At 66.4% G+C, this 113,318-nt stretch carries 110 protein-coding genes, 1 tRNA gene, 1 other RNA gene and 1 pseudogene (2 of these 113 cut by a window edge); 57 read left to right on the forward strand and 56 right to left on the reverse strand.

The features are described 5' to 3' along the window. Positions 1-1,236: the 5' portion of a glycoside hydrolase family 13 protein gene (locus QF036_RS03970; protein WP_307099427.1), read on the reverse strand. 642 nt of this gene lie to the left of the window's left edge; 1,236 of the gene's 1,878 nt are visible here — the first part of the coding sequence; its start codon is at positions 1,234-1,236; its stop codon lies beyond the left edge, outside the window. A gap of 126 nt (positions 1,237-1,362) precedes the next feature. Here QF036_RS03970 and QF036_RS03975 point away from each other — a divergent pair, with 126 nt between their 5' ends. The 5 genes from QF036_RS03975 (at position 1,363) to QF036_RS03995 (ending at position 5,983) form a co-directional block, all read left to right on the forward strand. Beyond that, positions 1,363-2,646, forward strand: coding sequence for an ABC transporter substrate-binding protein (locus tag QF036_RS03975; RefSeq protein WP_307099429.1), 1,284 nt, complete (start codon positions 1,363-1,365; stop codon positions 2,644-2,646). A gap of 7 nt (positions 2,647-2,653) precedes the next feature. Then, positions 2,654-3,691, forward strand: a complete 1,038-nt coding sequence (locus QF036_RS03980) for a carbohydrate ABC transporter permease (protein WP_307099431.1) — start codon at positions 2,654-2,656, stop codon at positions 3,689-3,691. Next, positions 3,688-4,587, forward strand: a complete 900-nt coding sequence (locus tag QF036_RS03985) for a carbohydrate ABC transporter permease (RefSeq protein WP_307099432.1) — start codon at positions 3,688-3,690, stop codon at positions 4,585-4,587. The genes QF036_RS03980 and QF036_RS03985 overlap by 4 nt, the downstream gene beginning before the upstream one ends. Further along, entirely contained in the window at positions 4,584-4,847 is a 264-nt protein-coding gene (locus QF036_RS03990; RefSeq protein ID WP_307099434.1) for a hypothetical protein, read from the forward strand. The genes QF036_RS03985 and QF036_RS03990 overlap by 4 nt, the downstream gene beginning before the upstream one ends. A gap of 80 nt (positions 4,848-4,927) precedes the next feature. Further along, positions 4,928-5,983 (forward strand): LacI family DNA-binding transcriptional regulator, encoded by a 1,056-nt coding sequence (locus QF036_RS03995; RefSeq protein ID WP_307099436.1) that lies wholly within the window; start codon positions 4,928-4,930, stop codon positions 5,981-5,983. A 54-nt stretch (positions 5,984-6,037) separates the two neighbouring features. Here the strand turns inward: QF036_RS03995 and QF036_RS04000 are convergent, their stop codons facing one another. After that, positions 6,038-6,937 carry a hypothetical protein gene (locus QF036_RS04000; RefSeq protein WP_307099438.1) on the reverse strand — a complete coding sequence of 300 codons (900 nt, stop codon included), beginning with the start codon at positions 6,935-6,937 and terminating at the stop codon, positions 6,038-6,040. A gap of 33 nt (positions 6,938-6,970) precedes the next feature. Then, positions 6,971-7,777, reverse strand: a complete 807-nt coding sequence (locus QF036_RS04005; RefSeq protein WP_307099440.1) for an exodeoxyribonuclease III — start codon at positions 7,775-7,777, stop codon at positions 6,971-6,973. A gap of 247 nt (positions 7,778-8,024) precedes the next feature. On the opposite strand from QF036_RS04005, the gene QF036_RS04010 reads away from it, so the two are divergent. The 6 genes from QF036_RS04010 to QF036_RS04035 all read left to right on the forward strand — a co-directional run bounded on the left by QF036_RS04010 (position 8,025) and on the right by QF036_RS04035 (position 13,646). Next, the gene (locus QF036_RS04010; protein ID WP_307099442.1) at positions 8,025-9,524 is read left to right on the forward strand and encodes a CoA-acylating methylmalonate-semialdehyde dehydrogenase; all 1,500 of its coding nucleotides are present in this window, start codon (positions 8,025-8,027) and stop codon (positions 9,522-9,524) included. Between the two features lie 44 nt (positions 9,525-9,568). Beyond that, entirely contained in the window at positions 9,569-10,642 is a 1,074-nt protein-coding gene (locus QF036_RS04015; protein WP_307105764.1) for an enoyl-CoA hydratase/isomerase family protein, read from the forward strand. Then, positions 10,635-11,573: a 3-hydroxyisobutyrate dehydrogenase gene (gene mmsB / locus QF036_RS04020; protein ID WP_307099444.1), complete on the forward strand. Its 939-nt coding sequence runs from the start codon at positions 10,635-10,637 to the stop codon at positions 11,571-11,573. The genes QF036_RS04015 and mmsB overlap by 8 nt, the downstream gene beginning before the upstream one ends. Positions 11,574-11,612: 39 nt before the next feature. Further along, positions 11,613-12,392, forward strand: a complete 780-nt coding sequence (locus tag QF036_RS04025; RefSeq protein ID WP_306920613.1) for an enoyl-CoA hydratase — start codon at positions 11,613-11,615, stop codon at positions 12,390-12,392. Next, positions 12,389-13,210: a CPBP family glutamic-type intramembrane protease gene (locus tag QF036_RS04030; protein WP_307099446.1), complete on the forward strand. Its 822-nt coding sequence runs from the start codon at positions 12,389-12,391 to the stop codon at positions 13,208-13,210. The genes QF036_RS04025 and QF036_RS04030 overlap by 4 nt, the downstream gene beginning before the upstream one ends. 172 nt (positions 13,211-13,382) lie before the next feature. Then, a complete protein-coding gene (locus QF036_RS04035) occupies positions 13,383-13,646 on the forward strand; it encodes a hypothetical protein (protein ID WP_003799094.1) in 264 nt (87 codons plus the stop codon). A gap of 47 nt (positions 13,647-13,693) precedes the next feature. Here QF036_RS04035 and QF036_RS04040 read toward each other — a convergent pair whose 3' ends face one another. Continuing rightward, a complete protein-coding gene (locus tag QF036_RS04040; protein ID WP_307099448.1) occupies positions 13,694-14,092 on the reverse strand; it encodes an ArsR/SmtB family transcription factor in 399 nt (132 codons plus the stop codon). Positions 14,093-14,435: 343 nt separating this feature from the next. On the opposite strand from QF036_RS04040, the gene QF036_RS04045 reads away from it, so the two are divergent. Beyond that, complete coding sequence (locus QF036_RS04045; protein WP_307099450.1) at positions 14,436-14,711, forward strand: YegP family protein; 276 nt, start codon at positions 14,436-14,438, stop codon at positions 14,709-14,711. A gap of 17 nt (positions 14,712-14,728) precedes the next feature. Further along, positions 14,729-15,415, forward strand: coding sequence for a PAS and ANTAR domain-containing protein (locus QF036_RS04050; RefSeq protein WP_307099452.1), 687 nt, complete (start codon positions 14,729-14,731; stop codon positions 15,413-15,415). A 31-nt stretch (positions 15,416-15,446) separates the two neighbouring features. Here the strand turns inward: QF036_RS04050 and QF036_RS04055 are convergent, their stop codons facing one another. Both QF036_RS04055 and QF036_RS04060 read right to left on the reverse strand, forming a co-directional pair. Continuing rightward, positions 15,447-15,953, reverse strand: a complete 507-nt coding sequence (locus QF036_RS04055) for a MarR family winged helix-turn-helix transcriptional regulator (RefSeq protein ID WP_307099454.1) — start codon at positions 15,951-15,953, stop codon at positions 15,447-15,449. 3 nt (positions 15,954-15,956) lie between these two features. Next, on the reverse strand, positions 15,957-17,720 hold the full coding sequence (locus QF036_RS04060; RefSeq protein WP_307099456.1) for an AMP-binding protein: 1,764 nt from the start codon (positions 17,718-17,720) through the stop codon (positions 15,957-15,959). Positions 17,721-17,814: 94 nt separating this feature from the next. On the opposite strand from QF036_RS04060, the gene QF036_RS04065 reads away from it, so the two are divergent. Continuing rightward, the gene (locus tag QF036_RS04065; RefSeq protein WP_373460075.1) at positions 17,815-19,047 is read left to right on the forward strand and encodes an acyl-CoA dehydrogenase family protein; all 1,233 of its coding nucleotides are present in this window, start codon (positions 17,815-17,817) and stop codon (positions 19,045-19,047) included. Between the two features lie 33 nt (positions 19,048-19,080). On the opposite strand, the gene QF036_RS04070 is transcribed toward QF036_RS04065, so the two are convergent. The 6 genes from QF036_RS04070 to QF036_RS04095 form a co-directional block, all read right to left on the reverse strand. Beyond that, on the reverse strand, positions 19,081-19,668 hold the full coding sequence (locus QF036_RS04070; protein WP_307099458.1) for a DinB family protein: 588 nt from the start codon (positions 19,666-19,668) through the stop codon (positions 19,081-19,083). 95 nt (positions 19,669-19,763) lie between these two features. Then, positions 19,764-19,967: a cold-shock protein gene (locus tag QF036_RS04075; protein WP_003799085.1), complete on the reverse strand. Its 204-nt coding sequence runs from the start codon at positions 19,965-19,967 to the stop codon at positions 19,764-19,766. Positions 19,968-20,151: 184 nt separating this feature from the next. Next, positions 20,152-20,472, reverse strand: coding sequence for a putative quinol monooxygenase (locus QF036_RS04080; protein WP_307099460.1), 321 nt, complete (start codon positions 20,470-20,472; stop codon positions 20,152-20,154). Between the two features lie 72 nt (positions 20,473-20,544). Further along, positions 20,545-21,600 carry a zinc-dependent alcohol dehydrogenase family protein gene (locus QF036_RS04085; protein WP_307099462.1) on the reverse strand — a complete coding sequence of 352 codons (1,056 nt, stop codon included), beginning with the start codon at positions 21,598-21,600 and terminating at the stop codon, positions 20,545-20,547. 84 nt (positions 21,601-21,684) lie between these two features. Beyond that, the gene (locus QF036_RS04090) at positions 21,685-22,311 is read right to left on the reverse strand and encodes a response regulator (protein ID WP_307099464.1); all 627 of its coding nucleotides are present in this window, start codon (positions 22,309-22,311) and stop codon (positions 21,685-21,687) included. After that, positions 22,308-23,507 (reverse strand): sensor histidine kinase, encoded by a 1,200-nt coding sequence (locus QF036_RS04095; protein ID WP_307099466.1) that lies wholly within the window; start codon positions 23,505-23,507, stop codon positions 22,308-22,310. Before QF036_RS04095 ends, QF036_RS04090 begins: the two co-directional genes overlap by 4 nt. Before the next feature lie 198 nt (positions 23,508-23,705). Here QF036_RS04095 and QF036_RS04100 point away from each other — a divergent pair, with 198 nt between their 5' ends. Continuing rightward, positions 23,706-24,296 carry a GlcG/HbpS family heme-binding protein gene (locus QF036_RS04100; RefSeq protein WP_307099468.1) on the forward strand — a complete coding sequence of 197 codons (591 nt, stop codon included), beginning with the start codon at positions 23,706-23,708 and terminating at the stop codon, positions 24,294-24,296. 10 nt (positions 24,297-24,306) lie between these two features. Then, complete coding sequence (locus QF036_RS04105) at positions 24,307-25,077, forward strand: ankyrin repeat domain-containing protein (protein WP_373460076.1); 771 nt, start codon at positions 24,307-24,309, stop codon at positions 25,075-25,077. A 55-nt stretch (positions 25,078-25,132) separates the two neighbouring features. Here the strand turns inward: QF036_RS04105 and QF036_RS04110 are convergent, their stop codons facing one another. Together QF036_RS04110 and QF036_RS04115 are read right to left on the reverse strand one after the other, a co-directional pair. After that, entirely contained in the window at positions 25,133-25,807 is a 675-nt protein-coding gene (locus tag QF036_RS04110; protein WP_307099470.1) for a CoA transferase subunit B, read from the reverse strand. Between the two features lie 66 nt (positions 25,808-25,873). Beyond that, positions 25,874-26,593 (reverse strand): CoA transferase subunit A, encoded by a 720-nt coding sequence (locus QF036_RS04115; protein ID WP_307099472.1) that lies wholly within the window; start codon positions 26,591-26,593, stop codon positions 25,874-25,876. Positions 26,594-26,770: 177 nt separating this feature from the next. Here QF036_RS04115 and QF036_RS04120 point away from each other — a divergent pair, with 177 nt between their 5' ends. Both QF036_RS04120 and QF036_RS04125 read left to right on the forward strand, forming a co-directional pair. Beyond that, on the forward strand, positions 26,771-27,565 hold the full coding sequence (locus tag QF036_RS04120) for an IclR family transcriptional regulator (protein ID WP_307099474.1): 795 nt from the start codon (positions 26,771-26,773) through the stop codon (positions 27,563-27,565). A 159-nt stretch (positions 27,566-27,724) separates the two neighbouring features. Next, positions 27,725-28,639, forward strand: a complete 915-nt coding sequence (locus QF036_RS04125; protein WP_307099475.1) for an NADP-dependent oxidoreductase — start codon at positions 27,725-27,727, stop codon at positions 28,637-28,639. Here QF036_RS04125 and QF036_RS04130 read toward each other — a convergent pair. Further along, positions 28,637-29,206 (reverse strand): annotated as a pseudogene (locus QF036_RS04130) (helix-turn-helix domain-containing protein); the annotation flags it as partial. The gene QF036_RS04125 and the pseudogene QF036_RS04130 sit on opposite strands and share 3 nt — an antisense overlap. A gap of 156 nt (positions 29,207-29,362) precedes the next feature. Next, positions 29,363-30,217, reverse strand: a complete 855-nt coding sequence (nadE, locus tag QF036_RS04135) for an ammonia-dependent NAD(+) synthetase (RefSeq protein ID WP_307099477.1) — start codon at positions 30,215-30,217, stop codon at positions 29,363-29,365. A 102-nt stretch (positions 30,218-30,319) separates the two neighbouring features. Here nadE and QF036_RS04140 point away from each other — a divergent pair, with 102 nt between their 5' ends. The 5 genes from QF036_RS04140 (at position 30,320) to QF036_RS04160 (ending at position 34,805) form a co-directional block, all read left to right on the forward strand. Next, positions 30,320-31,582 carry an FAD-dependent oxidoreductase gene (locus QF036_RS04140; protein WP_307099479.1) on the forward strand — a complete coding sequence of 421 codons (1,263 nt, stop codon included), beginning with the start codon at positions 30,320-30,322 and terminating at the stop codon, positions 31,580-31,582. Between the two features lie 10 nt (positions 31,583-31,592). Further along, positions 31,593-32,174: an orotate phosphoribosyltransferase gene (pyrE, locus tag QF036_RS04145; RefSeq protein WP_307099481.1), complete on the forward strand. Its 582-nt coding sequence runs from the start codon at positions 31,593-31,595 to the stop codon at positions 32,172-32,174. An 85-nt stretch (positions 32,175-32,259) separates the two neighbouring features. Beyond that, a complete protein-coding gene (locus tag QF036_RS04150) occupies positions 32,260-33,018 on the forward strand; it encodes a GAF and ANTAR domain-containing protein (protein WP_307099483.1) in 759 nt (252 codons plus the stop codon). A 93-nt stretch (positions 33,019-33,111) separates the two neighbouring features. Then, positions 33,112-33,672, forward strand: a complete 561-nt coding sequence (locus QF036_RS04155; protein ID WP_307099485.1) for a hypothetical protein — start codon at positions 33,112-33,114, stop codon at positions 33,670-33,672. Positions 33,673-33,755: 83 nt separating this feature from the next. Further along, positions 33,756-34,805 carry a thioesterase domain-containing protein gene (locus QF036_RS04160; RefSeq protein ID WP_307099487.1) on the forward strand — a complete coding sequence of 350 codons (1,050 nt, stop codon included), beginning with the start codon at positions 33,756-33,758 and terminating at the stop codon, positions 34,803-34,805. On the opposite strand, the gene QF036_RS04165 is transcribed toward QF036_RS04160, so the two are convergent. Then, positions 34,802-35,638, reverse strand: coding sequence for an HAD-IIA family hydrolase (locus QF036_RS04165; protein WP_307099488.1), 837 nt, complete (start codon positions 35,636-35,638; stop codon positions 34,802-34,804). The genes QF036_RS04160 and QF036_RS04165 overlap by 4 nt on opposite strands. A 52-nt stretch (positions 35,639-35,690) precedes the next feature. On the opposite strand from QF036_RS04165, the gene QF036_RS04170 reads away from it, so the two are divergent. Both QF036_RS04170 and QF036_RS04175 read left to right on the forward strand, forming a co-directional pair. After that, entirely contained in the window at positions 35,691-36,362 is a 672-nt protein-coding gene (locus QF036_RS04170) for a TrmH family RNA methyltransferase (RefSeq protein ID WP_307099490.1), read from the forward strand. A 141-nt stretch (positions 36,363-36,503) separates the two neighbouring features. Continuing rightward, positions 36,504-37,982 carry a purine-cytosine permease family protein gene (locus QF036_RS04175; protein ID WP_307099492.1) on the forward strand — a complete coding sequence of 493 codons (1,479 nt, stop codon included), beginning with the start codon at positions 36,504-36,506 and terminating at the stop codon, positions 37,980-37,982. Between the two features lie 90 nt (positions 37,983-38,072). Here QF036_RS04175 and QF036_RS04180 read toward each other — a convergent pair whose 3' ends face one another. Beyond that, on the reverse strand, positions 38,073-38,930 hold the full coding sequence (locus QF036_RS04180) for an IclR family transcriptional regulator (RefSeq protein WP_307099493.1): 858 nt from the start codon (positions 38,928-38,930) through the stop codon (positions 38,073-38,075). Further along, on the reverse strand, positions 38,923-39,978 hold the full coding sequence (locus tag QF036_RS04185; protein WP_307099495.1) for an Lrp/AsnC family transcriptional regulator: 1,056 nt from the start codon (positions 39,976-39,978) through the stop codon (positions 38,923-38,925). The genes QF036_RS04180 and QF036_RS04185 overlap by 8 nt, the downstream gene beginning before the upstream one ends. A 128-nt stretch (positions 39,979-40,106) precedes the next feature. On the opposite strand from QF036_RS04185, the gene QF036_RS04190 reads away from it, so the two are divergent. From QF036_RS04190 to QF036_RS04205, 4 genes are all read left to right on the forward strand, one after another. Then, positions 40,107-41,525 (forward strand): MFS transporter, encoded by a 1,419-nt coding sequence (locus tag QF036_RS04190; RefSeq protein WP_307099497.1) that lies wholly within the window; start codon positions 40,107-40,109, stop codon positions 41,523-41,525. Beyond that, on the forward strand, positions 41,522-42,733 hold the full coding sequence (locus tag QF036_RS04195; RefSeq protein WP_307099499.1) for an amidohydrolase: 1,212 nt from the start codon (positions 41,522-41,524) through the stop codon (positions 42,731-42,733). Before QF036_RS04190 ends, QF036_RS04195 begins: the two co-directional genes overlap by 4 nt. A gap of 144 nt (positions 42,734-42,877) precedes the next feature. Continuing rightward, positions 42,878-43,897, forward strand: coding sequence for a class II fructose-bisphosphate aldolase (gene fbaA, locus QF036_RS04200; RefSeq protein WP_307099501.1), 1,020 nt, complete (start codon positions 42,878-42,880; stop codon positions 43,895-43,897). Between the two features lie 2 nt (positions 43,898-43,899). Beyond that, a complete protein-coding gene (locus QF036_RS04205; protein ID WP_307099502.1) occupies positions 43,900-44,322 on the forward strand; it encodes a DUF3151 domain-containing protein in 423 nt (140 codons plus the stop codon). 168 nt (positions 44,323-44,490) lie between these two features. Here the strand turns inward: QF036_RS04205 and QF036_RS04210 are convergent, their stop codons facing one another. Further along, positions 44,491-45,132, reverse strand: coding sequence for a uracil-DNA glycosylase (locus QF036_RS04210; RefSeq protein WP_307099504.1), 642 nt, complete (start codon positions 45,130-45,132; stop codon positions 44,491-44,493). Between the two features lie 639 nt (positions 45,133-45,771). Between QF036_RS04210 and QF036_RS04215 the strand changes: the two genes are divergently transcribed. The 4 genes from QF036_RS04215 to QF036_RS04230 all read left to right on the forward strand — a co-directional run bounded on the left by QF036_RS04215 (position 45,772) and on the right by QF036_RS04230 (position 49,264). Next, positions 45,772-47,061 (forward strand): adenylosuccinate synthase, encoded by a 1,290-nt coding sequence (locus QF036_RS04215; RefSeq protein WP_306920662.1) that lies wholly within the window; start codon positions 45,772-45,774, stop codon positions 47,059-47,061. Positions 47,062-47,311: 250 nt separating this feature from the next. Then, complete coding sequence (locus tag QF036_RS04220) at positions 47,312-47,839, forward strand: hypothetical protein (RefSeq protein WP_307099506.1); 528 nt, start codon at positions 47,312-47,314, stop codon at positions 47,837-47,839. Between the two features lie 103 nt (positions 47,840-47,942). Continuing rightward, on the forward strand, positions 47,943-48,491 hold the full coding sequence (locus QF036_RS04225) for an RNA polymerase sigma factor (RefSeq protein WP_307099508.1): 549 nt from the start codon (positions 47,943-47,945) through the stop codon (positions 48,489-48,491). Then, a complete protein-coding gene (locus QF036_RS04230) occupies positions 48,488-49,264 on the forward strand; it encodes a hypothetical protein (protein ID WP_307099510.1) in 777 nt (258 codons plus the stop codon). The genes QF036_RS04225 and QF036_RS04230 overlap by 4 nt, the downstream gene beginning before the upstream one ends. Before the next feature lie 257 nt (positions 49,265-49,521). Here QF036_RS04230 and QF036_RS04235 read toward each other — a convergent pair whose 3' ends face one another. From QF036_RS04235 to acs, 4 genes are read right to left on the reverse strand one after another with little or no spacing between them, the layout of a single operon-like run. Continuing rightward, a complete protein-coding gene (locus QF036_RS04235; protein WP_307099512.1) occupies positions 49,522-50,016 on the reverse strand; it encodes a CoA-binding protein in 495 nt (164 codons plus the stop codon). Next, on the reverse strand, positions 50,013-51,365 hold the full coding sequence (locus QF036_RS04240) for an O-acetylhomoserine aminocarboxypropyltransferase/cysteine synthase family protein (RefSeq protein ID WP_307099514.1): 1,353 nt from the start codon (positions 51,363-51,365) through the stop codon (positions 50,013-50,015). Before QF036_RS04240 ends, QF036_RS04235 begins: the two co-directional genes overlap by 4 nt. Then, the gene (sfnG, locus tag QF036_RS04245; RefSeq protein WP_307099516.1) at positions 51,365-52,612 is read right to left on the reverse strand and encodes a dimethylsulfone monooxygenase SfnG; all 1,248 of its coding nucleotides are present in this window, start codon (positions 52,610-52,612) and stop codon (positions 51,365-51,367) included. The genes QF036_RS04240 and sfnG overlap by 1 nt, the downstream gene beginning before the upstream one ends. A 13-nt stretch (positions 52,613-52,625) precedes the next feature. Beyond that, complete coding sequence (gene acs, locus QF036_RS04250) at positions 52,626-54,770, reverse strand: acetate--CoA ligase (protein WP_307099518.1); 2,145 nt, start codon at positions 54,768-54,770, stop codon at positions 52,626-52,628. A 286-nt stretch (positions 54,771-55,056) separates the two neighbouring features. On the opposite strand from acs, the gene QF036_RS04255 reads away from it, so the two are divergent. Further along, on the forward strand, positions 55,057-55,482 hold the full coding sequence (locus QF036_RS04255) for a CoA-binding protein (protein WP_307099520.1): 426 nt from the start codon (positions 55,057-55,059) through the stop codon (positions 55,480-55,482). Positions 55,483-55,500: 18 nt separating this feature from the next. Here the strand turns inward: QF036_RS04255 and QF036_RS04260 are convergent, their stop codons facing one another. Next, positions 55,501-56,529: an isopenicillin N synthase family dioxygenase gene (locus QF036_RS04260; RefSeq protein ID WP_307099522.1), complete on the reverse strand. Its 1,029-nt coding sequence runs from the start codon at positions 56,527-56,529 to the stop codon at positions 55,501-55,503. Positions 56,530-56,574: 45 nt separating this feature from the next. Between QF036_RS04260 and QF036_RS04265 the strand changes: the two genes are divergently transcribed. The 6 genes from QF036_RS04265 (at position 56,575) to QF036_RS04290 (ending at position 59,990) form a co-directional block, all read left to right on the forward strand. Beyond that, complete coding sequence (locus QF036_RS04265) at positions 56,575-56,979, forward strand: MmcQ/YjbR family DNA-binding protein (protein WP_307099524.1); 405 nt, start codon at positions 56,575-56,577, stop codon at positions 56,977-56,979. Then, the gene (locus QF036_RS04270; protein WP_307099526.1) at positions 56,972-57,520 is read left to right on the forward strand and encodes a DUF1990 family protein; all 549 of its coding nucleotides are present in this window, start codon (positions 56,972-56,974) and stop codon (positions 57,518-57,520) included. The genes QF036_RS04265 and QF036_RS04270 overlap by 8 nt, the downstream gene beginning before the upstream one ends. Positions 57,521-57,533: 13 nt before the next feature. Then, on the forward strand, positions 57,534-58,184 hold the full coding sequence (locus QF036_RS04275; protein WP_307099527.1) for a hypothetical protein: 651 nt from the start codon (positions 57,534-57,536) through the stop codon (positions 58,182-58,184). Between the two features lie 4 nt (positions 58,185-58,188). After that, positions 58,189-58,506, forward strand: coding sequence for a putative quinol monooxygenase (locus tag QF036_RS04280; protein ID WP_307099529.1), 318 nt, complete (start codon positions 58,189-58,191; stop codon positions 58,504-58,506). A gap of 129 nt (positions 58,507-58,635) precedes the next feature. Next, a complete protein-coding gene (locus QF036_RS04285; RefSeq protein WP_307099531.1) occupies positions 58,636-58,929 on the forward strand; it encodes a DUF503 domain-containing protein in 294 nt (97 codons plus the stop codon). A 119-nt stretch (positions 58,930-59,048) separates the two neighbouring features. Then, entirely contained in the window at positions 59,049-59,990 is a 942-nt protein-coding gene (locus tag QF036_RS04290) for a hypothetical protein (protein ID WP_307099533.1), read from the forward strand. Positions 59,991-60,071: 81 nt separating this feature from the next. On the opposite strand, the gene purL is transcribed toward QF036_RS04290, so the two are convergent. Genes purL through purS form a run of 3 tightly spaced genes read right to left on the reverse strand, consistent with a single transcriptional unit; the run spans position 60,072 to position 63,422 of the window. Next, entirely contained in the window at positions 60,072-62,399 is a 2,328-nt protein-coding gene (purL, locus tag QF036_RS04295) for a phosphoribosylformylglycinamidine synthase subunit PurL (RefSeq protein WP_307099535.1), read from the reverse strand. Continuing rightward, entirely contained in the window at positions 62,396-63,169 is a 774-nt protein-coding gene (purQ, locus tag QF036_RS04300) for a phosphoribosylformylglycinamidine synthase subunit PurQ (protein ID WP_307099537.1), read from the reverse strand. The genes purL and purQ overlap by 4 nt, the downstream gene beginning before the upstream one ends. 1 nt (position 63,170) lies before the next feature. Further along, positions 63,171-63,422 (reverse strand): phosphoribosylformylglycinamidine synthase subunit PurS, encoded by a 252-nt coding sequence (gene purS / locus QF036_RS04305; protein ID WP_003798434.1) that lies wholly within the window; start codon positions 63,420-63,422, stop codon positions 63,171-63,173. A gap of 266 nt (positions 63,423-63,688) precedes the next feature. Between purS and QF036_RS04310 the strand changes: the two genes are divergently transcribed. From QF036_RS04310 to QF036_RS04320, 3 genes are all read left to right on the forward strand, one after another. Beyond that, entirely contained in the window at positions 63,689-63,934 is a 246-nt protein-coding gene (locus QF036_RS04310) for a hypothetical protein (protein ID WP_003798436.1), read from the forward strand. Between the two features lie 349 nt (positions 63,935-64,283). Beyond that, positions 64,284-65,180 (forward strand): S8 family serine peptidase, encoded by an 897-nt coding sequence (locus QF036_RS25430; RefSeq protein WP_307099540.1) that lies wholly within the window; start codon positions 64,284-64,286, stop codon positions 65,178-65,180. 41 nt (positions 65,181-65,221) lie between these two features. Beyond that, positions 65,222-67,372, forward strand: coding sequence for a S8 family serine peptidase (locus tag QF036_RS04320; protein WP_307105768.1), 2,151 nt, complete (start codon positions 65,222-65,224; stop codon positions 67,370-67,372). A gap of 210 nt (positions 67,373-67,582) precedes the next feature. Here QF036_RS04320 and QF036_RS04325 read toward each other — a convergent pair whose 3' ends face one another. The 3 genes from QF036_RS04325 to QF036_RS04335 are packed head-to-tail and all read right to left on the reverse strand — an operon-like array spanning position 67,583 to position 69,577. After that, the gene (locus QF036_RS04325; protein ID WP_307099542.1) at positions 67,583-67,981 is read right to left on the reverse strand and encodes a serine protease inhibitor; all 399 of its coding nucleotides are present in this window, start codon (positions 67,979-67,981) and stop codon (positions 67,583-67,585) included. After that, positions 67,978-68,919 carry a 3-methyladenine DNA glycosylase gene (locus tag QF036_RS04330; protein WP_373460079.1) on the reverse strand — a complete coding sequence of 314 codons (942 nt, stop codon included), beginning with the start codon at positions 68,917-68,919 and terminating at the stop codon, positions 67,978-67,980. The genes QF036_RS04325 and QF036_RS04330 overlap by 4 nt, the downstream gene beginning before the upstream one ends. A 19-nt stretch (positions 68,920-68,938) precedes the next feature. Continuing rightward, positions 68,939-69,577, reverse strand: a complete 639-nt coding sequence (locus QF036_RS04335) for an SSI family serine proteinase inhibitor (protein WP_307099544.1) — start codon at positions 69,575-69,577, stop codon at positions 68,939-68,941. 242 nt (positions 69,578-69,819) lie between these two features. Here QF036_RS04335 and QF036_RS04340 point away from each other — a divergent pair, with 242 nt between their 5' ends. The 3 genes from QF036_RS04340 (at position 69,820) to QF036_RS04350 (ending at position 73,010) form a co-directional block, all read left to right on the forward strand. After that, complete coding sequence (locus QF036_RS04340) at positions 69,820-72,264, forward strand: S8 family peptidase (protein ID WP_307099546.1); 2,445 nt, start codon at positions 69,820-69,822, stop codon at positions 72,262-72,264. 206 nt (positions 72,265-72,470) lie between these two features. Continuing rightward, positions 72,471-72,665 (forward strand): hypothetical protein, encoded by a 195-nt coding sequence (locus QF036_RS04345; protein ID WP_373460255.1) that lies wholly within the window; start codon positions 72,471-72,473, stop codon positions 72,663-72,665. Between the two features lie 135 nt (positions 72,666-72,800). Then, positions 72,801-73,010, forward strand: coding sequence for a hypothetical protein (locus QF036_RS04350; RefSeq protein WP_307105772.1), 210 nt, complete (start codon positions 72,801-72,803; stop codon positions 73,008-73,010). 104 nt (positions 73,011-73,114) lie between these two features. Here QF036_RS04350 and QF036_RS04355 read toward each other — a convergent pair whose 3' ends face one another. The 5 genes from QF036_RS04355 to QF036_RS04375 all read right to left on the reverse strand — a co-directional run bounded on the left by QF036_RS04355 (position 73,115) and on the right by QF036_RS04375 (position 79,464). Further along, a complete protein-coding gene (locus tag QF036_RS04355) occupies positions 73,115-74,473 on the reverse strand; it encodes an aspartate kinase (protein ID WP_307099550.1) in 1,359 nt (452 codons plus the stop codon). Between the two features lie 123 nt (positions 74,474-74,596). Next, entirely contained in the window at positions 74,597-75,196 is a 600-nt protein-coding gene (recR, locus tag QF036_RS04360; RefSeq protein WP_190604438.1) for a recombination mediator RecR, read from the reverse strand. Positions 75,197-75,327: 131 nt separating this feature from the next. Beyond that, on the reverse strand, positions 75,328-78,939 hold the full coding sequence (locus QF036_RS04365; RefSeq protein WP_307099552.1) for a DNA polymerase III subunit gamma and tau: 3,612 nt from the start codon (positions 78,937-78,939) through the stop codon (positions 75,328-75,330). Positions 78,940-78,971: 32 nt separating this feature from the next. Beyond that, positions 78,972-79,068: signal recognition particle sRNA small type (ffs, locus tag QF036_RS04370), an RNA gene on the reverse strand. 72 nt (positions 79,069-79,140) lie between these two features. Then, positions 79,141-79,464: a hypothetical protein gene (locus QF036_RS04375; protein WP_307099554.1), complete on the reverse strand. Its 324-nt coding sequence runs from the start codon at positions 79,462-79,464 to the stop codon at positions 79,141-79,143. Between the two features lie 76 nt (positions 79,465-79,540). On the opposite strand from QF036_RS04375, the gene QF036_RS04380 reads away from it, so the two are divergent. Then, positions 79,541-79,628, forward strand: a tRNA-Ser gene (locus tag QF036_RS04380). A 67-nt stretch (positions 79,629-79,695) separates the two neighbouring features. Here QF036_RS04380 and QF036_RS04385 read toward each other — a convergent pair. Then, positions 79,696-80,604 carry an oxygenase MpaB family protein gene (locus tag QF036_RS04385; RefSeq protein WP_307099556.1) on the reverse strand — a complete coding sequence of 303 codons (909 nt, stop codon included), beginning with the start codon at positions 80,602-80,604 and terminating at the stop codon, positions 79,696-79,698. A 159-nt stretch (positions 80,605-80,763) separates the two neighbouring features. Here QF036_RS04385 and QF036_RS04390 point away from each other — a divergent pair, with 159 nt between their 5' ends. After that, complete coding sequence (locus tag QF036_RS04390; protein WP_307099558.1) at positions 80,764-82,317, forward strand: peptidoglycan DD-metalloendopeptidase family protein; 1,554 nt, start codon at positions 80,764-80,766, stop codon at positions 82,315-82,317. 608 nt (positions 82,318-82,925) lie between these two features. Continuing rightward, positions 82,926-83,837 carry a phosphodiesterase gene (locus QF036_RS04395; RefSeq protein ID WP_307099559.1) on the forward strand — a complete coding sequence of 304 codons (912 nt, stop codon included), beginning with the start codon at positions 82,926-82,928 and terminating at the stop codon, positions 83,835-83,837. A gap of 80 nt (positions 83,838-83,917) precedes the next feature. On the opposite strand, the gene QF036_RS04400 is transcribed toward QF036_RS04395, so the two are convergent. Then, entirely contained in the window at positions 83,918-85,504 is a 1,587-nt protein-coding gene (locus QF036_RS04400) for a stealth conserved region 3 domain-containing protein (RefSeq protein WP_307099561.1), read from the reverse strand. Between the two features lie 147 nt (positions 85,505-85,651). Then, complete coding sequence (locus QF036_RS04405; RefSeq protein WP_307099563.1) at positions 85,652-86,581, reverse strand: hypothetical protein; 930 nt, start codon at positions 86,579-86,581, stop codon at positions 85,652-85,654. 148 nt (positions 86,582-86,729) lie between these two features. Here QF036_RS04405 and QF036_RS04410 point away from each other — a divergent pair, with 148 nt between their 5' ends. Both QF036_RS04410 and QF036_RS04415 read left to right on the forward strand, forming a co-directional pair. Further along, the gene (locus tag QF036_RS04410; protein ID WP_043417724.1) at positions 86,730-87,029 is read left to right on the forward strand and encodes a type II toxin-antitoxin system VapB family antitoxin; all 300 of its coding nucleotides are present in this window, start codon (positions 86,730-86,732) and stop codon (positions 87,027-87,029) included. Then, positions 87,022-87,696, forward strand: coding sequence for a LytR C-terminal domain-containing protein (locus tag QF036_RS04415; RefSeq protein WP_307099565.1), 675 nt, complete (start codon positions 87,022-87,024; stop codon positions 87,694-87,696). Before QF036_RS04410 ends, QF036_RS04415 begins: the two co-directional genes overlap by 8 nt. Positions 87,697-87,762: 66 nt before the next feature. Here QF036_RS04415 and QF036_RS04420 read toward each other — a convergent pair whose 3' ends face one another. Both QF036_RS04420 and QF036_RS04425 read right to left on the reverse strand, forming a co-directional pair. Then, on the reverse strand, positions 87,763-88,413 hold the full coding sequence (locus QF036_RS04420; RefSeq protein ID WP_307099567.1) for a TetR/AcrR family transcriptional regulator: 651 nt from the start codon (positions 88,411-88,413) through the stop codon (positions 87,763-87,765). Between the two features lie 125 nt (positions 88,414-88,538). Beyond that, on the reverse strand, positions 88,539-89,231 hold the full coding sequence (locus QF036_RS04425; protein WP_307099569.1) for a DsbA family oxidoreductase: 693 nt from the start codon (positions 89,229-89,231) through the stop codon (positions 88,539-88,541). Positions 89,232-89,409: 178 nt separating this feature from the next. On the opposite strand from QF036_RS04425, the gene QF036_RS04430 reads away from it, so the two are divergent. Then, entirely contained in the window at positions 89,410-90,420 is a 1,011-nt protein-coding gene (locus tag QF036_RS04430; protein WP_307099572.1) for a glycosyltransferase family 4 protein, read from the forward strand. A 13-nt stretch (positions 90,421-90,433) separates the two neighbouring features. Here the strand turns inward: QF036_RS04430 and QF036_RS04435 are convergent, their stop codons facing one another. The 11 genes from QF036_RS04435 to QF036_RS04485 all read right to left on the reverse strand — a co-directional run bounded on the left by QF036_RS04435 (position 90,434) and on the right by QF036_RS04485 (position 101,913). Beyond that, the gene (locus QF036_RS04435; protein WP_307099574.1) at positions 90,434-91,462 is read right to left on the reverse strand and encodes a Gfo/Idh/MocA family protein; all 1,029 of its coding nucleotides are present in this window, start codon (positions 91,460-91,462) and stop codon (positions 90,434-90,436) included. Positions 91,463-91,466: 4 nt separating this feature from the next. Beyond that, positions 91,467-92,357, reverse strand: coding sequence for a TolB family protein (locus QF036_RS04440; protein ID WP_307099576.1), 891 nt, complete (start codon positions 92,355-92,357; stop codon positions 91,467-91,469). 209 nt (positions 92,358-92,566) lie between these two features. Further along, positions 92,567-93,568 carry a sugar phosphate isomerase/epimerase family protein gene (locus QF036_RS04445; RefSeq protein WP_307099578.1) on the reverse strand — a complete coding sequence of 334 codons (1,002 nt, stop codon included), beginning with the start codon at positions 93,566-93,568 and terminating at the stop codon, positions 92,567-92,569. Between the two features lies 1 nt (position 93,569). Beyond that, on the reverse strand, positions 93,570-94,778 hold the full coding sequence (locus tag QF036_RS04450) for a Gfo/Idh/MocA family protein (RefSeq protein ID WP_307099580.1): 1,209 nt from the start codon (positions 94,776-94,778) through the stop codon (positions 93,570-93,572). Between the two features lie 8 nt (positions 94,779-94,786). Then, entirely contained in the window at positions 94,787-95,908 is a 1,122-nt protein-coding gene (locus tag QF036_RS04455) for a Gfo/Idh/MocA family protein (RefSeq protein ID WP_307099581.1), read from the reverse strand. Further along, a complete protein-coding gene (locus tag QF036_RS04460) occupies positions 95,905-96,663 on the reverse strand; it encodes a sugar phosphate isomerase/epimerase family protein (RefSeq protein ID WP_307099584.1) in 759 nt (252 codons plus the stop codon). The genes QF036_RS04455 and QF036_RS04460 overlap by 4 nt, the downstream gene beginning before the upstream one ends. 58 nt (positions 96,664-96,721) lie before the next feature. Beyond that, the gene (locus QF036_RS04465) at positions 96,722-97,615 is read right to left on the reverse strand and encodes a carbohydrate ABC transporter permease (protein ID WP_307099585.1); all 894 of its coding nucleotides are present in this window, start codon (positions 97,613-97,615) and stop codon (positions 96,722-96,724) included. Continuing rightward, entirely contained in the window at positions 97,615-98,574 is a 960-nt protein-coding gene (locus QF036_RS04470) for a carbohydrate ABC transporter permease (RefSeq protein ID WP_307099587.1), read from the reverse strand. Before QF036_RS04470 ends, QF036_RS04465 begins: the two co-directional genes overlap by 1 nt. Before the next feature lie 11 nt (positions 98,575-98,585). Next, positions 98,586-99,908, reverse strand: coding sequence for an ABC transporter substrate-binding protein (locus tag QF036_RS04475; RefSeq protein ID WP_307099589.1), 1,323 nt, complete (start codon positions 99,906-99,908; stop codon positions 98,586-98,588). Between the two features lie 95 nt (positions 99,909-100,003). Continuing rightward, the gene (locus tag QF036_RS04480) at positions 100,004-100,822 is read right to left on the reverse strand and encodes a hypothetical protein (protein ID WP_307099592.1); all 819 of its coding nucleotides are present in this window, start codon (positions 100,820-100,822) and stop codon (positions 100,004-100,006) included. Continuing rightward, a complete protein-coding gene (locus QF036_RS04485) occupies positions 100,819-101,913 on the reverse strand; it encodes a Gfo/Idh/MocA family protein (RefSeq protein WP_307099594.1) in 1,095 nt (364 codons plus the stop codon). The genes QF036_RS04480 and QF036_RS04485 overlap by 4 nt, the downstream gene beginning before the upstream one ends. A gap of 175 nt (positions 101,914-102,088) precedes the next feature. Here QF036_RS04485 and QF036_RS04490 point away from each other — a divergent pair, with 175 nt between their 5' ends. The 4 genes from QF036_RS04490 to QF036_RS04505 all read left to right on the forward strand — a co-directional run bounded on the left by QF036_RS04490 (position 102,089) and on the right by QF036_RS04505 (position 106,619). Continuing rightward, entirely contained in the window at positions 102,089-103,312 is a 1,224-nt protein-coding gene (locus tag QF036_RS04490; protein WP_307099596.1) for an ROK family transcriptional regulator, read from the forward strand. A gap of 106 nt (positions 103,313-103,418) precedes the next feature. Beyond that, positions 103,419-104,513, forward strand: a complete 1,095-nt coding sequence (locus QF036_RS04495; RefSeq protein ID WP_307099598.1) for a Gfo/Idh/MocA family protein — start codon at positions 103,419-103,421, stop codon at positions 104,511-104,513. Position 104,514: 1 nt separating this feature from the next. Next, positions 104,515-105,264, forward strand: coding sequence for a ThuA domain-containing protein (locus tag QF036_RS04500; protein ID WP_307099600.1), 750 nt, complete (start codon positions 104,515-104,517; stop codon positions 105,262-105,264). Positions 105,265-105,425: 161 nt separating this feature from the next. After that, entirely contained in the window at positions 105,426-106,619 is a 1,194-nt protein-coding gene (locus QF036_RS04505) for an MFS transporter (RefSeq protein WP_307099602.1), read from the forward strand. A 209-nt stretch (positions 106,620-106,828) separates the two neighbouring features. Here the strand turns inward: QF036_RS04505 and aceB are convergent, their stop codons facing one another. Both aceB and aceA read right to left on the reverse strand, forming a co-directional pair. After that, positions 106,829-108,499, reverse strand: a complete 1,671-nt coding sequence (gene aceB, locus QF036_RS04510) for a malate synthase A (protein WP_307099604.1) — start codon at positions 108,497-108,499, stop codon at positions 106,829-106,831. A 262-nt stretch (positions 108,500-108,761) separates the two neighbouring features. Further along, a complete protein-coding gene (gene aceA, locus QF036_RS04515) occupies positions 108,762-110,078 on the reverse strand; it encodes an isocitrate lyase (protein ID WP_307099606.1) in 1,317 nt (438 codons plus the stop codon). Positions 110,079-110,239: 161 nt separating this feature from the next. Between aceA and QF036_RS04520 the strand changes: the two genes are divergently transcribed. After that, the gene (locus tag QF036_RS04520) at positions 110,240-111,754 is read left to right on the forward strand and encodes a helix-turn-helix transcriptional regulator (protein ID WP_307099608.1); all 1,515 of its coding nucleotides are present in this window, start codon (positions 110,240-110,242) and stop codon (positions 111,752-111,754) included. Between the two features lie 9 nt (positions 111,755-111,763). Here the strand turns inward: QF036_RS04520 and QF036_RS04525 are convergent, their stop codons facing one another. Continuing rightward, complete coding sequence (locus QF036_RS04525) at positions 111,764-112,774, reverse strand: TAXI family TRAP transporter solute-binding subunit (RefSeq protein WP_307099610.1); 1,011 nt, start codon at positions 112,772-112,774, stop codon at positions 111,764-111,766. Further along, a protein-coding gene (locus tag QF036_RS04530) for a sensor histidine kinase (protein WP_307099611.1) crosses the window boundary here: on the reverse strand, positions 112,767-113,318 show its final stretch. Its footprint extends 891 nt past the window's final position; only the last 552 of its 1,443 coding nucleotides appear in the window; its start codon lies off the right edge, out of view; it ends in the stop codon at positions 112,767-112,769. Before QF036_RS04530 ends, QF036_RS04525 begins: the two co-directional genes overlap by 8 nt.

The raw sequence follows: 113,318 nt of genomic DNA on the forward strand, positions 1-113,318 counted from the left end.
GTCCTGCAAGCCGAAGCGGCTCGGGTGGCGCACCGTGTCGTGGTTGCTGAGCACCCATGTGGACGGCGCCCCTACGGATGCGGCCGCCTGGAGGGAGTCCTCGATGGCCACGGCCATCCGCTGGGCGTCCCAGCCAGCCAGGAGGAAATCGAAGTTGAACGCCTGCTGCATCTCGTCCGGGCGGATGTACCGGGCGAGCCGTTCCGCGGGTTCAACCCAGGCCTCGGCCACCAGCATACGGTCGCCGTCGTATCCGGCCAGGACCCGGTTCCAGTCGCGGTAAATGTCATGGACGCCGTCCTGGTCGAAGAACGGCGACGGCGGATACAGCGGCGATACGGGCTCGTGGTCCGTGCCCACGGTGGCGCTTGAGCCGGCACCTGCCCCCAAATCGGCGGCTGCCAGGCCGGTACCGGCCGGAGAAGCGTGCGCCGTATGCGGCTCAATGGCCTCTCCGTGGGCGCCCGGGGGATCCGTCACGTGGGCGGCGTCGGCGGAGCCTTCCACCATGGCAGCCACGCCTTCCCAGTCCGGAAGGCCGGCCTCCTTCACCATCCCGTGGGCCACATCCACCCGGAAGCCGTCCACGCCCCGGTCCAGCCAGAAGCGGAGCACGGAACGCATCTCCTCCCAGACTTCGGGGTTTTCCCAGTTGAGGTCCGGCTGCTTCGTGTCGAACAGGTGCAGGTACCAGTCGCCGGGGGAGCCGTCCGCATTCGTGGTCCGCGTCCAGGCCGGTCCGCCGAAGATGGATTTCCAGTTGTTGGGCGCGATGTTGCCGTCGCCGGAGCCGGGAACCTCGTCCTTCCCCGGTCGGAACATGTAGCGTTCCCTGGCGGCCGAGCCGGGTTCCGCCGCGAGGGCTTCCTGGAACCACACATGTTCATCGGACGTGTGGTTGGGCACCAGGTCGACGATCACTTTCAGTCCGCGGCTGTGCGCCTCGTCCAGCATGGAGTCGAAGTCGGCGAGCGTACCGAATGACGGGTCCACCTGCCGGTAATCGGCGACGTCGTAGCCGCCGTCGGCCTGCGGGGACCGGTAGAACGGCGACAGCCAGACGGCGTCGACACCGAGCTGCTGCAGGTAGGGCAGGCGCGCCGTGACGCCGGGCAGGTCGCCCATGCCGTCACCGTTCCCATCAGAAAAAGAACGCGGATAAATCTGGTACACGGCCGCGTGGGCCCACCACGCTGCTGTCTCGGAAGCCGGCGTACTGATCGGGCGGTGGGTCATGGTTGCCTCTCCGGTAACAATTAGGTGTAAACGCTTGCATATCTTCGGGCAACGTTACTAGTGTGACAGTCACCACATCAACCGCACGAATGATTTTCATGTCACTCAGCGAGGAGTCTCCAGCCAATGAAAACCCCTAAGTTCTTACTCCCGGTTGCCACTGCCGGCGTGCTCGCCCTGACCCTGTCCGCCTGTGGCGGCGGCGGAGGCGGTACCACGGCCGGCGGCGGCGACGCCGAAGCTGGCCTTGACGGGCGCGGGCCCATCACGTACGTCCAGGGCAAGGACAACAGCAACGTGGTCCGGCCGCTGGTTGCCAAGTGGAATGCCGCGCACCCGAACGAGAAGGTCACGTTCAAGGAACAGACGGACCAGGCTGACCAGCAGCACGACGACATTGTGCAGCACTTCCAAGCCAAGGATGCCGGCTACGACGTCGTGGACGTTGACGTGGTTTGGACCGCCGAGTTCGCTGCCAAGGGCTGGCTGCAGCCGCTCAAGGACAAGATGGCCTTCGACACCAGCGCCATGCTGAAGCCAACCGTTGACAGCGGCACGTACAAGGGCACGCTTTATGCCGCGCCGCAGACGTCCGACGGCGCTCTGCTGTACTACCGCAAGGACCTTGTGCCCACGCCTCCTAAGACGTGGGAAGAGATGATGAGCATGTGCTCCATCGCCAAGAAAAACAACATCGGCTGCTACGCCGGCCAGTTCAGTAAGTACGAGGGCCTCACGGTCAACGCGTCCGAGGCCATCAATTCCGCCGGCGGATCGGTCCTGGATAAGGACGGCAAGCCCAGCCTGAACACCGCCGAGGCCAAGGCCGGCCTTGAGAACCTCGCCAAGGCCTACGCAGACGGCAACATCCCCAAGGAAGGCATCACCTTCCAGGAGGAGCTGAGCCGCCAGGCGTTCCAGAGCGGCAAGCTGCTGTTCCTGCGTAACTGGCCCTACGTCTACAACCTGGCAACCACTGAGGGTTCCTCGGCGGTGAAGGACAAGCTCGGCATCGCACCGATCCCCGGCGCGAGCGGGCCCGGCGCCTCCTCGCTGGGTGGCCACAACCTGGCCATCAGCGTGTACTCCAAGAACAAGGCCACTGCCCTGGACTTCCTGAAGTTCATGACGTCCGAGGAGACCGAGAAGTTCTACGCGACCCAGGGTTCACTGGCTCCGGTGCTGGGCAGCCTCTACACTGACGCTGCCTTGGTGAAGAAGCTTCCTTACCTGCCGGTGCTGAAGACCTCCATTGAGAACGCTGTTCCCCGCCCGGTCACCCCGTTCTACCCGGCGGTAACCAAGGCCATCCAGGAAAACGCCTACTCAGCCATCAAGGGCGAGAAGCCCGTGGACACTGCACTGTCTGACATGCAGAAGTCCATCGAATCCGCCGGTGCAGGATCGTAGGTCTGCCATGGCAACCGAAGTAGGCCCGACGCCGGTCAAGGCACCGGCGTCGGGCAGCGCCCCGATCCACCACGGCCCCAAGGGCGTGGGCGAGGATAACAAGATTCTCAGTCAGGGAAAGTGGGCCTCATGGCTCCTTGCCCCGACCATCATCGCGCTTGCTGTGGTGATCGTGTACCCGATCATCAGCGCAATCGTGATGTCCTTCCAGAAGGATGCCGGCCTGGATCCCGCGACGGGCCTCTTTACCGCAGGCGGACCGGCCGGCGTCCAAAACTACGTGAACTGGATTGCGCAGCAGTGTTCCGCCCCAGCCGGCGGAACGGTGGCTTGCCCGCCGGGAACACTCGGCGCCCAGTTCTGGTCCGCCACGGCAACAACGTTTTTCTTCACCGTGGTGACCGTTGCCCTCGAAACAGTCCTGGGCTTTTGGATGGCCATGATCATGGCCAGGACCTTCAAGGGCCGCAGCCTTGTCCGTGCGGCCGTACTGGTGCCGTGGGCCATTCCCACCGCCGTGACCGCAAAGCTCTGGTTCTTCATCTTCGCGTTCGAAGGAATTGCCAATAAGCTCTTCAACACCTCGATCCTGTGGACAGGCAGCGAATGGCCCGCCAAGTGGGCAGTGATCATCGCCGATGTGTGGAAGACAACGCCATTCATGGCGCTGCTCATCCTGGCTGGCCTGCAGATGATCCCGGCGGAGGTCTACGAGGCCGCCAAGGTGGACGGCGCCTCGGCTTGGCAGCGGTTCCGGATGATCACTTTGCCGCTGGTTAAGCCCGCCCTGATGGTGGCCATCCTGTTCCGCACCCTGGACGCGCTGCGCATGTTTGACCTCCCGTACATCCTCACCGGCGGTGCTAACAACACCACCACGCTGTCGATCCTGGTGATCAATCAGGTCAGGCAAGGCTTCAACTCGGCGGCCGCGCTGTCCACCATTACCTTCATCATCATCTTTCTTGTCGCTTTCATTTTCGTCCGCTTCCTGGGAGCGAATGTTGTGGAGCAAAGCGGCGCCACCGGTAAGGGGAAGAAATGACCGCCGCGACATCCTCCGCCACAAGCCTGCGCGCGGAACAGGACCGAGGCCGCCGCAAGGCCCAGAACAAGGAGAAGTGGGCCCAGGGCAGGACCTACATCAGCGCCGCCGTCATCCTGATCTGGTGCCTGGCACCCGCGTACTGGATGGTGGTGACAGCGTTCCGCGATGTGGGCTTCACCTACGACACCTCGATCCTGCCCAGCCATGTCACGCTGGACAACTTCAACACCGCGTTCGACACCTCCTTCGGCAACCGGTTCGGCCAGGCACTGCTGAACAGCGTCTTCATCGGCGGCGTCGTCACGGTGGTATCGCTGATCATCGGTGTTTTCGCGGCGTATGCCCTGGCCCGGCTGAACTTCCGGTTCAAGTACATGGTGCTGGGATTCATCCTGGGCGCCTCCATGTTCCCGGGCGTTGCCCTGATCACCCCGCTGTTCCAGCTGTTCACCAACATCGGCTGGATGGGCACCTACCAGGCGCTGATCATTCCGAACATCTCGTTCGTGCTGCCGCTGACCGTGTACACCATGACCTCCTTCTTCCGCGAGATGCCGTGGGAGCTGGAGGAGTCGGCCCGGGTGGACGGCTGCACGCAGGGACAGGCCTTCCGCAAGGTCATCATGCCCCTCGCCGCGCCGGCCATCTTCACCACGGCGATCCTGGCGTTCATCTCCTCCTGGAATGAATTCCTGATCGCCAGCCAGCTGTCCAGCGACGCAACGCAACCGGTGACGGTGGCTATCGCCAACTTCGCCGGGGCCCAGCCGAACCAGATTCCCTACACGGCCATCATGGCGGCGGGCACCATCGTCACCATCCCGCTCGTCATCCTGGTGCTGGTGTTCCAGCGCAAGATTGTGGCAGGCCTGACCGCCGGTGCTGTCAAGTGACGGAACGAGCAGCACCACAGGGCAGGAAGCCGGAATCGGTCGCGCCTAAGCGCGTACGGTCCGGTGAGGACTTCGACATCATCATCGGATTCCTTGGCTTCTGGGCCGTGGTGCTGCTCGTCGCCACCGTCTGGATGGAACTGACGGCGCAGCCCGCCGTCTTCTGGGCGCTGGGGCTGCTGGCCACACTGCTGGCGCTGTATGGCATGGTCAGGCTCCGCAAGCGGCTCCCCGCGCGCACGGCCACCCGCCGCAAGTGAGGCCGGCGGGACTAAAATGGATACTTGCCGTCGGGAGAACGGCGGGGCGGAAATCTGCATGAGGGTTTAGAGAGGACATCGTGGCGCGCACTACTGAAAGGGCACAGCGCGGTGGCCACTCGGGAGTCAGCATCGAAGACGTGGCCGCGGCCGCAGGTGTTTCCACCGCTACCGTGTCCCGCGCTGTGCGCGGCCTGCCCCGCGTCTCCCCGGCCACCCGGGAAAAAATCCTCGAGGTGGCCGCGGCGCTGGGCTACGTTGCCTCATCCTCGGCATCAGGCCTTGCCACCGGGCGCACCAAGACCATCGGCGTGCTTGCTCCCTTTGTGAGCCGGTGGTTCTTCTCGAAGGCCATCGAGGGCGCGGACCGCGAGCTGCATGCCCGGCAGTACAACCTTTCCCTCTTCAACCTCGGGGGCCACGGCAGCCATCGGGAGCGGCTCTTCAGCAAGACCATGGTCTACAAGCAGATCGATGCCCTCCTGGTCCTGTGTATGGCGCTGACCCGGGACGAGCTGGAGCACCTGCAGAAGATCGATATTCCGCTGGTGGTGGTGGGCGGCCACGTGGAGGAATGTGCCTACATCGGCATAGACGACTACGCGGCAGCCTCCACCGCCGTCAAACACCTGATCGAACTTGGCCACCGGGACATCGCGCTGCTGCACGGCGACGACGAAACGGACCTCAACTTCGATGTTCCCCGGGTCCGCATCCTGGCCTTCCAGGACGTCATGTCAGCCGCGGGCCTTGAAGTCCGCCCGGAGTGGGACGAATGGGGCGACTTCACCGTCCGCAGCGGCCAGGAGGCATTCCGGCGGCTGTGGGCCCAGCCCGGCGCCAAACCCACCGCCATCTTCTGCGCCTCAGATGAAATGGCCATGGGGGTCATCTTCGAAGCGAACCGGGTCGGCGTCCGGGTGCCCGAGGAGCTGTCCGTGATCGGCATCGACGACCACGATTTTTCCGACGCCATCGGTCTCACCACCGTGGGGCAGCGGCCGGACGAGCAGGCCGAGCTAGGCACCAAGATGCTGCTCGACGAACTCCTGGGGATCACCGGTTCGGTGCGGTCCTCCGTCGCACCCCACCGCCTGATAGTCAGGCGCACGACGGCGCCGCCCCGGTCCTCTTAGCAGCGCACCTGACATCTGTAAAAACCCGGCGCCGCACCGGGGATCAGTCCCGGCTTACGAGGCCCGGGCCAGCTGGCGGATCGGGATCCAGCGCGAGGCAAGCCGGCGATAGGCAGCGGCAGCGCCGGTCATGTCACCCTCCGCGAGGCACTCGATGCCCAGCCGCACGTCCATGGGGGAGTCGTCCGGGTAGACCTTGTCCGCCACCGCGCCGTAGTCCAGTTCCACCATGGAGTCCGCGTGGAAGAGCTCCAGCCATTCGGTGAGCTGTGTGAGGTCGTCCAGCATGTCCAGGTCCGGCGCGGCGAGGGCAAGGTTTGCGACGGCGTAGCGCACCCGGTCGAGGGCGTCGGAGATCGGCGTCCAAACCCGCACCGTGAGGATCCTGCCGCCCGCCTCCACAACGTCCTGCGGGTCGGACTCGAGGAACAATGAGAACCAGCTGAAGGGGATGCCCCAGGTGGAAGCCCGGGTGTGCACCCGGGTGATGCCGTCGCGGGCATTGACCAGGTCGATGCGTTCCTGGTGCCGGTCCCGCTGTTCCTCGGGGATCAGCAGCTCGGCCAGGGGACCATGGATGCCTTCGATCAGGGCGTTTGCCGCCAACCCGGCCCGAAGCACCAGCTGGCTGGGGCAGTAAAGCAGCGCGACGCCGTCGGCCGTTTCATCTTCGGAGCCTTCCTTGCCGGCATCCTCCACGGGGACACCCGGGGCGCGGGTGACGCGCACCAGGTCGGTCCGGCCGGTGGGGAACGGATCGCCGCCGGGCCGGGTGATCCGCCCCAGGGAAGCCAGCAGCTCCGCGTTTTCGACCGCGGCGCGGGACACCGCCCGCTCGCCGGCTGACTTGATGGCGGGGCGCTGCTCCTCCGGAAACGCATCCAGCGGCTCATAAACGCGCAGCGTGGAGGAAAACGGGAGCCCGGCCTGGCCCCGGTAGAGGTTGCCCGTCATGAATGCCTGCCTGTCATCAGCCGTCAGTCTCCATCAGTCGGCCAGTTCCACAATTACCGGTGCGTGGTCGGACGCGCCCTTGCCTTTGCGTTCCTCGCGGTCGATCGATGCGCCGGAGACCCGGGAGGCGAGGGCGGGAGAGGCGAGCACGAAGTCGATCCGCATGCCCTCCTTCTTCGGGAAGCGCAGCTGGGTGTAGTCCCAGTACGTGTAGACGCCCGGGCCCGGGGTGTGGGGGCGCACGACGTCGGAGTAGCCCACGGACTCGAAGGCGCGGAACGCGGCGCGCTCCGGTTCGCTGACGTGGGTGTAGCCCTGGGTGAGGAACAGGTCGATGTCCCAGACGTCGTCGTCCGTCGGGGCGATGTTCCAGTCGCCCATCAGCGCTACCTGAGCGGACGGGTCCTCGGAGATCCAGTCTGCCGCGTGGTTCTTCAGGGAATCAAGCCACTTGAGCTTGTAGGGCATGTGCTCGTCATCGAGGGAGCGGCCGTTGGGGACGTAGAGGCTCCAGACCCGGACTCCGCCGCAGGTAGCGGCCATCGCGCGGGCTTCCTGGACGGGGTCCTTGCCCGCCTTGCCGAAGTGCGGCTGGTCCGTGAAGCCGCGTTCGACGTCGTCCAGGCCTACGCGCGAGGCGATGGCCACACCGTTCCACTGGTTGACGCCGTAGTGCGCCACTTCGTAGCCCATGCGTTCGAAGAGCTCCCACGGAAAATTGTCGTCCTTGCACTTGGTTTCCTGGATGGCCAGGACGTCGCAGTCGGAGCGCTGCAGCCACGCCTCCACACGGTCGGCACGGGCACGCAGCGAGTTCACATTCCAAGTAGCTATCTTCACAGTCCTAACTTACCGAACTTGGACACCGCTGCTGCCGAAAATGGGGGCATTCCGCAGTCCAAAACGGGGCACTTTGCGGCGGACACGCCGGGATTAGGCGCGCGCAGGCACCGTTTGCGCCGCAAAGTGCCCCACGACGGCGGCAGCTCACCACCGCCGCCAACCCCGCCTTGGGAACTCTGGAATTTAGTAGGAAGTCCGAGTAGATTCAGCACAGAGATGACCGGGGTCTTGCAAAGGAGCATCCATGGTTCGCGAACTTTCCCACTACATTGGTGGCCGGCGGGTAGACGGCACGTCCGGACGGTACGGCGATGTCTATGATCCCTGCACCGGAGAGGTCCAGGCCAAGGTGCCGCTGGCGGGCGCGGAGGAAGTCCGTAACGCCATCGCGAACGCCGAAAAGGCCCAGCCGGAGTGGGGCGCCATGAACGCGCAGCGGCGCGGCCGCATCCTGCTCAAATTCGTGGACCTCGTGAACCAGAACCTGGACGAGCTCGCCGCCCTCCTCTCCTCGGAACACGGGAAGACCCTCGCCGATGCCCGGGGCGACATCCAGCGCGGCATCGAGGTGGTGGAGTTCGCCGCGGGCGCCCCGCACCTGCTTAAGGGCGAGTTCTCCGACGACGCCGGCGCGGGCATCGACGTGCACTCCATGCGCCAGCCGCTGGGCGTGGTTGCAGGCATAACGCCCTTCAATTTCCCGGCCATGATCCCGCTGTGGAAGTCCGGCCCCGCACTCGCGGCAGGCAACGCGTTCATCCTCAAGCCGTCCGAACGCGATCCTTCCGTACCGCTGCGGCTGGCCGAGCTCTACTCCGAGGCGGGGGTGCCGGACGGCGTGTTCAACGTGGTCAACGGCGACAAGGAAGCCGTGGACGCGCTGCTCGAGGACGCGCGCGTGCAGGCGGTCGGCTTCGTGGGTTCCACCCCGATCGCCCAGTACATCTACGCCACGGCCGCGGCGCACGGCAAGCGGGCGCAGTGCTTCGGCGGCGCCAAGAACCACATGGTGATCATGCCGGACGCAGACCTGGACATGGCCGCCGATGCCCTGATCGGGGCCGGCTACGGGTCCGCCGGTGAACGCTGCATGGCAGTGTCCGTGGCCGTTCCTGTGGGGGAGGAGACCGCGAACAGTCTTGTGGCACGGCTGCAGGAACGGATCAAGTCCCTGAAGGTTGGCCACAGCATGGCCAAGGACTCCGACTTCGGACCGGTGGTCACACCAGCCGCCAAGGAACGGATCGAGAGGTACATCAAATCCGGCGAGGAGGAAGGCGCCTCGCTCCTGGTGGACGGCCGGGGCCTGGCCGTGGACGGCTACGACGGCGGGTTCTGGGTTGGCCCCACGCTGTTCGACAACGTCACCAAGGACATGAAGATCTACCGCGAGGAGATCTTCGGCCCCGTACTCAGCGTCCTGCGCGCATCCGACTACGACGAGGCCCTCCGGCTCTGCAGCGAGAACGAGTTCGGCAACGGCGTGGCCATCTTCACCCGCGACGGGGACGCGGCCCGGGACTTCGCCAGCCGGGTGCAGGTGGGCATGGTGGGCATCAACGTCCCCATTCCGGTGCCCATTGCCTACTACACCTTCGGCGGCTGGAAGGCGTCAGGGTTCGGCGACCTCAACCAGCACGGCGCCGATGCCTTCCGCTTCTACACCAAGACCAAGACCGTGACCTCACGCTGGCCCTCCGGCATCCGGCAGGGCGCCAGCTTCATCATGCCGGAAGGAAGCTGATGACTGAACCTGCCCCGAACGGGACGCCGGCAAACCCGGCCGAGATGCCGTTTGACCAAGACGTGCGTCCTGAACAAGAGGTGCTGTTCGAACAACGGGGCAAACTGGGGGTGGTCACGCTCAACCGGCCCAAGGCGGTCAACGCCCTCACGGCCGGCATGGTCTCCGCCATGTTGGAGCAGCTCACCGCCTGGGCCGACGACGACACCGTGGCCACCGTGCTGGTCCAGGGCGCCGGCGACCGCGGCCTGTGCGCGGGCGGGGACATCGTGGCCATCTACCGGGACATCCTCGCCGGCGGCGACGAAACGGCCGGTTTCTGGGCTGACGAATACCGGCTGAACTCGCTCATCGAGCGGTTCCCCAAGCCTTATGTGGCGTTCATGGACGGCCTGGTGCTGGGCGGCGGCGTGGGCATCTCCGCCCATGGCTCCCTGCGCATCGTCACCGAACGGACCCGGACCGGGATGCCGGAGACCACCATCGGGTTCGTGCCCGACGTCGGCGGCACCCTCCTGCTGTCACGCTCACCGGGGGAGGCGGGCACGCATGCCGCCCTCACCGGCGCCCACCTCAGCGGGGCGGATGCGCTTTTCCTGGGGCTCGCCGATTTCTTTGTCCCGTCCGGCAGCCTCGCGGACCTCGCGGCGGCGCTGGAAAACGAAAGTGCGGAAGCCGCCGTCGTACGCTTTGCCGAAAAGCCGCCCGCCTCGGCGCTGGAGGCGCAGCGGGACTGGATCGACGCCTGCTATTCAGCGGACGACGCCGAGGAGATTGTCCGGCGGCTGCGTGCCGCCGGCGGGGAGGCCGCGGCAGCCGCCGAGACCATCGAGGCGAAGTCGCCCACATCCGTCAAAGTGACCCTGGCCGCGCTCCGCCGGGCGCGCGGGCTGACGCTCGACCAGGCGCTCGCCGAGGAATACCGTGTGGGACTGCGGTGCCTCGCCGGAGCAGACTTCCGGGAGGGGATCAGGGCGCAGGTGGTGGACAAGGACCGCAACCCGCAATGGCGCCCGGCGACGCTGCAGGAGGTACACGCGGACGACGTCGAGCGGTACTTTGCGCCGTTGGGGGACCGGGAACTGGTGTTGTGGGAAAAGGAGTCGGACCATGCCTGAAGAAGTAACCCGGACTGAAGAAACGAAACCGCGTGTCGCCTTCCTGGGATTGGGCCACATGGGCGGTCCCATGGCGGTCAACCTGGTCAAGGCAGGCTACGAAGTCATCGGCTTCGATGTGGTGCCCGCCGCGCTGGATGCGGCGCGCGAGCATGGCATCCCCGTCGCCGCGAGTGCCGCGGAAACCATCCCCGGAGCGGACGTCGTGCTCACGATGTTCCCTAGCGGGCAACATGTGCTGGATGCCTACCGCGGCGGGGACGGAGAGCCCGGACTGCTGGAGGCTGCGGCACCGAACACCATGTTCCTGGACTGCTCCACCATCAACGTGGACGAGGCGCGGGAAGCCGCCAGGCTGGCCCTCGACGCAGGGCACCGCTCTGTGGACGCACCGGTTTCCGGCGGCGTTGTGGGGGCGGAGGCCGGCACGCTGACGTTCATGGTGGGCGCGCTGCCGGAGGACTTCGAGACAGTGCGGCCCCTGTTCGACGTCATGGGCAAACGCGCGGTGCTCTGCGGAGAGCACGGTGCCGGCCAGGCCGCGAAGGTCTGCAACAACCTCATCCTCGGTGTCTCGATGATCGCCGTCAGCGAGGCGTTCGTGCTCGGGGAGAAGCTGGGGCTGACGCACCAGGCCCTGTTCGACGTCGCGTCCGCGGCGTCAGGGCAGTGCTGGGCCCTCACCACCAACTGCCCCGTCCCGGGACCGGTGCCCACCAGCCCGGCCAACCGCGACTATCAGCCGGGGTTCGCCGGGGCCCTGATGGCCAAGGACCTCCGGCTGGCGCTGAACGCCCTTCAATCCACCGGCGTTGCCGCCCGAATGGGACCGCTGGCCTCCGAGATTTACGACGCCTTCGCCGCCGAAGGCGGGGCCGGCCGGGATTTCTCCGGCATCATTACCGACATCCGGGACAAGTCAGGACAGTAGGCTTAGTTTCAGGACGTAGCAACCACATGAGGGGCATGGATGACGCACGAGTACGGGAACATTCTGGTGGAACGCCGCGGGCGCGTTGGCCTCGTCACCCTGAACAGGCCTGAGGCGCTGAATGCCCTGGACAGGACCACCCTGGAAGAACTGGTGGCGGCGGTTTCGGCCATGGACACGGATCCCGGCGTGGGCGCCGTCGTCATCACCGGCTCGGGGAAGGCCTTCGCCGCGGGCGCCGACATCAAGGAGATGGCGGACAAGGGCTACCTGGAGATGTACGACGCCGACTGGTTCCGCGGGTGGGAGGACCTCACCCGGCTGCGCATTCCGCTGATCGCGGCCGTGTCCGGATTCGCGCTGGGCGGCGGCTGTGAGCTGGCCATGATGTGCGACTTCATCATCGCCGGGGACAACGCTAAATTCGGCCAGCCCGAGATCAACCTTGGCGTTGTGCCGGGCATGGGCGGGTCGCAGCGGCTCACCCGCGCCGTGGGCAAGGCCAAGGCGATGGACATGATCCTCACCGGCCGGTTCATCGATGCGGACGAGGCAGAGCGCTCAGGCCTGGTGGCCCGCGTGGTGCCGGCGGCGGACACCGTGGAGGAGGCACTGAAGGCCGCGGAGGTCATCGCGTCCAAGTCGAAGCCGGCTGCCATGCTGGCCAAGGAAGCCGTCAACGCGGCCTTCGAGACGGGGCTGGCACAGGGCGTGCTGTTTGAGCGGCGGCTGTTCCATTCGCTCTTCGCCTCTGAGGACCAGAAGGAAGGCATGGCTGCTTTCGCGGAGAAGCGCCAGCCGGAGTTCAGGCACCGGTGAGCGCCCGGCTGACCGGGGAGCGCACCGTGGAGGGGACTTCCCTGCGCGTTGTCCCGGCAGCCATGGTCTCGCTGGCCGGCTTTGTCCTGTTCGCGCTGGACCAGAGCCTGCCGGGCTATGCCCTGCTCGCCGCGGCGCTCGTAATCGCGGTGCTGGTGGACCGGCTGCTGTTCCGCGACCTCGCACTGATTGCAGCCGGAGTGGCCATCATCAGTGCCGTGCCGATCACCACCGACGTCAGCACCTCCCACATGCTCGTCATGGGCTCGGCGATGATCGCGGCCGTGGGGATCCCCTACGCCGTGTCGCGTTTCCTTACCAAGGAGCACGCGGTGGTGTTTCCGGTCCGGACCGGGCAGAAATGGACGCGTGCGGAGAAGTGGTACCTGCCCGCCGTCGTGGTGATTGGCTACGCCCTGCTGCCCGTGTACATGATCCGGACCGGGGTCTACACGAACTGGCCCGCAGTACACGACCCCGAGGGCATCGCGCGGCTTTTCGTTGGCACCAACGCCCTGGGCATCTGGGATGAGCTGTTCTTCATCTGCACCTGCTTCGCGCTGCTCCGCCGCCACCTGCCTGACTGGCAGGCCAACCTGCTGCAGGCCGTCCTGTTTACCTCGTTCCTGTGGGAACTGGGGTTCAGGGCCTGGGCACCGTTCTTCATCTACCCGTTCGCCCTGCTGCAGGCCCGCATCTTCACCTGGACCAAGTCGCTGTCGTACATCGTGAGCGTGCACCTGCTCTTCGACTTCGTGCTGTTCCTGGTGCTGCTCCATGCGCACAACCGGGCGTGGATCGACATCTTCCTGTACTGATTCCCGTTCCCGTACTGATTCCCGGTGCAACTCCCTCCACAGCATCCGTCCGCGAATGGCCGCCGGGATTTCACCCGCAGTTAATCGCGATGCCCTAGCCTTGCACTTCAGGCAAACGTGTTTATTCAGGCAAACGTGTTAGTCAGGCAAACGTCCGAAGAGGGGAACGATCGTGGCCGATATCGCTGCTGTACTGGGACGGCTCACCGCGGCTGAGCTTGAGGAAATCCACGCCACAGGCCCGCAAGGGCATTTGAGCCGCAGGATCGTGGAAGCGCTGGACCGGGCTGCCGGCGGTCCCGGCGGCGGCCGCGGCTACTATGTTCCGGCCGGAAGTGTCAGCGGGACCGGCAGCCCGCACGTTGTGCTGAGGAGCGACGTCGCAGCTTGGCTTTTCGGGCATTCCGCACCGGCCGCCGTCGCCGACCCCGCGTAAAAGCGGGCGGCGCGCAAAAGCCGGCCCGGCGTAAATGCCGGCCCCGGCTAGCCTGCGGCCTGTGCTGCCGGCGCGAGGGCGGAGGCTGGCGCCTCGCCGGGGGCGCCGTCAGATCCGCCGTTTTTCTGCCGCATGCCGCCACCGTCGAGGATGGTGCCCAGCAGGCCATGGGCCGCTTCGAGGACTTCGCGTACCTCAGGGGACGTCAGTTCGTAGAACAGGCGGCCGTCCTTCCGGGACGGAACGATCAGCCGCTGGCGCCGCAGGATGCCGAGGTGCTGGGAGAGGTTCGAGGCCTCAAGGCCGGTGCAGTCCCGCAGGTTGCTCACGGTCACCGGACCGCTGACCAGCATCTCCAGGACCAGGATGCGTGCAGGGTGGCCCATGGACTTGAACAGGTCCGCCTTAACCTCGGTGTGAATCACGCCGTGGGGCATGTCACCCATGATGGATTCCTTCCACTGTTCCTTGCCAGATGTTGCCAGCCAGGTATTGCTCGGCGCGCCGAACTGGTGCCCCCAAGGCGTATAGACCTAAGTATAGAGACAGAACGGTCTGTCTCCGGCGAACGGGATGAACTTTTTGTGGGGTAGTCCGTCCTGCAGGGGCGCGACGGCCCGGGAGTAGCCATGGACAGGCCTTGCCAAGACGCTGCAACTGGTTCACAATTTCATAAATTCCTCAATTGGCGCCCCGGCTCATCCGCGGGAGCGGCAAGGAAGAAAATCTCAGCTGCTTCCGGCGACGACGGCGTCCCGGACGCCGTGTTCCCGGATCCAGGAGGGCTAAATGGCTGGCATGTTCGAACTCTTCATTGACGCAGAGGCTTCATTCAGGTTCCAGCTCACCGCCCCGGACGGCACCGTGATGGCCGTGTCCCGCCCTTTTCCCAGCAAGGCTGCAGCGGTTGAAGGCATTGCTGCCGTTCGCGAGTACGCCGGAATGGGGCACGTGCGGGAGCTCGCCACGGCCCCGGTGGATCGCTTCCTCGGTTCCCGCCCCCGCGCTGCCGTTCGTCCTCTTCCCCAGCGCATACCCGTCCAGTGCCAGGGGATGACCGGATAGGGCGGCAGGGAGCCGCGATGAGCCTTCCGAAAACCGTGCGGGCGTACTCGAGCGCACTCGGGCCGGCAGATTGTGTTGCCGGCACGTTCTACTACGATGCCATCTCCGGACGGCTCGAGTGGTCAGATGAGCTGTACACGCTCCACGGTTACCGCCGCGGCGACATCGTCCCCAGTGTGGAGCTGCTGTATGCCCACAAGCATCCGGACGACAGGGAGCGCTGCCATGACATCTTCATGGCCGCCTGCGAAGCGGGCGGTTTCTTCTGCAGCTACCACCGCATCATCGACGCGCGCATGCGCGAACACCGTGTCCTCACCGCCGGCGAGGCGCTCATGGAGGACGGCAGTCTCAGCGCTGTTGAGGGATTCATCGTTGACCTGACCAGCACGCTGCACTGGGAAACCGAAAGGGCAGCACGCGAAGCAGTTGCCGGGGCCCTTGGCACCCGAAGCACCATCGAACAGGCGAAGGGCATCCTGATGGGGATCCTGCGGATTGGTTCCGAGGCCGCCTTCGACTTGATGGCCAAGTACAGCCAGGACACGAACATCAAGGTGTCCAGCACGGCTGCCGACCTCGTGCAGCTTGCCAACAGCCCGCAGCCGGCGGCATTGCTTGACACGTTCGTCCAGGAGCTACGGCGGCCGTCCGAAAGGCACACGGACAGCCCTGCAGAGAAGGACGGCGTGCCAAGCTGCTAGCCGCAGGGCCGCCGGTCAGTCCCCAAACCGGTCAGTCCGTGAAGTCCCCGGCGCCGCGGCGGAAGTCGCCCAGGATCCGGATCAGCTGGTTCACGTCCTCTTCGCCGAAACCGGACTGGCCGAAAATTTCGGCGTTGAGCACCGCCGTCGCCCGTTTTGCCAGCGTGCGACCCTCGGCCGTGAGCTCGATCAGGGTGGTGCGCCCGTCCGTGGGGTGCGGCGACCGGACCACCAGCCCCGCCGTCTGGAGGCGGTCGACGGCGTTGGTCACCGAGGTGGGATGGACCTGGAGCAGGGCGCTCGCCTTGTTCATGGGCAGTGCGCCGCTCCTGGCGAAGCTCAGCAGCGCCAGCAGCTCGTAGCGGGCGAAGGTCAGTCCGAAGGGCTTCAGAGCCCCCTCGATGCGGGCCATCAGGATCTGCTGGGTGCGCATGATTGCCGTGATGGCGGCCATTGGAGCGGCGACGTCGCCCCAGCCGTGGCTCTCCCAGTTGCGCTGTGCATCGGCAATCGGGTCACGGGGCAGCGGAGGGCTCACGGTTCAGCCCTGGCTTTTCAGGCCCGGGAAGTCTGTTTCGGAGTATTCCGTTCCCAGGCCGGGGGGAACGCTCGCCTGGATGCCGTCCGCGTGGCGGAGCTCCTCGCTGTGCCGCAGCTCGACCCGGCGGATCTTGCCCGAGATGGTCTTCGGCAGCTCGGCGAACTCCAGCCGGCGGATGCGCTTGAACGGCGCCAGGTGGTCGCGGCAGTAGCGCAGGATCTCCTCGGCGAGCTCGGGCCCCGGCTGGTGGCCGGCCGCCAGCACCACGAATGCCTTGGGCACGGACAGCTTCAGCGGATCAGGGGAAGGAACGACGGCGGCCTCCGCCACCGCCGGGTGCTCGATGAGCACGCTCTCCAGCTCGAACGGGGACAGCCGGTAGTCGGACGACTTGAAGACGTCGTCGTCCCGGCCCACGTAGGTGATGACGCCGTGCTCGTCCCGGCTGGCCATGTCGCCGGTGTGGTAGTAGCCGCCGCGGAATGCCTCGGCCGTCCTCTCCGGGTCACCGTAGTACGACTTCATCAGCCCTGCGGGGCGGGGATCCAGGCGCAGGCACAGCTCGCCGTCGTCGGCCTCTTCGCCGGTAGCCGGATCGACGAGGACCACGTCGTATCCCGGCAGGGGCAGGCCCATCGCGCCGATCTTGACCGGCTGGCCGGGGGTGTTGGCCACCTGCACCGTGGTCTCGGTCTGGCCGAAGCCGTCGCGGATGGTCTGGCCCCAGGCGCGCTGGACCTGGCCGATGACCTCCGCGTTGAGGGGCTCGCCGGCCGAAACAACCTTGGTGGGCGGATTCTTGAGGAGCGTGAGGTCGGCCTGGATGAGCATCCGCCAGACAGTGGGCGGGGCGCAGAAGCTGGTGACCTTCTCCCGGTCCATCTGCTCCATGAGAGCCTTGGCATCGAAGCGTTCGTAGTTGTAGACGAACACGCAGGCCTCGGCAATCCACGGGGCGAACAGGTTGGACCAGGCGTGTTTCGCCCAGCCCGGGGAGGCCACGTTGAGGTGCACGTCGCCCGGCTCCAGGCCGATCCAGTACATCGTGGACAGGTGGCCCACCGGATACGAGGTGTGCGTGTGTTCCACGAGCTTGGCCTTGGAGGTGGTGCCCGAAGTGAAGTAGAGGAGCAGGGTCTCGTCTGCCAGGGTGGGCGCGTCGGGCGTGAAGTCGGCGGGTGACCCTGCCGAATCCGCGTACTGCAGCGCCTCGCCGGCGCCGTTGCTGCCGGCGCCGTTGATGCCTGCCCCCGCGGCATCGGGGATGCCGATGAGCCGGTAGTGGCCGGGCACTTCGGCAAACTTGCGCAGGTTGGAACTGCCGACGGCGGCCCAGCCCGCTTCCCCGCGCTCCACCCGGTCCTTCAGGTCCGCGGGACCCATGAGGGTGGTGGTGGGGATCAGTACGATGCCAAGCTTGATGCCGGCCAGCACGAGTTCCCACAGTTCCACCTGGTTGCCCAGCATGATGATCATGCGGTCGCCGCGCTTCACGCCCTGGCTGCGGAGCCAGTTGGCCACCTGGTTGGACCGGGCCGACAGTTCGGCGAAGCTGCGGCGGGTGGCCGAGCCGTCCTGTTCCACGATCACCAGTGCCGGGTTCCCGCCGCGGTCAGGATCCGCCGCGATGGCGTCAAACCAGTCGAGTGCGAAATTGAACTCCGAGGGCCGCGGCCATTCGAAGCTGGTTCTCGCCTGCCGGTAGTCCTGGCGCGCAGCGAGCAGCTGATCTCGTGCGGCACGGAAATCGTCGGTGACGGTCATGGGGCACCTTTCGCCTGGGGATTCACGTCCTAGTGATCCACATCACTGTGCAATATACTAGGACATCCAAGGGTTTGGAAGAGCGAAGGGACCTATGCCCGTGCAGCCACAAGGACGTGACAGCGGACAGCCCACAGAGGGTACAGCGGGGGAACCGGGGGTGACGGCACCGCCGTTTGCCGACGCGGATCTTATGTATGTTGCGGACCTTCTTCCGCCGGCCGAGCGGGCACGCTATCTCGAGATCAGGGACTTCCTGCAGTCCCGGGTCCGGGCCCAGTCCATCGAATACTGGAACCGCGAGGAGTTCCCGTTCGGGCTTCTCGCGGAGCTGGGAAAGCACGGACTTGGCGGGCTGCAGACGGACGGGACATCCACGCTCTTCAAGGGCCTGATGTACGTTGAGGTGGCCCGCGCCGACGTCTCCCTGTCAGCCCTGGTGGGCATCCACAACGAGCTGATCGTCGGCATGATCGACGCCCTGGGGTCGGACGAGCAGAAGCAGCGGTGGCTGCCCGGACTGACTGCTTTCACGCAGCTGGGGGCCTTCGCGCTGACCGAACCGGAGCACGGCTCGGACATTGCCGGCGGGCTGGCCACCACGGCCCGGCTCGAAGACGGCGAATGGGTCATCGACGGCGCCAAGCGGTGGATAGGCGCCGGAACCATCGCCGACTTCGCACTCGTATGGGCCAGGGACACGGCCGACCATCAGATCAAGGGCTTCATTGTCGAGACGGACCGCGCCGGCTACACGGCGACCAAGATCAGCAACAAGATCGGGCTGCGGATCATGCAGAACGCCGATATCCGTCTGGACGGCGTCCGCATTCCGGAAACCAACATGCTCCCCGGCGCCACGGATTTCACCAAGGCCAACGAGCTGCTGAGGGATTCACGGGCGTGGGTGGGCTGGCAGGCTGCCGGGATCCAGCTGGCGGCGTTTGACGTTGCCCGCTCCTATTCGCTGCAGCGCCGCCAGTTCGGCAAGGAGCTGGCGCGCTTCCAGCTCATCCAGCAGCAGCTCGCCGAGATTCTGGGCAACGCTTCGGCGTCGCTGGCCCTGATGGCGCAGCTGGCCCGGATCCAGGAGGACGGCAGGCTGGAAATGGCGCAGGCGGCGATGGCCAAGGCCACCACCACCCGGCTAGCCAGGGCTTCCGTGGCCATGGGCCGGTCGCTGCTGGGCGGCAACGGCATCAGCAGCGACTTCGAGATGGGAAAGCTCTTCGGCGACGCGGAGATCCTGTACACGTACGAGGGCAGCTACGAGATCAATTCCCTGATCGTGGCCCGGGCGGTCACAGGAAAATCAGCCTTCGTGTAGGACACCTGGTCACAGCGTCACCCAGCCAGCGCCTTACTGGGCCAGGATGGCGGCTTTCCGCGCCGCGGCCTCCAGTTGCTCCACGTGCGCGGCCTGCTCTGCGGCACCCCGCTGAGGAAGGTTGGGGTCGTTGGGGCCCTGCCCGGCGGAACCGTCAATGAGTTCCCGGATGATGTCGGCGTGCCCCAGGTGCTGCGCCGTCTCGGCGCACATGTGCACCAGCATCTGGTGCAGGGTCACGTGCCTGCGTTCTTCCCGCCACCAGGGCACAAGCCCGGGAGCGTCCAAGGGCAGCGCTTCGATGGTGCCATCGGTGTGCGCCGCCGAGAAGTGGTGCAGCTCCACGATCTCGGCACGGGTCTGCTCCGGGGTGGCCCACATGTCCGCGTCCGGCTCGGCCCCGTCGGCGAACCAGGGCAGCTCCCGGTCGCTGGGCCGCCCGAACACCTCGCCGAAATAGCCCAGTTCCACGCTGGCCACATGCTTGACCAGGCCCAGGAGATTGGTGCCGGTGGGCGTCATCGGCCGCCGGACGTCATACTCACCCAGGCCGTCGATCTTGGCGAGGAGCTGGGCGCGCCGTGTCCGCAGGTAATGGTGCAGGGTCGCTTTTTCATCCATGGCGGCACTCTACCGGGCGGGAGCACCAAAAACTGCGGGAACCAAAAACTCCCCTGCGCGTGCCAGGCACGGACAGGGGAGTCTTTGGAAAGCCGTTACAGCGGGCGAATGTTCTCTGCCTGCGGACCCTTGGGGCCCTGGGTCACTTCGAATTCGACCTTCTGGTTTTCATCCAGGGAGCGGTAGCCGCTGGAGGCAATTGCCGAGTAGTGGGCGAATACATCTGCCGATCCATCATCCGGAGCGATGAAGCCGAAGCCCTTTTCGGCGTTGAACCATTTAACTGTGCCTGTTGCCATTGCTACTTCCTTTGTAACCCTTATTCTGGTCCTGCTCCGACAGCAGGCAGAGGCGGAAACTGTTGTCCGCTGTCTCCAACCTATGGGCGTTCCGCCGGGCGTGCAATAGCTACCGTCATCAGGAGTCCCACCAGTAACGGGAGATTCTGTCCACATTCGCTAATTAAAAACGCCGTTTCCTGGGCTAGGCCGTGCTGTCCGGCTCCTGTCCGGTGTTCTCCCACAGCACATCGAGATTACGGAATACCGGGGGACCGTCGCACAGGGCCGCCATTTTCGCGGCAAAGTCGGACGTCTCCGGCCGGTTGGAGTTTTCCATCGCCGACTCGTAGGAGTCGAACTCCACGATGGTGAAGTACGTCCCGGGACGGTCCCGGTCCGCAGTGGCGATGATGCGGCGAAACGTCGGTGCGGTGGTTCCCTCGGTCCTTGACGGGCGGCCCAGCGCTTCGACCTCCTCGATGCGTGAGGTCTGGAATTCGATGATCTGCACAAACCCGGCCATGACGGCTCCTCGACGGCGGTGGTGTCTGATGCGGATCACGGTAGACCCCGTGCCGGGCCCGCGCAACCGTTTCTACGGCGTCAGGAGCACCTTGATGGCCCGGCGCTCATCCATCGCCTTGTAGGCTTCGGCCGCATCCTCCAGGGGCATCTCAACGTCGAACACCCGCCCGGGATTGATGGCCCCGGACAGCACGTCCTTGAGCAGTTCGGGAATGTAGGTGCGGGCGGGAGCCATTCCGCCGGACACGGTGATGTTCTTGTCGAACAGGTAGCGCAGCGGGATCTCCGCGCCGCCGGTGGGGACCCCGACGAAGCCCAGGGCGCCGCCGGGCCGGACCGAATGCAGCGCCTGCTCCATGGACTCCTTGGTTCCCACGCACTCGAGCACAGAGTCGGCCAGCACCCCGCCGAGCAGTTCACGGACCTTGGCGACACCGTCGTCCCCGCGTTCCTCCACAACGTCCGTGGCACCGAACTCGCGGGCGATGGCCTGACGGTCGGCGTGGCGGGACATCGCGATGATCCGTTCGGCGCCGAGCCTCTTTGCCGCAAGGACGCCGCACAGTCCCACGGCGCCGTCGCCCACCACCACTACGGTCCGGCCGGGGCCGACCTGGGCGCTGACGGCGGCGTGGTGCCCGGTGGCCATGACGTCCGAGAGGGTCAGCAGGCTGTTGCGCAGCTTTGCATCCGGCTCGCTGACATCCGGCACCTTGACGAGCGTGGATGCGGCGAGCGGGACGCGCACGGCCTGGCCCTGGCCGCCGTCGACAGCGAACCCGGCGTCGTCCGTTCCGCCCCAACCGGCGAGGTGGTCACAGGCCACGGTGACGCCGTTCAGGCACTGCGGGCACTGCCCGCAGCTGACCACGAAGGGGGCGATCACAAAGTCGCCCGCCCGGAGTGAGGACACGTCGGCACCTGTGCTTTCCACGACGCCGACGAATTCATGGCCGATGGCGGAGGCGTGGCGGACCGGCTTCACGCCGCGGTACGGCCACAGGTCGGAGCCGCAGACGCACGCGGCAGTCACGCGGACCACGGCGTCCGTGGGGAGCTGGACGGCAGGGTAGTCGCGGTCCTCGACCCTGATGTCTCCGGGTCCGTGGATGATGGTGGCGCGCATGGCTGCTCCTCTCGAATGGGCGGGGCTGGACGTGACCGAGTCTAGCCCCGCTGCGGGGACGCGCCGGGCTGCTAGGGGCGGTTGCTAGCGCATCCCCTCGCGGCGGATGGCCGTGGCGATGGCCGCGGCCCTGGTCTCCACGCCCAGCTTGGCGTAGATGTGGGCGAGGTGGGTCTTGACGGTGGCCTCGGAGATGAAGAGCCGCTGGCCCAGCTCCTTGTTGCTGAGCCCTTCGGTGAGGAGGCTCAGCAGCTCGGCCTCCCGCGGGGTCAGGACGTCGTCAGGGTTGCGCAGCTGCTGGAACAGGCGGGAGGCCACCGGCGGGCTCATGACGCTTTTGCCCTGGACGGCGCCCCGGACGGCGGCGAAGATCTCCTCCGGCGCGGCGTCCTTGAGGAGGTATCCCATGGCGCCGGCATCCACGGCACGGACAATGTCGGCGTCGGAATCGTAGGTGGTGAAGACCAGCACGGCCTGCTGACGGTTGCGTTCGCGGAGCTTCCTGATGGCCTCGATCCCGTCCATGCCCGGGCCCATGGCCAGGTCCATCACCACGACGTCGGGGGAGTGCCCTTCCACGGCGGCCAGGGCTTCCTCGCCAGAGGACGCCTCCGCCACCACCTCGATGTCCGGCTGTGTGCCCAGCAGTGCCTTCAGTCCGCTGCGGACCACGAGGTGGTCGTCCACGAGGAGCACGGTGATGACGCTCATTCAACCCCCTTTGCCGGCAGCTGCGCTGCCACAACAGTTCCCTCGCCCGGGGCGCTTTCCACCGAGAAGGCGCCGCCCAGCTGCTCCACGCGCTGCCGCATAGCCCGCAGGCCGTATCCTCCGGTGTCCGACGGCGGTGCTACCGCCGCCGGATCGAAGCCCGCACCGTCGTCGTAAATGTCCAGTGTGACCGCATCCGGCAGGAAGCCAAGGGTGATGGTTGTGTTGGCCGCGGAGGCGTGCAGCTTGATGTTCGCTGCGGCGCTTTGCACTACCCGGAGGAGGGCATGCCGGGCTTCGGCCGGAACTGCCCGGGGGACGCCGGTGACCAGCAGCCTGGCGCCCGGCACGTACTGGGAGGCGGCCTGCAGCAGGGCGTCCGGCAGCGGTGAGGCGTCCAGGCCGGGCGAGGCCAGTTCGTGGACCAGACTGCGGGTGTCGGACAGGTTTCGGCGCAGCAGCTCACTGGCCTGCCGGAGATCCTGCCGGGACGCCGGCTCCGGCCAGGCGCGGTTTGCGGCTTCGAGCAGGAGCAGGCTGCTGGCGAGGCCCTGGGTCACGGTGTCGTGGATCTCCCGGGAGACCCGCTCACGCTCCGCGATGGTGCCCGCACGGCGCTCGCTGGCGGCCAGCTGCCCCTGGGCGAGCGACACTTCGCGGTGCAGGCGCCGCTGCTCGGCGGCGTCGTGCTCAATGCGGTCGTAGATCAGCGTCAGCAGGACGCCGACGGCGAGCGGGCCCAGAAGCATGGCCAGATCGCTGCCGTCGCTGAGCCGGAACAGTCCCGCGGCGGTGGCAGCTGCCGTCGCCCCCGCCGCCGCGTAGGCGACCGCCCCGGTGAAGGCGATGCGGCACAGGAAGAACAGTGCAAACGAACACCAGGCGAAGCTGGGCGCGGAGACCACCAGCACAGCCCAGACGGCCACGAGTACGAACATCCACAAGGCCCAGGGGCGCCGACGCTGGGCGAGTACCGCGATGACCGCGTATAGGGCGCATGCGGCGGCCGCCAGGGCGAGGACCAGCAGGTTGTCCTGGGCGCTGTGCCGCATCACGTAGCGCACCACCGAGGCGACCATGAGCACGGCGAAACCCAGGTGGACCGCGGCGTCGATCCGTCCCAGCCGGCTGCCCGGAACGGGACCGATCCGAGCGGGAGGAACTTCCGGTGCGGCGGTGGGGGCTGGGGAGGGCATGGCGGGTCCGGTTCCGGTGGGTGACGTACTACGAACCATGCTATTGCCCGCGGCGTTGCTGGTCTCTCAGCCTTTTGGCTGATACCGGGAGCCGAAAGGACCAGCCAGCCCCACCTGATGGCCTGATGCATCGGCTCGGCGGCAGGTCCACCATGGAAATGCAACCGTTTGGCTGCGTCTCACCGAAGGAGAACCACCGTGAAGAAGTCCCAGAAGATTTTTGCCGCCGCGGCAGCCGGAGCGCTCGTCATCACCGCCGGTGCCACCGCCGTCGCCAATGCCGGATCAGGGTCTTCCCCTGCGGCCGCTTCGGTCCAGCCTGCAGCCGTGCAGGCAGCAGTGCCCGCCGCAAATGTCCAACCGGGTGCGGACAACGTCGTCGCCCAGAACCGGATCACCGTTGGCGCCTCGGCCAAGGCGGTGGACGCCGCGCTCGCCAAGTGCCAGGCCGACAAGCTGCCGTTCGTGACCGTGGCCCTCGTTGACCGGTTCGGCACCGTGCAGGCACTCCTGCGTGGCGACAATGCCGCCGAGCACACCATCGAGTCCGCCAAACAGAAGGCTTACACCGCAGCAGCGTTGGGCAGCCCCACGAGTGAACTCGCCAAGCGCATCAGCGGCAACGGGCCGAGCATCGCCGACCTTCCCGGCACCCTCTTCCTCCCGGGCGGCGTCCCGCTGAAGGTGAACGGCGTCTCCGTGGCAGGCATCGGCGTCGGTGGCGCCCCGGACGGCAAGCTCGACGAAGCCTGCGCCGAGGCCGGCGCCGCCGCAATCGCCGTCAAGTAGGTTGCGGGCTGTGACCGGGGACGGGTTCGACGGCGGCCGGCGCACCACTGCTCTGCCGCTCGCGGGCCTGGCTGTACTGGTGTCCCTGCTGGCCGGGTGCGCGTCCGGCTCCCCGTCGGCCGGCTCCCCGTCGGCCGGCTCCCCGTCGGCCGGCGGCCCGGCCCCAGCCGGTTCAAGCCAGGGCAGTTCCGGAAGCCAGACGTCGGCGGGCGGTTCCGGGGTGAGCGGAACCGTGCGGCCGCCGTCGTCGACCCCCGCCGCCTCAGGCCCCTCGCTGTCCCCGGGTGAGCAGCAGAGGCTGGACCAGCGACTGGTCCTGGCCGCGAAGGCCAACGACGCGGCGCTCGTGGCGCGGCTAATCCGGGAAGGCGGAAACGTGAACGCCAAGGATTCCATCCAGGACTCGGCCTTCCTGTACGCCGGTGCCGAGGGCTTCAACGAGGTTCTGCGGCTGACTTTGGCCAACGGGGCAGACGTCAGGAGCACCAACCGTTTCGGCGGCACCGCCCTGATCCCGGCCAGTGAGCACGGGCATGTGGAAACAGTGCGGATCCTCATCGCCGCCGGCGTCCCCGTCAACCATGTGAACAAGCTCGGCTGGACCGCGATGCAGGAAGCCATCCTCCTGAACCGAGGCCCGAGGCAGCAGGACGTGGTACGGCAGCTGCTCGATGCCGGCGCAGACCCCAACATCCGCGACCCGGAGGGCAGGACGGCTCTGGAGAACGCCGAGCGCCTGGGCTTCGCCGAGATCGCCCGGCTGATCCGCGAGCGGGGCTGAGGTTGAGCGGGGCTGGGGTTGAGCGGGGCTGGGGCTGAGGGTCAGGGCCGCAGCGTCAAAGCCGGGCCGGTTCGGCGAGCTCCGCCGCAACCGTGAACTCCGCCTCCGTCTTCTCCCGGATTTCCTCCACGGTGACGCCGGGGGCGAGGCGGGTGAGCGTGAGCTGCCGTCCGCCGTCGTCCTTTTTATGGAGATCGAAGACGGCGAGGTCGCTGATGATCCGGTCCACGACGCCGACGCCGGTCAGGGGCAGAGTGCAGTCCGTGACGATTTTGGGGCTGCCGTCCTTGGCGTTGTGTTCGGTGAGGACCACGACGCGCGGTGTGCCGGCGACGAGGTCCATGGCGCCGCCCATGCCCTTGACCATTTTTCCGGGGATGGTCCAGTTGGCGAGGTCGCCGCTGCCGGAGACCTGCATGGCGCCGAGAATGGCGACCTTGACGTGTCCGCCGCGGATCATGCCGAAGGACGTGGCGGAGTCGAAGATGCTGCCGCCGGGCAGGACGGTGACGGTCTGCTTGCCGGCGTTGATGAGGTCGGCGTCCTCCTCGCCTTCGTAGGGGAACGGGCCCATGCCGAGCAGCCCGTTTTCGCTTTGCAGGACTACCCGGACGCCGTCGGGCAGGTTGTTGGCCACCAGCGTGGGGATGCCGATGCCGAGGTTGACGTAGTCGCCGTCGTTCAGTTCTTCGGCCGCGATCGCAGCCATCTCATTCCGGGTCCAGGCCACGGGAATCTCCTTCGGGTCTAAAAGTGGGTCTAGAAAAGGGGCTTAAGTGTTCGTTCGCGCCGGGTATTAGGCGGGTACGGCCTCGGAAGCGCGCGGGCGGACGGTGCGCTGTTCGATGTCCTTGACCCTGTTGCTGGCCTGGACCAGGTGCTGGACGTAGACGCCGGGCGTGACGATGTGGTTCGGATCCAGCGCGCCCGGTTCGACGATGACTTCCGCCTCGGCGACGGTAACGGCGCCTGCGGTGGCCACTACCGGGTTGAAGTTCCGGGCGGTGTAGCGGTAGATCAGGTTGCCGTCCGTGTCGGCGGTGTGGGCGTGGACCAGTGCGACGTCGGCGAGGATGGCGCGCTCCCGGACGTACGTTTCGCCGTCGAACACCTCGTGCGGTTTGCCCTCGGCCACCAGGGTTCCCACCCCGGTTTTGGTGTAGAACGCGGGGATGCCGGCGCCGCCGGCGCGGAGCCGCTCGGCCAGGGTGCCCTGCGGGGTGAACTCCACCTCCAGGTTCCCGGCGAGGTACTGCTCGGCGAAGAGCTTGTTCTCACCGACGTAGGACGCGATCACCCTGCCGACCTGGCCCGCCTCGATCAGGATGCCCAGGCCCTTGCCGTCAACGCCCATGTTGTTCGACACCACGGTCAGATCCTTCACGCCGGAATCGCGCACGGCCTCGATCAGGTCGGTCGGAATGCCACTAAGCCCGAACCCGCCTACGGCGAGGGTGATCCCGTCCCGGAGGACTTCGTTCAGGACCTCGGCGGCGCTGGATTTCAGTTTGGACATCGCATCTCCTCGTTGAGCTGTCTCCCAGTCCACTTTATGGACGCTCGTTCTGACAGTGGAGCGTATGTGTGCCCTTGTGGCAGTGTCAAGGTTCCTCCGCCCGAGAGGCATCGCGCATTTACACTGTGGACGATAGGCTAGGAAGTGTCCACAATATGGAATCCGAGGGAGGAAACCGTGAACCAGGCACCGGTCCAGGGCGCCCAGGTCGTCAGCCGCATTGCGGGGCTGCTGCGCATTGTGGGACGCAAGCCGGAAGGAAGCCCGCTCGTGGAGCTGGTGCGTGACTCGGGGCTGACCCGTCCAACCGTGCACCGCCTGCTCACGTCACTTGCGGCCGAGGGTCTCCTCGACCATGACCCCCTGAGCGGGAACTGGGTGCTCGGCCCCGAGGTCCTGCTGATGGGCTCGGTGGCGGCCGCGCGCTTTCCGTTGGAGGATTTGGCGAGGCCGAGCCTGCGGCGGCTTGCCGAGGAGACCGGTGAGAGTGCCTTCTTCTCGATCAGGCGGGGCGCCGAGACCGTATGCCTGCTGCGGGAGGAGGGCAGCTTCCCCGTCCGCTCCTTTGTGCTTCACGAGGGTGTCCGTTTTCCGCTGGGCGTGGCATCGGCAGGAACAGCGATCATGGCCTTCCTGCCCGAGGCGGAGCAGGAACAGATCCTGGGGGACTGGGCTGCCCACGCCGGCAAATACGCCAACGGGCACCCCGAAAACGTGGTCCGGGACAACCTGCGGCAGACCCGCCGGCGCGGCTACGCCGTGAACCCGGGCCTGGTGCTGGAAGGCAGCTGGGGGATGGGCGCCGCGGTCTTCGACCAGGCCGGCCGTCCGTCGTGGGCGCTGTCCCTGACCGGGATCGAACCGCGCTTCCGTGGGGACCGGCGCGAACTGCTGGGGCGGCTCCTGCTGGAGGAGGCCCACCGGCTCACCGTGCGGCTCGGCGCGGGTGGCCAGCGCAGGCGGCAGAACTAGCGGCAGCACATCGCTCCGGCGCAGCGGTCCGCCCTGGTTGCCGCACCCGTCTGCCCGGGAACCGGTGCAGACTGTTGTGGTGCCTGGCGGGCGTGCCTACCCTTGCAGGAGAGTCCTTCCCCTTGCAGAAGCCTGGACAGCACCGAAGGAGCCAGAGCCATGAGCACACGGGTCTACTTTGAGGAATACGGCGGCCCGCAGGTCCTGAAGGTGGGTACGGAGAAGCTGGCGGAACCGGGTGACGGTCTGGTGCGGGTGGAATTCCGGGCGGTCAGCGTCAACCCCATGGACTGGAAGCTCGTGGCCGGCTACCTGAAAAAGTGGTTTCCCCTGGACTTCCCGGCGGTGCCCGGCAGCGAGGCGGCCGGCGTCGTGACCGCCGTCGGACCCGCCTTCGAGGGGTTTGCCGTGGGTGACGAGGTTATCTGGAACGGACTGCTGGGCGGCTACCGGACGGAAGCCGTGGTGCCGGCGGACCAGCTGACTCCCTTGCCGGCGGGCGTGGACTTCGAGCAGGCTGCATGCATCCCGGCGGCAGGAGGCACGGCGTATTCGGCCTTGAAGCAGCTCGCCCTGGGAGCCGGGGACACCGTGCTGATCCATGGCGCCGCAGGCGGCGTCGGCTCGGCCGCGGTCCAGATCGCACAGGCCTTTGGTGCACGGGTGATCGGCACCGCGTCGGAAGCCAACCAGGAGTATCTCAGCGAGCTGGGCGCCGAGCCCGTGACGTACGGTCCCGGGCTTGCGGACCGGGTCCGGGCGCTGGCCGAGGACGCCGGCACAGTCAGCGCCGTCCTGGACACTGTGGGGAGCGAGGACTCGCTGGCGGCAACAGCCGAGCTGCTCCGGGGGGCCGGCCGGGCGGTGACCACCGTTCCGGGCGAGCAGTCATCCGCGGCCGGGCTCGCCGCCGTCCAGCAGCTGGAAGGCCGGGTGGCGGACGTGGGGACGCTCGCCGCCGAAGGACAGATCACCTTCACGATCGCGCACCGGATGCCGCTGATCGAGGCCGCCGACGCACTGGAAATCAGCCGTGGCGGCCACGGCCGCGGGAAGATCCTGCTGCTGCCCTAGTGTGTGCACGTAGGCGGTGCCGATCAGCGGGTTGCGGTGGTTGCTTCGCGGCTTTGCCGGAGTCGTAGCGCGGTTCCTCTTGCCTTCCTGCCGGCCAACGTAGCGCCAGCCGCCACCGTCCGGGATGTTGCCGAGCTTCTTCACATCGACGTGGATCATCGCCCCGGGTTTGTCGTGTTCGTAGCGGCGGATGATTTCCCCGGTGCGCTTATCCACGTAATGCAGCCGGTTCAGCCGGCACCGGACCAGGACCGCGTGGACCGTGGAGGCAGGCATGGCCAGCTTCGCTCCAATCGCGACAGGCCCCAGCCTTTGCTTCCAGCGCAGGTGCACGACCTTGCGAACCAGATGCGGCGGAGTCCGGTTCGCCACCCGGTGCGGGCTTGAGGATCGGTCCGTCATGCCGGCTGGGCCCATCGCGGCATACCTGGCTGCCCACCGTTTGGCGGTGGGCCAGGAGCAATTGAACTGTTCGGCAGCCCGGGACACCGGCCAGCCGTGATCAACGACGAGCCGCGCGACGCGTAACCGTTGGCGTGGAGTCAAAGCAGCATTAGCGTGGGACATTGAGGACCTCCTGGTCGCTTCAGCGGTTGTCTAAGCAACTCCACTGTGCAACCGGAGGTCCTCACCCATGAGTCAACGACTCCAGCGAGTCATCACATTCACCCAACCAACGTCCCTGGGCAGTACACCTAGGACCGGCTGCCCCGGCTAAACGGCTTAGAGTCCTGCGCGGGCCTCTTCCGGACCCTCGTGCTTCCACCAGGTGTCGAAGATGCTGACCGGAACGGTGCGCTTGTGCCGGGTCCGCAGGTACTTCTGTTCGATCAGCTCTGCCGCGCTGTCGCCCACGTCGCGGCCCTCGAGGTAGTCGTCGATCTGGTCGTAGCTCAGGCCCAGTTCGTCCTCGTCGGTGCGGCCGGGCCTGTCGTCCAGGAGGTCGGCCGTGGGCACCTTCTTCCACACCCGCTCCGGGGCGCCGAGGTGCTCCAGCAGGGCACGGTTCTGCCGCTTGTTCAGGCCGAACAACGGCAGGATGTCGGCGCCGCCGTCGCCGTACTTGGTGAAGAACCCGGTGACGGATTCAGCGCCGTGGTCGGTGCCGATGACGAGGTAGTTGTGCTCCCCGGCAAGGGCGTACTGGGCAATCATGCGCGTGCGGGCCTTGGTGTTGCCCTTGTGGAAGTCGGAGATCCCGTCGCCGACAGTCTTTTCGAACTCCTCCTCGAAGCCGTCGACGGCGGCGGAGATGTTGAAGGTCCACTCCTTGGAGGCTTTGATGAAGTCCAGGGCCGCCTGCGCGTCCTCCTCGTCGTGCTGGACGCCGTAGGGAAGGCGGACCGCCACGAACTGCGCATCCGTGCCCTCTGCCTGCAGCTCATCGACCGCGAGCTGGGCGAGCCGCCCGGCGAGCGACGAGTCGAGGCCGCCGGAGATGCCCAGGACAAAGCCCCTGGTGCCGGTGGCCTTCAAGTACTCCTTGAGGAAAGTGACGCGTTTGCGCACCTCCTCTGCGGGTTCGATCCGGGGCTGGACGCCCATTTCTTCGATGATCTTGGCTTGGAGTGTGCGCATGTGACACAGCCTAGCCAGCCCGATCCGCACCGCTCAACTGTTTCCGCCCGAGTCCGTTCGCGCTCTGTGCCCCGCCGCTCGGACAGGCGTACCGTATGGCTCATGGAGAGTACAGGGTGCGTGGTGGTGGGCGGCGGGCCGGCCGGCATGATGCTGGGCCTCCTGCTGGCGCGGGCCGGCGTCGAGGTCACCGTCCTCGAAAAACACGGCGACTTCCTCCGTGACTTCCGCGGCGATACCGTCCACGCTTCCACTATCCGGCTCATCGATGAACTCGGCCTCGGCAGCGAGTTCCGCGGGTTGCCGCAAAGCCGGCTGCGCAACGTGGCCTTCCCGACGCCCGGTGGCGGCCTGGTCACGCTGGGAAATTTCGCCGCGCTTCGGCCGCCGTACAACTACATTGCCATGATGCCCCAGTGGGACTTCCTGAACTTCCTCGCCCGCGCCGCCGAGCAGGAGCCAACGTTCACGCTTTTGATGGAGCACAAGGCGAGGTCCCTCATGTCCGACGGCGGACGGGTCACTGGTATCCGGTACGTCACCAAGGACGGCACCGAAGGCGCGCTCCGCGCAGACCTCGTGGTGGCCACGGACGGCCGGCATTCGGTGCTGCGCCAGGCGGCAGGCCTGAAATCGAAGGAATACCCGGTGCCGTTCGACACGTGGTGGTTCAAGCTGCCGCGGGCGGAGTCGGAGCAAGGGGAAGTCGCAGAAATCGTTCCCGCCTTCGGGGACCGCGATGCCGTGATCGCCCTGTTCCGCGACACCTACTACCAGATGGGCTACTTCGCCCCGAAAGGCGCCGGTGACCGCATCAAGAGCGAGGGGGTGGAACGGTTCCGGGAACGGATCGCCGCGCTGCGCCCGGACCTCGCCGACCGGGTCGACGCCATCGGGTCCCTGGACGACCTCCACTGGCTGGATGTCCGGCTGGACCGCCTGCAGCGGTGGTACATCGACGGGCTGCTGTGCATCGGCGACGCCGCGCACGCGATGTCCCCGGCCGGCGGCGTGGGAATCAACCTGGCCATCCAGGATGCCGTGGCTGCGGCCGCCCGGCTCGCGCCCGCGTTGCTGCGCGGGAAAGTCACGGTGGAGGATCTTGCGGCGGTGCAGCGGAGGCGGCAACTGCCCACGGTCATCATCCAATCCGTCCAGCGCCTCATGCACCGCGGCGTCTTCATCCCGCTCTTTAGCGGCAAGCGGTCCGGCCCGCCGGCTGCGGTGATGTACCTGGCCCAGCATGTTCCCGTGCTGATGGGCCTGCTGCCGCGGATGATCGCGCACGGACCCCTGCCTGAGCACGCACCCGCCTTCGCCCGGCGTGTGGACGCGGGGCCCGGCAAGGTACCCGGCACCGACTAAACTGGAGCCCATGACTGCCACCCCGGACTCGCTTTCCAACACCGCTGCCCGTGCCCGACTTCTGGAACTGATCAAGGAGCTCGCGGTTGTCCGCGGCAAGGTCACTCTGTCCAGCGGAGCCGAGGCCGACTACTACATCGATCTGCGCCGCATCACCCTTCACCACGAGGCCTCCAAGCTCGTCGGCCAGGTCATGCTGTCCCTGATTGACGACGCCGGCATCGACTTTGAGTGCGCCGGCGGCCTCACGATGGGTGCCGACCCGGTGGGCACCGCCGTCATGCACGCCGCCACAGACGCCGGCCGGGCCATCGACGCTTTCGTTGTCCGCAAAGCGCAGAAGTCCTATGGCATGGGCCGGCAGGTGGAAGGTCCCTCCGTCGAGGGCCGCAAGGTCCTGGTCCTTGAGGACACCTCCACCACCGGCGGTTCGGCCCTGACCGCCGTCGAGGGTGTTCGCAACGCGGGTGGCAACGTCGTGGCTGTCGCCGTCATCGTCGACCGCGACACGGGCGCCAAGGAAAAGATCGAAGCCCAAGCCGGGGTGCCGTACCTGTACGCCTTCAGCAAGGACGAGCTCGGGCTGAGCTGAGCCACCTGTCTTTGTGGACGGTACACCCCGGGTGGCCTAGTATTTCCGTACCCCGGATCAGTCCTTTCCTTTGGAGCACCCCGTCATGTACCCGTCGAAGCAGGCCCTGAGCAGTGTTGAGCAAGTCCAGAATCTCATTCTGGAGAGCGCCGACTTTGAGGACTTCCTCAATGAGCTTGCGCGGTACTCGGCGCACCAAGTGGCGGGCGACGGGGACGACGCCCTCTGCGGAATCACACTGCTGAGGGACCGCAAGGCGGCGACGATCGGCTGGAGCAGCGACTCCGCCCGCGAAGTGGACGAAATCCAGTATTCGCTGTCCCGGGGACCGTGCCTGACCGCGGCGGAGGAAGAACGGGAAGTCCACGTTCCGGATCTCTTCGAAGAAGACCGCTGGGGACCTGACTACGCCAATGCCGTGGCTTCCCACGGGCTTCGATCGGTGCTGTCGCTGCCCTTTAGCCTGCAGGGGGAAGCGAAGGCCGCGCTCAACCTGTACTCTGACGTGCCGCACAAGTTTACTGAGATTTCTGCGGCCCGCGCCCGAGGGTATACCCGAGAGATTTCCCAGGCCCTACGCCTGGCGGTCAGGTTTTCGCTGCACACGGACAGTGCGACGAATCTCCGCGCGACGTTGGAATCCCGGACCGTCATCGACATCGCCGTCGGCATTGTCATGGCGCAGAACCGGTGCAGCCAGGAGACTGCCGTCCGGATCCTGACTGATGCCTCAAGTCACAGCAACGTCAAACTTCGCGACGTCGCGGCATCGCTGGTGAACTCGGTGGGCGGCGCGGAGGTGCGTACGCACTTCGAGGAGCCCGGGAAGGTTCAGGCGGGATAGCGCCGCGGCCCGCTGCTTGTGCGGCCGCCCTGCGGGGGGATAGGCTGTCCGAGGTTGAGCCGTCGGCCATAGACACCCCTTTTTGGAGTACCTATGGACAACCAGCTTAATTCCCTTATTAAGATCAACGACGCCAACGGCACGGCGCGGATCGATGTCCGGGGGAGCCTCACCCAGGCGTCCCGCCCTGAGCTGATGCTCGAAATCCGACGCGTCCGCCGGATGGGTATCTCATCGCCCATCACTGTGGATCTTTCCAACGCCGCTTTCGTGGAGTCATCCGCGCTCGCGGGCCTTCGCTCCGACCTCAACACCCTCGACGCCGGCGCATGGCAGGTTTCCTCCCGTCCAGCGCCAGGAGTCCTGCTGGAGGTTTTGTCCAGCCGCGACACCGTGACTCAAGCCCGCGCGGACTTCACGGCGCTGACCGACCCGGCAGGGCTGACTGAGGCGCAGGTTGCCGCGGGATTCCGCCCCCTATCCAAGTATTCCTCTCACGAACTGCTGGCGGCGAGCGACTCGGTCTTCGCGCTGCTGGATGATCCCGCCGGGTGTTCCGGACAGGAACTGCTGGCCCGATACGAGGCGATCGGTGAGGAAATAGCCCGCCGGGAATCGATCGAGTCCGCAGGGCAGCACGCCGCACCCAGCTGACCAGGGGATGAACCTCACAGGGTTCGAACCGCCGATGGAACCGGAACTGTGCCTGCGGTTAGAAGTGTGCCTAGGGTAGTCCAGTGCCATATGAAGGGGCCGCCGGCCAGACGGGCCGGCAGAAGGCGCCGGGCGCAGACGCTGCCCGGTTCCTTCGGCGCGCCGCAGACCTGAAACGGTTCTCCCGCCGGACCTTCCTCTCCGGAGCAGGCGCGTCCACCATCCTTGCCGCGGACATGCTGTTCACGAAGCGCGTGCAGGAGGAACGGCAGGTCCACAAAATCCTCGTGGTCGAGGACGACTTCGCGCAGAGCTACTTCCCCCACTCCAGCTGGATCCTGTTCCCCGGCTACAAGACCAGCTGGGAAGAGGCCCAGTGGATCCTCAACTCACTCCGCGGCAGCCTTCGGCTGCGCGGCCAGCTCGCGGCGGCCGGGTATTCGAACCTGGGCCTGGACATCGACCAGTTGGTGATCGCCGTGATCGAGTACGTCCGGGCGAACAACCTCACCACCCTCTACTTCTACGGCCACAGCTTCGGTGGCATGGTGGCGACGCAGGTGGCCGCCCGCCTGCTGGAGCTGCACGGCGTCAAGGTTGAGCTGATCGTGCTCGACTGCAGCCCCTACAGCAAGTTCGATGTCCTGGACCAGAGCTGGTTCGACGGCGTGGTGTTCCTCTATGAAAGCGGCTTCCGGATCCCGTCCGTGCTGCGCGGGGGCTACGAGCTGGGGGAGCGGGTGGTCCACAAGGACGAGCGCACGTGGGGGCAGATTCTCGACCAGACACTGGAACAGCTGTCCCCGATCGCCCCCTCGAGCGTACTGGTCCAGACCGAATCCGCCTACATCTACCACTTTGATGCCACGCGCTTTGCGGGCCAGATCGGGGATACCCGGATGGCGTACATCGGAAATCCGCGGGACCAGACCGTCAACTACCAGACGGCCCGCGATTCGTGGGCGCGCACCTTCGCCGCCAACATGGTCTCGGCCGACCGGCAGACCACGGGGGCGCTGCCGGCCCACGCCAGTCCTGGCTGGAACCCGTTCGTGTACCGGCCCATCCTCGAGGACCTGGAGAACGAGATCTTCCCGCTGCCCGGAGGCGGCGGGAAGATGACACCGTTCTAGATCTGGTTCTTGAGGTCCGCCACGGAGTTCAGTACCTGGTTGGGGCGGAACGGGTAAGAAGCAATTTCGTCGCGCTGCGTGATACCGCTGAGCACCAGTACGGTGTGCAGCCCGGCCTCCATGCCCGCGATGATGTCCGTGTCCATGCGGTCGCCGATCATCGCGGTGGTCTCCGAGTGGGCATCAATCTGGTTCATGGCCGACCGGAACATCATGGGGTTCGGTTTGCCCACAATGTACGGTTCCCGCCCCGTGGCCTTGGTGATCAGGGCGGCGATGGCGCCGGTGGCGGGCATCGGGCCCTCCTTGGACGGGCCGGTGGCGTCCGGGTTGGTGGCGATGAAGCGGGCCCCGGCAAGGATCAGCCGGATCGCCATGGTGATCGCCTCGAAGGAGTACGTGCGGGTTTCCCCGAGCACCACGAAGTCGGGGTTCTGGTCGGTGAGGATGAAGCCGGCCTCGTGGAGCGCCGTCGTCAGCCCTGCCTCGCCGATGGTGTACGCGCGGTTGCCACTGTCCGGTCCGCCGGCAGACACCTGGTCCTTCAGGAACTGGGCGGTGGCCAGGGCCGACGTCCAGATGTTCTCCTCCGGGATTTCCAGGCCGGAGGCCCGCAGCCGGGCGGCGAGGTCACGAGGCGTGAAGATCGAGTTGTTGGTCAGGACCAGGAAGCGCTTTGAGGTGTCCACCCAGCGCTGGATCAGTTCCGCGGCGCCAGGTACGGCCTGGTTCTCATGCACCAGGACCCCGTCCATGTCGGTGAGCCAGCACTCAATTTCCTGGCCACTGCGGTAGACGGCCGCCGATGTCTTTACCTTGTCCGCTTCTGCCATGTCATTCCTTCGCCGAGATGTTTGGGTTCGGAGCCCAGTCTAGTGTTGAGGGGTGACGCAAACGCCCGGGACACCCGAACCCCAACCAGACCAAAACGAAACGCCGGAGCCAAAGCCGGAGGTCGGCGTCGGACCCTGGGACGGTGAATGGCCGGCAGGCGACCACTGGGATCCTGACCTCCTGGCCGACGGCGACCGGCGCAACGTCGTGGACAAGTACCGGTATTGGAAGCACGAGGCGATCGTCGCGGACCTGGACGCCAAGCGGCACGACTTCCACATCGCCATCGAGAACTGGCAGCACGACCTCAACATCGGCACTGTGGTGCGCACCGCCAACGCGTTCCTCGCCAAGGAGGTCCACATCATCGGACGACGGCGGTGGAACCGCCGCGGGGCGATGGTCACCGACCGCTACCAGCACGTCCGCCACCACCCCACTGTGGAGGACTTCGTGGCCTGGGCGCAGGGGGAGGGGCTGGCCATCATCGGGATTGACATCTTTCCCGATTCCGTGCCGCTGGAGACCTACGAACTGCCGCAGAAGTGCGTGCTGGTCTTCGGCCAGGAAGGCCCGGGGCTGACCCCGGAGGTCCACGAGGCGGCGGAAGCAACACTGTCCATCGAGCAGTTCGGGTCCACCCGCTCCATCAACGCGGGCTCGGCCGCGGCGATCGCCATGCACGCCTGGGTGCGCCGGCACGTGTTCGGCCAGCACGTCTGAACCGCCGAATCACAGTTTTGCCGCATTGTCCGAAACCCCGGACGGAACGTCGCGGCTTTCGGGTGATGCCGCTCACAGCCCGTGCTCAGATTGATTGAAAGGTTGGGGGACCTCGATCCGGTCGTCAAAGTGAGGAACAGCATGCAGGCCACAACAAAAACGGGATCAGGGCCGCGCGTTGAGCGCCGCTCCATCGACTTCGTCCCGGAAAACGAACGTCACGGTTCCCCGGCACAACAGTTCACCCTATGGTTCGGGGCGAACATGCAGATCACCGCCATCGTCGATGGTGCCCTCGCCGTCCTGTTCGGAGCGGATGCCCTGTGGGCGATCATTGGCCTGCTCATCGGCAACCTTCTGGGCGGGGCTGTCATGGCGCTGCACGCGGCCCAAGGCCCCAAACTTGGGCTTCCGCAGATGATTTCCAGCCGGGCCCAGTTCGGCATTCTGGGTGCTGTTATCCCGCTGGTGCTGGTGGTCATCATGTACCTTGGGTTCGCGGCCACGGGCACCGTCCTGGCTGGCCAGGCCGTGGACCAGATTCTGCACACCGGCACGCCGGCCGTGGGTATGGTCCTCTTCGGGGCGCTGACCATCCTCGTCGCGACGCTGGGCTACAAATACATCCACATGATGGGCCGCATCGCCACGATCGTCGGAGTGCTCGGCTTCACCTACCTCGGCATCAGGCTGCTCATCAGCCAGGATGTAGGAGCTCTCCTGGGGGCCGGGAGCTTCGAATTTCCCACTTTCTTGCTCGCCATCTCCCTCAGCGCCGGATGGCAACTGACCTATGGGCCCTATGTGGCCGACTACTCCCGCTACCTCCCCTCCGACACCCCAGCCCGCAAGACGTTCCAAGCGTCCTACTTCGGCACTGTGCTCGGTTCCCAATGGTCGATGACCCTCGGAGCTCTCTTCGCCGCCCTTGCTTTGCCCAAGGGGGAGAGGTTCCTGGACGGCCAGGTGGCCTTCCTCGGACACATGAGCGGCGGAGGCCTCATCGCTGTGGTCATCTACCTGGTCATCGTGATCGGAAAGCTTACGGTCAACACCCTGAACGCCTACGGCGGTTACATGACCATGCTGACCTCGGTGACCGCGTTCACCCGCAAAACGGGTGTGGCCACCTGGACGCGGTTCGCGTACGTCGTCGGCTTCATCGGGCTGTCCGTGCTTATCGCCGTCCTGGCGTCGCCGGACTTTATCGCCAACTTCAAGAACTTCGTGCTGTTGCTGCTTATGGTTTTCATCCCCTGGAGCTCCATCAACCTGGTCGACTACTACCTGATCTCCAAAGAAAAGGTGGATATCCCGGCCCTGTACGACCTGAACGGCCGCTATGGGCACTGGAACAAGACCGCCCTGATCACCTACGCAGCGGGCATCATCGTACAGATTCCATTCCTGGCCCAAGCCCTCTACACAGGGCCCATGACGAAGCTCCTGGGCGGTGCTGACATCTCCTGGCTCGTGGGGCTGGTCGTCACAGCCCTGGTGTACTACCCGCTGGCCAAGAGGAACTCCAACGCACCGTCCCACATGATTTATCCGGCTGAAACGGGGCAAGGAGCACTGGAACCAGTTGCGAATTCCGCACCCGCCAGCCCAGCCGTCTAGGCAGCACTGGCAGGCTCTGATGCATCTGCACGCGACAAACAGCATTGATGCCTGATGTGAGTGTCCCGGCCACACACGTGGCCGGGACACTCATCGGGTTAAGGGAAATCGGCCACGGATACCCAGCCTGCGCGATATCTCGCGGGCACAACGGTTCACCTCCGGAATCCACTCACGGGCAACGTCTTCAATCCGCATTGCCCGTTCCTCCGGCGTCTCGGCATCCTTGGCACGGCGCGCACCACCAGGAGGAAACGCCCGGTTGGAGACAGTCAATGTCACGCTGGCCACGGGATAGCGCTCCCGGTCCAGGACGGCAACAGCCACGGAAGAGTAACCAACAGTGATTTCATCCTGTTCCCACGCGTAGCCCAGGGACCGCGCCCGCGACAGCAAATCCTGCAGGGCTGGCAAGGACTGCGGCCCGTTGTCATTGCGAACCGTGAAGGCCTCCGGACCCGGAAACAAGGCGGCGACCTGGGCAGGATCCATCTGCGCCATCATCGCCCTGCCGCTGGCCGTCAGATGTGCCGGAAGCCGGACACCGGTGTCAGTCACCAGAGGCCGCTGGCGCGGAGCGCGTTCCTCGATGACGTAAACGACGTCACGGCCATGCATCACCGCAAGGTGGGCAGTACGACGGGTGCGCCCCACCAACCGGGCGAGCGGGTGACGGGCGATGCGCTGAAGAGGGGCCTGCCGTGAGTAGCCGGTTCCGAGTTCGTGTGCCGTGACGCCCAGCGCATATTTTTGTTCCTCCGGAAGATGGACCAGAAACCCGTCATCAACCAAGGCCGCGATCAACTGATACGTCGTTGACCGCGGCACTCCCACGTCACGGGCGATGACCGAGGCGGCCACTGGGCCGGCCTGTTCCGCGACGTACCTAAGAACGGCGAGAACCTGTACAGCGGCAGGGGCTTTGGGGCGCAGCGGTGAGCTACTCACTCTCCCAGAATACGCCCGGTGTCCGGCATACCGGACACCGGGCTAGAGACCTTCCGTCCACAGCGGCAGCGGCACCACGCTGCGGCTGCATCCTGATTCGTCCAGGACATGGCCCATGCGCTTGAATGTCCGGACCACGGCCTGCCGGGAGATGACCGCACTTCCCGGAGCCCGATCGGCCAGTTCGCGCTCGTAGGGCCTGGACTTGCAGGTAGTCACGGACCCACATGGTGACCAGCAGGTTCTGCGCCCCCAGAACCTGGGCGCTGAGGCGGCAGTTGCTGAGTGCCGCGAAGTAGTGGCCGACGTCGTCAACGTACTGCGCGGGGACGTTCAGGACCAAGGTGACTTCCCGCAGTCCCTGTTGGGCCGCCGTCGACGTATCGCAGCGCAACGCTATGTAACCTGTGGCGAGGAACCGCTCCACCCGCCGTCGTGCGGTTTGGGGCGAGACGCCGCATGCGGCACCCAGCTCCGCCCAGCTGGCCCGCCCGTCCTTGGCGAGCTCTTCCAGCAGTGCCGCATCCAGCCGGTCCGGAGCGTACGCAGGCTGCTCAGGCAGGGGTTCCGCCGATACCTGCCGGGCGCGTGCGGGTTCCAGGGTCCCGCTGCGCCATTCGGATGCCTGGCGGTACAGCTTCGTGACGAAAACAACCTCGCGATGCGTGACGCCGGGCAGCCCGGGGAAGGAGCCGGTGACTATGTCCATCAGTTCGGCGTGGCTGGACGCAAAGCAGTCCACAAAGAGGTCGTGCGAGCCGGTGACCAGCGAGACGGTGCCGAACGCCGGCTCGGCGCAAAGCCGCTCGATGAGCGCCTCACCCTCGCTGGGCGAAGACGACAGGTGGATGAATGCGGACCAGCCGGCACTGAGATAGCGCTGTCCGGGAGCCGGTGTGATCCATGCCTGACCTTGCTCCGCAAGGGCGCTCCAGCGCCTTGCCACCGTGGGCCCGGACAGGCCCAAGGCGTCCGCCACCCGGCTCCATTCCGCGCGTGGATTGATCTGGAGGGCATTCACGATTTCAAGGTCAAGCTCCGAAATCATGGCTGATTCCTTCAATATTTGCCGCTCCAGGTGAGTTTCGAACAATTTCTAAGCCAGTGTAAACGAAGGTCCTAACGTTGTGACTCGCATCACCGCAGGCAAATCCGCCCCGGACCACAAGGAATCACATGGCAAGCAAGACAGCACCTCCCCCGCTGGAGGTCAGCACGCGCAGGACCATTGCGGGAATGATCCTGGCAATGGCACTCATTGAGTCGCTCAGCGGGGTCACACAGGGATATCTGAATCCCATCCTGCCCGCGCTGGGACCCGTCTTCGGGATTGACGATCCCACCATCAACGGCATCTTCCTCATCTCCAACGTCAGCTTCGCCGTCCTGACCCCGATTATTTCGAGGCTTGGCGACAGCTACGGATACCGGCTGGTGCTGCGCTGGTCCACGGGTGTTGTGGCGGCCGGCGTGCTTCAAATGGCACTCTGGCCGTCGCTGTGGACGGTGACGGTGGGCGTCGTCATGCTCACCTGCGTTGTGGGCTTCATTCCGCTCATGATGGGAATCCTGCGGGTCAGCAGCCCATCCCGCACGCGCACCGGCGTGAGCGTCATGATCGGAATGCTCATGATCATGGTGGGGGCCGGCGGGCTTCTCGCGGGCATCATCGGTGTCACCGACCCGATGCTCGGCTTTTGGGTGGCAGTGCCGTTCGCTGTGGTCGCCCTCGTCTGCTCGTTCATACTGCCCGACGCCGGGATTCCGACGCGTGAGGGCATCGCCCTTGCGCCGTTGCTCGCTTGCTCACTCGGGCTGATTGGGTTTGTCGTGGCGCTCTCGATGGCGCCTGAATGGGGCTGGCTCGACGCCCGGACCCTTGCGGCAGGCGTGGCGGGGATTGCACTGCTGGTTTACTGGGCCAGGCGCGATTTCAGCTGCACCCAGGGCCGCAGGTTCATGGACCTACGGATGCTGTCGAATCCGCGGATCAGGGCTGTCTCGCTGGCCACCTTCTTCTTCGGTTTCGCGTCCATCAGCTACTTCGGCACTAACGGCATTTTCCTGCATTCCAACCCGGATATGACGGGTTACGGATTTGGTCTTAGCCCGCTGATGATCGCCATTGTCCTTGCGCTGGCCTCGGTACTTTCCCTGGCCTCCTCACTGCTCACGGCCAAGGCACTCAGGAAGTTCGGCGAACGGGCCACCCTCGTCTTCGCAGGCGTCCTGCTGGCGGGCGGTTTCCTGGTGATGATGATTGCCCACGGATCCCTCCCGGGCTATTGCGCCGGCTTCGCCATGTTCAACCTGAGCCTGGGGATGTACCAGGCGGGGACCCGGGCGCTGTCGGTCGAAGGCGTCCCCCTGGAGGAGACCTCGACGGCGGCCGGACTCAATGAGCTGGCATTGTCCGTCGGCATCGCCGTGGGGGCTGCAGTGGTCAAGCTCATCTCCTCAGCCTCGGCCGAGGCGGGGCACATAACAGAGGCCGGACTGCTGTCCATCTGCGGCGCCTTGGCAATGGCGGCTTTGATTGCCGCCGCCGCGAGTGCGGCCTACCCCACGCGCCAAGCTGCCGAGGTGGCGGCATGATCCCCGGACCAGCTGGCCACAGGCGAGGGGCCGCCGTCATTCCTGTATCCCGGGGCGATATCGAAACCGCCCTCGAGGCCGCAGTGGAGCGCTGGAAGCCGGAGATTCTGGATCTGAGCCACGCCATTCATGCGGATCCGGAGCTCGGCGGCCATGAGTTCCGTGCCGCCAAGCGGGTGAACCGGGTACTCCGGATGGCTGGGTTCAGCTTCGATGAGCCGCAGCCTGCACAGCCCACCGCATTCAGCGCGCGCTTCGGATCCGGCGCGCTTGTGGTGGCACTCTGTGCTGAATACGACGCGTTGCCCGACATCGGTCATGCGTGCGGGCACAACGTAAACGCGGCCAGCGCGGTGGGGGCGGCGCTGGCGCTGGCGGCCGTGGCCGACGAAGTGGGCCTCACCGTCAAAGTGCTCGGAACTCCCGCGGAAGAGACCACCGGCGGCAAAGTGGACTTGATAGACGAGGGCTTTTTCGACGACGTATCCCTGGCCATGATGGCGCACGCTGCGGCAACAGACGTCGTGGGTGGTTCGTCCCTGGCGATGTGCATGTGGGACGTGCTGTTCGAGGGGCGGCCAGCCCATGCCGCGGCGGCTCCTGCAGAAGGTATCAACGCACTCGACGCGCTGGTAGTCGCGCAGACGGCAATTGCCTTGGCACGGCAGCAACTGCCAGCGGGTTCGATCGTATCTTTGATCGTGACGGAAGGCGGGAGTGCCGTTAACGTCATTCCGGAGCGTGCCCGGGCCAACATTGAAATGCGGGCCGTCAGCACCGAGAACCTCCGGCTGATCCAACACAAAGTGAGGCGCTGCCTTGAAGCCGGTGCTCATGCGAGCGGCAGCACCCTTCAGGTCACACCCACGGGCAACGACTACGCAGAACTGCGTCAGGACGCATTCCTGTCAGAGGCCTACCGTGCAGCGATGACGGCCAGGGGCAGGGTCGTCACGTTCAGCGCCGAGCCAGTGGCCTCGACGGACATGGGAAATGTCTCGCAGCTCGTGCCGAGCATTCATCCTATGGTCGGCTACGACGTGAGGGGCTCCGCGCACCACACCGCCGAGTTCGCTGCCTTCGGTGCCTCCGCGGGTGCGGACAAAGCGGTGCTTGACGGATCGTTCGGACTGGCCTCAGCGGCATGTGCAGCGGCCACGGACCCGGAGCAAACTAGGCGGCTGCTCCGCCGAACGGTGGTGCAGTAGGGGAACCCGCAAGCGCAATGTGTTACCCGGCCGCGTGACGCGAACCACGGCCGGTGCAAAGAAATGGCTAGGATGGTTCCTAGCCGACGAGGTTCACTCCAGGGTCAACCCAACCCGCAGACGAAATCCGATTTAGGAGTCAGCATGCCCATTGCAACCCCAGAGATCTATGCCGACATGATCGACCGTGCCAAGAAGGGCGGCTTCGCGTTCCCGGCCGTGAACGTGACGTCCTCGCAGACGCTGAACGCGGCGTTGCGCGGTTTCGCGGAGGCCGAGTCTGACGGCATCGTGCAGGTTTCCACCGGCGGTGCGGCGTACTGGTCCGGTGCCTCGACCAAGGACATGGTTGCCGGGTCGCTGGGCTTCGCCGCGTTTGCCCGTGAGGTGGCCAAGAACTACAACGTGAACATCGCCCTGCACACGGACCACTGCCCCAAGGACAAGCTGGACGGTTTCGTGCTGCCGCTGCTGGCCGCGTCCGAGGCCGAGGTCAAGGCCGGCCGCAACCCGCTGTTTAATTCGCACATGTGGGACGGTTCGGCCGAGACGCTGCAGGAAAACCTGCGGATCGCCCGTGAGCTGCTTGACCGTACCGCTGCCGCGAAGATGATCCTGGAGGTCGAGATCGGCACGGTCGGCGGCGAGGAGGACGGCGTTGAGAACGAGATCAACGAGAAGCTGTACACCACGGTCGAAGATGCGCTGGCCACGGTGGAGGCGCTGGGTTCGGGTGAGAACGGCCGCTACATCACGGCGCTGACCTTCGGCAATGTGCATGGCGTGTACAAGCCGGGCGGGGTGAAGCTGCGCCCGGAGATCCTGAAGGACATCCAGGCCCAGGTCGGTGCGAAGATCGGCAAGGACAGCCCGTTCGACCTCGTGTTCCACGGCGGCTCCGGTTCCTCGGACCAGGAGATCGCGGACGCCGTGTCCTACGGCACGATCAAGATGAACATCGACACCGACACCCAGTACGCGTACACGCGTCCGGTGGCGGACCACATGTTCAAGAACTACGACGGCGTGCTGAAGGTCGACGGCGAAGTGGGCAACAAGAAGACCTACGACCCCCGCGTCTGGGGCGCCTCCGCCGAAGCCGGCCTCGCCGCCCGCGTGGTGGAAGCAACCCAGCAGCTCGGCTCGGCAGGCAAGACCTTCTAGTCATGTCCGACGAGTTCCGGAAGAACCTGTTGGGCCCCGAGCCCACGCTCCTGCCTGCCGAGACCGAGGTGTACCAGCACCTCGCGCTCGGCGCTGAGGCGCTGGACCTCGTGGAAAAGCACCCGACGTCATCGCTGTTGTGGGCCGTCCTGGCCGAGGAGGCATGGGCGGAAGGCCGCACCATTGATTCCTACGCCTACGCACGGGTCGGCTACCACCGTGGCCTGGACTCGCTCCGCCGCAACGGCTGGCGGGGTGTGGGGCCCATCCCGTGGGAGCACGAGCCCAACCGCGGCTTCCTGCGGGCGCTTTACTCGCTGGGCCGCGCCTCCGCCGCCATCAACGAGGCGGAGGAACCCGAGCGCATCGAGAAGTTCCTCAACGACTCGGACCCCAGGGCCAAGGCAGCCATCGAAGGCAAGTAATACAACATCCCCACCGCCTCCCTCGCTTCGCTCCGCTCAGCCAGGGAACCCTCGGCGGCGGCGCCCCGTATACGACGGCGGGCGGTCACCTTCTCCAAAGAAGGTGACCGCCCGCCGGCGTATGAGTTGGGCCCACGCCTGCCGGGTTCCCTGACCGAGCTTGCGAGGTTAGGGGGCAGGTGGGGACTTCTGCAGGCCGGTGCGGGCCATGGCGTCGGCGTAGGCAACCTGCATCTCGTCCAGGTACTGCTTCTGCCGCTCGGGGGATCCGGCGAAGGAGCGGCCGCTCAGCGAACGGACCTTATAGGTCTTCAGTCCGCGGCGCCACAGCAGGGGAACTTCGGTCTTGAGCAGCAGGCCGGCGAGGCGGTTGGCCTCGGTGCCGTGGGCAATGATGACCGAGGCGCGGGGCACCAGGGCCAGGACCTTCAGCAGCGGCTTGAGGCCGGCCTGGATCTGGTCGGGAGTGAACTTGCCGTTCGGCTCACCCGGCGTGTGCCACGGGTGCACGTTCCACGGCATGATGTATTCCGGCCGCAGGCCCAGCTTCCACTGGAGGCCCAGCATGCGGGTGGCGGCATCGTCGTCGCCCGGCATGATGAAGCCGGTGGGCGATGCCGTGCCGATGTTGGAGAAGAGGCTGATGATGCGGCATTCGTCGACGTCGTGGGCGGGGTCGACGTACGGCACCTGGGTGCCCGGCTTGGCGCTCTGCAACGTGTCGCAGAGCTCATTGACAGCGGCAACGTTGGGCTCGTAACGGCGCTTCAGTAGCTGTTCATGGAAGGATTCGGTAGCCAGAGCGGTCATATGGTGCTGTGTCTCCTGCAGGTGGGTCGCGCCGCCGCGCCACAGGCCGGCACGCCGCAGGCATGCCGAGTGCGGCGTGGTGTGAAATGAGATGTGGACCGGTGCTTGACCGATCCTTCCCAGTTTAGCAAGGCGTCCGAAACCGTGAGGCCCCGGCCCTGCGCGCCTCCGTGACGGAGCCGCGCAGGCGGGGGCCTGCAGGGAAGTAAGTGAGGGCTAAATCACTCCCAGGGCCGTTTGGTGGCGAGGCGTGCCCTCCCCGAGGGCCTCGCTGTTGCGGTGGGCGAGAATCCCGAGGAGGGATCGTTATAGGCGTCATTGAACTTCTGCCGGTCCCGGCGGTCAGGGAACGAGGTGGTTGCCCGGTGTGGAGCTCCGGGGGTGCGGGGCAGGGACCCGGCGTGGGTGACGCGGATGTCACCGGAATCTGCCGCACGGGCGGAATACCAAAAGCCATACTTTTGGCACCCATCCGCTAAACTTGGGTGGTAAGAGCCCCGGAACTCTTGCGTCCTTCCCCGGCCAGCGCCGCGGGTTCGGGCGGCGAATTCGGGGCATTCTCATGAACGGCGCCGACCTCCGGTTGAAGCACCTCGGTGATCCAGCCGGGCTAGGCCCGAACGAATGGGGGAGGATCCCATGCCAGCAATCGTGATCGTCGGAGCCCAATGGGGCGACGAAGGAAAAGGTAAGGCCACCGACCTGCTTGGCGGCCGCGTCGACTACGTAGTGAAGCCGAACGGCGGTAACAACGCCGGGCACACAGTCGTCGTAGGCGGTGAGAAGTATGAGCTCAAGCTCCTTCCGGCCGGCATCCTCAGCCCCAACGCCGTCCCCATCATCGGCAACGGCTGCGTCGTCAACCTCGAGGCACTTTTCCAGGAGATCGACGGCCTCGAAGCCCGCGGCGCGGACACCTCCAAGCTGCGTGTTTCCGCCAACGCACACCTCGTTGCTCCGTACCACCAGGTTCTGGACAAGGTCACTGAACGCTTCCTCGGGAGCCGTGCCATCGGCACCACCGGCCGGGGCATCGGGCCCACCTACATGGACAAGGTTGCCCGGCTGGGGATCCGTGTCCAGGACGTCTTCGACGAGTCCATCCTGCGCCAGAAGGTCGAAGGTTCGCTGCGCCAGAAGAACGAGCTGCTGGTTAAAATCTATAACCGCCGCAGCATCGAGGTGGATGAAGTGGTCAACTACTTCCTCTCCTTCGCAGACCGGCTGCGCCCCCTGGTCATCGACAGCACTCTCGTGCTGAACGCCGCCCTGGACGAGGGCAAGGTGGTTCTCATGGAAGGCGGCCAGGCCACGTTCCTCGACGTCGACCACGGCACCTACCCGTTCGTCACGTCCTCCAACCCCACCGCCGGCGGCGCATCGGTGGGTTCGGGCATCGGCCCCACCCGCATCTCCCGGTCCATCGGCATCATCAAGGCGTACACCACCCGCGTCGGCGCCGGCCCGTTCCCCACGGAACTCTTCGACGAAATGGGCATGTACCTGCAGAAGACCGGCGGCGAGTTCGGCGTTAACACCGGACGCCCGCGCCGCTGCGGCTGGTACGACGCCGTGCTGGCCCGCCACGCCTCCCGCGTGAACGGCTTCACCGACTACTTCGTCACCAAGCTTGACGTCCTCACCGGCATCGAACAGATCCCGGTGTGCGTGGCCTACGACGTCGACGGCGTCCGGCACGACGAGATGCCCATGACCCAGACGGAGTTCCACCATGCCAAGCCCATCTTCGAGTACTTCGAAGGCTGGACCGAGGACATCACCGGCGCCCGTACGCTTGCTGACCTGCCCGAGAATGCCCGCAATTACGTGCTTGCCCTCGAGAAGCTGTCCGGCACCCGCTTCTCCGCGATCGGCGTGGGACCGGACCGCGACCAGACCATCGTGGTCAACGACCTGATCAACGACTGACGCCGGAAGCTTCCGGAAACGACAGCTCAACAAGCAGTTCCCGACGGCGGCGGGTCACCTCACGGTGGCCCGCCGCCGTCGTCGTCAGTCCGTTCTTTTTCGGGGAGAGCCCGCCCCGTCCGAAAAAGTTTTCCGGGACCGCGTAACTTTCCGGCCCGCCTCAGCGATTACGTATATGTAAGCGCCGGGACGGAGGTTGTCCCCCATCGGTCTCCGTCCGGCCTTCAATCAACCAAAGGATTTTTTTCTGATGAAGAGTGTTAGCAAGACCACCAAGATTGCTGTCGCAGCCGCCATCGTCGCTGTCGGGGGTTTCTCCAGCATCGGACTGGCCAACGCCGCCCAGGTGTCCAGCTCGCAGCATGCAGAGGTGACCCCCGCTACGCCCGCAGCCCCGGCCGTTCCTGCCACCGAGATCCCGGCAGTGCCCGCCGTCCCGGCTACCCCGACGGTTCCGGCCGCCCCCGCCGCCAAGGCCAAGGCTGCCGGCGAAGCTGCGGACGCAGCCGACGCCGCAGTGGAAGCTGACGAGGACAACGCCGTCGCCAACGCCAACGTCTCCGCCGGGGACAAGGCTGCCGGCGCCGACGTAACCGCAGCAGTTCCCGCCGTTCCCGCTGTCCCCGGTGGCGCCGGAGTTCCGGCTGCCCCGGCCGTTCCTGCCGTCCCGGCTGTACCGGACGTAACGGACCACGTCGCCAAGCCTGCCACGCCGTCCGCCACCGCAGACGCTGACGTCAAGGCTGACGCTGCTGCCGACCTGCCCACCGGCAAGTAGTCCACAGCACGCGAAACAGGGCGTTCCTCGAATAGGGGCGTGAGGTGTGCGGCGGTTAGGCTTACTACCGCCGCACACCTGCAGTAAAGGGAAGGACAGCTCCTTGGCAGCTCAGCTGACCGATGACGAATTGTCAGCAGCCCTTTCTGGCGACCCCTCCGGCTTCAGTGCTGTCTACACCGTCATTTCCCCCGCTGTCCTGGGCTATTTCCGGGCCCGGGGGGTGGACGACGCCGAAGCCCTCACCCAGGACGTCTTCGTGGATGTCCTGCCCAAGCTCAGCAATGTCAGGGGCGGCCACTCCGGGCTGCGGACATTTATCTTCTCAGTGGCGCACGCCCGGCTCGTGGACTACCACCGCCGGTCCGCGAGGACGCCGCATTTCACCGAATTCGATCCGCTTGAGGACCACAGACGGGCGAGTTCCGCCGAGGACGAGGTCCTCGGTTCGATGGGCGGAATCACATCCGCTCTGGCCACGCTCAACGACGACCAGCGGGAAGTCCTGGTCCTGCGGATCGTTGCGGACCTTTCGGTTGAACAGGTGGCCGGCATCATGGACAAAACCCCCGGGGCCATCAAACAGCTCCAGCGCCGCGGGCTCATCGCCCTGCGCGAACTCGTCAAGGAAAAGGACCACGCAGCATCATGAGTGTCACGCCGGCAGGCCGCGAAGAAGGAGAGATCCAGGCGATCCTCCTGGATTCCGGGCTCGAAGACGACGCCGATCTCCGCAGGTCCCTCGAAGAACTGCGCGGATTCGCCCATGACTCCGCACCCCAACCGCGGGCCGAACTCGCCGCGCTGCTCGTTCACGGGGCATCCGCTTCAGGCGGACCGGCCCAGGGCGAAGCCCCTCAAGGCGCGCCCATGCGGCGCGCATCCAACATCGCCAGCCTCGAACTGCACCGCCGCAACCGGCAGCGGCGGATGGGCTTTGTGGTGGGAGCCGCAGTGGTCGGTGCCATGGGACTGGGGGCCGGTGCTGTCGCCGCAGCTTCCAGCGAGGACTTCCGCAACAGCGTAGGCCATACCGTCGTCCGGATCTTCCAGCCGACCAGCGACACGACGGCGCCAAGGCCTACATCGCCCGCCGACGTTCCGGCGGCTCCGGCGCCGTCGGGTGCTGCCACCAAACCATCGCTCAGCGATACGGCCGCTTCGCCGTCGGCACCGGCAACGCCGGCCCAAACGGATGCGGCTTCCTCAAACGGTTCGTCGAACTCATCCGCGGCGAACGGTTCCTCGGATTCCCGTGGAGCGACGAAGAGCCAGACTCCGGCGCCCGCCGGGCCCAGCCAGCTGCCCACGGTCCCCGGAACGGGCATCACTCCCAAGCTTCCGGCCAAGCCGCTGCCGGCGGTGCCCACGCTGCCCGGCGGCGCGCCGACCGTTCCCGCCAAGCCGGTCCCCGGCACGCCCTAAGGGAGTAGCCCGAGTTTTTGTACACTTATTGGCCCCAAACGGCCGTAAAGTCGCGATACGTGCGCATAAACTCGTGGGGAGCGGGGCCGGCTAACCGGCTAAGAGGGCGGCAAAAAAGTTTTTGAAAAAATTTTGGAATCGGCGTAACCCTTTCGGGTGCCCCGTCGATTACCCAAGTGAGAGTGCCGGGCTGGAAGTTGTCCCCCATCAAATTCCAGCCCGGCATTTTTTATGCCTTCGGTGCGGCCAGCTTGCTGCTAGGCCAGGACCTGCCGCTTCGAGGAGATAACCCCCGTGTCGAAGCCGGCCAGGTGAAGCCCGCCGTGGAACCTGGCGTGCTCGATCTTCACGCAGCGGTCCATCACCACGTTGAGCCCGGCCGTTTCAGCGTCCGCGGCCACGCCCTCGTGCCAGGAGCCCAGCTGCAGCCAGAGGGTCTTGGCGCCGGCCGCGATGGCCTCGTCCAGGACGCCCGGGAGGTCGTCGTGCTTGCGGAACACATCCACGATGTCCGGGCTTTCGGGAAGGTCGGCCAATGAGGCGTAGGTCGGCTGGCCAAGGATCTCCTTCACAACGGGGTTCACGAAGTACACCTTGTACCGCGTGGAAGACTGCAGGTAGGTGGCGACAAAGTAGCTGGCCCGCGACGGCTTGTCCGAGGCACCCACAATCGCGATGGACTTCGCTTCGCGCAACAGGTTCAAGCGCTCCGGCGCTGAGGGGCCGGTCCAGTTTCTTGCGTCAACGCTCATCGGGTCGCTCCGATCGGGCAGGTGTCGGCCGGTTCTTCGAGGACGACGGCGTCATCCGCCGTCGCGCTTTGAGCTTCCGTCAGTGCCTGGTCCAGGTCCCACAGGATGTCGTCGATGTCTTCCAGGCCGACGGAGATGCGGACCAGGTCCTCCGGTACTCCGGCAGACTCCAGCTGCTCGTCGCTGAGCTGCTGGTGCGTCGTGGAGCCGGGGTGGATCACCAGGGTGCGGGAGTCGCCCACGTTGGCCAGGTGCGAGGCCAGCTGCAGGGATTCGATGAACTTCTGGCCGGCCGCACGGCCGCCCTTCACGCCGAAGGAGAACACGGAGCCCGGCCCCAGGGGCAGGTACTTCCGCGCCCGCTCGAAGTGCGGGTGGGACGGCAAGCCGGAGAAGTTCACGTAGGCCACACGTTCGTCCGCCTCGAGCCACTCGGCCACGGCCTGGGCGTTCTTCAGGTGCTCGTCCAGGCGCTGCGGAAGTGTTTCGACGCCCTGCAGCAGCTGGAACGCGGACTGCGGGGAGAGCGCGGGTCCGATGTCGCGCAGCTGCTCGCAGCGGAGCTTGGTCAGGAAGCCGTACTCGCCGAAGTTGCCCCACCACGAGACGTTGCCGTAGGAGGCCACCGGTTCGGTCATGGTGGGGAACTTGCCGTTGCCCCAGTTGAACCGGCCGCTCTCCACGATCACGCCGCCCAAGGTGGTGCCGTGGCCGCCAAGGAATTTGGTGGCCGAGTGGATCACGATGTCCGCGCCGTGCTCGATCGGCCGCACGAGGTACGGCGTGCTCAGGGTGGCGTCGACGACGAGCGGGATGCCGGCGTCGTTCGCTACCTTTGCCAGCCCCGCAAGGTCCTGGACCTCCGACGACGGGTTGGCCACCACCTCGACGAAGATCGCCTTGGTGTTTTCCTGTATTGCCGCCGCATAGTCCGCGGGGTCGGTGCCGGGAACGAACGTGGTGTCGACGCCGAAGCGGCGCAGGGTCACGTCCAACTGGGTGACCGTGCCGCCGTACAGCTGGGAGGCTGCCACGATGTGGTCGCCGGCCTGGGTGAGTGCGGCGAACGTGATGAACTCAGCGGCCATGCCGGACGAGGTGGCCACGGCACCGATGCCGCCCTCGAGGGACGCAATGCGTTCCTCGAACGCCGCGACCGTGGGGTTGCCGATGCGGGAATAGATGTTGCCGTACTTCTGCAGCGCGAACAGGTTGGCCGCATCCTGGGTGTCCTTGAACACGAAGGACGTGGTCTGGTAGATCGGCACTGCGCGGGCGCCGTGCTCGGCGTCGGGGGTGCCGCCGGCGTGCAGGGCGCGGGTGCGGAATCCGAATTTGCGGTCAGCCATTAGACAGCCACCGTCTCTGCGGCGACGGGTGTGCCGGATGGGCCCACGCCCGCAGGGTTCCCTGGCCGAGCTTGCGAGGCTAGGGGGCTGGTGGGGACCAGCTCCGTGCCGTTCTTGCGGGCCAGGTCCGCTTCGAGCTCGCGGACGATCGGCAGGATGTCCTGGCCGAACGCGGCGACTTCCTCCTGGAAGTGCAGGTAGCCAGTGAGGAACAGGTTCACGCCGATCTTCTTGTACTCCACGATCCGTTCGGCGATCTGTTCCGGCGTGCCGATCAGCTGGGTCTTGAAGCCGTCGTTGTACTGGACCAGGTCCTCGAAGCTCGAGTCGGCCCACATGCCCTTGCCGTCCTTGGTGGACGCGCCGGCTTCCTGCACGGCGTCGCGGAAGCCCTGGACTGCGGGCTTGTGTGCCTTCTCCACGATTTCGCGGAGCGTGTCGCGGGCTTCCTTTTCGGAGTCGCGGGCGATGACGAAGCCGTTGAGGCCGAACCGCGGTGCCGCGAGCGGACCTTCAGTCCCGCGCTGCGTCTCTCCGGCGGCCGCAACCACCCCTGCGATGTTCTCCTTGAAGCCCTCCAGGTCCTTGCCGTTGGAGAAGTACCAGTCCGCCACGCGGCCGGCGGTGGCCTGGGCTGCGGTGGAGTTGCCCCCGAAGAAGATCTCCGGGTGCGCGCGGCCCGGAACATCCACAGGGGCCGGATTCAGGGTGAAGTCGGTGATGTTGTAGTACTTGCCGGCCTGGCTGTACTCCTGTTCGATCCAGAGTCCGCGCAGGACCCTGATGAATTCCTCGGTGCGGACGTAGCGTTCGTCGTGCTCGAGCCATTCGAGGCCGAAGTTGGTGAACTCGTTCTTGAGCCAGCCGGAGACGATGTTGACGGCGGCGCGGCCGTTGGAGATGTGGTCGGCGGTGATGATGTATTTGGCCAGCACGCCGGGGTGCCACATGCCCGGGTGGACGGCGGCGATCACCTTGAGGCGTTCGGTGGCGGCCAGCAGGGCGAGGCTGAAGGACGTCGCCTCGTGCTGCTTGTCAGCGCCGTACGACGCGGCGTAGCGTGTCTGGGTCAGGGCGTACTCGAAGCCGGATTCCTCGGCGATGCGGGCCAGCTTCTTGTTGTAGTCAAAGTCCCAGCTGGTGCGCTGCTCAATGGTGGAGACCACCAGGCCGCCGGACACGTTCGGCACCCAGTACGCGAACTTCAGCGGTTCGGAAAGACGGGCTACGTTGCTGATGTCGTTCATGAATCTTCCTTAACTAGGCCCGCTTGCGCAGGACGTCCTGGATGCCGGCAATGGCCGGTTCGTTCTGGAGTGAGGTGGTGTCGCCCAGGGCGGTTCCCTCAAAGAGCTGGGTCAGCAGCCGGCGCATGATCTTGCCGCTGCGGGTCTTAGGCACGTCGGGGACCACGACCACGTCGCGCGGCTTGGCGATCGGGCCGATCTCCTTGGCAACGTGGTTGCGGAGCTCCTCGCTGGTTGAGCTGGTCGAAACCGTCGAAACCCCGCCCTTGAGTACGACGAAGGCGACGACGGCGTGCCCGGTCTTGGGGTCGGCTACCGGGCACACGCCCGCCTCCACGACGTCGGGGTGTGTAACGAGGGCCGACTCGATCTCGATTGTGGAGAGCAGATGGCCTGAGACATTGAGGGTGTCGTCCACCCGCCCGAGGATCCAGATGTCGCCGTCGTCGTCGTACTTGGCGCCGTCACCGGCGAGGAACCAGCCCTGTTCCGCGTACTGGCTCCAGTAGGAGTCGAAGTAGCGGCGCGGGTTGCCCCAGACGGTGCGGGCGATTGCCGGGCCGGGCTGGTCCACCACGATGAAGCCCTGCACGCCGGGCGGGGTGCGGTTCCCGGCCTCGTCCACGACGCGGGTGCTGACGCCGGGAAGGGGGCGGGCGGCGCAGCCAGGTTTGAACTCCGTGTCGGTGGGCGAGGGCGACATGATGGTGGCCCCGGTTTCGGACTGCCACCAGGTGTCCACCATGGGGGCGTTGCCTGCGCCGAGGTTGTCGCGGAGCCAGCGCCACGCCTCAGGGTTCACGGCCTCGCCCACGGTGCCCAGCAGGCGGATGGAGGAGAAGTCGTAGCTGTCCGGCACGCCGTCCGGGAACCAGCCCATGAGCGAGCGGACCAGGGTGGGCGCCGTGTAGTACTGCGTGACGCCGTAGCGTTCGATGATCTCGAAGTGCCGGCCTGGATGCGGCGTGTTGGGCGTGCCCTCGAAGATCACCTGCGTGACGCCGTTGGAGAGCGGGCCGTAGATCTCGTAGGTGTGCGCCGTGACCCAGGCGAGGTCGGCGGTGCACCAGTGCACGTCCTGGTCCCGGAGGGCAGGATCAGGGTTGCTGAACAGGTGCTCGAAGCTCCACGATGCCTGGGTCAGGTAACCGCCGGAAGTGTGCACCAGGCCCTTGGGCTTACCCGTGGTGCCGGACGTGTACATGATGAAGAGGGGAGTCTCGGCGTCGAACGCCTCGGGCTCGTGGACATCGGAGGCGGGTTCGACGACGTCGTGCCACCAGACATCGCGGCCCGCGGTCATGGGGACCGCGGCGAGGTCCGCCGGGGAGGTGGTGCGGTTGATGACCAGGACGCGCTCGATGGCGTTGTCTCCGGCGACGGCGGCATCGGCGTTATCCTTGACCGGGACCGCGACGCCGCGGCGGAACTGGCCGTCGGTGGTCACCAGCAGCTTCGCGCCCGTATCCTCGACCCGGAACCGGAGGGCCTCGGCGGAGAACCCGCCGAACACGAGGGAGTGAACGGCGCCGATCCGCGCCACGGCGAGGGTGATGATGACCGTTTCCGGGATCACGGGCAGGTAGATGACCACGCGGTCGCCCTTGGTGATGCCGAGGGACAGCAGCGCGTTGGCGGCCTTGGACACCTCACGCTGCAGTTCGGCATAGGTGATGGTGCGGCGGTCGCCCGGTTCGCCTTCGAAGAAGAGCGCCACCTTGGCACCGCGTCCGGCGGCGACGTGACGGTCCACGCAGTTGTACGCGACGTTCAGCTTGCCGCCGTCGAACCATTTGATCTCGGGTCCACGGCTGGCATCAACGTCGGCGGGCAGCCAGCTATGCGCCGTGTGCCAGGGTTTCTGGCCGCCGGGGCGCTCGGCCCAGTCCAGCCGGAGGGCCTGTTCCTCCCAGAAGGCCACATTGCCGGGGTCGACAAAGGAGGTGGTGCCGCTGTGACGCGCCGGCCCGCCGGTGGGGACGCCGTGCACTGCGCCGTCCGTTGGCTCGGTCGAGGACCATCCCGAAGAGCCGGAAGAGGAACCGGGCGCGTCACGCAGCCCTGCTTCGACCGCCGTCGCGTCCGAAGTGGATTGTGGGGTTGCCTCGGACGGAATCCGGGCAAGGGTGGGCAGGGCGGAAGTATTCTCTGGGGTCATTGCAGCACTCCATCGGTCCTGGCAGTAGCACCCCTAGCCCTCCGCCGGGACGGAAGAACAGTGACGTGGGAATGGTCGTCTCACGTCACCCGGGGTTGCTGCGGCTTCATCGATCCAGGTCTCTCGGCCGCTCGGGATGGTCATTACCTACTAGAGCGGAGATGCAGGATTTCTCAAAATCGGTGTCTTTGCGGCTGTAATATTCGTTCATGGCTGCCGGGGTGCCCGTCTGGCATTCAAATATTCGGAAAAGACCGCCAAATCGCCCCGGGAGTAGAGTTGAGCCATGGCTCACGAAAACGATCCGGCGGTTATTGAGCGACTCATGCGAACGAAGGGCACCTGGGCCATTGTCGGCCTGACCCGGAATGAGTGGCGCTCTGCGTACGACGTCTCGCTGTACGTCCGGGACCGCATGGGCATGGAGATCATCCCCGTAAACCTGCCGGGTGATGACGTGCACGCGGAGAAGGGCTACCGGACCCTCGCCGAGATCCCCGCGGCAAAGCATCCGATCGACGTCGTGGACTGTTTCGTCAATTCGCAGAAGGTGGGGGCCGTCATCGACCAGGCCATCGCCGTCGGCGCCAGGGCGGTGTGGCTGCAGCTGGGCGTGTTCGACGACGCCGCCGTCGAACGCGCAAAGGCTGCCGGGCTGGACGTCGTGGTGAACTCGTGCCCTGCCCGCGAAGGCTGGCGCGTAGGCATCTAGCCTGTCCGGGGCTCCAGGTCAGGGCCTCATCAGCTCAGGGTGGTGACGTTCGGTGACGTCCGGGTGGGCGCGCATCCGGCCCTTGAGCATGTTCAGGCCGAACGAGGCGAGCATGGGGTTGGACGGGTCGTCCGAGATGCCGCGCGCCTGCGCCTTCAGTTCTGCGGGGAGGGGGACCGGATCGACCACGGCGTCGAGCCGGGGTGACCAGAAGAACGGGACGGAGTAACGGTCCACGCCGGGTGGCGGCGCCTTGACCCGGTGGATGGTGGCGGCAAGGTAGCCCTCGGTGGCCACTTCCAGCATTTCGCCGAGGTTCACCACCAGCGCTTCAGGGATGGGCTCCACGGGGACCCACGCGCTCGCGCCCGGCGGCAGCACTTCGAGCCCGCCCACCTCATCCTGGAGGAGGAGGGTCACAAATCCGTAGTCCGCGTGGGAGCCGACTCCCTGGTCGCCCGCCGCTTCCACCACTCCGCCCACGTAATGGACCAGCTTGCCCATCCAGGCCGGAGTATCCCTGAACGGTTCCTCGAAATAGTTCTCCGGCTGCTGGAGGGACACAGCGATGGCCCGCATGAGCTCCGCCCCCACCTTGGACATGAGCTCGGCCCAGGCCATGGCCGCCTCCTTCAGCTCCGGCATCGACTCATCCGGCCAGAGGTTGTGGCCCTGGAGGAGCCAGTACGGCTGCTCGGGGGGATAGTCCTTCACCGGTTCCCGGTCGGGTGAGTAGTCGATCTGCTCGCGCGCATCCGCCCTTCCCTGCGTGACTTCCGTGCCCATCCGGGTGTAGCCGCGGAAATGCGGTGACAGCCGGTTGTCGAGTTTCATGCGTTCTTCGAGGGGCAGGTCGAAAAAGCGCCTGATCGTCGCCAGCAGTTCCTTCGCCTGGCCGGGGGCACCGCCGTAGCCGATGACCTGGAAGAAACCCACGCGGTGCGTGGCGTCGCGGAGCTCTTCAATGAACTCCGGACTGAACGAACCGTCGGCCCGGCGTGAGGAGCCGAGATCCAGTACAGGAATGGTCTCCCGGGCAGCTGCCATGTTCGCAGACTAGCACCGCCCGGAAAGGGTTTGTAGGCTCGCAACATGGATCCAGCCGACCTGAGGAAAATCTGCCTGTCGTTTCCGGGCACCTTCGAGGACTTCCCGTTCGGTCCCGAAACGTCGGTGTTCAAGGTCAGGGCGGCCGTGTCCGGCGGGGCAAAGCAGGAGGCCAAGATGTTCGCGGCGTCCGCCATGGATCCTGACGACTGGTCGGTGAGCCTCAAGTGCGAGCCTGCCCTGGCCGAACAGCTCCGGGCCGTGCATCCGGAGATCACCGGCGCGTGGCACATGAACAAGACACACTGGAACGGCGTCCGCCTGGACGGGGACCTGCCCGACGACATGGTGCGGGACATGGTGGAGGACTCCTACGACCTCGTGGTTGCCTCGCTGAGCCGGAAACAGCGGGAACAGCTTGGCTGGGCCAGGCAGGTGGGCAATGAGTGAGAAGCGCCTGGCACGGGGTGTCCTCAACTATCCGGAGATCGGCGCCACCGAGCACGGCGGGGCTCCGGCGGGCTACCGCCGCGTGGCGTCCCGCACCTATCTCGGCGAGGGGGCGGACGTCTACTTACGGGTGGCCCAAGGGATCCTGGCCTGGGAACTGCAGCGGCGGTCCGGCCTGCGGGTCCGGACCGAGTCCGGCATCGTCGTTCCCGGCGCACGCGTGGTGAGTGGATTCGGCGTCGGGCCCTTCCGCCTCAATATTCCCTGCGAGGTGGTGTGGGTGCACCGCCCTGTTCCGGGCGGCGGACCGCAGTCCGCCGGCTTCGGCTACGGCTCCCTGCCCGGTCACCCCGTGCGCGGTGAGGAGTCATTCGAGGCCGAGATTGATGCCCAGGGCCGGGTGTACCTCCGCATCACAGCATTCAGCCGGCCGTCCAATTGGTTCTACGCCGCGGGCGGCGCGCTGGCCCGCCGGGCGCAGCGCCTCATGACTTCCCGATACATTGAAGGTGCACGCCAACTCGCCGCAGGTGAAAGCTGATCAGGAGAGGTACATGCTGGACCAAAAGAGCCTTGACCTTTTGTGGAACTTCGAGGATCCGAAGCTGTCCGAGCAGCGCTTCCGGGACGCGCTCGCCGACCCGCGGTACGACGCCGACGAGCGCGCCGAACTCGCCACGCAGCTGGGGCGCGCCATCGGTCTCCAGGGACGCTTCGAAGAGGCTGACGCGCTGCTCGACGCGATTGACGGCGATGAGCCGACGGTGGGTGTCCGGATCCTGCTGGAGCGCGGGCGGGTCCTGAACTCGAGCGGGCACGCGGCCATGGCGGTGCCCCTGTTTGAGCAGGCGGCCGAGCTCGGCGACCATCTTGGCGAGGAGTTCCTTGCGGTGGACGCGCTCCACATGCTGGCCATAGCCGACTCCGCCCACGCGGAGCTGTGGACCCGCAGTGCGCTGGAGTACGCGTCCACGGTCCACGACGAGCGCACAAAGCGCTGGATGGTGGCCCTGCATAACAACCTGGGCTGGACCCTGCACGGCGCAGGCCGGCTCACCGAGGCGCTCGTGGAGTTCCAGCTGGCCGAGCAGTGGGCCGAGCGCGTCGGAACCCCGGCCCAGCAGAAGTACGCCCGCGAGGCCATTGAAGAGTGCGAGCAGGCGCTGGCGTCCGAACAGAACGCAAGAACCCAACGAAAGGCATAGCCCCTTGATATTCATCGTCGTCAAGTTCAAGGTCAAGCCGGACTGGTCGGAGAAGTGGCTCGGCCTGGTGGCCGACTTCACCGAGGCCACCCGCCAGGAGCCGGGCAACTTGTGGTTCGACTGGTCCCGCAGCGTGGACGACCCCAACGAGTTCGTCCTGGTCGAAGCGTTCAAGGACGATGCCGCCGGCGACCACGTCAACAGCGCGCACTTCAAGAAGGCCATGGCGGAGACGCCGCAGGCCCTCGCCGAGACCCCGCGCATCATCAGCCGCCAGCTCGACGGCGAAGGCTGGGACACGATGGGCGAACTCAGCATCTGAACCCCCGTCGATTGCTCCGTAACCGCCCTTTTGAGGGGCCTAAACGGCAGTGGGCCCACGCCGGCAGGGTTCCCTGGCCGAGCTTGCGAGGCGAGGGAGCCGGTGGGGAGCACTCGATAGCATGATGGCATGTGGATCGGCTGGATCGAGTTCGACATCCTCCTCGGCGACGTGCACAGCCTCAAGGAGAAGCGGTCCGTGGTGCGGCCGCTCCTGGCTGAACTGAAACGGCGCTATGAGGTCTCCGTGGCCGAGGTGGGGGACCACGAGCAGTACCGCCGCACCAGGATCGGCGCCGGTCTGGTCGCCGCGGACCGCGGGCACCTCGTAGAGGTGCTCACCGCCGTCGAACGCTTCGTGGCCTTCCGCCCCGAACTGGAGCTGCTGAGCTCCCGGCAGCGCGAGATCCACAGCGAGGACTAAACCCCATCGATTGCTCCGTAACCGCCCTTTTCAACCCTGAAAACGGCGGTTACGGAGCAATCGATGGGGGCTGTGGATAACCTCAGCGGGGCGGGAGTCCTTTCTGCTCTTATGTAGCCATGAAGACCGCACGCCCGCTGCCGAACAAATTCCAGGACAGGCCGTTCACCGTCGGTGAGGCCGGCCGCGCTGGCATTACCTCGAAGCGGCTCCGGCACCGCTCGCTCATTCCGTTGGGCAGGGGCATTCGTGCAGAAGGCCCGATGGCGGGACTCCCGTTGTGCGTCCGGGTGCGGCCCTTCATCGAGGTCAACGAGCGATGCGCCGCATCGCACCTCACCGCGGCGGAGCTTCTCAACCTTCCGCGACGACGGCAGAAAGGGGCGTCCGACATGTTCGACATCATCAGGCCTGAGGGTGCAGCCCACCTGAACCGGCCGCACGTCATCGTCCACCGGATGAAGCTCTACGACGATGAAGTCACCACCGTTGACGGCATCCCCGTCACCACACCGGAACGGACGTGGTTGGATCTTGCCGAAATGCTGAGCGTGGATGAGCTTGTTGTGGCGGGGGACAGCTGTGTTCGGGTGCCGCGTCCGGAGCTGGAGGGCCGGGACCAGTCCCTGTGTACGCTGGCGGACCTCCAGCGCATGATCGACCGGCACAAGGGCAAGCGCGGGCTGCGCAAGGCAAAGGAAGCCATCACGCTCATCCGGGTTGGCTCGGACTCACCGCAGGAGACCCTGCTTCGGCTCGCGATTGTCCGCGCGGGCCTGCCGGAGCCGGAGCTGAATGTGCCGATACTGTCCGATGATGGCCTGCGCCACCATGAGCCGGATCTGTCCTACAAGCACTACCGCATCGGCATCGAGTATGAAGGCGAGCATCACGGTGACGAACTGCAGATTGAGCGGGACATCGCGCGGTCGGAACGGTACGTCGCTTTGGGCTGGACGGAAGTCCGCATCTCCAAACGTCACATGTTGAATGACGGCAAGGCGGCCGTAGCTAAGGTCCGCAGCGCGCTGGTCCAGGCCGGATGGCGGCCGGGCCGTTAAACGAGTGCTCCGTAACTGCCCTTCTGACGGGTCAAAAGGGCAGCTACGGAGCAGTCGATGGCGGGTGGGCGGCGGTGGGGATTAGCCGAAGTACTTCGGCAGGGTGGCCTCGTGGGCTTCGCGGAGGGCGTCCAGCGAGAGGGTATCCACGCCGTTGATCGCCAACTGTCCGCTGGCTGCGTCCACCACGCCGATGCGCAGGTGCTCGAAGCCGCGGGCGGTGCACATGTCCTTGAAGCGGACTTCCTCGGAGCGCGGAACGCTCACGACGGCGCGGCCCTGGGTCTCGGAGAACAGCGCCGTGAAGAGGTCAATGCCGTCGCGGTCCAGGACATCCTGCAGCGCGATCCGGGCACCCACGCCGTAGCGCAGCGACGATTCCACGAGGGCCGCGGCAAGGCCGCCTTCGGAGAGGTCGTGGGCCGAGTCCACCATGCCGTCGCGGGACGCGTTGATCAGGATCTCGCCCAGCGCGCGTTCGGCCTCGAGGTCAACCTTGGGAGGCAGGCCGCCGAGGTGGCCGCGCAGGTTGGACCATTCCGAGCCGTCCAGCTCGGCCGCCGTGGTGCCCAGCAGGTAGATGGCTGCGCCGTCTTCCCGCCAGCCCGACGGCGTGCGGCGGGCGACGTCGTCGAGCTTGCCCAGCACTGCCACCACGGGGGAGGGGTGGATCGGCGTGGTGCCGGTCTGGTTGTACAGCGAGACGTTGCCGCCGGTCACCGGGATGCCCAGCACCATGCAGGCGTCGGAGAGGCCGCGGATGGCTTCGGCCAGCTGCCACATGACGTCCGGGTCCTCGGGGGAACCGAAGTTCAGGCAGTCACTGACGGCCATCGGAACGGCGCCGGAGGTGGCCACGTTGCGGTAGGCCTCGGCCAGTGCCAGCTGGGCGCCGTGGTACGGGTCCAGGTAGGTGTAGCGGCCGTTGGCGTCGGTGGCCAGGGCAACGCCCAGGCCGGATTCCTCGTCCACGCGGACCACGCCGGCGTCGTCCGGGAACGCCATGGCGGTGTTGCCGCCGACGTACCGGTCGTACTGGTTGGTGATCCAGGACTTGTCGCACATGTTCGGCGAGGCAACGAGCTCGGTGACGGCTGCGGCCAGTTCCGCCGGCGCGGAGGGGCGGCCGGCGTCCTGCACGGAACCGGTGAACCTATCGGCCTGGACCGTGTCCTGCCACTCCGGACGGGCGAACGGGCGGTCGTAGACCGGACCGTCATGGGCCACGGTGCGCGGGTCGACGTCGACAATGACTTCGCCTTCCCACGTGATGATGAGGCGGCCGCTGTCGGTCACCTCACCCAGCCAGGCGTATTCCACGGCCCACTTGTCCATGACGGCTTCGAAGGCCTCGACGTTCTCCGGCGTCACCACGGCCATCATGCGTTCCTGGGACTCGGACATCAGGATCTCGCCCGGAGTCAGGGTGGGGTCGCGCAGCAGGACAGAGGTCAGTTCGACGTTCATGCCGCCGTCGCCGTTGGAGGCGAGCTCGGACGTGGCGCAGGAGATGCCGGCGGCACCGAGGTCCTGGATACCTTCAACCAGCGAGCCCTTGAACAGTTCCAGGCAGCACTCGATCAGGACCTTCTCGGCGAACGGGTCGCCCACCTGAACAGCGGGGCGCTTGGACGGCTTGGTGTCGTCGAAGGACTCCGAGGCCAGCACCGAGGCGCCGCCAATGCCGTCGCCGCCGGTGCGGGCACCGAACAGGACCACCTTGTTGCCCTTGCCCGAGGCGTTGGCCAGGCGGATGTCCTCGTGGCGCATGACGCCCACGGCCAGTGCGTTCACCAGCGGGTTGCCCTGGTATACGGAGTCGAAGACCATCTCGCCGCCGATGTTCGGCAGGCCGAGGGAGTTGCCGTAGCCGCCGATGCCGGCGACCGCGCCGTGCATGACGCGGGCGGTGTCCGGGTGGTCGATGGCGCCGAAGCGCAGCGGATCCATCACGGCCACCGGGCGGGCGCCCATGGAGATGATGTCGCGGACGATGCCGCCGATGCCGGTGGCGGCACCCTGGTAGGGCTCAACGAACGACGGCGAATTGTGGGACTCGATCTTGAAGGTGACGGCCCAGCCGTCGCCCAGGTTGGTGACGCCGGCGTTCTCGCCGATGCCCACCAGCATGTCCTTCTTCATCTCGTCCGTCACCTTCTCGCCGAACTGGCGCAGGTGGTTCTTCGAGGACTTGTAGGAGCAGTGCTCGCTCCACATCACGGAGTACATGGCGAGCTCCGCGCCGGTCGGGCGCCGGCCCAGGACCTTGACGATCTCGTCGAACTCGTTGCGCTTCAGGCCCAGCTCGGCCCAGGGCAGCTCGGTGTCCGGCGTCTTGGCCGCGTTTTCGACGGTGTCGATGTTGAACTTCTTGGTCTCGGTGATCGAGCTTGTTGAGATCTCGGTCATTTGTTCGCTCCCACAATCTTGTTCAGCACGGAGGTGAAGAAGCCCAGGCCGTCGGTGTCCGTCCCGCCGATGCCGTCCAGGGATTCGGGGCCGAAGCCAACTTCCACGGCGTGCTCCGGGTGCGGCATGAGGCCCACCACGTTGCCGGCGGCGTTGGAGATGCCGGCGATGTCGCGGCGCGAGCCGTTCGGGTTGAAGCCCACGTAGCGGAACACCACGCGGCCCTCGGCCTCCAGGGCGTCGAGGGTCTTCTCGTCCGCGATGTACTGGCCGTCCTGGTTCTTCAGCGGCACCGTGATTTCCTGGCCCGCCGCATAGTCGATGGTCCAGTCGGTGCTGCTGTTTTCGACCCGCAGCACCTGGTCGCGGCACATGAACTTCAGGTGGTCATTCTTGATCATCGATCCGGGCAGCAGGTGCGACTCGGTCAGAATCTGGAAGCCGTTGCAGATGCCGAGCACCGGCAGCTTCGCATCCGAGTTGGCTGCGTCGATGATCTTGGACATCAGCGGGGCGAAACGTGCGATGGCACCGGCGCGGAGGTAGTCCCCGTACGAGAAACCGCCGGGGATGATGACGGCGTCCACGTCACCCAGTTCGGTGTCTGCGTGCCAGAGCTCCACGGGCGTGCCGCCTGCCAGGCGCACCGCACGGGAAGCGTCCCGGTCATCCAGGGTTCCGGGGAAAGTGACGACGCCGATCTTCGCGCCTGCGAGGCGCGGCTCGGAGGCGACGGCGACTGCCTCGCCGATCAGGGGAAGTTCAGTCATCTCAGGCCTCGACGACCTCGACGTTCACGACGTCCTCGATCACCGGGTTGGACAGCAGGGTTTCGGCGGCGTCGCGGGCCTGGGCCAGGATGTCCTCGGTCACCTCGCCGTCAACGGTCAGTTCGAAACGCTTGCCCTGGCGTACAGAGCTAAAGCTGGTGAAGCCCAGACGGGGGAGCGCACCCACGATGGCCTTCCCCTGCGGGTCCAGAATCTCGGGCTTGGGCATGACGTCGACAACGATCCGGGGCATCCGGTAACTCCTGTGCGTGTGCATTGGGTAAGGGCGCAGCGGAGTGGTGCCGTCTCACGCCATTCCTGAAGTTGCCTGCCGGTTCAAATGGCAGGGCATTCAAATGGCATGGTGTGGACGGGCGCTCCGCGAGCTTGCATGCCTATTCTACCGGCCGCGGCGCACCACTCCGTATTCGGTGCGGCAGACGTGCGGCGGACGCCGCAGGACGGGAAAGAAAGACGCCGGGTCTGGCCCGCCGTGGGCGGCCTCAGTAGGATTGCGGAATGGCTGAGAAACCGAAATCTGTCCTGTTGCCGGTAATGGCCGTCGCCGTGTTCGCCGGTCTCGGGAGGATGGTGATCCAGAAGATCAGGGCGGACCGTGCCGCCCGCCAGAACGGCACTGGCCAGGCCGGTGTTGGGCGGGGGCGTGCTGGGCGGCGCGCTGCCGGACAGGACCGGGTGGCCGGCCCGGTGGACGAGAAGACGCGCCAGTGGATCAGCGACGTGGTCCGTACGCCCCGGCAGTAGATCCCCGGTAGTAGTTCCCCGGCAATAGCTCCGCAACCTTTACCTCCCCTGCGGCGGGTGCCCTTCCGGGCGCCCGCCGCTTTTTTAGCTCCGTGTCGAAGGCCATGACAAAAAGTAAATTCTGGTTTGCGCCCTATGTCATATGCGGCTCTCAATAGGTACTGTGGGGATCGGTCGACGATTGCTGGGATCGACAGGACCTGTCATCTTCACGTGTCGTTGCCGCCTGCGCCCGGCAATGTAGCCGGGGCCGTTCCTTTATGAAAGGTTCAAACCACTCGTGAAATCTGCAGGAAAAAGCTTCTTCCGAAGCCGGGGGGCCCGGAAAGCAGCGGCACTGGTTGTCGGCTTGCCTTTGCTCCTTTCGTCAGTCGGCGCGCTGCCGGCAACCGCGGCGCCGACGCAGCTAGCGGCGCCGGCCGCACAGCAAAAGAACGTCGACCCCAACGACTACTCCGCCGGCCGCTACATTGTAGTGCTGACCGAGAAGCCCGCCGCCACCTACGAGGGCGGCACGCCGGGCCTGCAGGCCACGAAGCCGCGGTCCGGCCGCAAGCTCGACGCCGACCGGGCAGAGGTTCGCCAGTACCAGGCCCACCTGGAGGCGAAGCAGGCCGCGCTGGCCGAACAGGAAAACGTGCAGATCCGCCGCCAGTACACGGCGGCACTCAACGGCTTCAGTGCCACGCTCACCGCCGACCAGGCCGTGAACCTGGCCAAGAACCCCGGGGTCCTCGCGGTGGCGCCGGACACCCAGCAGGCCCCGGACTACTCCACCACCGACTTCCTCAAGCTCAGCGGCGCCAACGGCACGTGGAACAAGCAGTTCGGCGGCAAGGCGGGTGCCGGCAAGGGCGTTGTGGTGGGCGTCATCGACTCCGGCTACACGCCTGGCAGCAAGTTCTTCGCGGGCCAAGACGTTGCGCCGCTCAAGGGCAATCCGCAGGTTGGCGTTCCCTACCGCACCGCCGGCGGCAGCATCGCGATGCTGAAGGCAGACGGCAGCACCTTCGAGGGCGAGTGCCAGAAGGGTGAAAAGTTCAACGGAACGGCCTGCAACTCCAAGGTTCTCAGCGCCAGGTACTTCTCCGACGCCTTCGAGGAGTCCGTGACCAAGCAGGACCGGGCGCCGGAGGAACTGATTTCTCCCGTGGATGTGGGAAGCCACGGCACCCACACGGCAAGCACCGCCGCGCCGGCAACGCCGACGTCGAGACCTTCGTCGACGGCCGCAGCTTCGGACTGACGGGCGGCATCGCACCGGCAGCCAAACTCTCCATCTACAAGATCTGCTGGGAGGACAACGATCCCAACACCGGCGGCTGCTACACCTCATCCGCCGTGGACGCCATCAACCAGGCCGTACTCGACGGCGTGGACGTCCTGAACTACTCGATCTCCGGCACCACCTCCACCACCACGGACCCGGTGTCCTTGGCGTTCCTGTCCGCCGCCTCAGCCGGCATCTTCGTGGCCACCTCCGCGGGCAACTCCGGCCCTGAAGCCAGCACCGTGAACCACGGCGAGCCATGGGTCACCACCGTTGCGGCCAGCAGCTTCTCCCAGGAACTGCAGGGCACCGTCGAGTTCTCCGACGGCAGCAAGTTCCGCGGCGCCAGCATCATGAACCGTGAAGTTGCCGGCGCAGGCGTTGTGCTCGCCGCCAATGCAGCATCCGGACAGGCCGCCGACCCTGCGCTGTGCGCCCCCGGCTCACTCGATCCGGCCAAGATCGCCGGCAAGGTGGTGGTCTGCGACCGCGGCGTCTACGACCGGGTGGCCAAGAGCGCCGAGGTTGCGCGGGGCGGCGGGGTCGGCATGATCCTCGTCAACCTGACAGCCTCATCGCTCGACGCCGACAAGCACTCCGTCCCCACCGTGCACGTGAATCCGCCTGCCACGGAGACCATCAAGGCCAAGGTGGCGGCGAACCCGGCCATCACGGTGTCCCTGGTCAACAAGGACACCACGGGACTGCCCGCCGAGGCGCAGCCGCAAATCGCCGGCTTCTCCTCCCGCGGACCGCTCCTCGCCACCGATTCGGACCTGCTGAAGCCCGATGTCGCCGCGCCCGGCGTGGCTGTCCTGGCCGGTGTTTCGCCGATCGGCGCCGGCGGCGACGAATTCGGTTTCATGTCCGGGACATCGATGGCGTCACCCCACGTGGCCGGCTTCGGTGCCCTCATCCTGGGCAGGAACCCCACCTGGTCCCCGGCCGCCGTGAAGTCTGCCATGATGACCACCGCCAGCGACGTCAAGCTCGCAGACGGCAGCAAGAACACGGACGTCCTGGCCACCGGTGCAGGGCAGGTCGATCCCGCCCGCGTCCTGGATCCGGGGCTCGTGTACGACGCCAGCACCGACGACTACCTGCGGTTCATCCAGGGAACCGGCGTCGACCTGGGCATGCCCGGCCTCGGCAGCACGCGGCCCCGTAACATGAACGTCCCGTCCTTCTCGCTCGGAAACCTGGCCGGCAGGATCGAGGTCACCCGCACGGTGACGGCGCTGGCGCCTGGCGTTTACAGCGCCAAGGCCAGCGTGCCCGGGGTGAAGGTGACGGTCACGCCGTCGGTCCTGTCCTTCACCGCGGCCGGCGAGAAGCGCACGTTCAAGGTGGCCTTTGAAAACCAAAGCGCCAAGCTGGGTGAGTTCGCCGCCGGTTCGCTGACGTGGCAGGGGGCCGGCAAGACCGTGACATCACCGATCGCGGTCCGGCCGCAGTCGGTGGTGGCTCCCAAGAACATTTCGTTCACCTCCCAAGGGACCGATGGTTCCGGGAACATCAGCATTGTCTCGGGTTCGAACTCGCCCACGAACGTGACGCTGGACGGCCTGTCGAAGGCGGACTCCTCGGCCATCGAACTTGTCCCCGGACCGTTCCGGTACCAGGCGGATGCCTCCAACTTCGTCAAGACCGTGGAAGTTCCGGCCGGCGTGCCGCTGGCCAAGCTGTCCGTGATTTCCGCGGATGAGAACGCCGACTTCGACATGGTGGTCATCACCCCGGACGGTCAGGGAATTGTCGCCGCCACGGCCTCAGCGAGCGAGTCTGTCTCGATTCCGAACCCTGCCGCGGGTACCTACCGGATGTTCGTGAACCTCTACGACAGTCCCAGCCAACAGGCAACCAAGGCCTCCGTGGATGCTGCGGTCCTGGGGGCAAATGAGGGCAACGCTACCGTGACGCCTGATCCGGTCCGGCTTGCGAACGGGCTCGGCGGGAAGCTCGCCCTCACCTGGAAGAACCTGGCTCCCGGCTCCTACATCGGACGGATCACCTTCGACGGGGCCAGCTCCCCGACGTTCGTGAACGTGGTGGTGGCGGAGGGCGGCGCCGTCGCGGTTGCACCGGCTTCGGAAGATCCGAAGAAAAAGAAGGAACAGGGGAAGGTCCAGAACGAGGACCTGACGCGGTCACCGGATAACTCCATCTAGGAAGGTCCCGGAACCGGGCTCCCGAAAGGGCCCCACTGCGAAGGCCGGCGGGCGTGGCACACAATGCCAGGGTCCCGCCGGCCTTCGCTGTATTTGGTTGGAGTTTTTGTACAGATAATGGGCGCTAACCGCCCCGCAAGTCCCGATATGTGGACAAAAACTCTTCGTGGACGGCCGCTTTGGGAAGTTCACAAAATTGGGGGAGGCAGCTCAGATGGCGCCGGTGGACCCGGCCACTCCGCCCAGCAGGGGGGACAGCGCCCGCCAGCGGGCAATTTCGCAGCCGTCCGTCAGGGAAAACCGGGAGTTTACAGGGCGGCCGTTGAAAGTGCCGGTGACCACGGCAACCTGGGGGCCGCCGTACTGCTGCGTGCACAGCTTGGGTGGGCCCGGCTCGGGGAAGAAGATCCGTTCGCCGAAGCGGCCGACGGCGGCAATCGCCGCCGCCGGATCCGGCAGTGTCGATTCCACCAGCTGGCCGGAACGGCTGACGAGGGCAAAGACGTGTTCCTGGCCGCCGGGCGAGTGGGTGAGGATGACGGTCAGTTCGAGGTCCGGGACCGGGGGCAGGTCGATGTCCGGGGGCGGTGAGGCAGGCGTGTCGCTCACCGTTCTTCCTCCGTCCCGAGGCTGTCGAGGAGCGGTGCGAGGGCGGCCATCAGTCGGCCGCGCAGCTCCTGGGCCTCGGCCGAGAAGTCCCGCTGCTGTTCCACATAAGCCGCCTTGCCGTCGGGGGTCTCAATCGGAATGGCCGGGTAGCCCCAGTCTGTGAGGTCATAGGGGGAGGCCTGCATGTCCATGGCCCGCACCCGCCAGGACAGTTCGAAGCAGTCCATCACGAGTTCGCTCGGCAGGGCCGGCGAGAGCTTGTACGCCCACTTGTAGAGGTCCATGTTGGCGTGCAGGCACCCGGGCTGCTCCATGGTCCGCTGGTTCTCTCGGCTGGGTGACAGCTCGTTCAGGGGCACGGCGTCGGGTGTGTAGAACCGGAAGGCGTCGAAGTGGGAGCAGCGGATCCTGTTGTCCTCAACCACTTTGTCCGTGCCCGCACCGCCCAGCCGCAGCTTGAGGTACTCGTGGCGCAGCTCGAACTTCTCCTGACGGTAGACCATGGCCCACTCATGCAGGCCGAAGCAGCCGAACTGCGCCGGCCGCGCGGCTGTTCCGGCCAAGATGATCCGGGCAAACAGGAGGGCGTCGCGCCGTTCGGTCAGGAATGCCTCCCGATCGAACGCCACCGCGGTGCTGCCGGGCGGGAGGCCTGCGCTGGCCAGCTCACCGCCGTCGAGCGCTTTGTAGTATTTCCAGTCCTTGCGGGCGGCAGCTTCCGTCCCGGAGAGGACCACGCCGTCCCCGGGATGCCAGCGCAGCAGCTGGCCTGGTTTTTGCGTGTAGTACGTGAAGAGGAAGTCCTCTACGGGATGCTTCCGTCCTGCAGAGCGGCGGGCCAGGTAGGGATCGGCGTAACGGCGCACCCTGCGCACGTGGGCGGCTTCCCGTTCCCTCGAGTCGGCGGGGGAGAGGACCTGGGCAACGGGGATCGTCAAGGCAGTGCCTGTCACAGTGCTACAGCGCCCCGCCTGCAGCGCCGAGGATGTCCTTGGCGGCGTTCCAGGCACCGATCTGGCAGCCGTCCCGCAGGGCGAAGGAGGTCTCCACCGGGGTGCCATTGACTTCGCCGGTGACGGTGGCCACCTGCGGCCCGCCGTACTGCTGCGTGCAGGAGATGCCCTTCGGCGGAGCGGCCGGGTTCACGATGGCTGCGTTGTTCTTCAGAGCCGTGCAGCCTGCGGCGGCGTTCGGGTGCTGGCTCTCCGCCATCGGCGCGCCGTCTTTGCAGACCAGCGTGTAGTTGACGGCCTTGCCGTCCTTCGACGCTTTGACCGTGATGGACAGTTCGGCATCGCCGGCGCCGGGGCCGGATGGCAGGGGAGAAGCGGCAGGGGGTGCGGGCGCTGGGACTGTCGTTTCGGCGTCGGGCGGTGTAGAGCCGGGCGCCGGGGTACTGGGAGTGCCGGTGCCGGGGGTTCCAGTGCCCGGAGTCTGGGTGCCAGGGGTTTCGGTGCCGGGAGATGAGGTGTCCGGCGATCCGGTGGTGGTCCCAGGGGTGGCCGAAGGCTGGCCGGTTCCGGTGTCCGGGGTGCAGGCCGCGAGACCGCCCGTCGCCGCGAGGGCGAGCAGCACAGAAATCAGTTGCTTGCGCATGCCGGGTCTCCTCAAGTTTTTCCCATTCTACCGTCGGGGCCGCGGGCCGTCCGGTACAGGCGGATAACAGTACCCGGCAATTGCTAACGGAAGGGTATCGATTCTTGCGGGCGTCCGCGGTATCTTTCTGACATCAACGGGTGCGCGGCATAACCAAATAGTGATGACGCCCATGGGGGGCAGAGCGTCCAGTTCGTGGGACCGAAGGTCTACAGGTCCTGAACCAAGGAAGGCATCCCCCCATGATCCCTCAGCAATCCACTACCCGCCCCGGACATAGCAGAAGGCTGCCGGCCATATTCGCCGTGGCCCTTGCCATGGTCATTGGCCAGGGCCTCGCCGGTCCAACGGCGGCGGCTCCTGCACCTGCATCGGCGCAGCCAGCCGCTGCCCTGCCTGCGGCCGCGCAGCGGGCAGCGTCCCCGCTCGACGATGGCCACTACATCGTGATGCTCAAGGACAAACCGCTGGCCACTTACTCCGGCGGTGTCCCGGGCATCCCCGGCACGGCGGTGCCGAAGGGGAAGAAGCTGAACCCCTCCGGCCCCAACTCGCGCAAGTACGATGCGCACCTCAAAGCCAAGCAGCGGCAGGCGGCAGCCTCCACGGGCGTGACCATCAACAGGAGCTACACCCTGGCCCTCAACGGCTTCAGCGCAGTTCTCTCCGCAGCCCAGGCGAAGGCGCTCGCCAGTGACACCGACGTTCTGGCCGTGGTCCCGGACAGCATCCGCAAGCCGGATTACTCGAGCACTGACTTCCTCGGACTGCCCGGCGGCGACGGTGTGTGGGACCAACAGTTCGGTGGCGCGGATGAGGCGGGCAAGGGCATCGTGGTGGGCATGCTGGACACCGGCTACACGCCCGACAATCCGTTCTTCGCCGGGGATGCCGTCGATCCGCTGTCCGGCACCCCGGACGTGGGCGTGCCATACCGCCTCCAGGGCAACGTGATCGCCATGCGCAAGGCCAATGGCGGGACCTTCGTGGGCGACTGCGTGGCCGGCGACGGGTTCGACGGCACGGAATGCAACAGCAAGGTCATCGGTGCCAGGTTCTACGACAAGGCCTACAAGGCAGCGGTTCCTCCGGAATTCCGCTCCCCGAGCGAGAAGTTCTCGCCGCTGGACGTTAACGGCCACGGATCCCACACCGGCAGTACCGCGGCTGGAAACGCCGACGTCACCCAGACGGCAGGCGGGCGCGACTTCGGCAAGAGCTCAGGCGTTGCACCGGCGGCCAAGATTGCCGTCTACAAGGTCTGCTGGGAAGGCGCCATTCCGGAGGCCACCGGATGCGTTGAATCAGACATTCTCAACGCCATCCAGGATGCCGTCCTCGATGGCGTGGACGTGCTGAACTTCTCAATCTCGGGAAACAACAACTCCACAGTCGATGCCGTTTCCCTCGCGTTCCTTAACGCCGCGGCCGCAGGGATCTTCGTGGCTGCGTCCGCCGGCAACTCCGGCCCGACTGCCTCGACCGTCAACCACGCCGGCCCCTGGATCACCAGCGTGGCAGCCTCGACATTCGACAACACGCTCCGCGGAACCGCGGAACTGTCGGACGGAAGCAAGTTCGCCGGTGCCAGTGTCATGAGCAGCGAGGTGGACTCTAAGCCGATCGTGCTGGCCGTGGACGTGAAGGCGGCCGCCGCCGTGGCTACGGATGCGGCGCTGTGCGCGCCGAACTCGCTGGACCCGGCAAAAACTGCAGACAAGATCGTGGTCTGCGACCGCGGTGTTGTGGCACGCGTTGACAAGAGCGCCGAGGTTGAGCGCGCCGGTGGCGTGGGCATGGTCCTGGTCAACCTGACGCCCGGCTCGCTCGACGCCGATCTGCACAGCGTGCCCACGGTCCACGTAGACGACCCGAAGATCAAGGACCTGGTGGCGGCGACCCCGGGCATGACGGCAAGCCTCAAAGCGACCGACACCACGGGGGCCGAACCTCCGCCCGTGCCGCAGATTGCGGAATTCTCCTCACGCGGGCCCACCCTGGCAGCCAACGGGGACCTGCTCAAGCCTGACGTTACGGCTCCGGGTGTGGCAGTGCTGGCCGCTGTATCACCGGTCGGCTTCAACGGCGAGAACTTCGGTTTCCTGTCCGGCACGTCCATGGCGTCGCCGCACATCGCCGGCTCGGGTGCGCTGCTGCTGGGCAAGAACCCGCAGTGGTCCCCGGCGGCGGTGAAATCCGCCATCATGACCACGGCCTATGACCTGGTCAACGCGGCCGGCACCGACGTGCATGACGTGTTTGCCCAGGGCGCAGGCCACGTCGATCCGGCCCGGTTCGACTCCCCGGGGCTCGTTTACGACGCCGGCATCAGCGACTGGATGGGCTTCCTCCAGGGACAGGGAATCGACCTTGGTGTCGCCCCCATCGCAGCCAAGGACGTCAACCTCCCCTCGGTGGCACTGGGTGCCATGTCCGGCAGCCAGACCGTCACGCGGTCGGTCACGGCGGTGACGGCAGGAACCTACCGGGCAGCGATCACCCTTCCAGGCATCACCGCCACTGTCAGCCCGGCAGAGGTGACGCTGGCCGAGGGTGAAAGCGCCACGTTCACCATCACGTTCACCACCGCAGGGGCGCCGCTGAACGCATACTCCACCGGATCCCTGACGTGGACGTCGGGCGACAACACCGTCCGCTCACCGGTGGCGGTGCGGCCGGTGGCCTAGCGCCGCTGGTCTGGGGTCGAACGACGCCGGAACTCACCGCTGCTGGTGAGTCCCGGCGTCGTGCTTCTCCCGGCATAAGGCCGGTCCGCGAGGCGTGCAGGGATTCCTGATCGTTAGTGCACGAATCGTTCGGGTAACATTGATGGTGGCAGTAGTCTCGAAATGGAGTGGATACCGTGGCAAAAGAGAACGGCGCGCAGCGGTTCATGCGGGCAACCGGCAAGCTCAGGGCGATTTTTGGCCCCGCCAACAGGAGTTCGCTGGTCCACGACATGACCGAGGAGAACCGCAAACTGCTCGCCCAGCGTGAGGCCGAGACGCAGCAGTGGGAAACAGTCCGGCGCCCGGACGGCAGCACGTACGTTGTTCCCCGCAACCCCGATGACAAGTCCCTGCGCTAGCAGCCGCTGGGTCGTTTCGCCGGTCGAACCACTGCAGGCCGGGTTCTTTTTCCGGGTCCCGGCGTAAAATAAGGGCACTGGCAACCCGAAGGGCAGACGCTCTGACGCCTTCAAGCAGGGAAGGGGGTGGGACTTGTGGCACATGTGCTCAGTGGCTTTATGAACCTGACGGACAGGCTCCGGTTCGTATTCGGCCCTGCCGCCGTCGGCGATTCAGCTGCGCCGGTGGTTCACCTGCATGACGAGTATGAGCATGCTTCCGAAGATGATTTGGCCCAGTTCGAAGTCGAGACCGACTCGGAGGGGCACCACTATGCTGTCCGCAGGAGCGACCTGGAAAAGTGACAAGCCCTTATTTAAGCCCAAAGAAGCCCGGTGCGTTAACGCACCGGGCTTCTTTCTGCACTCGCTATGTCAGCGGTGGCTCTGACTGCGCTGGGGCAGGCGGCCTAGCGGCCGGTGCCGCCGTAGACGGTGGCAACAGCTTCGCTGTCCAGGTCGAATGCCTTGTGGATGGCGCGGACAGCGTCATCGAGCAGGTCAGCGTGGGTCACAACGGAAATGCGGATTTCCGAAGTGGAGATCATGTTGATGTTGATGCCTGCGGCGGACAGGGCCTTGAAGAACGTGGCCGAAACGCCCGGGTGGGAGCGCATGCCGGCGCCGATCAGCGACAGCTTGCCGATCTGCTCGTTGTACTCGATGCTTTCGAAACCGATCTCGGCCTGCGCAGCACGGAGGGCGGCAAGGGCATCGGCGCCCTCGACGATGGGCAGGGTGAAGGAGATGTCGGTCCTGCCGGTGCCGTGCGTGGAGACGTTCTGGACGATCATGTCAATGTTCGAGTGCGCGTCCGCGATGACCTGGAAGATCGCGGCAGCTTTGCCGGGGATGTCCGGAACACCGACGACGGTGACCTTTGCTTCCGAGCGGTCATGTGCAACACCGGAGATGATTGGCTGCTCCAAGGCAACTCCCTCTTGAGTCGTGATCTTGTCATCGGCGCCGGGCAGGACCCAGGTGCCTTCGTTCTGGCTGAATGAGGAACGGACGTGCAGCGGCACGCCGAACCGCCGGGCATATTCGACGCACCGGAGGTGGAGGATCTTGGCCCCGGAGGCGGCCAGTTCGAGCATCTCCTCGCTGGAGATGCGTTCGATTTTCTGTGCTGACGGAACGACGCGCGGGTCCGCGGTGTAGATGCCGTCAACATCGGTGTAGATCTCGCAGACGTCTGCCTCGAGGGCGGCGGCGAGGGCCACCGCCGTGGTGTCCGAACCGCCGCGGCCGAGGGTGGTGATCTCGTTGGTGGAGCGGCTCATGCCCTGGAAGCCGGCGACGATGGCAATGTGCCCCTTGTCCAGGGCGGTGCGGATACGGTGCGGGTCGACGTCGATGATCCGGGCTTTGCCGTGGATTCCGTCCGTGATCATGCCGGCCTGGGAACCCGTAAAGGATTGCGCGGACGCACCGAACTTGTTGATGGCCATGGCCAGCAGGGCCATGGAGATGCGCTCACCGGCGGAGAGGAGCATGTCCATCTCGCGGGCCGGGGCTGAATCGGTGACCTGGGCGGCAAGGTCAAGGAGCTCGTCGGTGGTGTCACCCATGGCGGAGACGACGACGACGACTTCGTTGCCGGCCTTCTGGGCGTCGACCACGCGCCGGGCCACGCGCTTGATGCCGTCAGCGTCAGCCACCGAGGAGCCGCCGAACTTCTGCACAATGAGCTGCGTGGTGACAGCAGCATCTGCGGGCAGCTCCTGCGGCTGCGGTTCGGTTTTCACATCGGTACTGGGCATACTCATGCGTGCACCCTCACTGGATCAAATTGGAGTTCTGGAGGCCAGGCGGCCTTACGGCACGGCGGCATGTTGGTTTCAACAGTTTATCGCCGCCGTCCGCCCGCCGTGGAATTGTGACCCTTACAGTCAGCTGAGGGCATTCCGGCGGCCCTCGAAGGCCCTGCCCAGAGTGACTTCGTCCGCGTACTCAAGGTCGCCGCCCACGGGCAGCCCGGACGCGAGACGCGTGACCGCAATCCCGATGGACTGCAGCATGCGCGCCAAATAGGTGGCGGTGGCCTCGCCCTCAAGGTTCGGGTCGGTGGCGATGATGATCTCCTGGACAGCGCCGTCACTGAGCCGGTTGAGCAGTTCGCGGATCCGGAGCTGCTCCGGGCCGACACCGGCGATCGGGTTGATGGCGCCTCCGAGCACGTGGTAGCGGCCCCGGAATGAGCGGGTGCGCTCCACGGCCAGCACGTCCTTGGACTCCTCCACGACGCAGATGACGGAGGGATCACGCCTCGGATCCCGGCAAATGTTGCACAGTTCCTGCTCGGTCACGTTGCCGCAGGCGGCGCAGAACTTGACCCGCTCCTTGACGGTGGTGATGGCCTCCACCAGCCGCTTCATGTCCTGGGGGTCTGCCTCCAGGATGTGGAACGCCAGGCGCTGCGCGGACTTCGGTCCCACACCGGGAAGGCGTCCGAGCTCGTCGATCAGCTCCTGAACTGCACCCTCGTACACTTTTTCCTCGATTGCTTGGTTGAAAGATGGCCGGTGCCACCAGACGGGGCACCGGGACGTCGCGGGGCGGCCTGCCCGGCCCCTGGATCCTCGCCTCGGGCGGGAGCCGCTTCAGGGCCGGGTGCCGCTGCCTAGAACCGGGGCATCAGAGGGCTGCCGTCCAGTGACCGTTCTTCGATGAGCTTTCCGCCCAGAATACGCTCGACGGCGGCACGGCCAAAGACGCCCGACTCCTCAATGGTTTCGTCATCGGCGCTGGGGATGTCCTGCACGTACGGTGCCGGTTCCTCGATGCTCCGCGCGGGCGCCTTGGCCCGGCCAGCCTCGGCCTCCGGGCTGTTGCTGAGCCTCTGGTAGAGGCTCAGCTTGCCTCTGGCGGGAGTCTCGGGTGAAGGCGCCGGTGCGGCGGTACGGGCAGCCGCAACTGAGGGCCCGGCCTGGACTGACGGTCCTGCCTGGACTGACGGTCCTGCCTGGACTGCTGGGCCTGCCTGGACTGCTGGGCCGGGACCGGATGCGAACACGGGAACCCGGACCGGGGCGGCATCGGCGGCTGCAGTCACGGAGGGTGGGCGGACCCCCTGGGTGGTGGGTGCACCGTAGTCGTGGCTGGCAGCTGCCGGGGCGGATGCCATGGCGTAAGCACGCTCGAGCTCCGGGGCGCCGCGCTCGGCGGTTTCCGGTCCGCTCTCAGCAGGGGCGTTCCAATTCGGGGCGCCTTCACCCGGGGCGCTCCAACCCGGCACAGGTCCACCCGGCGCGGAGGACGGCTGGCCTTCAGTGGCCGGACCGTCAGGGTGCGGCGGCTGGGCGGCGGCCGGCGGGTACACCGGTGCGGCCGCCCCGGTTGACTCCTCGTCGCGCCCATTGTCAGCTGCGCCGGGGTATTTGCCCACGTTGCTTTCTGAGCCGAGAGCCCACACACCAGGTGTCTGCTCGACAGCACGGGACCACGGATCAGCCGAGGTGTCTGGAGCAGGCTGGCGCTGCGCCTGTGCCGGAGCAGCAGTTTTTGCAGGGGTCTGCGCAGCCGACGGTGCGGACCCGACAGATGCGGTTACCTTCGGTGCCTGTATCTCGGGCGCCTGTATCTTCGGTGCCTGTATCTCGGGCGCCGTTATCTCCGGTGCAGGCGCTGGGCTGCCCTGCCACTGGCGCGACGGCTCCCAGTCCATGGGAGGCTCTTCTTCCAGCGGAGGTGCGTCCTCGTCGAGCGGAGGGCCCCAATCGTCATCCGGATAGGAATAGTCGCCGGCTTGCTGCGGTCCACGGGCCTGCCCCTGTGCCGCAGGGGATTGGGGGACAGGGGCCTGTGAAGCCGCCGGCTCCGTGGCCGCCCGCTGTGAGACGGGTTGCCGGGACGGCACGGACGGTGCATCGCCGGACGCTCCAGCAGCGCCGCTGGCGCCGGCAGGCGCGGCAGGGGCAGCGGGTGCTGTAGTGGTTGATGCGCCAGCAGCGCTTCCGACGCCGGCGGGGGCTGCGGTGTCCGACCGGGACGCCGTGATGGTTGGTCCGGACCCTAGCGACGCGGAAACCGCTGGGGCCTCCGGCGAAGAAGGAGGGACATGCCCGGCGGCGGGCGCGTTGGACGAATCCGGCGACGCCCGAGCCGTGCCTGTTGCCGCAGGGCGGGCGGCGGGCTCCGGCTGTCCGGGGCCACCAGCGGGTGCCAGGCCCCAGTCTGCGTCGGTGGTGGTAGCCGGAATGTCCCGGCTAGTAGGCGCTTTTGGGTTTGGCTCAGAGCTCGCTGAGCTGCCGGCGCCTGCCACGGCGGTGATCTGGCAGTCGATGCCGATGGTTTTGTGGATGGCCTGGCGCAGATTCTCGGAGTGGTCTGCCCTGCCGAAGGCTCCGGCCAGCCCGGAGGTGGTGAAGATGAGCGTCAGGACCTGGCCGTCGAACTGGCCGACCTGGGCATTGGGCTCCACGAGCGCCCATGTGCTCCGCTTGATTCGTGCCAGGGTCTGCAGGACCTCGGGCCAGGCGCGGCGGAGTACCTCCACGTCGGCGTGCCCACCAGCCGGGGCTGCACCGGCAGAGACTGTGCTCGAAGGGGCTGCGTTCGAAGGGGCTTGGGCACTGGACTGCCGAGCGGGGGCCGAAGGGGCCGCCTGTGCCGCCACCGGCTCGGGGCCTTGGGCCTGTTGGCGCTGGGCCGGTTCAGGCCGCGGGGCAGCCTCCGGTGCCTGCGAGGCCGCGGGGCGCTGTGGCACGGACTCCCGGCCCTGGCCGTCGTGTGAGTCCGGGGCCGGGCGGCGGTCGCGTGCGGCGGCGTCATCCATGGGCCAGTCACCAGTGGTGATCCGCGGTGCTGCCAGGGCTTCCCGTCCGGGTGCGTCCTGTGCCGCTGGTGCGGCCTGGATGCTGGGCGGGCCCACCTGCTGCCCGCTTTGCCCCGGAGCCTGGGCCGGAGCCGGAGCGGACGGCGCGGAAGTGGACGCCGGAGCTGCCTCTGCCGCAGCAGGCGCAGGGGAATGAGCCGCAGCAGGGGAAACAGCGGGAGCAGGCGCGGCTGGAGCAGGCGCGCCTGCGGCCGGCGCAACCGCGGCGGGAACACCGGCGTCGGAACCTCCATAGTTCAGGCGCCGCTCCACGCGGTCGATCCTGGCGGCGATGCCGCGTTCGGTCTGCTCGGAACTGGGCAGCAGGATGCGGGCGCAGAGCAGTTCCAGGTGCAGCCGCGGCGACGTGGCACCCGTCATCTCCGTCAGCGCGGTGTTCGTGACATCGGCCGCGCGGGAGAGCTCGGCTGCGCCGAGATTGTGTGCCTGGCTCTGCATCCGGGCGATCTGGTCGGCCGGCATTCCGCGGAGGATGGCCTGCGCGCTTTCCGGCATGGCCTGCACGATGATGAGGTCGCGGAAGCGCTCCAGGAGATCCTCCACGAAGCGGCGGGGATCGTGCCCCGTCTGGATGACGCGGTCCACGGCGCGGAAGACGGTGGCGGCATCGGAAGCGGCGATGGCCTCGACGACGTCGTCCAGTAACGAGGCGTGTGTGTACCCGAGGAGTGCCACGGCGAGTTCGTAATCGAGGCCGTTGGGTCCGGCGCCGGCCATGAGCTGGTCCAGCACCGACAGCGAGTCCCGCACGGAGCCTGCACCCGCCCGGATCACCAGCGACAGCACGCCGGGGGCCACCGGGACGTTTTCCTGCTGGCAGAGCTGCTCGAGGTAGGCCATGAGCGGCTCCGGCGGAACGAGCCGGAACGGGTAGTGGTGCGTGCGGGAGCGGATGGTCCCGATGACCTTGTCCGGCTCGGTGGTGGCGAAGATGAACTTGATGTGTTCCGGCGGCTCTTCGACGATTTTCAGCAGGGCGTTGAAGCCTGCCGAGGTGACCATGTGGGCCTCGTCAATGATGAAGATCTTGTAGCGGTCCCGCACCGGAGCATAGGTGGCGCGTTCCCGAAGGTCGCGGGCGTCATCCACGCCGCCGTGGCTGGCGGCGTCGATCTCGATGACGTCGAGGGAGCCGGCACCGCCGCGGGCGAGTTCGACGCAGCTGGGGCAGACGCCGCACGGGGTGTCCGTGGGGCCCTTCGCGCAGTTGAGGCAACGCGCCAGGATGCGTGCAGACGTGGTCTTGCCGCAGCCGCGCGGGCCGGAGAAAAGGTAGGCGTGGTTCACGCGGTTCTTGCGCAACGCTGTCATCAGCGGCTCCGTGACGTGTTCCTGCCCGATAACGTCCGCGAACGAGTCCGGGCGGTACCTGCGGTAAAGGGCAGTTGTAACAGTCACAGGGAAAACCTACCTATAGGGACTGACATTAAATAAGAGACCCCTCATGCACCCGCCAGAGCCCATCTACCCTTGCTACCTTCCGGTCCTGGGGGAGTTCAACAGGATGACGCCACATGAGGGGCCGTCAGATACTTTACCCGAACTTTGGGCGTGGCTCGAATCGGCTCCGGTGGGGCAGTGGCGGGCGCCGCCGTCGTCTCAGCGGTGCCCGTTCACGGGCCAGCTCATGAACGCCGGCTCCTCGTAGGGGTGGGCCCGCCGCAATCCCTGCACAACGGCGTCGAGCACGTCCGCTTCCACGATGCACTCGATCCGGACCTCGGAAACCTCCTCCGGCTCTCCGGCGGTGCCGATGTAGGGGCGGGCTCCGGGCAAGGGGGTAAATCGTCCTATACCCGGCGACGTGAAGGAGCAGTGCGAGTAGTCACCCAGCCTGCCGGCGCCGGCATCGCCAATGGCGGTGAGCACCGCCTCGGCATGGGATTCGGGGACGTAAACCACGAGCGAATGCAGCTGGGACATGGCTTCATTTTCGGCCGATTGGGAGATGTCGGAAAGTTCAGGTATTCTAGTATCTGCTTTTGGTTCAAGAGCAGCTGGAGAATTCGCCTAGCGGCCTATGGCGCACGCCTGGAACGCGTGTTGGGTTAACGCCCTCGGGGGTTCAAATCCCCCATTCTCCGCCATCGGAAAACCCGGTTCTGACATTGTCAGGACCGGGTTTTCTGTTTCCTGCGTTGAGTACGGGCGGGGTTAGGTTACGCCCAGCCTCTGGAGCCGCTCGCGGGCGGCTAGCTGGCTGGGGCTAGCCGGGCCCAGTGCGCTGCGCACGACGGCGAGTGTCACCCTGGCGGCCAGCCTCACCGGCAGCGGCAGGGGGCCCAGCCGGGCAGTGCGCAGCCCAAGCAGCCGGCGGTAGCCAGGCTCCAAGCTCAGGACGGCGGCCTCGAAAAGCACTCGGTAACCCGGTTTCAGCAGGGGGTGGAGGGGCGGATTCCTGATGAAGGCGACTGTTTCGGCCACCCGTTCGTCGCAGCGAAGAGTGCCTCCGGCGAGCCATTCCCCAAGCTCCCGATTGAGGGCGTCCTTGCTCTCTGGCGGAAACTCCACGCCCATGAGCCTGCCCGCCTGAGCCCATTCGCGCACATAGGCATCCGGGCCTCCCGGGATGGGGCCGCCCCACAGCTCATGAGCGCGTAGGAACGAATCCGTGAACGTGATGTGCACCCAGCGGAGCAGTTCAGGATCGTTGGCGGAGTACTTCCGGACGTTGCCGCCGCCGTCGACGTACTTGCCGTTGACGGACTCATGCAGCCGGCCCACCCTGCCGGTTGCCGCTTGGGCTTCAGCCGTTGACCCGTACGTGAGGGCGTGGATCCACGCCGTAGTCCGGGCCAGCCTGCCCAGCGTATCCTCGCGGAAATTCGAATGGTCGTGGACGCCGGCGAGGACTGCGGGGTGCAGTGTCTGCATCAGCAGGGACCGGATGCCGCCAACGATGGTCGCCACGCCGCCATGGACGGCCCAGACCGCAGAGCCGGGGAGGAAATACCCGGGGTCGTCACCCTGGGCAAACTTCCGGGACCAGTCCGGCAGCGCATCCCGGCTGCCTGTCAGCGTGCGCTTCAGTTCCGCCTGCCATTCCCTCAGGAAAGTACCCATGTTTCATTCTCGCGCGCCAAGGCCGGCCGGTTAAGCCTACAAAAACCGCACGGGTGGCCCCCCAGTTTTAGGGGTTTCGCCGTGCTTTGGCCTGTGGCCACAATGGAGGACACGCTCGTCGAGCTAGGAGTTTGGCGGGTACTGAACCAGGAGAATTCTGTGGCAAATCATGGGGGACACAAGCACGCACCAGGGGCGGCCGGCCCGGGCCGGATCGCCTTGCGGAGCCTTTCCGCGGCGGTGGTTGTTGGCTTCTCCGTCTTTGCCTTCGGATTTCAGGGGCCCGCCGCCTCGATCCAGCAGCCCGTGGGTGCTGCCGTCCCGATTGCGCCTCCCTCGGGAGTCGTCGGGCCGGAGCTCCTTGATCCCGACAGCACCCCGCCCGGTTACGCGATCAGCGGGTCCGGGATCGCCGCACCGGCGAAGGCTCCCACCGGACGCACTGTGTCGAATACCGCCGTCAAGGCAACCAAGACGGGCACCGCCAAATCTCCCGGTGTGGCTTCCAGCGCGCTGAAGCGGCCCGGGGCAGGCTTCCTCATGGCACCCCTGGAGGTGCTGACTCCCAGTTCCCCGTTCGGCCTGCGGCACAGCCCGATCACCGGCGAAGGTGGAGAGTTTCACTGGGGCCAGGACTTCGCCGCCGCCTGCGGCACCCGTGTCTACGCTGCCGACGCCGGCGTGGTCCGGGCTGCCGGATGGCACCCCTGGGGCGGCGGCAACAGGGTGGAAATTGACCACGGCAATGGCCTGATCACCACGTACAACCACCTGCAGGGCATTGCCGTCGAAAAGGGCGACCATGTGCGAGTCGGCGAGATCATCGCGGAGGTGGGCACCACCGGATCCTCCACCGGCTGCCACCTGCATTTCGAGGTGATCAAGGACGGTCAGCACCAGGACCCGATGAACTGGAACCTGTTGCCCATCCGGCAGACCGACCAGCTGACACCTGCCGTATTTACCAGCTTCGAAGGCGGCGCTGCCAACACGTACGGGTGGGCGATCCCCAACATTCCCGGCAACAGCGGACCGGGCAACACTGACGACGGCCTGAGGCCGGTCACAGCAGCCGCAGTGGCCAACCCGGGCAGCGGCCCGTCAACCTCGCCCCGAACGACCCTCGTTGCCAGCTCGTCGACCTCCGGTTCCATCTCGTCCCGTCCATCGACCTCCAGCCCGACGGCGACTCCGACTGTTACGGCAAGCCCCAAGCCGACGTCGCCGAAGCCTCCGGCGACGGCCAAGCCCAAGCCCACGCCCACCCCGACGCCGACTCCCCCACCGACGCCAACTCCCACCCCGACACCGACGCCGACTCCCACACCGACCCCGACTCCCACCACACCGCCGGCGAACCCGGCTCCGGTCGACCCGGTTCCGGCTGATCCGACTCCCATCACGCCGCCGGCCGACCCGGCGCCCACCGAGTCCGTGACCCCGGCCCCCACCGAGCCGGTCGCACCCTCCGCGCCGATCACAGGTTCCACGCCTGCCCCTACGGAAGTTGCCCCCATCGAGCCGGATCCGGTCCCCACGGCGGCGGACCCCGTAACCACGGTTCCGGCTGTGCCGGCACCGGCGCCAGTTCCCACGTCGGAACCGGCAACCGTGACTTCGCCAAGTGCCGCGCCAACCGAGGATGCCGCCGCGGCAGCAGCGAACGCCACAGCAGAAGCTGTTCCGACGACGGAGCCCGCGGCGGCGCCGTAAACGGTGGCGGGCAGCCGACGTCGGGCTGTCCGCTTGCCGGGAAAGCCACGTGGTGAGGAGGTCCAGGGAATGCAACAGAGGCCAAAGCCGTTGTCATTAACGACAGCCATGCACCCGGCGAGAGAGCACGATGTGACTTCCCTCCACAAGATTCCGCCGACAGCCGACGGAACGCGCCCGGGTTTCGGCTGCCCTATGGGCGATGCAGTGCCGGCGCCGGATGCGTCCGCCGACGGCGGCTGTACGGGCTGTACCGGACGCGCTGGGCGGTTGGCCCGCCCTGCGCGGCAGCACGCCGTCGTCCTTCTTTCAAGCGGCCCCAGGCACGGTACGCCGGGCACTTTCCGGAAGAGCATTCCGCCCGGAACTGCCCAGGCACCGGCGGAATGCGGCAAACCCACAATGCGGCAAATTATTGGAGCGGTCATCGGGTGATGACCGAGCGAGGAAACGAAAGCGAGGAAGGTAGCCCGAAAGCGGCGGCGGTGTTGTAATTTTTCAACATGCCAACTCCCGTTTCCCCCTAGTTCGCTTTTTATCTGGTTGGATGGAACGTACTGAGAGGGACACAGGAGGCGCCCCGCTTCCTAACTACCGCGAAGGCAGCAATGGAGCTCATCGAGGCCGAGCATCCCCGGCCACGCCATTTTCTACTCCACCTGAGTGACCCCCACCTGTTGGGAGGTCCGGACCCCCTATACGGCGCAATTGACAGCGAAGCCCGCCTGATCCAGCTCTTCGACGAGGTTCAGGCCTCCGGCGCGCGCCCGGAAGCCGTGATTTTCACCGGCGACCTGGCAGACAAGGGTGACGCCGAGGCATACGCCAAGCTCCGCGCGATCGTGGAGCCCGCGTGCCTGGACCTCGGCGCCCAGGTCATCTGGGCCATGGGCAACCATGACAACCGCGCCAACTTCCGGGCCGGCTTGTTCGACCAGCCGGGCAACGACGATCCCGTCGACCACAGCTACTACGTCAACGGGCTGCGGGTCATCACCATGGACACGTCCGTGCCCGGCTACCACCACGGCGAACTCAGCGACAACCAGTTGGACTGGCTTGCAGGACAGCTGGAGACCCCCGCGCCGGACGGCACGATCCTTGCCCTGCACCATCCGCCGGTTCCGTCGGTGCTGGACCTGTCCGTGCTGGTAGAGCTCCGCGACCAGGCGTCCCTGGCAGCCGTGGTCCGGAACTCGGATGTCCGCAGCATCCTCGCCGGGCACCTGCATTACTCCACGACGGCGAGCTTCGCCGGCATCCCTGTGTCCGTGGCCTCGGCGACGTGCTACACCCAGGACCTGAACGTTCCGGTGGGCGGCACGCGCGGCCGCGACGGCGGACAGGCCTTCAACCTGGTGCACGTTTATGAGCACACGGTGGTGCATTCAGTGGTGCCGCTGGGCGCAACTCCGACTGTGGGCGAGTATGTCAGCCCCGAGGAGACCGAACGCCGCCTGGCAGCAGCCGGAATCCGCATCCCAGAGGGGGCCAAACGCCCGATGCTCACGCGGAAATAGAGGGCTCACGCGGAAGTAGCGTCAGTACACAGAAAACCCCCGCCGGAGCCAGATCCGGCGGGGTTTCTGCGTTTTGGAGCCTACTTTTCCCAGGGCGCCTTGATCGGGTAGTACTTCTCCAGGAAGTCCGTAACCAGCTCCGCACGTTCGCCGGCCGGAACCTCCGGGAAGCTGCCGTCATTGAGGCAGAAGAAGTCCAGGTTGCGTTTGGTCAGCAGCTTGGGCAGGTATTTCAGTCCCGACCGGAGCGTGGTGTCCACGTAGCGCACCTTGGCTGCCGTCTGGGTGACGGCCCGCCCGGTCAGCAGCGCGTAGTAGTGGTAGAAGGAATTCGTGACGGAGATGTTGTCTGCGGCCCTGAACGTGCTGGCGGCAGTCTTCGCGAACTCCGCGGGGAACTCCTGCTCCATCTGGGCAACCAGGCTGCGCCGCAGCGGTGCCGCCGTGTGCTCCAGGTGGCGGGTGGTGATCCGGCCGAAGCGGTTCCAGAGCAGTTTCCGGTTGACCCGGGCCGCGTTTTCGAAGCCGCTGCGTTCGGCGTCGTTCTCGCCAAGCCCGATGCGGGTCTCCGCCTCGATGAATTTGGTGATGCCGCCGGGAGTGAAGAACATGTCCGGCCCCACAGGCCGCCCGAAGAACATGTCGTCGTTGGAGTAGAGGAAGTGCTCGGAGAGGCCCTCGATGTGGTGCAGCTGGCACTCCACGGCCTGCGAGTTGTGCGTGGGCAGCACCGACGGGTCGGCGAAGAACTCCTCGCTCCGGACAATGGTCACGGAAGGGTGGTCGGCCAGCCATTCCGGCGCGGGGGAGTCCGTGGCGATGAAGATGCGGCGGACCCACGGCGCGAACATGTACACCGACCGGAGCGCGTACTTGAGCTCATTGATTTGCCGGTAGCGCGCCTCGTGGTCGTCCCCTTCGCCCAGGACAGCCCCAGCTTGCCGCGCACGCCGGGCGGCGATGTACTCCGGGGAGGTGCCGTCCACCCAGGAGAAGACCATGTCGATATCAAAGCTGATGTCGCTCGCGTGGTCAGCGAACATGTTCTCGATGGTGGGCCAGGTGTGGCCATATCGCTCAACCGTTCCGCGGACGGCATCGTGCGCCATCATGGTGCGGCGGGTCAGCGAGTTCTCGATCGGCAGGATTACTTCGTTGCCCAGAAAGCTCCACAGCTCAACCTGGACGCCGGCGGAGGCCCCGAATTCGAAGCCGCCGTTGGGCTCTACCCGCGGGCGGTACAACCGGAAGATGCGTGCCTGCCGGTTGACGGAGAGCTCGCCGTCGGCCACCAGGACGGACGTCTTCTTTTTCGCGTCCACGGTCATGGAGTAGAACGGCTCGCTCCGGCAGGCGTCAACGAGGGCGGACCGCAGCTTTTTGCGGTCCTTCCAGTCGAGTGCGATCACCGGACGGTCGTTGTTGCCCCGGACCAGCAGGTAATCCAGCCCGGCCCCGTCCAGCACATTCCGCAGGAAGAGCAGGTCCTCCACCATGGCCTGGTAGGGCGTCCGTGTGTCGTTGATCAGCGCATAGCGGCCTGACCGGCGAACGACGTCGGGGCGGTGCTTGAGGCGCGCCACAGCCGCCGGCGACGTTGCTTCCGCGAGTGCGGGTACGTCCTCGGATGCCTGACCGCCGTAGTAGATGTCATCCTGAACAGTCACGTCGGTAATGGTGTTTCTCCCAAGCTGCTAGGGGGTGAAGTCTTACTTGCATGATAGTCCTGCCGCTAAAACTTGCCGGGCAGGCGGCAGGGTGGTGGCCCGGCCCTCTGGCCCTCGGTCCCGGCCCCCTGTGCCGCGGCAGCGGGCTTAGCCCAGCAGCGCCTGCCGCCAACCGGCCAGGAACGCTGCCCCGGCGTCGTCGTGAATGACCGTTTCCGGCAGACCCAGGTCGGCGGCGGTGAGAACATCATAGGGCTTGGCCGGGACGCCGTCCGCGGGGCGGACGTCGACGTGTTTCACGGCGTGGTCGTTGTGGTGCAGCCAGTCGGCCATGGCATAGTCGGTGCGGGAATCGCCGACCGTCCGCCAGGCCTGCGGCGTGATTCCCTGGGCCGCCAGCAGCTCCACCGCGCGGCTCGCGCCAAGGTCCTTGCCCAACCGGACCGACTCAATGTCCGTGGAAATGATGGTGGGGTCCACGCGGTAGTCGATCTCGTCGTCGGAGTTCGGTGCGTGGTGCTCCAGCCGTACGACGCCGAAACCGTGGTGTTCCATGAGCTCCAGGGCCTCGGCATCAAACAGCTTCTGCTCGGCGAGGTACTCACTGTTGGGCACCTCGATGTGCTGCTCCACCGACACCATGGCGCGCTTGGTTTCATCGAAGAACATGTGGGACGCGTAGTCCTCAGCCACCATGCGCCGGATATCGTCGCCGTAGGCCGCCGGCACGGCAAGCTCGTGGTCCACGTGGATGGGGCCGGGGCCGGCAGCCGTGTAGCTGAACCACACAGCGCCCTTTTCGCAGATGGCGTGGATCAGCGTTCCGCCGGGCATACCGGCTGCGATCATGGGCGCCATGACCTGGTCACGGATGAACGCATCCGAGCGCCCGGTGTTGAAGATGACCGGTATTCCGGCGTTCGCGAGGGCCACCAGATCGGCAATGATTTCCGGTTTCACATCCCTGGTCACCGGGCTGGCGACCGGGCCGTCGACGTCCAGGAGAAGGGCCAGGGCGGGTGCCGACGGAGTGTGGGCACCGAACCCGGTGGCTGGGTTCGCTGAAGGTGCAGTCATGGCTCCATTCTGTCAGCCGGCACCGGCCAATCCGCCCAGACAGCGGGTCGCGGCCAGCATGTGACACATAGTTACTGTTTGGCTACAACCTCCCGCGGCGCGCTGATTCCACATTCCCTAGAACCGGCCAGTTGCTTACGCTTACAGGGTGATATTCAAAGCTGTGGGCGAGGGACGCCCTTACCCCGACCATGGTTTCAGTACCCCGAAAGACTGGGCGGCGCTTCCGCCCCGTCCCGTGCGGCTGGATGAACTTGTGACCACCAAGCGGACCCTGGACCTTGAAGCGCTCCTTGCCGAGGACTCCACTTTCTTTGGCGACCTGTTTCCCCACGTGGTGCAGTACCAGGGCACCCTCTACCTGGAGGATGGCCTGCACCGCGCGGTAAGGACGGCGCTCCACCAGCGCACCGCCATACATGCAAGGGTGCTCGTGATCGATGGCTAGGAAACCCAAGGACCTGACCGTTCTCCACGGTCACCGCGTCATTACCGGTCCAGAGCTCAGGGCCACGTTCGTCGACGACGACGAAAACGCGCAGAACCCGGGCCGGCTGCGCCGCCGGATCCTGCACGGTGTGGTGCTCGTGCTGCTGCTGGGCCTCATTGTCGCGGGGATCATGGGGGCGATGGGTGTGATGAGCGGGCAGATCAAGTTTCCGTCCACCATCCAGGCCCAGGAGAACTCCTCCGTCTGCCCCGCCACAACCTTCGACTACACGCCGCCCGCCAAGGTGAAGGTGAACATCCTCAACGCCACGAGCCGCAACGGACTAGCCAAGGCGGCAGCCAATGAATTCAAAGCCCGGAAGTTTGTTGTTGGCAACGTCGCCAACACGCAGACCGGATACCGCGGCGTGGCGGCAATCGTCTCGGGCGCTGCCGGACAGTCGGCGGCCTTCACCGTCCAGCGGAATCTGCCGGGCTCCGATTACTTCCAGGACGGGCGCAAGGACGCCAGCGTGGATGTGATCCTGACCAGCGACTACCGCGGCCTGGTCAAGCCGCAGCTTGTTGACCAGACTCCGGGGCAGCTCAGCTGCCCGCGGGAAAGCCGGCGCGTCGCCGACGATTCGCAGTGGCCGGTCATGCCCACTCAGGGCGCCAAGCCCTGATCTTCAGCGCCGCCCGGGTCCTGCCGCTGGCTGGCCCTTAGCCGGTCGGCTGATCCTGGCTGATCCTTAGCTGGCCGCAGCGGCCGGCGGCTGCAGGCGCAAGGGGCGGCCGCCGTCGTCGAACCTTGCCCCGGCGCCCAACTGGATGAAGCGGACGGTCCGGGAGATCCTGTCCTCCAGATCTTCGGTGGCGTCGCCGCCGCGGGCGGCGCTGGAGGAGAGGGTGCCGTGGATCAGCTGCGCCTGCTGGAGGGCATCGGCCTTGGGGAAGTAGCCCTGGTCCATGCCGTCGCGAATAATGTCCTGCAGCATGTCGTTGAGCCCGCCTACGTGATCCGCCAGCTTGGCGAACGACGCCGGCGAGAGGACTGAGCCCATGGCCGGACCCGGGGGCAGATGGCGGCGGCTGAGATCCTCCACCTGGGCACGCACGTACAGGGCCAGCTGGTCCACCGGATTGTCCAGCCGGGACAGCGACTCGCGCAGCCCCGTCATGAACCGTTCCGTCTCCACGAGTGCGTAGGCGATCAGGAGCTCTTCGATGTCGGCGTAGTAGTTGTAGACAGCCGTACGGCCAATCCCTGCGTGCCGGGCGACGTCCGTCATGGTGAGCCCGGGCAGGCCGTGGGAGAAGAGGAGCTCACCGAAGGCGTTCAGGATGCGGCGCTGGGTCTCGGCGCGTTGGGCAGCGTTGCTGGGGGCCGAGATCCGTGGCATAGGGACACTTTACCGCGATCTGTCACCAAACCGTTCCGAGTTTTTGTACAGCTAATGGGCCCCAAACGCCCTCCAGGGGACGATATCTGTACAAGAACTCAGGAAAGGGTCAGGCGGTGCAGGACTCAGACGGGGCAGCCGTCCGGGCCACACGCGTCGGCGTCGCCAGCCATCACCAGCGGGTGCGCCTCCTGCCAGGCCTGCTCGAGGGCCATGGTGAAGCTTGCCACGGGCTGGGCGCCGGACAGCCCGTACTTGCGGTCGATCACGAAGAACGGCACGCCGCTGATGCCCAGGGCGCGGGCCTCGGCGAAGTCGCGGCGGACGTCGTCGGCGTACTTGTCGGTGCTGAACAGCTCGGCAACGTCACGTGCATCGAGCCCAAGATCCGCGCCGACCGAGGCGAGGTAGCCGGGGCTGCCGATGTCCTTGCCGTGCTCGAAGTGGTCGCTGAGCAGCCGCTCCTTCGCCGCATCCTGCTTGCCGTGCGCGGCAGCCAGATGGATCAGCCTGTGGGCCGTAAAGCTGTTGGCAACCACGACGGCGTCAAACCGGTAGTTGAGGCCCTCACCTTTGGCCTGGGCTGCTACATGGTCGAACATCTGCATGACCTGGGCGGGGGCGAGGCCCTTGCGCGTGCTGAGGTAGTCCACTTCGGTGCCGTCGTAGTGTTCGGGCAGGGTCGGGTCCAGCTGGTAGCTGCGCCACTGCACCTCCACCTGGTCGCGGTGCGGGAACTCGGCGAGGGCGGCCTCGAACCGGCGCTTGCCGATGTAGCACCAGGGGCATGCGACGTCTGACCAGATCTCAATCTTCATGCCTGCGACAACTCCCGGGCCTTTCTGGGCATTCCTGCGCGGGCAGTTGCTTTGGTCACGCCGGCCGGACCCTGTTGCTTGGAAGCCCGGGTTCCCGCAGACCTTGTCTGGCGGCGGGTCCGGCCATATTGTTTGGACTAACTCCCGGCGGTCAGGCCGTACATTCGTGGGAGGCAATATGCGCATTGGACTGATATCGGCCCCATGGATCCCGGTTCCGCCGCCCGGGTACGGCGGCACCGAACGGGTGGTGGACAGCCTTGCGCGCGGCTTCGCCGCGGCCGGGCATGACGTCCTGCTGGCAGCCCCGTCCGACAGCACCTGCCCTGTTCCCCTGGCTCCACGGATGCGTCCCTCGCAACCGGCGGACTTGGGTTCCGCATTGTCTGAGCTGAGCCACATCATCAGGGCCTACGACGGCATGGCGGGTGTGGACATCATCCATGACCACACCATGAGCGGACCGCTGTATGCCCACCGGCCGGCCGGTGTCCCGGTGGTCACCACCATCCACATCCGGCTGGCCCCACAGGCCGTGGACCTGTATAGCGCAATCGGAAAGACCACCGGCATCATTGCCATCTCGCATGACCAGGTCAGCCGTTCGCCGGAAGTCCCGGTGGCAAAGGTGATCCACCATGGCATGGATGTGGCGTCCGTCCCGGTGGGCCAGGGGAACGGCGGCTACCTCTGTTTCCTCGGACGGCTGTCCCCGGACAAGGGCGTCCTCGAAGCAATCCACATTGCGCGTGCCGCTGTAATCCCCCTGCGCATCAGCGCCCGGATCCAGGGCCCGCAGGAGCAGGGCTATTTCGACGACGTCGTCAGGCCGGCGCTGGGGCCTGATGTGGAGTTCACGGGACCGCTGTCCGATGCCGAAAAATATGAACTGGTGGGCGGCGCGCTCGCGTTCCTGAATCCGATCCAGTGGCCGGAACCATTCGGACTCGTGATGATTGAGGCACTGGCCACCGGAACGCCCGTTGTGGGGACTCCCGCCGGTGCGGCGCCGGAAATCGTGGAGCACGGCGTCACGGGTTACCTGGGCGGCGTCGACGAGCTCGCTGGATTCGCCGCCCAGGCCGCAGGCCTCAGCCGGGCGGCCTGCCGCGCCTCGGTGGAGCAGCGCTTCAGCTCGGCCCGCATGGTGGCGGACCACCTGGCGCTCTATGAACAGATTCTCGGCTGACAGCCTGGAGCTGTCACTGCAGCGAAGACGGGACCGCGTCGGCGTCGTACTTGAGGCCGATCTGGCGGCGGATCTCGTCCATCGCGGCCATGACAGCCACGCTCTCGCTCGGGGGAAGAACAGTGCCCGCGGTGAGGCCTTCGCTGACCAAGCGCTCCATTTCGGCCGCCTGGTACTGCATCCCCCTGCTGGTCACCCGCTGGTCGAACTTCACCACGACGTTCCCCTGAGCGTCGAACCAGGTGAAGGGCGTCGGGTTGTACCAGGTGGGTTCGACGTCAATCCACCCCTCCGTCCCGATGATGGCGGCGCGGTTGTTTGATGCGATGTCCAGGGCGCAGTCCACGAGCGCCTGCTGTCCGTCCGCGTACTCGAAGATTGCTGCCGTTTGCCGGTCCACGCCCGTTGCCGTCATGGAAGCGCTGGCCCGGATGGTGTCCGGCGTGCCGAGGACGTCAAAGACAAAGGACACCGGGTAGACGCCGAGGTCCAGCAGTGCACCGCCGCCCAAGGCAGGATCGTTGAGCCGGTGCGCGGGATCCTTGGGAAGGTTCTGGTTGTGGCTGGCCGTGACCTTCCGGATCTGTCCGAGTGAGCCCTCAGCGATGATCTCGCGGAGCCGGATCATGTGGGGGAGGAAGCGGCTCCACATGGCCTCCAGTGCCACGAGGCCTTTGGCCTCAGCCAGCGTAAAGATTTCCTGCGCTTCCCGGGCGTTGATGGTGAACGGCTTCTCCACCAGCACGTGCTTTCCGGCGTTCAGGGCGAGCAGCGCATGGGCATGGTGGTACGTGTGCGGCGAGGCAATGTAAACGACGTCGACGTCCGGGTCCGCAACCAGTGCTTCGTAGCTTGCATGTGCGGTGGGAATGGCGAACTTTTCACTGAACGCCTTGCTCGATTCCGCGTTGCGGGAGCCGACGGCCTGCACAGTGAAGCCGTTTTCGGCCAGGTCCTGCGTTTGCAGGCCTGCGATGAATCCCGTGCCGAGGATTCCCCAGCGGATGTGTCCGTCGGAAGTGCCATTGGGGTGGTTGGTCACGTGCTCAGTCCTTTGCGGGGTTGGAGTTGGCGAGCGGGTACGCGACGTACGCGAACCGGGTGGAATCGGGCGCCCAGCTGTTGACGTTCAGCGTTCCCTGCCCGCCGAAGAGGGCCCAGGTCTGCAGCGGCGCGGCCCAGTTATCGGTTGAGACAAGTACGACGTCGACCGGCAGGTCCGCCGGGTGGCCTTGCGTGCCGCTGGGGAACCGGATGTAGCTGGCCAGGCGGCCGTCGGGGGACAGATGCGGGAACCAGTCGACGGTGTCGCTCGACAGCAGTTGCTCGCGGCCTCTGCCGTCCGCGCGCATGCGGGCGAGCTGTGCGTGACCGGGCGCGCTGGTGAACGCTTCCGTGTTGAAATAGAGCCATTTTCCGTCGGGCGAGTACTCGGGGCCGTCGCAGTGCCCGTCACCGGTGTCGAACCACGACGGCGGCCCGCCGTCCGCGGGCAAGGTCAGGAGCCGGCCGGGCTGCGTGAAGTTTCCGGCCTCGATTCCCACGTAGGCGAGCTCACCGCCGTCGGGACTTACACCGTGCAGGAAGTGGAAGAAGCCGTCGTCGGCCGTGACCCTCCGGCCCTCTCCGCCGCCAAGCGGCGCACGATAAATGTGACCGTCGTTTGCCGATAGGAAGATGCCTGTGCCGTCGGGCGCCAGGACGTGGTCGTTGTTGAGCTCGGGGATGCCGCTGAGGGGAACCTGGCTGAGATGGCCGCTGCCGAGCTCGACCCGCCAGAGCACGCCGTCCCCGTTGAGGATGAGGGCCGAGCCGTCGAGAGTCCAGTTGGGAGCTTCGAGGAGGAGTTCGTCGGACGCGAACACCAGCTCGCGGTCGCCGGTGACGGACGCAATCCAGACCTCGCAGCGCTGGCCCGACTGAAGGGTTCGCAACATTTCTAGAGCTCCTTGATCTGGATGTTCCGCCACCGGCATTGTGCGCCCTTTCCCCACCGGGCTTCGCCGAACATGGCGTCGCACCAGTGCGCCGGATGCCACCCGGCCAGGCTCACGCCGTCGAAAAGCGGGACAAATCGTGCATAGGTGCAGTTCCTTTACGCGGTCCAATGGATTTGGGCGGGCGGGCGGGGATGGAGTTGGCTGGATCAGTCCTTTGTGCTGAAGGCGGCGTCGAAGCTGGTCTGCGACGCCGGGAAGTCGAATTTCTTGAGGGCGGCGAGGGCTTCGGGGGCGCCGTGGAGGCGGTCCATGCCGGCGTCTTCCCATTCGACGGAGATCGGGCCGGTGTAGCCGATCGCAGTGAGGGCCCGGAAGCTCGATTCCCAGGGGACGTCGCCGCGGCCGGCGGAGACGAAGTCCCAGCCGCGGCGTGGGTCGCCCCAGGGCAGGTGCGAGCCCATCACGGTGTTCCGGCCGGTGGGGCGGAGCTTGGTGTCCTTGCAGTCCACGTGGTAAATCCGGTCTTTGAAGTCCCAGATGAAGGAAACCGGGTCGATGCCCTGCCACATGAAGTGGGAGGGGTCCCAGTTCAGGCCGAACGCTTCGCGGTGGCCGATGGCTTCGAGGGTGCGGACGGTGGTCCAGTAGTCGTAGGCGATTTCTGAGGGGTGGACTTCGTGGGCGAAGCGGACGCCGTTTTCGTCGAAGACGTCCAGGATGGGGTTCCAGCGGTCGGCGAAGTCCTGGTAGCCGGCGTCGATGACTTTTTCCGGGACGGGCGGGAACATGGCGACGTATTGCCAGATGGAGGAGCCGGTGAATCCGACGACGGTGTCCACGCCGAGGGCTTTGGCGAGGCGGGCGGTGTGTTTCATTTCCTCGGCGGCGCGTTGGCGGACGCCTTCGGGGTCGCCGTCGCCCCAGACTTTGGATCCGACGATGGCTTCGTGGCGGAAGTCGATGGGGTCATCGCAGACGGCCTGGCCTTTGAGGTGGTTGGAGATGGCCCAGACCTTGAGGTTGTACTTCTCCAGCACGGCGAGCTTGGACTCGACGTAGCCGGGTTCGTCCCAGCGCCAGGCGTCCAGGTGGTCCCCGGAGACGGCGATTTCCAGGCCGTCATAGCCCCAGCCGGAGGCGAGCCTGGCGACTTCCTCGAAGGGCAGGTCGGCCCACTGGCCGGTGAACAGGGTATACGGGCGGGGCATGTCAGGCTCCTTCGGTCGGTGTGGCGGCTGCGGCGCCGGTGGGCTGGACGAGTTGGATGATGGCGCTTTTCGCTGCCGCGGACTCCTCGACGGCGGCCAGCACGCGCTGGACGGCGAGGCCCTCCTCGAACGACGGCGACGGCGCGTCACCGGTGCCAATCGCGGATAGGAAGTCACGGATCTCGTGCGTGAAGGTGTGTTCCCAGCCGATGATGTGGCCCTGCGGCCACCACGCATCAAGGTAGGGGTGGTCGGGTTCGTTGACCAGGATCCGGCGGAAGCCCTGCTCCCGCACCGGGGCGGTGGCGTCCAGGAAGCCGAGTTCGTTCAGGTTCTCGAGGTCAAAGAGGATGGTGCCCTTCTCTCCGTAGATCTCCAGCTTCAGGGAGTTCTTCTGACCGGTGGCCACCCTGGAGACTTCGACGGAGGCGATGGCCCCGGAGGCGAGGGACAGCGTGGCCCAGGCGGCGTCGTCGACCGTCACGGTCTCCGGCCCGTGCTTTCCGGGCCGGACCGGCGTGAAGGTGTGCAGCCGGCCGGAGACCTCGGTGACGGCGTCGCCCAGGAGGAACAGGACCTGGTCGATCGCATGGGACGCGATGTCCCCGAGGGCGCCGGACCCGGCGGTTTCCTTGTTCAGCCGCCAGGTCATCGGTGACTCCGCGTCGGCGAGCCAGTCCTGCAGGTAGGCGGCGCGTACGTGCCGCACGGTGCCGACCCGGCCCTCCGCGATCAGCTCGCGGGCGAGTGCCAGGGCGGGCACGCGGCGGTAGTTGAACCCGACCATGGACTGCACACCCCTGGCACGGGCCACCTGGGCCGCGTCGGTCATGGCCTCGGCCTCGGCGAGCGTGTTGGCCAGCGGTTTCTCCACGAGCACGTGCTTCCCGGCTTCGAGGGCGGCAATGGCGATCTCGGCGTGCATCCAGCCCGGGGCGCAGATATCGACGATATCGATGTCGTCCCGTTCCAGGACTGAACGCCAGTCCGTCGCGGACTCCGACCAGCCATACTTAGCGGCGGCCGCGGTGACCTGGCCGGCGTCCCGGCCCACGAGCACTTTCTGCTCGAAGGCCGGGACATCGAAGTAGGACGCGACGTTCCGCCACGCGTTTGAGTGGGCCTTGCCCATGAACGCGTAGCCGATCATCGCCACACCCAAACGGCGGTTGGCTCCCGGCGGTGTGCCGGGTGATTCGTGGGAAGTCATTGGTATTCCTAGAGAGTGAGGGCGGTGGGATTCCAGTCCTCGGGGAGGGCTGCGGACGCGGGGGCGGAGCTTTCGACGTCGATGAACGTTCCCGACTCCATGGACTCGGAGATCGAAACCATGGTGTCCAGGACGTGGTAGGCGAGGTTGCCGGTGGCTCGGTGCGGCACACCGGCCCGGATGGAGCGGGCCATGTCCAGCACACCCATGCCGCGTCCATTGGCCGGGCCGGTAGCGGGGATGACTGTCCAGTCCTCGTCGCCGGCGCGCCAGAGGCGTACGTCGCCGTCGAAGAAATTGGGGTCCGGGAGCGAGATGGTGGCCTCGGTGCCGGTGATCTCCACGAAGCCCATCCGTTGGCGCGGAGATTCGAAGCTGAAGACACTGTGCGAGGACTGGCCGCCCTCGAACTGGGCCATCGCGGAGACATGGGTGGGGACGTCAACGGTGAATTCCTCACCGGCCCTGGGACCGGAGCCGATGACACGGACTTCCTTGGCCTTGGACCCGACGGCGGCGACCTTGCGGACCGACCCGAACGTCTGGACCAGGGCAGTGAGGTAGTACGGGCCCATGTCGAACAGCGGCCCCGCACCGTACTGGAACAGGAAGGCCGGGTTGGGATGCCAGGCTTCCGGGCCGGGGGTCTGGAAGGTGGTCATCGCGGTGAGCGGGGTCCCGATGTCCCCCCGTTCGATGAGGCGGCGCGCCGTCTGGAGCCCGGCGCCGAGGAACGTGTCCGGGGCGCAGCCGAGGCGCAGTCCGGCGGCGTCGGCTGTTTTCAGCAGTCCGAGGCCTGATTCCCGGTCCAGCGAGAACGGCTTCTCAGTCCAGACGTGCTTGCCGGCGTTGACGGCGGCGGTGGCCACCTCGACGTGCGCGGCCGGGATGGTCAGGTTGACGATGATTTCGACGTCGGGATGGTTCAGTGCGGCGTCCACGCCGCCCCACTCGGGGACGCCGTATTCCTTGGCCCGCGCCTCGGCTGCCTCCTCGAAGAGGTCGGCGATGACGTGGACTTTCAGGTCCGGGAAGGCGGTCAGGTTGTCCAGGTACTGCTTGCTGATGACGCCTGCGCCGATGACGGCGACACCGACGGGGCCCCGGCGGGTGGATGCTGCGCCGCTCATGCCTGTGCTCCCTCGGTGGCCTTTGCGGAGTCGGAGGTCAGGAAGCTGAGCGACTGGGTGATGCCGTCGAAGATGTCCCCGGAGTAGTCGTCGAATTCCACGACGCCCACTTCCAGCGACTTTGCCGCGCCGATGACGTCCCACACCGGGATCTTGCCTTGGCCTGCCGGCTGCTGGGCCTTGGTGTCGGTGTTCAGCGGGCCGTCCTTGATGTGGATGAACTTCACCCGGTCGCCCAGCTTGGTCAGGATCTTCACCGGGTCCTGGCCACCCACGGCAACCCAGTAGGTGTCCACTTCGAGGACCAGCTCGGGGTCCAGCAGCCCTTCGAAGTACTCCAGGGCGGTCTGGCCCTCGATGCTGGACTCCAGCTCCCAGGCGTGGTTGTGGTAGCCGACGCGGATCCCGTATTCGGCGCCCTTCCTCGCGGCAGCGTTAAGCTTCGCCGCGGTGGCCTGGATGTCCTCGGCCTTCTGCCAGTGCTCGGCGGTGATGTACGGTTCGATCACCGTGCTGATGCCGAGCTCCTTGGCAGCGGCGAAGATCTCGTCCTGGTCCTGGCTCAGCAGCGGAGCATGGCCGGACGGGGCGGTCAGCCCGTTCTCCTTCAGCGCGGCACCGAGCTCCTTGGCCGTGGCCACGAAGTTGTACGGCTCAACCTGGGTGAAACCGATCTCCGCCACCTTCCGGATGGTGCCGGGCAGGTCCGCCTGAATGGCGTTGCGCAGGGTGTACAGCTGGAGTGAGTAAGACATTTCGTTCCTTTGCGGTGGTTGTATTGTTCTCAAAATTTGGTTCCTGGGCAACTGGCGGTTAGCGGCCCGCGAGGGATCCGCCGATGCCGCCAACGCTGAAGTACTTGTTCAGGGCGGCGAAGACGATGACCGGCGGGAGCATCATGATCACGGCGAGGGCCATGACGGACGTCCAGTCCGTCTGGTTCTGCTGGAAGAAGGACTGGACGCCCATGGGAAGGGTGAAGATCTCCGTGGAGCGCAGGAACACGATGGCGACGAGGTAGTCGTTCCAGGCGAGCAGGAAGGCGAAGATCGCGGTGGAGAGGATGCCGGGGAGGCTGTTGCGGAGCACGACCTTGGTGAAAGAGCCGAAGACGGAGCAGCCGTCGATCCAGGAGGCCTCCTCGAGGCTGATGGGGATGGAGTCGAAGTAGGCGGCCATCATCCAGGTGGCCACGGTCATGGTGGAGCCGACGTAGATGATGGTCAGGCCCAGTAGGTTGTCCACCAGTCCCATGCCGGCGAAGAGGATGAACAGCGGCACCACGGAGGTGATGATCGGCAGGGACTGCATGACGAAGAGCAGCAGGGAGTAGCCGGAGACGGCTTTGCTACGTCCGCGGGAGAGGACGTAGCCGGCGGGTGCGGCGACGGCTACGGAGACGACGACGGTGGAGAGCGTGGTGACGAGGCTGTTCTGCAGCCAGGTCGAGGCCAGGGTTTCGGAGAAGACGGAGCCGAAATTCTCGAGGGTGAAGCCTGTGGCGGTGCTCGTGGGGCCGGGGGTGAAGGCCAGGACCACGGTGACCATGATGGGGACGAGGACGATGGCGGTGATGGCCAGGATCGCGACGAGCCTCCACCACTGGCCGCGGTGGCCGGCTTCGGAAAGGACGCGGCGGTTTTTGGCTGGGCCGGCGACGCCGAGGACCGGGCCGGATTCGGGGTGGGCGTGGAGTGCTGCGCTCATTATTCGACGCTCGACTTTCGGATCTGGCGGTACAGGAGAACGGAGACGACCACCAGGGTCATGGTCATAAGGAATGCGATGGCCACGCCGGGACCGGTGGCGAAGTCCTGGAAGACTGTCCGGTAGGCGAGGACCACGAGGGAAGTGGTGGCGTCCACCGGGCCGCCGCCGGTGAGGAGGTAGATGGTGGGGAAGTCGTTGACGCAGAAGATGGTCATCAGGATCCAGCTGATGTAGGTGGACCGGGCGATCAGCGGCAGGGTGATCTGGCTGAACTGCTGGAAGCGGGTGGCGCCGTCCATGCTGGCTGCTTCGTAGACGGTGCTGTCCACGGAAGCCAGTGCCGCGGAGATCATCATCATCATGAAGGGGAAGCTGACCCAGACCTTGAACACCATGACGGTGAGGGCGGCGAGGCTCGGGTCGGCGAGGAAGAGCGGGGTGCCGAGCCCGAGGTTGCGGAACAGCGAGGGGATCAGGCTGTCGGGCGTGGCGACCAGCCAGTTCCACGCGGTGGAGGACACCACGATCGGGACCACCCACGGCAGCAGCAGGAGGACCTTGAAGGTGCCGCCGGCCGGGATTTTGGTGCGCAGCAGCAGGGCCAGGCCCAGGCCCACGAGCCAGGAGCCGAAGACGCCCACGATGGTGAAGAGCAGGGTGAACTGGGCGGCCTTCCAGAAGGCCGGTGAGGACAGGACGGTGGCAAAGTTTTCGCCGCCCACGAAATTGCCCGCTTCGATCAGGGAGCCGTCATGCGTGGCCTGCACGCCGGCCTCGATCAGCGGGTAGCCGTGGATGAGGACGAGCAGGATCACCGAGGGCAGCAGGAGCCAGAAGAATGTCCGGCTGGTCTGCGCAGTGAGCTTGCTCTTGCGGTTGGCGGGCCTCCCGGCCCCGCCGGGGGCTACCCCGCGGCGAGCCCGGCTCAGGCCGGTCTGGGCTGTGGTCAGTGCCATCGAAAGGCCGCTTACTTCTTAATGACTGACTTCAGGCCCGACTCAAAGGCCTGCAGTGCGGACCTGGCGTCGGTCTTGCCGGTCAGGACGGTCTGCGTGAACTGGTTCAGGGCCTGGCCGCCGTCGAGGACCGCAAGGTTGTCGTTGAGCACCGTCCCCTGGGAAGCGAAGGTCTTGGCGATCGGCTGCCATTCCTTCACGATCTTGACGTTGTTCGGGTCGCTGGCGAACTCCGGAATTTCGGTAATGGACTTGAAGACCGGCAGCGCGTTCATCAGCTTCTGCCGCCACAGTTCCTTCAGCTGGCCCATGTAGGAGACCAGGAAGGCTTCGGAGGAGGCCTGCGAGGGTGTGTTCGTGTACATCATGATGTTGTTCGGGAACACCAAGCCGCCCTTGTCCCCATGCGGGCCCGCAATCGGGCTCGCCACCACGATGTCCCCGGAAGTGTCACCGACACGCTCGGGGACGCCCAGGACGTAGGGGCCGAAGGCTGCCTTTTTGTTCTTCCACATGGCGTTGAGGTTTTCGGTGGTGTAACTCACCGACGCCGGGTCGACGATTCCATTGGAGACCAGTTCGAGGAGGAACTCGATGGCCTCCACGTTGCGGTCGTTCATGACGTCGAGCTCGCCGTCCTTGGTGAACACGCCGCCGCCGTTGTTGACCATCATCATGATCATCGAGTGGTTGCCGATGTTGTTGCCGGCGCCGGAACCGGTGGCGAAGCCGAAGGCGCCGACCTTCTTCAGCGCCTTGCCGGCCTCCAAGAGCGAAGCCCAGTCCTTTGGAACGTCCACGCCGGCCTGCTCGAACAGGGACTTGCGGTACCAGAACACACGCATGTCCAGCTGCCACGGGACGGCCACGTAGCCCTTGTCCGACTTGAAGGGCTCCAGCACGCCCGGCAGGAAGTCATCGAACTGGCCGTTCTTCTTGAGCTCGTCAATGACCTTGTCCGCGTAGGCGATCTGGCCCTGCTTCTCGAACTGGAAGGCCTGGAAACCGCCACCGGTGGACACCGCGGGACCAGTTTTGGATGCGATGGCGGATGAGAACGTCTGGTAGAAGTTGTTCCACTGGATGGTCTGGTAGCTGGCCTTGAGGTTGCCGGACGCCGGCGAGTAGCCTTCCACGATCTTCTTGGCGGCGTCGTTGTAGGCGGGCGTTGCCCATGGCATATCCCAGAATTTGATGACTCCGTTTCCGCCCCCGCCGCCGCCCTGGGAGGCTGAGCCGCCGCCGCAGGCGGCCAGGAGGGGAGCGGATGCGGCGGCGGCGGCGAAGCCGAGGAATCCCCTGCGGGAGAAAGCGGAGGAGGAATTAGCAGACACGGTGTTTCCTTTCAGGCCCGGGCTGCTGAATGCCCGGTCCCTTCTCGACGATGAGTGGATGGTGAAGGTGACGCTGGATTGCTGGGAAAGACTGTCTAGTCGGTGAGCTGGCTGAGGAGCGACATGGCCGCGGTGAACTGCGCCAGATCGTTGGCGGGGTTACCGGACGAGATGTGCGAGTGGACCCTTGACCAGCTGGTGCGGTGAGCCGATTCGTAAAGTGTGGGAAGCGTCGTCGCCCCCTCCGCGGTGACGATGCGGACCTCTGCCGGCCACGCCGCCGCGGGGTCCGGCAGCACGATGTCGGCACGTCCCGTAGAAGTGAGAACGCAGATGCTTGCCGTCGCCGGCAACGACGACGTGATGATGCCCTGCAGGGCAACGGGTGCTCCACCGGGGAGGACGGCGGCCAGTGTGTAGCCGTTGGCGCTGCGCTGGACCATCCTCACGTTGCGCAGTTCAATGCCGGAGTGCAGGACTGCGGAGAGTTGCTCCGTCAGCAGCTGCAGGGGATCTGTTCCGGGTGTTGCCACGGCAACCGAGTCCATCAGCACGGCGTCGCCAAGGGCATCGGCAATGACACTCTCCACGTTTGTGCGGGGCCCGGCGAGTACTGCGTTTCCGGCCCAGCGCTGGTCGAGAACCACTGCCGCCCCGGACTCTGACGCTTCGGCGGCCAGTTGGTCCGCGCCCTCGGGGACCGGTGAAGCCACGACGACGCCCCGGGCGCCGCTGCGGATCGCGTCGGCGGCCCGTCGGGTCCAGCCAGAGTGGCCGGCGACAGCGATGACATCGGGAGCCGGCCCTTCGGCCGGGGCCGGACCGAAGGACAGGGGGAGGGAAGCGGCGACGGCGGCCACGGACCCGGCCGTTTGCGCCTGCGGGTCCGCGTACAGGGACAGCTGCGCGGTCATGCGCTGACCTCCTCGGCTGCGGTGGCGCCGGTGGTGCCGGCGTCCACGAGGCTGACGGCGGCGTCGGCGATGGACAGGGCGAACTCAAGGTCATGGATTAGCGTTTCGGCCGACGGCGGCTGGCCGGTGCCGTTGGCCAGTTCGGCGAGCTTGCGCCATTCGCCTTCGTAGCCGTTGTGGCCGTAGGGGCCAAGGAACAAGGTCTTCCCGTCCTTCCGGATCTGCGCTGCTGCGGAGCCGGCGTGGACGTACGACGGCGTGAAGTCGATCCTCAGGGCGGCCTCATTGCCGATGGCTTCGAACACCCATGCCGGTTCCCAGGTGGCGTTCATGGCGGCGCGCAGCTCGATGGCCACAGCCCCGGCGCGCAGCGAAATGACATAGCCGAACGGGTGCGCGACTTCGGCGTGGAGGACCTCCACCGACGCAAAGTCGGGGGCGAAACGGCGGACCAGGGGCAGATCGTGGATGGCCAGGCCCATCACGCCGCCCCGGAGCATGGCCTTGGTGACCTCGGGTCCGGAGGCGTCGCGCTCCGGCATGGGAATCCGGCCCACGATTTCGGTGGCGAAGTCCTCAAAGCGCGGGTTGGGCGGCAGGATGATGGAGGAGCGGATGGTGTGGACTTGCTCCGGCAGATCACCCCAGGCTGCTTCGGCTGCCAGCCAGCCCGGATCGAAGGTGTGCATCGCTCCGACGATGATGGGGACGCCGGTCTCGGCCGAGACGGCGGAGATGCCCGCTGCTTCCTCCCCGGTCATCGCGAAGGGCTTCTCGCACAGCACCGCCTTCTTGCCCGCCCGGCAGCTGGCGATGACTTGGGCGGCATGGAACTGGTGCGGGCTGCAGATGGCCACGATGTCCACGTCTGGATCGGCCAGCAGTTCCTCCATGCTGGTGCTGAAGCGGGCGCCCACCCGGCCTGCAACGGATTCGGCCACGGCCGGATCCACGTCCATGATGTGCCGTACCTGCAGAATGTCGGTGAGTCTGGCAAGGGACGGAAGGTGGATTGCCTGGGTGACAGGCCCCGCGCCCAGGATGCCGACGCCAAGAGGGGCGCCTGGTTGGTGCTGGCTCGACAAGGTCATTACCTCTTTGTAATCGCCGGAAAAAGCTCTGCCCGCCGCACCCCGTGCTGCCTGGTGATGCGGCTCACAGCTCAACCTAGAACCACTTTTGACGAGCGTCAAGCAAAAGTCGGAAAGTTATCGACATTCTTTGTGTCCTGTGACACGCAGAAGCATTCGTGCTATCACTGAAGCCATGAGTCCACGAACGGGAAATGGCCAGACTGCGGAGCCGGTTTCCGCCGACGGCACGGGCAGCCTGTCCCGCGCCGGCGACCTTTTTCAGCTGCTCCGTGACGGCAAGGCCCGGACCCGGGCCGAGCTGGCGCTGACCACAGGACTTGCCCGTTCCACGGTGGCGTCCCGCATTGATGCGCTGATTGCCTCAGGGCTGGTGGGCCCCGCCGGTGAGGCGACATCGAGCGGCGGCAGGCCGCCGTCGCGCTTTGCCTTCAAGCCGGCCGCCCGGGCAGTGCTGGCCGTCGACGTCGGTGCCACCCACGTGATCATCGCGGTCACTGACCTGGGTGGAAACATCCTCAGCGAACGTCGTCTGGTCCAGGATGTGGCCGAGGGGCCGGAAGCAGTGCTGGGCCGGCTCGTGACCGAGGCGACCTCGCTGCTGGCTGAGACGGGACGGACCACGGAGGACCTCGCCGGCGTCGGAATCGGCCTGCCGGGGCCTGTGGAACACGCCACCGGCAGGCCGGTGAAGCCGCCCATCATGCCGGGCTGGGACGGGTTCGACGTGGTCAGCCACGTCCAGCGCTCGTTCCCTGTCCCGGTGCTGGTGGACAACGACGTCAACATCATGGCGCTGGGTGAACGCACAGGCCACTGGCCGGAGCACGATAACTTCCTGTTCATCAAGGTGGCCACAGGCATCGGGGCCGGCATCATCAGCAACGGTGAACTGCAGCGCGGCGCCAACGGCACCGCCGGGGACCTCGGCCACGTCCGGGTGCCCCGGGGCGATGACGTCCTGTGCCGGTGCGGCAACTACGGCTGCCTCGAGGCACTCGCATCAGGCCCTGCCGTGGCACGGGCACTGGCGGCACAGGGCGTTGAGGCAGAGAGCGGAGCCGACGTCCTCCGCCTGGTGGCCGGGGGCAACCTGCAGGCCATTCAGGCCCTTCGCCAGGCTGGCCGGGACGTGGGCGATGTGCTTGCCACGGTGGTGAACCTGCTGAATCCGTCGGTCATTGTGGTGGGCGGAAGCCTCGGCCAGGCCGGTGAACACCTCATGGCGGGCGTGCGCGAAGTGGTCTACCGCAGGTCGCTCCCGCTCGCCACCACGCACCTGCGCATCGGCCTGTCCATGGCGGGCGGCCAGGCTGCCGTGCTGGGCGCGAGCCAGATGGTCACCCAGCACGTCCTGTCCCCGACCGTCATTGAAGCCACACTGCAGGCCACGGGGTAGCCGGAGCACGCCGGCCTGGTGGCCGTAGCCCAATGCCCGCAGGCCCATGGGATTGCGGACACAGGGAGACCAACTTTCACATCCAAGCGAAAACGGAGTCTTGAAATTGAGCACGCAGAAAAACGCGGCCCTGAGGGTTGGCGTCATCGGGATCGGCTGGGCCGGCCAGCAACACATCGAGGCCTACAAGAAAATGGACGGCGTGGAGCTCGTTGCGGTCGCCGCGATGGAAGAGGACCTGCTTAAGAGCATCAAGGACGAGTACAGCGTCCCCCACACGTTTGCCCGCTGGGAGGACCTGATCGAACTCGACGGGCTCGACGCCGTGAGCGTGGCCGTGCCGACCTTCCTGCACGCCCCGATTACCATCGCAGCGCTTGAACGCGGGCTGCACGTCCTGAGCGAAAAGCCCCTGGCGCGCAACGGCGAGGAAGGCCTCCAGATGGTGGAAGCGGCGCGGAAAGCCGGCCGCGTGCTGGACGTGGCCTTCAACCACCGCCGCCGCGGTGACATCCAAAAGCTGAAAGGCATCATCGACGACGGCGAACTCGGCCGGCCGTACTACGCCAAGGCTTCGTGGCTCCGCCGGCAGGGGATCCCCATGCTGGGCAGCTGGTTCACCAACCCTGCCCTGGCAGGCGGCGGCCCGCTGGCCGACATCGGCGTCCACGTCCTGGACTATGCCCTGCACCTGCTGGGCGAACCCAGGGTCATCTCCGTCTCGGCGTCGACACATTCCGAGCTTGGCCCCCGCGGCCTGGGCGGCAACGCCCGCTACACCGCCATGAAGTCCTCCCACAAGTTTGAGGTGGAGGACTTCGCCTCGGCGTTCATCCGGCTTGAAGGCGGCGGCACGCTGATCCTCGAAGCCGGCTGGGCAGCCTACCGGGACGAGGAGGACCTGATGGACTTCATCGTCTATGGCACCGACGGCGGCGCGGAACTCCGCGCCGTCGGGGCCTCCAACGTCCCCGTCGCAGATGTCCGGATCTTCAAGGAAAAGGACGGCGAGAACGCCGACTACGTCGTGGTGGCGGAGCCGGGCCGGGCGCACCAGGCCGTGGTGGAGGACTTTGTGGAAGCCGTCCGCGGCGGCGAAACCGTGTGGGGAGCCCACGACGGCTCGCTCGCCCTGACCCGTGCCCTGGTGCTCGACGCCTGCTACAAATCCGCCCTCGAACAGCGCGAAGTGAGGCTCTGACATGGCCGACAAACTCAACATCCTGGTGTGGAACGAAGGTGTCCACGAGGCCCGCAACCAGCCGGAAACCATGGCTGAGATGTACCCCAAGGGCATGCACGGCGCCATCGCCGACGGACTCAAGGGTTTCTACCCGGACTCCGGCATCACCACGGCCACGCTGGCGGACCCCGAACACGGCCTGTCCGAGGAGACCCTCGCCGCCACGGACGTGCTCCTGTGGTGGGGGCACGTCGCCCACGGCGACGTCAGCGACGAGGTGGTGGACCGCGTACAGCGGCACGTCCTGGGCGGCATGGGCCTGATCGTCCTGCACTCAGGACACTTCGCCAAGGTCTTCACGAAACTGCTCGGCACCACATGCTCGCTGAAGTGGCGGAACGAGGGCGAGCGGGAACTCGTGTGGACGGTAAAGCCTTCGCATCCGATCGCCGCCGGCGTGGAAAGCCCCATCGTGATCCCGAAGCAGGAGATGTACGGGGAGCTCTTCGACATTCCGGAGCCCGACGACCTTATCTTCATCAGCTCCTTCGAAGGCGGCGAGGTGTTCCGCTCGGGTGTGACGTTCACGCGCGGCAAGGGACGGATCTTCTACTTCAGCCCGGGCGACCAGGAGTACCCCGTGTACCACCAGCCGCAGATCCAGCAGGTGATCGCCAACGGCGTGGGGTGGGTGGCGCAGCCGGGGCGGTTCCGCGAGGCGCCGGGCGTCAGCAACGCCCAGCGGGACTGGTTCCTGCAGGCTCCCTAAGAAGGCCTCCCGTCCAGCGCGAACGCACACTTGGGACCCGCCGGTCCAGCGCGAACGCACACTTGGGACCCGCCGACTTTCCGTCCTTGGGGGCGCCGCGTGATAGCAATAAGGGTGATGAAACCCCTTGCCCGCTCCCAGCACACTGACGTCCGCGCCCTATGAGGGGCAGCACCGGAACGAAGGTTCCCCGCAGCTGGATCCTGCTCGCGTGCATAGGACTCATCGCCCTCAACATGCGGGGCCCCTTCGTGGCGGTGGCACCGGTACTGGGCCCGATGCAGCGGGAGCTGGGTTTTTCACCCGTTGAGCTGGGCCTGCTGACCGGGATTCCGGTCCTGTGCTTCTCGCTCGCGGCGCCCCTTGCCTCGCTGGCCGGACGCCGGCTCGGGGCGGAACTGGCCATTACCCTCACGCTGGCGGGCGTCCTCGCCGGTGTGGCGGTCCGTTCGGCCGGCGGCGGGGTCATGGTGATGGCGGGAACGGTCATCCTGGGCCTGGCCATCACCGTGGGCAACATCGCGGTGCCGCTGATCATCCGGCGGGATTTCTCATCGCGGCGCCAAGGGACCGCCATGGGCATCTACACGGCTGCGCTGAACGTCGGCTCGTTTGCTACGTCCGTGGTCACGGCGCCGCTGGCCGAGCTGGCCGGCTGGCGGGCTGCCATTGCGGGCTCCGCGGCCTTCGCCATCGCGGCCGTCGGCGTCTGGATTTTCGCCTCCGGACGCCGGGCTTTCCTCCCCGCGGCCGACGACGGCACTGGCGGCCCGCCTCCAGCCGGCCGCCCGGCGTCTCGATGGATCACGGTGGGGCTGACGCTGGGTTTCGCCGGCCAGGCCATCTCCTATTACGGCGTGACCGCCTGGCTGCCCACTCTGCTTTCCGATGAACTCGGCATGACGCCGGCAGCCGCCGGGGCGGGCTCCTCCCTGTTCCAGATCATGGCCATCGCGGGCGGCCTGGGTGTGCCGCTTGCGGCCCGGTTCATGAGTACGACGGCGGTCGCGGTCACCTTGGGTGCCATGTGGCTGACCGTTCCGCTGGGGCTGCTGTTCGTTCCCCAGCTGTGGTGGCTGTGGTCCTCGCTCGGGGGAGTGGCGCAGGGCGGCGGCATCACACTCATCTTCATCGCCATCATCAAGCTCGCCCAGGACCAGGCGTCCGCGGGCAGGATATCGGCGATCGTCCAGGGTGTGGGCTACGGCGTAGCGGCGCTGGCCCCGACTGTGGTGGGCTACGTCCACAGCACCTCGGGCAGCTGGGCCATGCCCCTCCTGGTGATCCTCGGGTCCGTGCTGGCGTTCGTCATTTCGACAACGCTCTCCGTACGGAAGGTGCCCCGCCAGCGCTAGCTGCGGTCCCGCCGTCGTACATTCCTTAAACCTCAAAGCGCGAACTGGCAGCTAACGCCCTCAAACGTGGGTTTTTGGGTCATTAGCTGCCAGTTCGCGCTTCAAGGTGGTTCCGCTGCCGGGCCGCCCCCCCGGCCTTCGGGGGTGCCTGTTGCGAAGGGCGTGGCGGCCCGGCGGGCGGAAGTCTGAGCCGGTTCGGAGGGCGATGCCTAGGCGGCGACGAGCTCGTCCTCGATGGCCTCGGCTGTGGCGTCGATGCTCTCGCGGGCTTCGTGCAGGTACCGGGCGTAGGCGGGAACCGTGAGGAAGCTGGGGAACTTGTCGCTCAGCGTGACCTCCTCGAAGATGTCGCGGGCATCGGCAAAGCGGTCACCGTCGAAGCGCTCCAGCCGGGCGAACTCCTCGTCCAGCATCTCCTCCACCCATTCCCGGCTGATGATCTCGCCGTGGTCGGTGATGGCGCGGGAGTAGATCCACTGCCACAGCTGCGAGCGGGAGATTTCCGCGGTGGCGGCGTCTTCCATGAGGTTGTGGATGGCGACTGCGCCGTTGCCGCGCAGCCAGGATTCGATGTAGCGGATGCCCACTTCGATGTTGTTCCGGATGCCCTGTTCGGTGATGGTGCCCTGTGTGGCGGCCACGTTGATGAGGGCCCGGTCGTCCGGGGTGACGTCTTCACGCAGGCGCTCCAGCTGGTTGGGCTTATCGCCGAGGACGCCGTCGAACACCTCGCGGCACACGGGGACCAGGTCCGGGTGCGCTACCCAGGAGCCGTCGAAGCCGTCGGCTGCCTCGCGGGTTTTGTCCGCGCGGACCTTTTCGAAGGCGTTGGCGTTGGCGGCCTCATCCTTGCGGTTGGGAACGGCGGCGGCCATGCCGCCGATGGCCATGGCGCCGCGCTTGTGGCAGGCCCGGACCAGCTGTTCGGTGTAGGCGCGCATGAACGGGGCCGTCATGGTCACCTGGCCGCGGTCCGGCAGGACGAAGCGCGGGCCGCGGGTGCGGAAGTTCTTGATGAGGGAGAAGATGTAGTCCCAGCGGCCGGCGTTCAGGCCGGCGGCGTGGTCCCGCAGCTCGAACAGGATCTCCTCCATCTCGAACGCGGCTGTGATGGTTTCGATCAGCACGGTCGCACGGATGGTGCCCTGCGGGATGCCGAGCAGGTCCTGGGCCAGGATGAAGATGTCGTTCCAGAGCCGGGCTTCGAGGTGGTTTTCGATCTTGGGCAGGTAGAAGTACGGGCCCTTGCCCTGGGCCAGGAGGCGGCGGGCGTTGTGGAAGAAGTACAGGCCGAAGTCCACGATGCCGCCGGCGATCGGTTCGCCGTTGATCAGCATGTGCTTCTCCGGCAGGTGCCAGCCGCGGGGCCGGACCACGATGGTGGGCAGCTCCTCGGCGGCCTTGAGCTTGTATTCCTTGCCCTCGGGCGAGGTGAAGTCGATCCGGCGCTCCAGCGCGTCCGTGAGGTTGAGCTGGCCCTGGATGACGTTGCGCCACGACGGCGTGGAGGAGTCTTCCATGTCCGCCAGCCACACCTTGGCGCCGGAGTTCAGGGCGTTGATGGTCATTTTGCGGTCCACCGGTCCGGTGATCTCCACCCGGCGGTCCTCCAGGCCAGGAGCCGGGGGAGCGACCCGCCAGTTCGGATCGTTCCGGACGGACTCGGTCTCGCGGAGGAACCGAGGGTCCTGGCCGCGGGCGATGTCCTCCCGCCGGGCCTTGCGGGCCCGCAGCAGTTCTTGCCGCCGGTCCGCTGTGGCCCGGTGCAGCTGCGCAATGAAGCCCAGCGCGTCCGGAGTAAGCACCTCGCCCTGCCGGCAAATGGGCTGCGCGGTCAGAGTGATCCCGTTAATCGTGAAGTTGTCAGTGAAGCTGTTCATTTCAATTCTCTCCTCAGAAGAAGCAATTTCGACGGCGGTGCGGCGGCTGGTGCTGGGAGGCCGAAAAAGGCAATCCTCCGCGTGCTATTCCCCATGCCCGGCAAGGGCCTCGCAAAGCTCGGCCAAGCCGGGGCATAGGGCCCCTTTTACGCACGCTTCCGGATCACCTTTTCCGGCCCGAGGCTTGGGCACCTGGGTGCCGGCCGCCGTCGTGCCTTCGAGTGAGCGATGACGACAGCTCACCTTTGGGCTTGAATGGGGACTAGTGGAACTGGCCCTCTTCGGTCGATCCGACCAGAGCGAGGGTGGATGCGTTCGGGTTGAGCGCAGTGGAGATGTCGTCGAAGTAGCCGGTGCCGACTTCGCGCTGGTGCTTGGTTGCGGTGTAGCCGCGGGACTCGGAGGCGAATTCCTTCTCCTGCAGTTCGACGTAGGCGCTCATGCCTTCGCGGGCGTAGCCGTGGGCGAGGTCGAACATCGAGTAGTTCAGGGCGTGGAAGCCGGCCAGGGTGATGAACTGAAACGTGAAGCCCATGGCGCCGAGTTCGCGCTGGAACTTGGCGATGGTGGCGTCGTCCAGGTGCTTGCGCCAGTTGAAGGACGGGGAGCAGTTGTAGGAGAGCATCTGGTCCGGGAACTCGGCCTTGACCGCTTCGGCGAACTTGCGGGCCAGCTCCAGGTCCGGGGTGCCGGTTTCCATCCAGATGAGATCGGAGTAGGGTGCGTAGGCCTTGGCGCGGGCGATGCAGGGTTCGATGCCGTTGCGGACCTTGTAGAAGCCTTCGGCCGTGCGCTCACCGGTGATGAACTCCTGGTCCCGCTCGTCGACGTCGGACGTGATCAGGGTTGCTGCCTCGGCGTCGGTGCGGGCGATGACCACGGTCGGGGTGCCGGCGACGTCGGCGGCGAGGCGGGCCGCGTTCAGGGTCCGGACGTGCTGCTGGGTGGGGATCAGGACCTTGCCGCCGAGGTGGCCGCACTTCTTCTCGGAGGCGAGCTGGTCTTCCCAGTGAACGCCCGAGGCGCCGGCCTGGATCATGGACTTCATTAGCTCGTAGGCGTTCAGCGGCCCGCCGAAGCCGGCTTCGGCGTCGGCGACGATCGGGACCAGCCAGTCCTCAACGGTCTGGATGCCCTCGGAGAATTCGATCTGGTCTGCGCGGAGGAGGGCGTTGTTGATGCGGCGGACCACCGTGGGAACGGAGTTGGCCGGGTACAGCGACTGGTCAGGGTAGGTGTGGCCGGAGTTGTTGGCGTCCGCGGCAACCTGCCAGCCGGAGAGGTAGATGGCGCGCAGGCCAGCCTTGACCTGCTGTACGGCCTGGTTGCCGGTCAGGGCGCCGAGGGCGTTGGTGTACTTGCCGGTCTTGTGCTCCTCGGTGAGCTGCTTCCACAGCTTCTCGGAGCCGCGCTTGGCAAGGGTGTGCTCTTCGGAGACACGGCCGCGGAGACGGACGACGTCGGCGGCTGAGTAGTCCCGAGTGACGCCTTCCCAGCGCGGGTTGGCAGCCCACTCGAGCTCCAGGGCGGCGGCCTGCTGTTCGGGCGTCTGCTGGTTGGGCTCAAATGCTGCAGTCATCTTTGTCTCCTTGTTAGCTCCCGGGCCATTCCGGGAAGTTTTTCCGGGCTGACCGTCCCTGCGCCTTTGCAGGTCCGGCCAGTTTCCGGAGGGGTTTTCCTTCGTGACACCTACTTTTCTGCACTTCCAAAGAGCTTTCTAGAGGAAAAAGGTGGAAAGAAATGCGTTTCTTCGCGTATTCTTCAGAAATGTCGCCTTCAAGCTGGAACAGGGAAGTTTCGCACCCGCCGTCGTCCCCGCCCACGGCCGAACTGGACGTCATTGCGCTGGGCCGCCGGGTGCGCCACCTGCGCAAGCAGGCGGGCCTGACACTCGATGACCTGAGTGCCGCCGTCGGGACCGCACCGAGCCAGCTGAGCCTCATTGAGAACGGCAAGCGGGAACCAAAACTCGGGCTCCTGCAGCACCTGGCCGGGGCGCTCGGCGTGGGTATTGACCAGCTGCTGGGAGCCGAGCCGCCCAGCCGCCGGGCGGGCCTGGAAATCGAGCTCGAACGCTACCAGCGCGGACCGCTGTACGAGTCCCTGAACCTGCCCAAAATCCGCATCAGCTCGCGGTTGCCGATGGATGTCCTGGAGGCCCAGGTGGGGCTGCTTCAGGAGCTCGAACGCAAGATGAACGAGCAGGTGGCGACGCCCGAGGAAGCCCGCCGCGCAAACGGTGAACTGCGGGCCATGATGCGTGAACGCGGCAACTACTTTCCGGAGTACGAAGCCGAGGCGCAGAAGGTGCTCAAGGAGGTCGGCTACACGACCGGACCGCTGAGCCAGCACGTCATCGCAGACATCGCGGAGCACCTCGGATTCACCCTCCACCACGTGGGTGACCTGCCGCATTCCACCCGTTCGGTGACCGATTTGAAGAACCGCAAAATTTACCTGACGCAGAGTGAGCGGCAGGACCATGACCCGCGCTCGGTGCTGCTGCAGGCTCTGGGCCACTACGTCCTGGGGCATGAGACGCCCCGGAACTACGGTGATTTCCTGGCCCAGCGGGTGGCGACGAACTATTTCGCGGCGGCGCTCCTGCTGCCGGAGCAGGCCACCGTGGAATTTCTGCAAAAAGCCAAGGCGGCGAAGGAGATCGCGGTGGAGGACATCCGCGACGCCTTCGCCGTGTCGTACGAGACGGCCGCCCACCGTTTCACCAACCTGGCCACCAAGCACCTGGGCATCACCACGCATTTCCAGAAGACCCACCAGAGCGGGATTATTTACAAGGCCTACGAGAACGACGGCGTGAACTTCCCGCAGGACCACACCGGGGCCATCGAGGGGCAGCCGTCCTGCAAGGCCTGGACCTCCCGCGCCGTGTTCGACGTGCCGGACAAGTTCAGCGCCTACAGCCAGTACACGGACACGCCTTCGGGCACGTACTGGTGCACGGCGCGCACGGACCGGTCGGCCAGCGGACAGTTCTCGCTGAGCATCGGGGTCCCGTACCAGCACGTGAAGTGGTTCCGCGGACGGGAGACGACGGCCCGGGCCACGTCCAACTGCCCGGACCCCAACTGCTGCAAACGGCCGCCGGCGGCGCTGACATCCGAGTGGGCGGGCAACGCCTGGCCGTCTGCCCGCGCCCACTCCCACCTGCTGGCTGCGATGCCCCCGGGTGCCTTCCCCGGCGTGGACGAGACCGAGGTGTACACGTTCCTGCAGGCCCACTCGGGAAGCTGACGGACGCCCTCACCCGTGGAGTGACCTGTATGCCGCGGCCGCTGCGGGATGCAACGGTATGCCGGCAGTGTTGATGAGGGTCTCGGGGCTGAGGAACTGCACGCCAAGGCTGGACTCCGGTATCAGTTCTCCGGCGTAGTGCACCAGCAGGTCCACGGTCCGCTTCACCGTGTCGTGGTCCAGGTCCTCACGGCAGAGCAGGAGGTTGGCGGCTCCCACCGTCCACACCGCGGGAACCCCGGGGTAGCTGCCCGCGGGAATGAGTACGCGGTCATAGTAGGCGCCATATCGCTGCCGCAGCCGCGGTAGCAGGGCTGACAGGTCCAGCAGCGCCAGCGGCACATCCTGTTGAGCGGCGGCAATGGCGGCGGTGGGCACGCCGCCCGACCAGAACAGTGCATCCACCGACCCTGCCTTCAGCGCGGCAAGGCCGTCATTCAGCCCCAGGCTCATGACGACGACGGCCCCCGCCGTGGATCCCGCACCTTCCGGGGATGTGTTCAGGCCGGCCGCTTCCATGAGCCGGGGGGTGGTCAGCGACGTTCCGGATCCGGGCTGCCCCACGGCGACCCGGCGGCCGGCGAGCTGCGAAAAGCTGCGGATCCCGCTGTCTTTCCGCACCACGCAGTGCACGTAGTTTTCGTAGACCTTCCCGAGCGCCGCCACCTTTACGGGCCTATGCGGCAGGCTGTTCTGCTGAGCGGTGGAATCGGCAAGAGCCACCGCAAAGGTGGCCCTGCCAGCCAGCACCTCAGCCAGGTTATCCAGGCTGCCGCCGGTGGGGAGCGCCTTGGCGTGGTCGGCCACCCCGTGCCGTTCCAGCGACGCTGCCAGGAGGGTGGAAAATTCCAGGTAGAACCCGCCCGACTCGCCGCCCGCGACGGTCAGCAGGCCGGGACGGTTCTGGCCGGTGCATGAACCCAGGGCAGGCGGCAGGAGCGCCAGAAATCCACTCGTCAGGCCGGCCTTTAGGACAGCCCGCCGCGGCAGGGCCGCCGGCAGCCCAGCAGCCTCAGGCATCGGGACGGTCCGTCCCGGGGGCCGGCGCGTGAGCAGGGGCACGGAATTCGATCCGGGCCGCCAAGCCCCGGGGTTCGGCTTCGGTCAACACCAGCCGGCCACCGTTGGCAGCGGCGAGCTTACCCACAATGGTCATTCCCAGGCCGGTGCCGCGGACTGTGGAATGCCGCTGTGCCCGCCAGAACCTGGTGGTTGCGGCGGCGCGTTCCTCGGCGGAAAGTCCTGGCCCGTCGTCGGAAATCTCCACTGTCACGGTGTCCGGATGTACTCGGACCGCTGCCATCACTGTTGCCTCGGGGGCGTACTTAATCGCGTTGTTGAGGAGTTCTGCAACCATTTGCGCCAGCTCCGCGGGATGGCAGGCCACCAGCACAGGCGGCTGGGGCGGTTCTGCCAGGACCAACCGTGAACCGGCTCGCTGCGCGGCGGCCCCTGCCCGCTCCACTTCCCCCTGCAGGACGGGATAAGGGTCCACCGGCCCGGGAGCTTTTCCGGAGGGGGAACTGCTGAACGGCCGGGCCGAGTCTTCAGATACCCGGTGTTC

This window comes from Arthrobacter globiformis, assembly GCF_030817195.1.
Lineage (GTDB): Bacteria > Actinomycetota > Actinomycetes > Actinomycetales > Micrococcaceae > Arthrobacter > Arthrobacter globiformis_D.

Coding starts and splice junctions, on each gene's coding strand:
- QF036_RS03975 (WP_307099429.1), top strand. CDS start 1,363: ATGAAAACCCCTAAGTTCTTACTCCCGGTTGCCACTGCCGGCGTGCTC.
- QF036_RS03980 (WP_307099431.1), top strand. CDS start 2,654: ATGGCAACCGAAGTAGGCCCGACGCCGGTCAAGGCACCGGCGTCGGGC.
- QF036_RS03985 (WP_307099432.1), top strand. CDS start 3,688: ATGACCGCCGCGACATCCTCCGCCACAAGCCTGCGCGCGGAACAGGAC.
- QF036_RS04000 (WP_307099438.1), bottom strand. CDS start 6,937: ATGACGGGCAACCTCTACCGGGGCCAGGCCGGGCTCCCGTTTTCCTCC.
- QF036_RS04010 (WP_307099442.1), top strand. CDS start 8,025: ATGGTTCGCGAACTTTCCCACTACATTGGTGGCCGGCGGGTAGACGGC.
- QF036_RS04015 (WP_307105764.1), top strand. CDS start 9,569: ATGCCGTTTGACCAAGACGTGCGTCCTGAACAAGAGGTGCTGTTCGAA.
- mmsB (WP_307099444.1), top strand. CDS start 10,635: ATGCCTGAAGAAGTAACCCGGACTGAAGAAACGAAACCGCGTGTCGCC.
- QF036_RS04025 (WP_306920613.1), top strand. CDS start 11,613: ATGACGCACGAGTACGGGAACATTCTGGTGGAACGCCGCGGGCGCGTT.
- QF036_RS04040 (WP_307099448.1), bottom strand. CDS start 14,092: ATGGGTGACATGCCCCACGGCGTGATTCACACCGAGGTTAAGGCGGAC.
- QF036_RS04045 (WP_307099450.1), top strand. CDS start 14,436: ATGGCTGGCATGTTCGAACTCTTCATTGACGCAGAGGCTTCATTCAGG.
- QF036_RS04050 (WP_307099452.1), top strand. CDS start 14,729: ATGAGCCTTCCGAAAACCGTGCGGGCGTACTCGAGCGCACTCGGGCCG.
- QF036_RS04060 (WP_307099456.1), bottom strand. CDS start 17,720: ATGACCGTCACCGACGATTTCCGTGCCGCACGAGATCAGCTGCTCGCT.
- QF036_RS04065 (WP_373460075.1), top strand. CDS start 17,815: ATGCCCGTGCAGCCACAAGGACGTGACAGCGGACAGCCCACAGAGGGT.
- QF036_RS04070 (WP_307099458.1), bottom strand. CDS start 19,668: ATGGATGAAAAAGCGACCCTGCACCATTACCTGCGGACACGGCGCGCC.
- QF036_RS04075 (WP_003799085.1), bottom strand. CDS start 19,967: ATGGCAACAGGCACAGTTAAATGGTTCAACGCCGAAAAGGGCTTCGGC.
- QF036_RS04080 (WP_307099460.1), bottom strand. CDS start 20,472: ATGGCCGGGTTTGTGCAGATCATCGAATTCCAGACCTCACGCATCGAG.
- QF036_RS04085 (WP_307099462.1), bottom strand. CDS start 21,600: ATGCGCGCCACCATCATCCACGGACCCGGAGACATCAGGGTCGAGGAC.
- QF036_RS04090 (WP_307099464.1), bottom strand. CDS start 22,311: ATGAGCGTCATCACCGTGCTCCTCGTGGACGACCACCTCGTGGTCCGC.
- QF036_RS04095 (WP_307099466.1), bottom strand. CDS start 23,507: ATGCCCTCCCCAGCCCCCACCGCCGCACCGGAAGTTCCTCCCGCTCGG.
- QF036_RS04115 (WP_307099472.1), bottom strand. CDS start 26,593: ATGTCCAAACTGAAATCCAGCGCCGCCGAGGTCCTGAACGAAGTCCTC.
- QF036_RS04125 (WP_307099475.1), top strand. CDS start 27,725: ATGAGCACACGGGTCTACTTTGAGGAATACGGCGGCCCGCAGGTCCTG.
- nadE (WP_307099477.1), bottom strand. CDS start 30,217: ATGCGCACACTCCAAGCCAAGATCATCGAAGAAATGGGCGTCCAGCCC.
- QF036_RS04140 (WP_307099479.1), top strand. CDS start 30,320: ATGGAGAGTACAGGGTGCGTGGTGGTGGGCGGCGGGCCGGCCGGCATG.
- pyrE (WP_307099481.1), top strand. CDS start 31,593: ATGACTGCCACCCCGGACTCGCTTTCCAACACCGCTGCCCGTGCCCGA.
- QF036_RS04150 (WP_307099483.1), top strand. CDS start 32,260: ATGTACCCGTCGAAGCAGGCCCTGAGCAGTGTTGAGCAAGTCCAGAAT.
- QF036_RS04155 (WP_307099485.1), top strand. CDS start 33,112: ATGGACAACCAGCTTAATTCCCTTATTAAGATCAACGACGCCAACGGC.
- QF036_RS04165 (WP_307099488.1), bottom strand. CDS start 35,638: ATGGCAGAAGCGGACAAGGTAAAGACATCGGCGGCCGTCTACCGCAGT.
- QF036_RS04175 (WP_307099492.1), top strand. CDS start 36,504: ATGCAGGCCACAACAAAAACGGGATCAGGGCCGCGCGTTGAGCGCCGC.
- QF036_RS04185 (WP_307099495.1), bottom strand. CDS start 39,978: ATGATTTCGGAGCTTGACCTTGAAATCGTGAATGCCCTCCAGATCAAT.
- QF036_RS04190 (WP_307099497.1), top strand. CDS start 40,107: ATGGCAAGCAAGACAGCACCTCCCCCGCTGGAGGTCAGCACGCGCAGG.
- QF036_RS04195 (WP_307099499.1), top strand. CDS start 41,522: ATGATCCCCGGACCAGCTGGCCACAGGCGAGGGGCCGCCGTCATTCCT.
- fbaA (WP_307099501.1), top strand. CDS start 42,878: ATGCCCATTGCAACCCCAGAGATCTATGCCGACATGATCGACCGTGCC.
- QF036_RS04205 (WP_307099502.1), top strand. CDS start 43,900: ATGTCCGACGAGTTCCGGAAGAACCTGTTGGGCCCCGAGCCCACGCTC.
- QF036_RS04210 (WP_307099504.1), bottom strand. CDS start 45,132: ATGACCGCTCTGGCTACCGAATCCTTCCATGAACAGCTACTGAAGCGC.
- QF036_RS04215 (WP_306920662.1), top strand. CDS start 45,772: ATGCCAGCAATCGTGATCGTCGGAGCCCAATGGGGCGACGAAGGAAAA.
- QF036_RS04220 (WP_307099506.1), top strand. CDS start 47,312: ATGAAGAGTGTTAGCAAGACCACCAAGATTGCTGTCGCAGCCGCCATC.
- QF036_RS04230 (WP_307099510.1), top strand. CDS start 48,488: ATGAGTGTCACGCCGGCAGGCCGCGAAGAAGGAGAGATCCAGGCGATC.
- QF036_RS04235 (WP_307099512.1), bottom strand. CDS start 50,016: ATGAGCGTTGACGCAAGAAACTGGACCGGCCCCTCAGCGCCGGAGCGC.
- QF036_RS04240 (WP_307099514.1), bottom strand. CDS start 51,365: ATGGCTGACCGCAAATTCGGATTCCGCACCCGCGCCCTGCACGCCGGC.
- sfnG (WP_307099516.1), bottom strand. CDS start 52,612: ATGAACGACATCAGCAACGTAGCCCGTCTTTCCGAACCGCTGAAGTTC.
- acs (WP_307099518.1), bottom strand. CDS start 54,770: ATGACCCCAGAGAATACTTCCGCCCTGCCCACCCTTGCCCGGATTCCG.
- QF036_RS04255 (WP_307099520.1), top strand. CDS start 55,057: ATGGCTCACGAAAACGATCCGGCGGTTATTGAGCGACTCATGCGAACG.
- QF036_RS04260 (WP_307099522.1), bottom strand. CDS start 56,529: ATGGCAGCTGCCCGGGAGACCATTCCTGTACTGGATCTCGGCTCCTCA.
- QF036_RS04265 (WP_307099524.1), top strand. CDS start 56,575: ATGGATCCAGCCGACCTGAGGAAAATCTGCCTGTCGTTTCCGGGCACC.
- QF036_RS04270 (WP_307099526.1), top strand. CDS start 56,972: ATGAGTGAGAAGCGCCTGGCACGGGGTGTCCTCAACTATCCGGAGATC.
- QF036_RS04275 (WP_307099527.1), top strand. CDS start 57,534: ATGCTGGACCAAAAGAGCCTTGACCTTTTGTGGAACTTCGAGGATCCG.
- QF036_RS04285 (WP_307099531.1), top strand. CDS start 58,636: ATGTGGATCGGCTGGATCGAGTTCGACATCCTCCTCGGCGACGTGCAC.
- QF036_RS04290 (WP_307099533.1), top strand. CDS start 59,049: ATGAAGACCGCACGCCCGCTGCCGAACAAATTCCAGGACAGGCCGTTC.
- purL (WP_307099535.1), bottom strand. CDS start 62,399: ATGACCGAGATCTCAACAAGCTCGATCACCGAGACCAAGAAGTTCAAC.
- purQ (WP_307099537.1), bottom strand. CDS start 63,169: ATGACTGAACTTCCCCTGATCGGCGAGGCAGTCGCCGTCGCCTCCGAG.
- purS (WP_003798434.1), bottom strand. CDS start 63,422: ATGCCCCGGATCGTTGTCGACGTCATGCCCAAGCCCGAGATTCTGGAC.
- QF036_RS04310 (WP_003798436.1), top strand. CDS start 63,689: ATGGCTGAGAAACCGAAATCTGTCCTGTTGCCGGTAATGGCCGTCGCC.
- QF036_RS04335 (WP_307099544.1), bottom strand. CDS start 69,577: ATGCGCAAGCAACTGATTTCTGTGCTGCTCGCCCTCGCGGCGACGGGC.
- QF036_RS04340 (WP_307099546.1), top strand. CDS start 69,820: ATGATCCCTCAGCAATCCACTACCCGCCCCGGACATAGCAGAAGGCTG.
- QF036_RS04345 (WP_373460255.1), top strand. CDS start 72,471: ATGCGGGCAACCGGCAAGCTCAGGGCGATTTTTGGCCCCGCCAACAGG.
- QF036_RS04355 (WP_307099550.1), bottom strand. CDS start 74,473: ATGAGTATGCCCAGTACCGATGTGAAAACCGAACCGCAGCCGCAGGAG.
- QF036_RS04375 (WP_307099554.1), bottom strand. CDS start 79,464: ATGTCCCAGCTGCATTCGCTCGTGGTTTACGTCCCCGAATCCCATGCC.
- QF036_RS04385 (WP_307099556.1), bottom strand. CDS start 80,604: ATGGGTACTTTCCTGAGGGAATGGCAGGCGGAACTGAAGCGCACGCTG.
- QF036_RS04395 (WP_307099559.1), top strand. CDS start 82,926: ATGGAGCTCATCGAGGCCGAGCATCCCCGGCCACGCCATTTTCTACTC.
- QF036_RS04405 (WP_307099563.1), bottom strand. CDS start 86,581: ATGACTGCACCTTCAGCGAACCCAGCCACCGGGTTCGGTGCCCACACT.
- QF036_RS04415 (WP_307099565.1), top strand. CDS start 87,022: ATGGCTAGGAAACCCAAGGACCTGACCGTTCTCCACGGTCACCGCGTC.
- QF036_RS04420 (WP_307099567.1), bottom strand. CDS start 88,413: ATGCCACGGATCTCGGCCCCCAGCAACGCTGCCCAACGCGCCGAGACC.
- QF036_RS04425 (WP_307099569.1), bottom strand. CDS start 89,231: ATGAAGATTGAGATCTGGTCAGACGTCGCATGCCCCTGGTGCTACATC.
- QF036_RS04430 (WP_307099572.1), top strand. CDS start 89,410: ATGCGCATTGGACTGATATCGGCCCCATGGATCCCGGTTCCGCCGCCC.
- QF036_RS04440 (WP_307099576.1), bottom strand. CDS start 92,357: ATGTTGCGAACCCTTCAGTCGGGCCAGCGCTGCGAGGTCTGGATTGCG.
- QF036_RS04445 (WP_307099578.1), bottom strand. CDS start 93,568: ATGCCCCGCCCGTATACCCTGTTCACCGGCCAGTGGGCCGACCTGCCC.
- QF036_RS04450 (WP_307099580.1), bottom strand. CDS start 94,778: ATGACTTCCCACGAATCACCCGGCACACCGCCGGGAGCCAACCGCCGT.
- QF036_RS04455 (WP_307099581.1), bottom strand. CDS start 95,908: ATGAGCGGCGCAGCATCCACCCGCCGGGGCCCCGTCGGTGTCGCCGTC.
- QF036_RS04460 (WP_307099584.1), bottom strand. CDS start 96,663: ATGTCTTACTCACTCCAGCTGTACACCCTGCGCAACGCCATTCAGGCG.
- QF036_RS04465 (WP_307099585.1), bottom strand. CDS start 97,615: ATGAGCGCAGCACTCCACGCCCACCCCGAATCCGGCCCGGTCCTCGGC.
- QF036_RS04470 (WP_307099587.1), bottom strand. CDS start 98,574: ATGGCACTGACCACAGCCCAGACCGGCCTGAGCCGGGCTCGCCGCGGG.
- QF036_RS04480 (WP_307099592.1), bottom strand. CDS start 100,822: ATGACCGCGCAGCTGTCCCTGTACGCGGACCCGCAGGCGCAAACGGCC.
- QF036_RS04485 (WP_307099594.1), bottom strand. CDS start 101,913: ATGACCTTGTCGAGCCAGCACCAACCAGGCGCCCCTCTTGGCGTCGGC.
- QF036_RS04490 (WP_307099596.1), top strand. CDS start 102,089: ATGAGTCCACGAACGGGAAATGGCCAGACTGCGGAGCCGGTTTCCGCC.
- QF036_RS04500 (WP_307099600.1), top strand. CDS start 104,515: ATGGCCGACAAACTCAACATCCTGGTGTGGAACGAAGGTGTCCACGAG.
- QF036_RS04505 (WP_307099602.1), top strand. CDS start 105,426: ATGAGGGGCAGCACCGGAACGAAGGTTCCCCGCAGCTGGATCCTGCTC.
- aceB (WP_307099604.1), bottom strand. CDS start 108,499: ATGAACAGCTTCACTGACAACTTCACGATTAACGGGATCACTCTGACC.
- aceA (WP_307099606.1), bottom strand. CDS start 110,078: ATGACTGCAGCATTTGAGCCCAACCAGCAGACGCCCGAACAGCAGGCC.
- QF036_RS04520 (WP_307099608.1), top strand. CDS start 110,240: ATGCGTTTCTTCGCGTATTCTTCAGAAATGTCGCCTTCAAGCTGGAAC.
- QF036_RS04525 (WP_307099610.1), bottom strand. CDS start 112,774: ATGCCTGAGGCTGCTGGGCTGCCGGCGGCCCTGCCGCGGCGGGCTGTC.